Annotated in this window: 111 protein-coding genes and 1 other RNA gene (2 of these 112 cut by a window edge); 38 read left to right on the top strand and 74 right to left on the bottom strand. The window is 66.6% G+C overall.

Annotation, left to right across the window (positions count from 1 at the left end; all coding sequences use genetic code 11):
* A protein-coding gene (locus ACSFBF_RS29440) for a cupin domain-containing protein (RefSeq protein ID WP_435473174.1) crosses the window boundary here: on the top strand, positions 1-511 show its 3' portion. Its footprint begins 11 nt before the window's first position; the window shows 511 of its 522 coding nt (coding positions 12-522); its start codon lies off the left edge, out of view; the stop codon is at positions 509-511.
* A gap of 8 nt (positions 512-519) precedes the next feature.
* On the opposite strand, the gene ACSFBF_RS29435 is transcribed toward ACSFBF_RS29440, so the two are convergent.
* The 6 genes from ACSFBF_RS29435 to ACSFBF_RS29410 form a co-directional block, all read right to left on the bottom strand.
* Positions 520-1,638: a 3-deoxy-7-phosphoheptulonate synthase gene (locus ACSFBF_RS29435; RefSeq protein WP_435473172.1), complete on the bottom strand. Its 1,119-nt coding sequence runs from the start codon at positions 1,636-1,638 to the stop codon at positions 520-522.
* 227 nt (positions 1,639-1,865) lie between these two features.
* On the bottom strand, positions 1,866-2,405 hold the full coding sequence (locus tag ACSFBF_RS29430) for a hypothetical protein (protein WP_435473170.1): 540 nt from the start codon (positions 2,403-2,405) through the stop codon (positions 1,866-1,868).
* 42 nt (positions 2,406-2,447) lie between these two features.
* Positions 2,448-3,908, bottom strand: coding sequence for a metalloprotease TldD (gene tldD / locus ACSFBF_RS29425; protein ID WP_093056227.1), 1,461 nt, complete (start codon positions 3,906-3,908; stop codon positions 2,448-2,450).
* 55 nt (positions 3,909-3,963) lie between these two features.
* The gene (gene rodA, locus ACSFBF_RS29420) at positions 3,964-5,118 is read right to left on the bottom strand and encodes a rod shape-determining protein RodA (RefSeq protein ID WP_258351212.1); all 1,155 of its coding nucleotides are present in this window, start codon (positions 5,116-5,118) and stop codon (positions 3,964-3,966) included.
* Between the two features lie 32 nt (positions 5,119-5,150).
* The gene (locus ACSFBF_RS29415) at positions 5,151-6,995 is read right to left on the bottom strand and encodes a sensor histidine kinase (protein ID WP_435473167.1); all 1,845 of its coding nucleotides are present in this window, start codon (positions 6,993-6,995) and stop codon (positions 5,151-5,153) included.
* A gap of 6 nt (positions 6,996-7,001) precedes the next feature.
* Positions 7,002-7,748: a response regulator transcription factor gene (locus ACSFBF_RS29410; protein ID WP_093056233.1), complete on the bottom strand. Its 747-nt coding sequence runs from the start codon at positions 7,746-7,748 to the stop codon at positions 7,002-7,004.
* Between the two features lie 386 nt (positions 7,749-8,134).
* Here ACSFBF_RS29410 and ACSFBF_RS29405 point away from each other — a divergent pair, with 386 nt between their 5' ends.
* The 5 genes from ACSFBF_RS29405 (at position 8,135) to mtgA (ending at position 13,454) form a co-directional block, all read left to right on the top strand.
* The gene (locus ACSFBF_RS29405; protein WP_093056235.1) at positions 8,135-8,728 is read left to right on the top strand and encodes a YqiA/YcfP family alpha/beta fold hydrolase; all 594 of its coding nucleotides are present in this window, start codon (positions 8,135-8,137) and stop codon (positions 8,726-8,728) included.
* Between the two features lie 139 nt (positions 8,729-8,867).
* Positions 8,868-10,931: a ribonuclease catalytic domain-containing protein gene (locus tag ACSFBF_RS29400; RefSeq protein ID WP_435473164.1), complete on the top strand. Its 2,064-nt coding sequence runs from the start codon at positions 8,868-8,870 to the stop codon at positions 10,929-10,931.
* Positions 10,932-10,980: 49 nt separating this feature from the next.
* Positions 10,981-11,835 carry an energy transducer TonB gene (locus ACSFBF_RS29395; protein ID WP_435473162.1) on the top strand — a complete coding sequence of 285 codons (855 nt, stop codon included), beginning with the start codon at positions 10,981-10,983 and terminating at the stop codon, positions 11,833-11,835.
* A 30-nt stretch (positions 11,836-11,865) separates the two neighbouring features.
* Complete coding sequence (gene aroE / locus ACSFBF_RS29390) at positions 11,866-12,714, top strand: shikimate dehydrogenase (protein ID WP_435473160.1); 849 nt, start codon at positions 11,866-11,868, stop codon at positions 12,712-12,714.
* Complete coding sequence (mtgA, locus tag ACSFBF_RS29385; RefSeq protein WP_435473158.1) at positions 12,711-13,454, top strand: monofunctional biosynthetic peptidoglycan transglycosylase; 744 nt, start codon at positions 12,711-12,713, stop codon at positions 13,452-13,454. Before aroE ends, mtgA begins: the two co-directional genes overlap by 4 nt.
* Here mtgA and ACSFBF_RS29380 read toward each other — a convergent pair.
* Positions 13,420-13,839: a ribosomal maturation YjgA family protein gene (locus ACSFBF_RS29380; protein ID WP_435473252.1), complete on the bottom strand. Its 420-nt coding sequence runs from the start codon at positions 13,837-13,839 to the stop codon at positions 13,420-13,422. The two genes, mtgA and ACSFBF_RS29380, sit on opposite strands and share 35 nt — an antisense overlap.
* Before the next feature lie 9 nt (positions 13,840-13,848).
* Here ACSFBF_RS29380 and ACSFBF_RS29375 point away from each other — a divergent pair, with 9 nt between their 5' ends.
* Together ACSFBF_RS29375 and ACSFBF_RS29370 are read left to right on the top strand one after the other, a co-directional pair.
* A complete protein-coding gene (locus tag ACSFBF_RS29375) occupies positions 13,849-14,727 on the top strand; it encodes a lysophospholipid acyltransferase family protein (RefSeq protein ID WP_435473156.1) in 879 nt (292 codons plus the stop codon).
* 4 nt (positions 14,728-14,731) lie between these two features.
* On the top strand, positions 14,732-15,721 hold the full coding sequence (locus tag ACSFBF_RS29370) for a phosphatidate cytidylyltransferase (RefSeq protein ID WP_435473154.1): 990 nt from the start codon (positions 14,732-14,734) through the stop codon (positions 15,719-15,721).
* 148 nt (positions 15,722-15,869) lie between these two features.
* On the opposite strand, the gene ACSFBF_RS29365 is transcribed toward ACSFBF_RS29370, so the two are convergent.
* On the bottom strand, positions 15,870-17,933 hold the full coding sequence (locus tag ACSFBF_RS29365; protein ID WP_435473152.1) for a tetratricopeptide repeat protein: 2,064 nt from the start codon (positions 17,931-17,933) through the stop codon (positions 15,870-15,872).
* Positions 17,934-18,083: 150 nt separating this feature from the next.
* Between ACSFBF_RS29365 and ruvC the strand changes: the two genes are divergently transcribed.
* Entirely contained in the window at positions 18,084-18,632 is a 549-nt protein-coding gene (gene ruvC / locus ACSFBF_RS29360; protein ID WP_093056250.1) for a crossover junction endodeoxyribonuclease RuvC, read from the top strand.
* Positions 18,633-18,636: 4 nt separating this feature from the next.
* On the opposite strand, the gene ACSFBF_RS29355 is transcribed toward ruvC, so the two are convergent.
* Positions 18,637-19,959, bottom strand: a complete 1,323-nt coding sequence (locus tag ACSFBF_RS29355; protein ID WP_435473250.1) for a serine hydroxymethyltransferase — start codon at positions 19,957-19,959, stop codon at positions 18,637-18,639.
* A gap of 117 nt (positions 19,960-20,076) precedes the next feature.
* On the opposite strand from ACSFBF_RS29355, the gene ACSFBF_RS29350 reads away from it, so the two are divergent.
* The gene (locus ACSFBF_RS29350) at positions 20,077-21,036 is read left to right on the top strand and encodes a LysR family transcriptional regulator (RefSeq protein WP_435473150.1); all 960 of its coding nucleotides are present in this window, start codon (positions 20,077-20,079) and stop codon (positions 21,034-21,036) included.
* A 7-nt stretch (positions 21,037-21,043) separates the two neighbouring features.
* Here ACSFBF_RS29350 and ACSFBF_RS29345 read toward each other — a convergent pair whose 3' ends face one another.
* The 22 genes from ACSFBF_RS29345 to dksA form a co-directional block, all read right to left on the bottom strand.
* A complete protein-coding gene (locus tag ACSFBF_RS29345; RefSeq protein ID WP_435473148.1) occupies positions 21,044-21,526 on the bottom strand; it encodes a hypothetical protein in 483 nt (160 codons plus the stop codon).
* 69 nt (positions 21,527-21,595) lie between these two features.
* Positions 21,596-21,772: a hypothetical protein gene (locus ACSFBF_RS29340; RefSeq protein WP_164713437.1), complete on the bottom strand. Its 177-nt coding sequence runs from the start codon at positions 21,770-21,772 to the stop codon at positions 21,596-21,598.
* Positions 21,773-21,796: 24 nt separating this feature from the next.
* Entirely contained in the window at positions 21,797-22,720 is a 924-nt protein-coding gene (gene lpxC, locus ACSFBF_RS29335; protein ID WP_176928810.1) for a UDP-3-O-acyl-N-acetylglucosamine deacetylase, read from the bottom strand.
* 255 nt (positions 22,721-22,975) lie between these two features.
* Positions 22,976-24,190, bottom strand: coding sequence for a cell division protein FtsZ (ftsZ, locus tag ACSFBF_RS29330; protein WP_093056258.1), 1,215 nt, complete (start codon positions 24,188-24,190; stop codon positions 22,976-22,978).
* Between the two features lie 170 nt (positions 24,191-24,360).
* Positions 24,361-25,590, bottom strand: a complete 1,230-nt coding sequence (gene ftsA, locus ACSFBF_RS29325; RefSeq protein WP_007832444.1) for a cell division protein FtsA — start codon at positions 25,588-25,590, stop codon at positions 24,361-24,363.
* 30 nt (positions 25,591-25,620) lie between these two features.
* Positions 25,621-26,409, bottom strand: a complete 789-nt coding sequence (locus ACSFBF_RS29320) for a cell division protein FtsQ/DivIB (RefSeq protein WP_093078611.1) — start codon at positions 26,407-26,409, stop codon at positions 25,621-25,623.
* 2 nt (positions 26,410-26,411) lie between these two features.
* Positions 26,412-27,383, bottom strand: coding sequence for a D-alanine--D-alanine ligase (locus ACSFBF_RS29315; protein ID WP_426391502.1), 972 nt, complete (start codon positions 27,381-27,383; stop codon positions 26,412-26,414).
* Positions 27,380-28,849: a UDP-N-acetylmuramate--L-alanine ligase gene (murC, locus tag ACSFBF_RS29310; RefSeq protein WP_435473144.1), complete on the bottom strand. Its 1,470-nt coding sequence runs from the start codon at positions 28,847-28,849 to the stop codon at positions 27,380-27,382. The genes ACSFBF_RS29315 and murC overlap by 4 nt, the downstream gene beginning before the upstream one ends.
* Complete coding sequence (gene murG, locus ACSFBF_RS29305) at positions 28,846-29,910, bottom strand: undecaprenyldiphospho-muramoylpentapeptide beta-N-acetylglucosaminyltransferase (protein WP_435473142.1); 1,065 nt, start codon at positions 29,908-29,910, stop codon at positions 28,846-28,848. The genes murC and murG overlap by 4 nt, the downstream gene beginning before the upstream one ends.
* A complete protein-coding gene (ftsW, locus tag ACSFBF_RS29300; protein WP_435473140.1) occupies positions 29,907-31,205 on the bottom strand; it encodes a putative lipid II flippase FtsW in 1,299 nt (432 codons plus the stop codon). Before ftsW ends, murG begins: the two co-directional genes overlap by 4 nt.
* Positions 31,202-33,289: a UDP-N-acetylmuramoyl-L-alanine--D-glutamate ligase gene (murD, locus tag ACSFBF_RS29295; protein WP_435473138.1), complete on the bottom strand. Its 2,088-nt coding sequence runs from the start codon at positions 33,287-33,289 to the stop codon at positions 31,202-31,204. The genes ftsW and murD overlap by 4 nt, the downstream gene beginning before the upstream one ends.
* 7 nt (positions 33,290-33,296) lie before the next feature.
* Positions 33,297-34,475, bottom strand: a complete 1,179-nt coding sequence (gene mraY, locus ACSFBF_RS29290; protein WP_093056272.1) for a phospho-N-acetylmuramoyl-pentapeptide-transferase — start codon at positions 34,473-34,475, stop codon at positions 33,297-33,299.
* A 15-nt stretch (positions 34,476-34,490) separates the two neighbouring features.
* The gene (locus ACSFBF_RS29285; protein ID WP_435473136.1) at positions 34,491-35,927 is read right to left on the bottom strand and encodes a UDP-N-acetylmuramoyl-tripeptide--D-alanyl-D-alanine ligase; all 1,437 of its coding nucleotides are present in this window, start codon (positions 35,925-35,927) and stop codon (positions 34,491-34,493) included.
* A complete protein-coding gene (locus ACSFBF_RS29280) occupies positions 35,924-37,483 on the bottom strand; it encodes a UDP-N-acetylmuramoyl-L-alanyl-D-glutamate--2,6-diaminopimelate ligase (protein WP_435473134.1) in 1,560 nt (519 codons plus the stop codon). The genes ACSFBF_RS29285 and ACSFBF_RS29280 overlap by 4 nt, the downstream gene beginning before the upstream one ends.
* Positions 37,484-37,485: 2 nt before the next feature.
* Complete coding sequence (locus tag ACSFBF_RS29275) at positions 37,486-39,240, bottom strand: peptidoglycan D,D-transpeptidase FtsI family protein (RefSeq protein ID WP_435473132.1); 1,755 nt, start codon at positions 39,238-39,240, stop codon at positions 37,486-37,488.
* Positions 39,237-39,593: a cell division protein FtsL gene (gene ftsL / locus ACSFBF_RS29270; protein WP_258351231.1), complete on the bottom strand. Its 357-nt coding sequence runs from the start codon at positions 39,591-39,593 to the stop codon at positions 39,237-39,239. Before ftsL ends, ACSFBF_RS29275 begins: the two co-directional genes overlap by 4 nt.
* 2 nt (positions 39,594-39,595) lie before the next feature.
* A complete protein-coding gene (gene rsmH / locus ACSFBF_RS29265) occupies positions 39,596-40,519 on the bottom strand; it encodes a 16S rRNA (cytosine(1402)-N(4))-methyltransferase RsmH (protein ID WP_435473129.1) in 924 nt (307 codons plus the stop codon).
* 8 nt (positions 40,520-40,527) lie between these two features.
* Entirely contained in the window at positions 40,528-40,956 is a 429-nt protein-coding gene (gene mraZ, locus ACSFBF_RS29260; RefSeq protein WP_435473248.1) for a division/cell wall cluster transcriptional repressor MraZ, read from the bottom strand.
* Between the two features lie 271 nt (positions 40,957-41,227).
* Positions 41,228-42,550 carry an ATP-dependent protease ATPase subunit HslU gene (gene hslU / locus ACSFBF_RS29255; protein WP_435473127.1) on the bottom strand — a complete coding sequence of 441 codons (1,323 nt, stop codon included), beginning with the start codon at positions 42,548-42,550 and terminating at the stop codon, positions 41,228-41,230.
* Positions 42,551-42,552: 2 nt separating this feature from the next.
* Positions 42,553-43,098: an ATP-dependent protease subunit HslV gene (gene hslV / locus ACSFBF_RS29250; protein ID WP_056508874.1), complete on the bottom strand. Its 546-nt coding sequence runs from the start codon at positions 43,096-43,098 to the stop codon at positions 42,553-42,555.
* A gap of 58 nt (positions 43,099-43,156) precedes the next feature.
* The gene (locus ACSFBF_RS29245) at positions 43,157-44,836 is read right to left on the bottom strand and encodes an STAS domain-containing protein (RefSeq protein WP_435473125.1); all 1,680 of its coding nucleotides are present in this window, start codon (positions 44,834-44,836) and stop codon (positions 43,157-43,159) included.
* Between the two features lie 49 nt (positions 44,837-44,885).
* Complete coding sequence (dksA, locus tag ACSFBF_RS29240; protein WP_435473246.1) at positions 44,886-45,860, bottom strand: RNA polymerase-binding protein DksA; 975 nt, start codon at positions 45,858-45,860, stop codon at positions 44,886-44,888.
* Between the two features lie 383 nt (positions 45,861-46,243).
* Here dksA and ACSFBF_RS29235 point away from each other — a divergent pair, with 383 nt between their 5' ends.
* The gene (locus tag ACSFBF_RS29235) at positions 46,244-47,752 is read left to right on the top strand and encodes a YdgA family protein (protein WP_435473123.1); all 1,509 of its coding nucleotides are present in this window, start codon (positions 46,244-46,246) and stop codon (positions 47,750-47,752) included.
* Between the two features lie 75 nt (positions 47,753-47,827).
* Here the strand turns inward: ACSFBF_RS29235 and ACSFBF_RS29230 are convergent, their stop codons facing one another.
* The 11 genes from ACSFBF_RS29230 to ACSFBF_RS29180 all read right to left on the bottom strand — a co-directional run bounded on the left by ACSFBF_RS29230 (position 47,828) and on the right by ACSFBF_RS29180 (position 58,534).
* The gene (locus ACSFBF_RS29230) at positions 47,828-48,874 is read right to left on the bottom strand and encodes a CobW family GTP-binding protein (protein WP_435473121.1); all 1,047 of its coding nucleotides are present in this window, start codon (positions 48,872-48,874) and stop codon (positions 47,828-47,830) included.
* Between the two features lie 109 nt (positions 48,875-48,983).
* Complete coding sequence (locus ACSFBF_RS29225) at positions 48,984-50,207, bottom strand: class I SAM-dependent rRNA methyltransferase (protein WP_435473119.1); 1,224 nt, start codon at positions 50,205-50,207, stop codon at positions 48,984-48,986.
* A 10-nt stretch (positions 50,208-50,217) separates the two neighbouring features.
* Positions 50,218-51,171, bottom strand: coding sequence for a tyrosine recombinase XerC (locus tag ACSFBF_RS29220; RefSeq protein ID WP_435473117.1), 954 nt, complete (start codon positions 51,169-51,171; stop codon positions 50,218-50,220).
* Positions 51,172-51,290: 119 nt separating this feature from the next.
* Complete coding sequence (locus tag ACSFBF_RS29215) at positions 51,291-51,929, bottom strand: YdcF family protein (RefSeq protein WP_435473115.1); 639 nt, start codon at positions 51,927-51,929, stop codon at positions 51,291-51,293.
* Positions 51,926-52,630 (bottom strand): DUF484 family protein, encoded by a 705-nt coding sequence (locus ACSFBF_RS29210; protein ID WP_093056297.1) that lies wholly within the window; start codon positions 52,628-52,630, stop codon positions 51,926-51,928. The genes ACSFBF_RS29215 and ACSFBF_RS29210 overlap by 4 nt, the downstream gene beginning before the upstream one ends.
* Complete coding sequence (dapF, locus tag ACSFBF_RS29205; RefSeq protein ID WP_435473113.1) at positions 52,627-53,502, bottom strand: diaminopimelate epimerase; 876 nt, start codon at positions 53,500-53,502, stop codon at positions 52,627-52,629. The genes ACSFBF_RS29210 and dapF overlap by 4 nt, the downstream gene beginning before the upstream one ends.
* A gap of 72 nt (positions 53,503-53,574) precedes the next feature.
* Positions 53,575-55,176: an MFS transporter gene (locus tag ACSFBF_RS29200; protein ID WP_435473111.1), complete on the bottom strand. Its 1,602-nt coding sequence runs from the start codon at positions 55,174-55,176 to the stop codon at positions 53,575-53,577.
* A complete protein-coding gene (locus ACSFBF_RS29195) occupies positions 55,169-55,567 on the bottom strand; it encodes a DoxX family protein (protein ID WP_435473244.1) in 399 nt (132 codons plus the stop codon). Before ACSFBF_RS29195 ends, ACSFBF_RS29200 begins: the two co-directional genes overlap by 8 nt.
* Positions 55,568-55,572: 5 nt before the next feature.
* A complete protein-coding gene (locus tag ACSFBF_RS29190) occupies positions 55,573-57,465 on the bottom strand; it encodes an amidohydrolase (protein ID WP_435473242.1) in 1,893 nt (630 codons plus the stop codon).
* A gap of 95 nt (positions 57,466-57,560) precedes the next feature.
* Entirely contained in the window at positions 57,561-57,854 is a 294-nt protein-coding gene (locus tag ACSFBF_RS29185) for a DUF1427 family protein (RefSeq protein WP_435473109.1), read from the bottom strand.
* A 26-nt stretch (positions 57,855-57,880) separates the two neighbouring features.
* On the bottom strand, positions 57,881-58,534 hold the full coding sequence (locus ACSFBF_RS29180) for a hydrolase (protein ID WP_435473107.1): 654 nt from the start codon (positions 58,532-58,534) through the stop codon (positions 57,881-57,883).
* Between the two features lie 193 nt (positions 58,535-58,727).
* Between ACSFBF_RS29180 and ACSFBF_RS29175 the strand changes: the two genes are divergently transcribed.
* Positions 58,728-59,645 carry a LysR family transcriptional regulator gene (locus ACSFBF_RS29175; RefSeq protein ID WP_435473105.1) on the top strand — a complete coding sequence of 306 codons (918 nt, stop codon included), beginning with the start codon at positions 58,728-58,730 and terminating at the stop codon, positions 59,643-59,645.
* A gap of 9 nt (positions 59,646-59,654) precedes the next feature.
* On the opposite strand, the gene ACSFBF_RS29170 is transcribed toward ACSFBF_RS29175, so the two are convergent.
* The gene (locus tag ACSFBF_RS29170; RefSeq protein WP_435473103.1) at positions 59,655-60,284 is read right to left on the bottom strand and encodes a 2-hydroxychromene-2-carboxylate isomerase; all 630 of its coding nucleotides are present in this window, start codon (positions 60,282-60,284) and stop codon (positions 59,655-59,657) included.
* An 85-nt stretch (positions 60,285-60,369) separates the two neighbouring features.
* Between ACSFBF_RS29170 and ACSFBF_RS29165 the strand changes: the two genes are divergently transcribed.
* The gene (locus ACSFBF_RS29165; protein WP_435473101.1) at positions 60,370-61,563 is read left to right on the top strand and encodes an MFS transporter; all 1,194 of its coding nucleotides are present in this window, start codon (positions 60,370-60,372) and stop codon (positions 61,561-61,563) included.
* Here ACSFBF_RS29165 and ACSFBF_RS29160 read toward each other — a convergent pair.
* The gene (locus ACSFBF_RS29160) at positions 61,550-62,671 is read right to left on the bottom strand and encodes a PDDEXK nuclease domain-containing protein (RefSeq protein ID WP_435473099.1); all 1,122 of its coding nucleotides are present in this window, start codon (positions 62,669-62,671) and stop codon (positions 61,550-61,552) included. The two genes, ACSFBF_RS29165 and ACSFBF_RS29160, sit on opposite strands and share 14 nt — an antisense overlap.
* An 82-nt stretch (positions 62,672-62,753) precedes the next feature.
* Between ACSFBF_RS29160 and ACSFBF_RS29155 the strand changes: the two genes are divergently transcribed.
* Entirely contained in the window at positions 62,754-62,921 is a 168-nt protein-coding gene (locus tag ACSFBF_RS29155; RefSeq protein WP_435473097.1) for a hypothetical protein, read from the top strand.
* Here the strand turns inward: ACSFBF_RS29155 and ACSFBF_RS29150 are convergent.
* From ACSFBF_RS29150 to ACSFBF_RS29140, 3 genes are all read right to left on the bottom strand, one after another.
* Positions 62,908-63,624 (bottom strand): anti-sigma factor, encoded by a 717-nt coding sequence (locus ACSFBF_RS29150; protein WP_435473095.1) that lies wholly within the window; start codon positions 63,622-63,624, stop codon positions 62,908-62,910. The two genes, ACSFBF_RS29155 and ACSFBF_RS29150, sit on opposite strands and share 14 nt — an antisense overlap.
* Positions 63,621-64,145, bottom strand: a complete 525-nt coding sequence (locus tag ACSFBF_RS29145) for a sigma-70 family RNA polymerase sigma factor (protein WP_435473240.1) — start codon at positions 64,143-64,145, stop codon at positions 63,621-63,623. Before ACSFBF_RS29145 ends, ACSFBF_RS29150 begins: the two co-directional genes overlap by 4 nt.
* Before the next feature lie 100 nt (positions 64,146-64,245).
* Positions 64,246-64,815, bottom strand: coding sequence for a DUF3455 domain-containing protein (locus tag ACSFBF_RS29140; RefSeq protein WP_435473093.1), 570 nt, complete (start codon positions 64,813-64,815; stop codon positions 64,246-64,248).
* Between the two features lie 232 nt (positions 64,816-65,047).
* Between ACSFBF_RS29140 and ACSFBF_RS29135 the strand changes: the two genes are divergently transcribed.
* The 7 genes from ACSFBF_RS29135 to ACSFBF_RS29105 all read left to right on the top strand — a co-directional run bounded on the left by ACSFBF_RS29135 (position 65,048) and on the right by ACSFBF_RS29105 (position 68,763).
* Positions 65,048-66,052, top strand: a complete 1,005-nt coding sequence (locus ACSFBF_RS29135; RefSeq protein WP_435473091.1) for a M35 family metalloendopeptidase — start codon at positions 65,048-65,050, stop codon at positions 66,050-66,052.
* 10 nt (positions 66,053-66,062) lie between these two features.
* Complete coding sequence (locus ACSFBF_RS29130) at positions 66,063-66,503, top strand: hypothetical protein (RefSeq protein WP_435473089.1); 441 nt, start codon at positions 66,063-66,065, stop codon at positions 66,501-66,503.
* Between the two features lie 96 nt (positions 66,504-66,599).
* Positions 66,600-66,989 (top strand): hypothetical protein, encoded by a 390-nt coding sequence (locus tag ACSFBF_RS29125; RefSeq protein WP_435473087.1) that lies wholly within the window; start codon positions 66,600-66,602, stop codon positions 66,987-66,989.
* A gap of 13 nt (positions 66,990-67,002) precedes the next feature.
* Positions 67,003-67,473: a hypothetical protein gene (locus ACSFBF_RS29120; protein ID WP_435473085.1), complete on the top strand. Its 471-nt coding sequence runs from the start codon at positions 67,003-67,005 to the stop codon at positions 67,471-67,473.
* A 28-nt stretch (positions 67,474-67,501) separates the two neighbouring features.
* Positions 67,502-67,927 (top strand): hypothetical protein, encoded by a 426-nt coding sequence (locus ACSFBF_RS29115; RefSeq protein WP_435473083.1) that lies wholly within the window; start codon positions 67,502-67,504, stop codon positions 67,925-67,927.
* 19 nt (positions 67,928-67,946) lie between these two features.
* The gene (locus ACSFBF_RS29110) at positions 67,947-68,441 is read left to right on the top strand and encodes an OmpA family protein (RefSeq protein ID WP_435473082.1); all 495 of its coding nucleotides are present in this window, start codon (positions 67,947-67,949) and stop codon (positions 68,439-68,441) included.
* Positions 68,442-68,448: 7 nt separating this feature from the next.
* A complete protein-coding gene (locus tag ACSFBF_RS29105; protein ID WP_435473080.1) occupies positions 68,449-68,763 on the top strand; it encodes a hypothetical protein in 315 nt (104 codons plus the stop codon).
* A gap of 19 nt (positions 68,764-68,782) precedes the next feature.
* Here ACSFBF_RS29105 and ACSFBF_RS29100 read toward each other — a convergent pair whose 3' ends face one another.
* The gene (locus ACSFBF_RS29100; RefSeq protein WP_435473078.1) at positions 68,783-70,219 is read right to left on the bottom strand and encodes an MFS transporter; all 1,437 of its coding nucleotides are present in this window, start codon (positions 70,217-70,219) and stop codon (positions 68,783-68,785) included.
* Between the two features lie 134 nt (positions 70,220-70,353).
* On the opposite strand from ACSFBF_RS29100, the gene gcvA reads away from it, so the two are divergent.
* Positions 70,354-71,277: a transcriptional regulator GcvA gene (gene gcvA / locus ACSFBF_RS29095; protein WP_435473076.1), complete on the top strand. Its 924-nt coding sequence runs from the start codon at positions 70,354-70,356 to the stop codon at positions 71,275-71,277.
* 27 nt (positions 71,278-71,304) lie between these two features.
* On the opposite strand, the gene ACSFBF_RS29090 is transcribed toward gcvA, so the two are convergent.
* The 3 genes from ACSFBF_RS29090 to ACSFBF_RS29080 all read right to left on the bottom strand — a co-directional run bounded on the left by ACSFBF_RS29090 (position 71,305) and on the right by ACSFBF_RS29080 (position 73,097).
* Positions 71,305-71,595 carry a putative quinol monooxygenase gene (locus ACSFBF_RS29090; RefSeq protein ID WP_435473074.1) on the bottom strand — a complete coding sequence of 97 codons (291 nt, stop codon included), beginning with the start codon at positions 71,593-71,595 and terminating at the stop codon, positions 71,305-71,307.
* Positions 71,596-71,748: 153 nt separating this feature from the next.
* The gene (locus ACSFBF_RS29085; protein ID WP_435473072.1) at positions 71,749-72,684 is read right to left on the bottom strand and encodes an AraC family transcriptional regulator; all 936 of its coding nucleotides are present in this window, start codon (positions 72,682-72,684) and stop codon (positions 71,749-71,751) included.
* 86 nt (positions 72,685-72,770) lie between these two features.
* Positions 72,771-73,097 (bottom strand): hypothetical protein, encoded by a 327-nt coding sequence (locus ACSFBF_RS29080; RefSeq protein ID WP_435473070.1) that lies wholly within the window; start codon positions 73,095-73,097, stop codon positions 72,771-72,773.
* Between the two features lie 468 nt (positions 73,098-73,565).
* On the opposite strand from ACSFBF_RS29080, the gene ACSFBF_RS29075 reads away from it, so the two are divergent.
* From ACSFBF_RS29075 to dkgB, 4 genes are all read left to right on the top strand, one after another.
* On the top strand, positions 73,566-73,973 hold the full coding sequence (locus ACSFBF_RS29075; protein WP_435473068.1) for a hypothetical protein: 408 nt from the start codon (positions 73,566-73,568) through the stop codon (positions 73,971-73,973).
* Between the two features lie 118 nt (positions 73,974-74,091).
* Positions 74,092-75,021, top strand: a complete 930-nt coding sequence (locus ACSFBF_RS29070; RefSeq protein ID WP_435473066.1) for a DUF6414 family protein — start codon at positions 74,092-74,094, stop codon at positions 75,019-75,021.
* A 132-nt stretch (positions 75,022-75,153) separates the two neighbouring features.
* On the top strand, positions 75,154-76,356 hold the full coding sequence (locus tag ACSFBF_RS29065; RefSeq protein ID WP_435473064.1) for an MFS transporter: 1,203 nt from the start codon (positions 75,154-75,156) through the stop codon (positions 76,354-76,356).
* A 60-nt stretch (positions 76,357-76,416) separates the two neighbouring features.
* Positions 76,417-77,232 carry a 2,5-didehydrogluconate reductase DkgB gene (gene dkgB / locus ACSFBF_RS29060; protein WP_435473062.1) on the top strand — a complete coding sequence of 272 codons (816 nt, stop codon included), beginning with the start codon at positions 76,417-76,419 and terminating at the stop codon, positions 77,230-77,232.
* A 4-nt stretch (positions 77,233-77,236) separates the two neighbouring features.
* On the opposite strand, the gene ACSFBF_RS29055 is transcribed toward dkgB, so the two are convergent.
* From ACSFBF_RS29055 to ACSFBF_RS29015, 9 genes are all read right to left on the bottom strand, one after another.
* Positions 77,237-77,779: a hypothetical protein gene (locus tag ACSFBF_RS29055; RefSeq protein ID WP_435473060.1), complete on the bottom strand. Its 543-nt coding sequence runs from the start codon at positions 77,777-77,779 to the stop codon at positions 77,237-77,239.
* A 48-nt stretch (positions 77,780-77,827) separates the two neighbouring features.
* The gene (locus tag ACSFBF_RS29050; protein WP_435473058.1) at positions 77,828-78,829 is read right to left on the bottom strand and encodes a patatin-like phospholipase family protein; all 1,002 of its coding nucleotides are present in this window, start codon (positions 78,827-78,829) and stop codon (positions 77,828-77,830) included.
* A 190-nt stretch (positions 78,830-79,019) separates the two neighbouring features.
* Complete coding sequence (locus tag ACSFBF_RS29045; RefSeq protein WP_435473056.1) at positions 79,020-79,286, bottom strand: hypothetical protein; 267 nt, start codon at positions 79,284-79,286, stop codon at positions 79,020-79,022.
* A 141-nt stretch (positions 79,287-79,427) separates the two neighbouring features.
* Positions 79,428-79,799 carry a hypothetical protein gene (locus ACSFBF_RS29040; protein ID WP_435473054.1) on the bottom strand — a complete coding sequence of 124 codons (372 nt, stop codon included), beginning with the start codon at positions 79,797-79,799 and terminating at the stop codon, positions 79,428-79,430.
* A gap of 91 nt (positions 79,800-79,890) precedes the next feature.
* Positions 79,891-80,367, bottom strand: coding sequence for a nucleoside deaminase (locus ACSFBF_RS29035; protein WP_435473052.1), 477 nt, complete (start codon positions 80,365-80,367; stop codon positions 79,891-79,893).
* A gap of 23 nt (positions 80,368-80,390) precedes the next feature.
* Positions 80,391-81,674 (bottom strand): cyanate transporter, encoded by a 1,284-nt coding sequence (locus ACSFBF_RS29030; RefSeq protein WP_435473050.1) that lies wholly within the window; start codon positions 81,672-81,674, stop codon positions 80,391-80,393.
* Positions 81,671-82,873, bottom strand: coding sequence for an amidohydrolase family protein (locus ACSFBF_RS29025; protein ID WP_435473048.1), 1,203 nt, complete (start codon positions 82,871-82,873; stop codon positions 81,671-81,673). The genes ACSFBF_RS29030 and ACSFBF_RS29025 overlap by 4 nt, the downstream gene beginning before the upstream one ends.
* A gap of 23 nt (positions 82,874-82,896) precedes the next feature.
* Positions 82,897-84,372, bottom strand: a complete 1,476-nt coding sequence (locus ACSFBF_RS29020; RefSeq protein WP_435473046.1) for a sodium:solute symporter family protein — start codon at positions 84,370-84,372, stop codon at positions 82,897-82,899.
* Entirely contained in the window at positions 84,369-84,584 is a 216-nt protein-coding gene (locus tag ACSFBF_RS29015) for a DUF3311 domain-containing protein (protein WP_435473044.1), read from the bottom strand. Before ACSFBF_RS29015 ends, ACSFBF_RS29020 begins: the two co-directional genes overlap by 4 nt.
* 167 nt (positions 84,585-84,751) lie before the next feature.
* Between ACSFBF_RS29015 and ACSFBF_RS29010 the strand changes: the two genes are divergently transcribed.
* Together ACSFBF_RS29010 and ACSFBF_RS29005 are read left to right on the top strand one after the other, a co-directional pair.
* Positions 84,752-85,516 (top strand): GntR family transcriptional regulator, encoded by a 765-nt coding sequence (locus tag ACSFBF_RS29010; RefSeq protein WP_435473042.1) that lies wholly within the window; start codon positions 84,752-84,754, stop codon positions 85,514-85,516.
* Positions 85,517-85,579: 63 nt separating this feature from the next.
* Positions 85,580-86,494 (top strand): DMT family transporter, encoded by a 915-nt coding sequence (locus ACSFBF_RS29005; RefSeq protein ID WP_435473040.1) that lies wholly within the window; start codon positions 85,580-85,582, stop codon positions 86,492-86,494.
* Here ACSFBF_RS29005 and ACSFBF_RS29000 read toward each other — a convergent pair.
* A complete protein-coding gene (locus ACSFBF_RS29000) occupies positions 86,445-87,896 on the bottom strand; it encodes an MFS transporter (RefSeq protein WP_435473038.1) in 1,452 nt (483 codons plus the stop codon). The two genes, ACSFBF_RS29005 and ACSFBF_RS29000, sit on opposite strands and share 50 nt — an antisense overlap.
* Positions 87,897-88,010: 114 nt before the next feature.
* Positions 88,011-89,021 carry a Bug family tripartite tricarboxylate transporter substrate binding protein gene (locus ACSFBF_RS28995; protein WP_435473036.1) on the bottom strand — a complete coding sequence of 337 codons (1,011 nt, stop codon included), beginning with the start codon at positions 89,019-89,021 and terminating at the stop codon, positions 88,011-88,013.
* 141 nt (positions 89,022-89,162) lie between these two features.
* Here ACSFBF_RS28995 and ACSFBF_RS28990 point away from each other — a divergent pair, with 141 nt between their 5' ends.
* The 3 genes from ACSFBF_RS28990 to ACSFBF_RS28980 all read left to right on the top strand — a co-directional run bounded on the left by ACSFBF_RS28990 (position 89,163) and on the right by ACSFBF_RS28980 (position 92,212).
* A complete protein-coding gene (locus tag ACSFBF_RS28990; RefSeq protein ID WP_435473034.1) occupies positions 89,163-90,830 on the top strand; it encodes an MBL fold metallo-hydrolase in 1,668 nt (555 codons plus the stop codon).
* Positions 90,827-91,549 (top strand): RNA pseudouridine synthase, encoded by a 723-nt coding sequence (locus tag ACSFBF_RS28985; RefSeq protein ID WP_435473032.1) that lies wholly within the window; start codon positions 90,827-90,829, stop codon positions 91,547-91,549. The genes ACSFBF_RS28990 and ACSFBF_RS28985 overlap by 4 nt, the downstream gene beginning before the upstream one ends.
* Positions 91,550-91,669: 120 nt before the next feature.
* Positions 91,670-92,212: a hypothetical protein gene (locus ACSFBF_RS28980; protein WP_435473030.1), complete on the top strand. Its 543-nt coding sequence runs from the start codon at positions 91,670-91,672 to the stop codon at positions 92,210-92,212.
* Here the strand turns inward: ACSFBF_RS28980 and ACSFBF_RS28975 are convergent.
* From ACSFBF_RS28975 to rnpB, 7 genes are all read right to left on the bottom strand, one after another.
* Positions 92,202-93,434, bottom strand: coding sequence for a multidrug effflux MFS transporter (locus ACSFBF_RS28975; RefSeq protein ID WP_435473028.1), 1,233 nt, complete (start codon positions 93,432-93,434; stop codon positions 92,202-92,204). The genes ACSFBF_RS28980 and ACSFBF_RS28975 overlap by 11 nt on opposite strands.
* Positions 93,431-94,906 (bottom strand): efflux transporter outer membrane subunit, encoded by a 1,476-nt coding sequence (locus ACSFBF_RS28970; RefSeq protein ID WP_435473026.1) that lies wholly within the window; start codon positions 94,904-94,906, stop codon positions 93,431-93,433. The genes ACSFBF_RS28975 and ACSFBF_RS28970 overlap by 4 nt, the downstream gene beginning before the upstream one ends.
* The gene (locus ACSFBF_RS28965; RefSeq protein ID WP_435473024.1) at positions 94,903-95,844 is read right to left on the bottom strand and encodes an efflux RND transporter periplasmic adaptor subunit; all 942 of its coding nucleotides are present in this window, start codon (positions 95,842-95,844) and stop codon (positions 94,903-94,905) included. Before ACSFBF_RS28965 ends, ACSFBF_RS28970 begins: the two co-directional genes overlap by 4 nt.
* A 22-nt stretch (positions 95,845-95,866) precedes the next feature.
* Positions 95,867-96,073, bottom strand: a complete 207-nt coding sequence (locus tag ACSFBF_RS28960; protein ID WP_435473022.1) for a DUF1656 domain-containing protein — start codon at positions 96,071-96,073, stop codon at positions 95,867-95,869.
* Positions 96,070-98,178 (bottom strand): FUSC family protein, encoded by a 2,109-nt coding sequence (locus tag ACSFBF_RS28955; RefSeq protein WP_435473021.1) that lies wholly within the window; start codon positions 98,176-98,178, stop codon positions 96,070-96,072. The genes ACSFBF_RS28960 and ACSFBF_RS28955 overlap by 4 nt, the downstream gene beginning before the upstream one ends.
* Before the next feature lie 6 nt (positions 98,179-98,184).
* Positions 98,185-98,637 (bottom strand): MarR family winged helix-turn-helix transcriptional regulator, encoded by a 453-nt coding sequence (locus ACSFBF_RS28950; RefSeq protein ID WP_258355361.1) that lies wholly within the window; start codon positions 98,635-98,637, stop codon positions 98,185-98,187.
* Between the two features lie 171 nt (positions 98,638-98,808).
* An RNA gene (gene rnpB, locus ACSFBF_RS28945) (RNase P RNA component class A) lies at positions 98,809-99,137 on the bottom strand.
* Between the two features lie 106 nt (positions 99,138-99,243).
* Here rnpB and msrB point away from each other — a divergent pair.
* The 6 genes from msrB (at position 99,244) to ACSFBF_RS28915 (ending at position 104,709) form a co-directional block, all read left to right on the top strand.
* Positions 99,244-99,756: a peptide-methionine (R)-S-oxide reductase MsrB gene (gene msrB / locus ACSFBF_RS28940; protein WP_435473019.1), complete on the top strand. Its 513-nt coding sequence runs from the start codon at positions 99,244-99,246 to the stop codon at positions 99,754-99,756.
* 79 nt (positions 99,757-99,835) lie between these two features.
* Positions 99,836-100,756: a cysteine synthase A gene (cysK, locus tag ACSFBF_RS28935; protein WP_093078546.1), complete on the top strand. Its 921-nt coding sequence runs from the start codon at positions 99,836-99,838 to the stop codon at positions 100,754-100,756.
* Between the two features lie 76 nt (positions 100,757-100,832).
* Positions 100,833-102,491 carry an NAD(P)/FAD-dependent oxidoreductase gene (locus ACSFBF_RS28930; protein WP_435473017.1) on the top strand — a complete coding sequence of 553 codons (1,659 nt, stop codon included), beginning with the start codon at positions 100,833-100,835 and terminating at the stop codon, positions 102,489-102,491.
* Complete coding sequence (locus tag ACSFBF_RS28925) at positions 102,491-103,048, top strand: VUT family protein (protein ID WP_435473015.1); 558 nt, start codon at positions 102,491-102,493, stop codon at positions 103,046-103,048. Before ACSFBF_RS28930 ends, ACSFBF_RS28925 begins: the two co-directional genes overlap by 1 nt.
* An 8-nt stretch (positions 103,049-103,056) precedes the next feature.
* Positions 103,057-103,680: a flavin reductase family protein gene (locus ACSFBF_RS28920; protein WP_435473013.1), complete on the top strand. Its 624-nt coding sequence runs from the start codon at positions 103,057-103,059 to the stop codon at positions 103,678-103,680.
* A gap of 66 nt (positions 103,681-103,746) precedes the next feature.
* A complete protein-coding gene (locus tag ACSFBF_RS28915; RefSeq protein ID WP_435473011.1) occupies positions 103,747-104,709 on the top strand; it encodes a ProQ/FinO family protein in 963 nt (320 codons plus the stop codon).
* A gap of 81 nt (positions 104,710-104,790) precedes the next feature.
* Here the strand turns inward: ACSFBF_RS28915 and htpX are convergent, their stop codons facing one another.
* From htpX to ACSFBF_RS28890, 5 genes are all read right to left on the bottom strand, one after another.
* Positions 104,791-105,666 (bottom strand): protease HtpX, encoded by an 876-nt coding sequence (htpX, locus tag ACSFBF_RS28910; protein WP_258351285.1) that lies wholly within the window; start codon positions 105,664-105,666, stop codon positions 104,791-104,793.
* Between the two features lie 150 nt (positions 105,667-105,816).
* Complete coding sequence (locus ACSFBF_RS28905) at positions 105,817-106,566, bottom strand: DUF3025 domain-containing protein (protein ID WP_435473009.1); 750 nt, start codon at positions 106,564-106,566, stop codon at positions 105,817-105,819.
* Positions 106,563-107,381 carry an NYN domain-containing protein gene (locus ACSFBF_RS28900; RefSeq protein WP_435473007.1) on the bottom strand — a complete coding sequence of 273 codons (819 nt, stop codon included), beginning with the start codon at positions 107,379-107,381 and terminating at the stop codon, positions 106,563-106,565. The genes ACSFBF_RS28905 and ACSFBF_RS28900 overlap by 4 nt, the downstream gene beginning before the upstream one ends.
* Positions 107,378-108,409 carry a dihydroorotase gene (pyrC, locus tag ACSFBF_RS28895; protein ID WP_435473005.1) on the bottom strand — a complete coding sequence of 344 codons (1,032 nt, stop codon included), beginning with the start codon at positions 108,407-108,409 and terminating at the stop codon, positions 107,378-107,380. Before pyrC ends, ACSFBF_RS28900 begins: the two co-directional genes overlap by 4 nt.
* Before the next feature lie 45 nt (positions 108,410-108,454).
* The gene (locus ACSFBF_RS28890; protein ID WP_435473003.1) at positions 108,455-109,183 is read right to left on the bottom strand and encodes a peptidoglycan-binding protein; all 729 of its coding nucleotides are present in this window, start codon (positions 109,181-109,183) and stop codon (positions 108,455-108,457) included.
* A 206-nt stretch (positions 109,184-109,389) separates the two neighbouring features.
* On the opposite strand from ACSFBF_RS28890, the gene ACSFBF_RS28885 reads away from it, so the two are divergent.
* Positions 109,390-109,450 carry the 5' end (the start) of a LysR family transcriptional regulator gene (locus tag ACSFBF_RS28885; protein ID WP_435473001.1) on the top strand. Its footprint extends 884 nt past the window's final position, so the window shows 61 of its 945 coding nt (coding positions 1-61); its start codon is at positions 109,390-109,392; its stop codon lies beyond the right edge, outside the window.

The raw sequence follows: 109,450 nt of genomic DNA, 5'->3' as shown, positions 1-109,450 counted from the left end.
GTCGCCGCTCACACGCGCCCGCGAATTAATCGAAACCCTGAAGCTGCAGCCCCACCCCGAGGGCGGCAGGTACGGCGAGGTGTTCCGCTCGACATCGAGCGTCACGCCCGCCGACGGCCGCGCGCCGCGCAGCGCGCTGACCAGCATCTACTTTCTGCTCGAAGCGAATCAGCATTCGCGCTGGCATCGGGTGCTGTCCGACGAAGTCTGGGTGCATCTGGAGGGCGTGCCGCTCACGCTGTGGACCTGCGACGCCGCAATGCGCACGGCGCCGGCCCATGTGCGGCTGGGTCCGGTCGATGCGCACGGCACGCGTCCCCAGCACGTGGTGCCCGCCGGCCAGTGGCAGGCGGCCCGGCCGATCCAGGGCCACAGCTCAGGCGACTACACGCTGGTCGCCTGCATGGTCGGGCCGGGCTTCGATTTCGCCGACTTTTCGATGGTGCCGCCCGACAGCGACGAAGCTGCGTCAATGCGGCACCACTGGCCCGACCTGGCCGGAATGCTCTAGCCCGGGCTTCAGCCCCGGCGTTGCTTGACCGCCTTCGAGAGCGTGTCGAGCACCTGCACCGAATCGTCCCATCCCAGGCAGGCGTCGGTGATGCTCTTGCCGTATTCGAGGCCCGCCAGCTGGTCCTTGCCCGGCGTGAACTTCTGGGCACCCGGCTGCAGGTGGCTTTCGACCATCACGCCGAACACGCGGTTTGATCCGCCGGCGATCTGCGCAGCGATGTCCTTCGCCACGTCGATCTGCTTCTGGTGCTGCTTGGAACTGTTGGCGTGGCTGCAATCGACCATCAGCGTGGGCGACAGCTTGGCGGCTTCGAGGTCTTTGCAGGCGGCTTCGACGCTGGCGGCGTCGTAGTTCGGCGCCTTGCCGCCGCGCAGGATCACGTGGCAGTCGCGGTTGCCGTTGGTCTGCACGATGGCGACCTGGCCGTTCTTGTGCACCGACAGGAAGTGATGGCCGCGCGCCGCCGCCTGGATGGCGTCGGTGGCGATGCGGATGTTGCCGTCAGTGCCGTTCTTGAAGCCGATGGGCGCCGACAGCCCCGAGGCCAATTCGCGGTGCACCTGGCTTTCGGTCGTGCGCGCGCCAATGGCGCCCCAGGAGATCAGGTCGCCAATGTACTGCGGCGAAATCACGTCGAGGAACTCGCTGCCCGCCGGCAGGCCGATGCGGTTGATGTCGATCAGCAGCTGGCGCGCGATGCGCAGGCCTTCGTCGATGCGGAAGCTTTCGTCGAGGTACGGATCGTTGATGAGCCCCTTCCAGCCGACAGTGGTCCGCGGCTTCTCGAAGTACACGCGCATCACGATTTCCAGCGTGCCGGCGTATTTCTCGCGCTCGACCTTGAGGCGGCGGGCGTATTCGAGCGCGGCGGCCGGGTCGTGGATCGAGCAGGGGCCCATGATCACCAGCAACCGGTCGTCCTTGCCGGCCATGATGTTGTGGATGTTGCGGCGGGTGCCTTCGATCAGGGTTTCAACGGGCGTGCCGCGGATCGGGAAAAAGCGGATCAGATGTTCGGGAGGGGGCAGCACGTTGATGTCCTTGATGCGTTCGTCGTCGGTCTTGCTGGTTTTTTCGACGCTCGCATACCAGCTGTCGCTGGCCGGGGCAGTGTTCGTGCTCATGGTTGCTTCCTTGTTTGGAGTGAATATCGCAGGGGCAAAAAAAAACCGCCGGGGCTCAGGGCACCGGCGGTTTTGGGAGGGTGTTCGTTTGCTTTACGCGCTCGCCTCTCGTCCGCCGGAAACCGGGAACCAAAAGTAGGCAAAGAAATAAGCGCGGAGGGCGGACATGTGCGCGGAATGTAGCACGGAAAGCAAAAACCCGGTCAAGCGACCGGGCGTGGCGTTGTTTACCGGTAGCCTGACTCGTTGGCGTTGTGGATGATCCAGATCAGGTTGCCGCTGGTGTATTCGCCCATGCCGCCACCCGCGAAGATGAGGCGGCCCTGGCCCTTGTAGGTCATTTCGAAACGGTGGCGGTCGCTGCCGAAATAGAACGGGATGAAGGCCTTGCCCGTCACGTAGGCGCCCTGGTCGGTCGGCTGGCCCGCGAGGTCGGTGACCTGCCTGGCGCTCATACCGATCTGCAGACGCGCGAACTTGCTGTTGCGCGCCGGGTTGCCGGTGATTTCGCCTTCGTAGCCGTTCAGGCCCTTGACGGTGCGGCCGCTGCCGGCTTCGACCTTCGACGAGTCGACCACGTTGCCCTGGGCATCCATGCCGGCCTTCGAGCCGCCACGGGCCGGTGCCGCGGGGGCGGCAGCGGGTGCCGGCGCAGCCGCAGGCTGGCTGCCCCCGGAGCCGCCGCGCGACGCGCAACCTGCGCTTGCCAGCACCACCACGGCAGTCACGGCCCACAGAGCCGCGGACGAATTGATCCTGATCCTCATCGAACGCTCCTTGTTGTGAAAGGAGCGCAGCTTAACAAGCCCTCAGGCCGTACCGCCTACGGTCAAACCATCGATGCGCAACGTCGGCTGGCCGACGCCCACCGGCACGCTCTGGCCTTCCTTGCCGCAGGTGCCGACGCCCGAGTCGAGCGCCATGTCGTTGCCGATCATGGTCACGCGGGTGAGTGCGTCGGGGCCGTTGCCCACGATGGTCGCGCCCTTCACCGGATACTGGATCTTGCCGTTCTCGACCCAATAGGCCTCGCTGGCCGAGAACACGAACTTGCCGCTCGTAATGTCGACCTGCCCGCCGCCGAAGTTCGTGGCGTACAGGCCCTTCTTGATGCTGGCGACGATTTCCTTCGGATCCTTGTCGCCGCCGAGCATGTAGGTGTTGGTCATGCGCGGCATCGGCACGTGTGCGTAGCTTTCGCGGCGGCCGTTGCCGGTGGGCTTGACCTTCATGAGGCGCGCATTGAGCGCATCCTGGATGTAGCCCTTGAGGATGCCGTCCTCGATCAGCACGTTGCGCTGGCTGGCATTGCCCTCGTCGTCGACGTTGAGCGAACCGCGGCGGTCGGCGATCGTGCCGTCGTCGAGCACCGTGACGCCCTTGGCCGCCACGCGCTGGCCGATGCGGCCCGAGAACGCGCTCGAGCCCTTGCGGTTGAAGTCGCCCTCGAGCCCGTGGCCGATGGCTTCGTGCAGCAGGATGCCGGGCCAGCCGGAGCCGAGCACCACGGTCATTTCGCCGGCCGGTGCCGGGCGTGCGTCGAGGTTGGTCAGGGCGGCCTTCACGGCGTGGTCGACGTATTCAGCGATCTGCTCGTCGGTGAAATAGGCCAGGCCGAAACGCCCGCCGCCACCGCCGGAGCCGATTTCGCGGCGGCCGTTCTGTTCGGCGATCACGGTGACCGACAGGCGCACCAGCGGGCGCACGTCGGCAGCCAGCGTGCCGTCGGCACGTGCCACGAGCACCACGTCGTACTCGCTCGCAAGGCCCGCCATGACCTGCGCCACGCGCGGATCGCGCGAGCGGGCCAGCTTTTCGACCTTTTCGAGCAGCTTCACCTTGGTGGTGCTGTCGAGCGTGGAAATGGGGTCGATACCGTCGTAGAGCGAGCGGCTCGATGCGATCTTGCGGGCCGGCGTCTTCACACGGCCGGTGCGGCCGGCGGAAGAAATGGAGCGCACCGTGCGCGCCGCGTCGAGCAGCGAGGCTTCGGAAATATCGTCCGAATAGGCGAAAGCGGTTTTCTCCCCGCTGACCGCACGCACGCCGACGCCCTGGTCAATGCTGAAGCTACCGGTCTTGACGATGCCCTCTTCGAGGCTCCAGCCCTCGCTGCGCGTGTACTGGAAGTACAGGTCGGCGTCGTCCACCCGGTGCGCGGTGATCTCGGCCAAGGCCTTGCTCAGGTGCGATTCGTCGAGGCCGAACGGCGTGAGAAGGAGTTGTTGCGCCGTGGCGAGGCGCTCGATGGTGGGTTCGCGAGAGATCATCGTGACATTCTAGGCAGCCGCCCTCTTCCGCGCAGCCCCAAAGGGCACTCTGGCGCTAGTTCTGCGCCAGCTTCCTCGCCCGGGCGATCGACATCAGGATCCCCAGCCCCAGCCCCAGCGTCACCATGGCCGTACCGCCATAGCTGATGAACGGCAGCGGCACCCCCACCACCGGCAGGATGCCGCTCACCATGCCCATGTTCACGAAGGCATAGGTGAAGAAGATCATGGTGACCGCCCCCGCCAGCAAGCGCGAGAACAAGGTCGCCGCATTGGTCGCGATGACCAGCCCCCGGAAGATCAGCAGGATGAAGGCCGAGATCAGCGCCAGGTTGCCCATCAGCCCGAATTCCTCGGAATAGGCGGCAAAGATGAAGTCGGTGGTGCGCTCGGGGATGAATTCGAGGTGCGTCTGCGTGCCCTGCATGAAGCCCTTGCCGCCCACCCCGCCCGAACCGATGGCGATCATCCCCTGGATGATGTGGAAGCCCTTGCCCAGCGGGTCCTTGCTGGGGTCGAGCAGCGTGCACACGCGCTGCTTCTGGTAGTCGTGCAGCACGCGCCAATCGACCCCGTCGGCGCACAGCTTCGACTCGAAACCCACGATCAGCGTCACGGCCACCGCGCCGATCAGCACCGGCGGCACGATCAGCTTCCACGGCAACCCGGCAAAGAAGATCACTGCCAGCCCGGCGGCCAGCACCAGCAGCGAGGTCCCCAGGTCGGGCTGTTTCATGATGAGCCCGACCGGTACCGCCAGCAGCACCGTCGCCACCACGAAATCGAGCGGCCGCAACTGGCCTTCGCGCCGCTGGAACCACCAGGCCAGCATCAGCGGCATCGCGATCTTCAGGATTTCGCTGGGCTGGATCACCACGCCCACGTTGATCCAGCGCTGGGCGCCCTTCTTGGTGATACCGAACAGCGCCACCGCCACCAGCAGCGCCACGCCCATCGTGTAGAGCGGCACGGCGGCCAGCATCAGCCGCTGCGGCGGCACCTGCGCCACCACGAACATGATGAAGCCGGCCAGCAGCATGTTGCGGCCATGGTCGACAAAGCGCGAGCCATGGTCGTAGCCAGAGGAATACATGGTCAGCAGCCCGGCGAACGCGAGCAGCAGCACGGCGAAGGCCAGAAAGCCGTCGAAGCCCTGGAAGATGGGCGCAATGCGACGCGCCAGGGAGGGCTGATTGAACACGGCAGACATGGGGGCGGATTATCCCCGCCCTGCCTGCGACCTCAATCGAATTCGAGTTGAACGACCGTGCGCCCGGGTCGGCTTTCAACCGTCAGCCGGGCCCCGATGGCCCCCGAACGCTCCGCCAGCGCCCGCGGCCGATGCTTCACGGCGTCGAAGCCCTTGCCGTTGTCGATCACCCGCAGTTGCACCGTCGTGCCCTGCATGCCGGCTTCGAACCTCAGTACGGTGGCCTGGGCGTGCTGCAGCACGTTGGAGATCGCCTCGAACAGCAGGAACTGCAATTGCCGCATGCCTTGCGCGCCGAGCCGCTCTACCGGCTCCACCTCGTCCACCGCCCATTCGAACTCGATGCCCGAAGACGCCAGCCGGGGTTCCAGCCGGTAGCGCGCCGCTGCCAGCAGCGCACCCACGTCGCCCGGCGGCAGGTGGATCGAATCGATCTGCAGCTTGAGCTGGTCCAGCGAATCGCGCAGCGTGCGCAGCAGGTCGCCCGAGCTGGTCTGGCCCGACTGCAACTGCCGGATCGCCGAAGTGATGTGCGAGCCCATGCCGTCGTGCATTTCGCGCAGGATGCGTTCGCGCTCGTGGGTGCGCGCCTGGTCGCGCGCCGCGGCCTCGAGTTCGGCATATGTGGCCGCCAGTTCGCGTTCGCGCTGGGCCACCCGCTCGGCCAGGGCCGCGACCGATCCGCGCGCCAGCACGCTCGCCGCACGAAAGCGCCGCAGCACGATCAGCAGCAGCGCCACGCCGAAGAACACCGACGAATAGCGCACCCAGGTGGTCTCGCCATAGGCATCGCTGAGGCGGATCACCAGCCAGTCGCGCACGCCGAACATCACCGTCACCATGGCCGCACCGGCCACCAGCAGCCGCTCGGCACTCGGATTGCGCAGGGTGGCGAGGGCGAAGGCGCTGACAAAAGCGAGGACGAACACGATCTGGACAGCAAGCCAGCCGGTGAGCCACATCGGCTCCTCGCGTTGCAGCGACAGCGCGCTGAACAGCACCGTAGCGGCCACGATGCCCGCGATTGGCCAGCGCACCCACTGGTAGCGGCGGTCGCGCCCCCATCCTGCGAGGTGGTAGACGAACATCATGGAAGAGGCCGCCCAGCCCGCATAGCAGGCGGCCATCAGCACGCCCCACGGCCCCCAGGACAGGGGAGGCTCGGCGATCACGCCGTCGGCCACCCGCACCGCCCAGCAGAACTCCGCCAGCGCGGCCCAGAAGTAGATGCCGTCGCGCCGCTGGGCGCCCTTGGCATCGACGTCGACCTGCGTCAGCCACAGCGCCAGCGCGATGCCGCCGACGATCAGGCTGAACGCCATCAGCAGCACCGAGCCGGTGAAGCGCCATGCATAGGCGCTCTCGAAGAGTTCGGTGCGCACCGGCGCGGCCGGCCCGATGACCACTTGCGACAGCCCCGCACGCCGGGCGGTGTCGGCGTGCAGGCGGATCTGCAGGAGGTTGTCGCCCTTGCGCAGCAGGCGCCCGGGCACCGGCACGTAGATGGGCGCCTTGGCGTAGTCGGCGTCGTTGCTGCGGTCCAGGTCGCCGTAGACCTGCAGCAGCGCGTCGTTCAACTGCACCTCGAAGACGTTGCCGACGCGCGGGATGAAGATGCCCCACGGCGTCTCGGGCTCGGCCTCGAGCGTGAACGGCAGGTCGAAGCTCGCCATGCCGGGGCGGCCGTTGTGCTGGCGGTCCCAGTGGTAGGACAGCTCGACCGGCTCGGTGCGCGTGACGCCGTCGACCGTGGTCGTCACGGTGCCCTGGCGCAGTTCGATAGGAGCCTCGGACGCGGCAGCACCGGAGGCGCCGGCAATACCCGCGAGGAGCATCGCCAGCCATAGCATCAGCAGCGACGCCCATTTTGGTCGCATCTGTGCTCAGCCCGGATGAGACAGCAGGCCGAGACGCGTCGCTTCGAAAACGGCCTCGCTCTTGGAATGCACGGCGAGCTTTCCGTAGAGATTCTTGATGTGGGTCTGCACGGTGTGCACGCTCAGGCCTTTGAGTCGCGCGATCTCCGCATACGAGAAGCCGCGCGCGATCAGCGTCAGCACCTCGTGTTCGCGAGCCGACAACAGCCCGCGGTCGGATTCGTCCGCGGCTGCTTCAGGCGCCGCACCCGGCGGCGCGCCGGGAACGGCCGCCGATTGCAGGCTGCGGTACTTCGCGAGCACGCGCCGCGCGATCATGGGCGAGATCGGCGAGGCGCCTGCCTTCATCTCCACGATGGTCTGCGCAATGTCCTCCGGCGCGGCGTCCTTGTGGATGTAACCCACGGCACCCGCCTCGATGCTGGCGAGCACGTTCTCTTCGTCGCCGAAAACAGACACCACCAGCGGCTCGCAGCCGGGAAAGCGCGCCACGGCGTCGCGGATCACGTCGAGCCCGGTGCCGTCGGGCATGCCGAGATCGACCAGCAGCACGTCGGGAATGGTGGTGGTGCGGGACAGCCAGCCCAGCGCTTCCTGCACCGTGCCCGCACTGCCGAGCCAGAAAAGGCGCGGGCTACGCTGCACGCTGGCCTCGAAAAAGGCACGCGCGCGGCTATCGTCTTCGACGACTAGCACGCCCCAGCGGCGTAGCGTCGCGTCGTCCTGAGCCTCAGTGTTCATGGGCATGAGCATAAGCCCCGGCGCGCACCGGGAATCCATACACGCCCTCCCCCGTTCATGGGATGCCCACGATGAAGCATCGCCGCGAAACTTTCGCCGCTTTTTGCAGGGCATATCCCCCCTTCCCATGCAAATGAAGTAACCCGAACGTAGGCCATTCATGCCGCAGTGGTCAAGGCCTTAATACTTTTGAATTCCAGGCGCACGGCATACCCCGAACCGGGGCACGCGAAATGCCGGCGCGCCTCGGGCTCTCAGTAAGCTATGGCCTTACCGAAGAACCTCGTCCGGCGGGTTTTTTGTATGTTGGAAGCGGCCTCGCGAGAACAGACCTCATGCAGAATTACCCGTTCCCGGCAAGCGAGGTGCGACGCCCGCACCTCCCGTCTTTTCCTCGCATGGATCCGCAAACCACACACCTGCTTTACCTGCACGGTTTCCGTTCTTCGCCTCGTTCGACCAAGGCCCGGATCGTCGCGGAGCGCGTGGCGCGGCAGCATCCGAATCTGCAGTGGTGGTGCCCACAATTGCCGCCGTCGCCGCACGACGCCATCGACATGGTGATGAAGGGCATCGCGCACTGGCCGCGCAAGTCGATGGCGGTGGTGGGCTCGTCGCTCGGCGGCTATTACGCCACCTACGTGGCCGGCATGACGCGTTGCCGCGCGGTGCTGCTCAACCCGGCCGTGCATCCCGCGCGCGACCTCACGCGCTACATCGGCGACCAGACCGTCTGGCACGACCCGGCCGAGCATTTCTACTTCCGTCCCGAATACATCCACGAGCTTCGCGCGATGGAAGTCGGCCCGCTCACGCGGCCTGAACGCGTGTTCGCGATCATCGCCAAGGGCGACGAGGCGCTCGACTGGCACGAAATGTCCGCGCGCTACCCCGACAGCAACATCAAGCTGCTCGAGGGCAGCGACCATGCCCTGTCGGATTTCGAGAAAGCCCATCTCGACGACGTGATGGCCTTCATCAACCCGGTCTAGAACTCACCCCCAGTCTTCGCGCACTTCGTGTCGCTTCGCCAACCCCCTTGCAGGGGGCGATGCCTGCGGCCCGGCAAAGCCGGTTCCCCGGCATCCCTGGAATGGGATCGCGCCCGTTTCAGCGTGGGACAATCGAGAAATGTTTGTATTGTTTGAAGAAGCCGGCAAGTACCTCGGCGGCCGCGTGCTGTCGGAGGCCGAAGCATCGGCACAAGTCGAGCTCGAAACCGGCAAGCGCGTCAAGGTCAAGGGCGCCAACATCGTGCTGCGTTTCGAGAAACCGTCGCCCGCCGATCTGATCGCCGAGGCGCGCTCGCTCGCCGCCGCCCTCGATCTAGACCTTGCCTGGGAATTCGCGCCCGAGGGCGAATTCGCCTTTGCCGAGTTGGCCGCCGAATATTTCAGCGAGAAGCCCTCGCTTGCCCAGCAGGCCGCCGCCCTGTTCGCGCTGTTCGAAGCGCCGCACTACTTCCGCCGTGCGGGCAAGGGGCGCTTCAAGAAGGCGCCGGCCGAGATCGTGCAGCAGGCGCTGGCCGCCATCGAGAAGAAGAAAGTCATCCAGGCACAGATCGCCGAGTGGGCTGCGCAGCTGGCCGAGGGCGTGTGCCCCGCGCCGGTGCGCGAGCAGCTCTACAAGATCCTGTTCCGCCCCGACAAGAACGCTCCCGAATACAAGGCCGTGGTCGACGCCGCGCGCGCCACGCAGCGTCCGCCGCTCGACCTGCTGGAGCGTGCCGGCGCCATCGATTCGCCCTACCAGTTCCACTGGCGGCGCTTCCTGTTCGAAAACTTCCCCAAGGGCACCGGCTTCCCTGCGCTCGCGGCGCCCGCCATCGTGGACGACCTGCCCGTGGCCGCCGAGGTGCAGGCCTTCTCGATCGACGATTCGCAGACCACCGAAATCGACGACGCGCTCTCCGTGCAGGGCCTCGGCACGGGCACCATCACAGTGGGCATCCACATCGCCGCACCTGCTCTCGCGCTCACGCCCGGCAGCGCCATCGACAACGTGGCGCGTGCGCGCATGTCGACGGTCTACATGCCGGGCTACAAGATCACGATGCTGCCCGACGAGGTAGTCAACACCTACACGCTGCTCGAAGGCGGCGACCGGCCTGCCGTGTCGCTGTACGCGCGCTTCGACGAAGCCACGCTGGAGCTGCAAGGCACCGAAACGAAGCTGGAGCGCGTGCCCATCGTGGCCAACCTGCGCCACGACCAGCTCGACACCGTCGTCACGCAGCCCTGGCTCGAAGACGCTTCTTTCCAGAGCGACAACACGCCCGAAGCCGCCGCCAATCTGCGCACCCCGCTCTCGTTCCTGTTCCGCCTTGCCAAGCAGTTGAAGGCACAGCGCGAAGTGGTGCGCGGCAAGCCCGAGAACTTCAACCGGCCCGACTACAACTTCCGCCTCGTTGGCAACGAGGGCGAGCCCATCGGCAGCGAGCAGGTGCAGATCAGCACGCGCCAGCGCGGCGCACCGCTCGACCTGATCGTGTCCGAAGCGATGATCCTGGCCAACAGCAGCTGGGGCGGCTGGCTCGGCGAGCTGGGCGTGCCCGGGCTCTACCGCAGCCAGGCCAGCCTCGCGCCCGGCATCAAGGTGCGCATGGGTACGCGCGCGCTGCCGCACGCGGGCCTTGGCGTGAAGAGCTACGCCTGGAGCACTTCGCCGCTGCGCCGCTACACCGACCTCGTGAACCAGTGGCAGATCATCGCCGCCGCACGCCACGGCAAGACCGCGGCGCTGGCCGCGCCCTTCAAGCCGAAGGACGCCGACCTGTTCTCCATTCTCTCGGGCTTCGACGCGGCCTATGCCACGTACAACGCCTACCAGGGCGGCATGGAACGCTTCTGGACGCTGAAGTACCTGCAGCAGCAGGGCATCACCGAGCTCGAAGCCACCGTCATCAAAGACCTGCCGAACGGCGCGCTGGTGCGTGCCGAAATGCTGCCGCTGGTGTTCCCCGTGGCCGGCCAGCAGGAACGCGGTGCGCGCCTGCGGGTGAAGCTCGGCGAGATCGACGAGATCGCGCTCGACGTGAGCGGCACGGTGCTCGAACGCCTCGACACGCCGAAGGCCGATGCGGCCCTCACAGACGAAAGCGATGAGGGCGACGACGAAGAAGTGGTGGCCGGCCCCATCGCCATTGCCGTCGACCTGAGCGACAGCGAGGCCGCGCCCGAAAACACACCTGCATGAACCCCGGCGGATCGTCCGGAGAAATGCAGCCCCTGGAGGAATTTCGAGAATGAACTTCAAGGACCTCAGCACGCTACAGATTGCACTGGGCGTGTCGGTCATTGCGCATGCCGCACTGCTCGCGGTGCGCTTCGTCGATCCCGAGTCGTTCAACAAGGTCTTCAGCGACACGCCGCTCGAAGTGATCCTGGTCAACAGCAAGACCAACGACAAGCCCGACCCCGCCGCCCGGCTGCGGGCGCAGACCTCGCTTGCGGGCGGAGGCGATCTCGACAAGGGCCGCGCAACCAGCCCGCTGCCGCCGTCGAGCTTCACCACCATCGGCGACTCGTTCGAGGACGCCCAGCGCAAGGTCGATGCGATGCAGACCGAGCAGATGCAGATGCTCACCCAGCTCAAGCGCGACCTGGCCGCAATGCCCGCGCCCGACCCGCGCAACCCCGGAGACCCGACCGAGGCCACGGCGCAGGAAGAAAAGCGCCGCCAGATGATCAATCTGCTGGCCGAGATCGAGCGGCGCGTGAACGAAGAAAACGCACGCCCGAAGAAGCGCTTCCTGAGCCCCTTCACACGCGAGGCGGCCTTCGCCACCTACGTCGATTCGCTGCGCCGCCGGGTGGAAGCGCAGGGCACCGCCAACTTTCCGACGCTCGCCGGCAAGAAGCTCTACGGCGAGCTCACGATGACCATCACGGTCAACTTCGACGGCCGCCTGCTCTCGACAGTGGTCGATGAAAGCTCGGGCATTGCGTTGCTGGACAAGCGCGCCCAGGCCATCGTTGCCAGCGTCGGCAACTTCGGCACCTTCACCGACGCGATGCGCAAGGAGCACGCCGACCAGATCGTGATCCGGCCGCACTTCCGGTTCGCGCACGACGGGTCGGTCGAACTCTCCTCGCAGTAGAAGTAGACGCAACAAAAGAAGGCAGACGCCATGGACCTGTATTGCGTCATGGGCAACCCCGTCGAGCACAGCCGCTCGCCCCGCATCCACGCGCGCTTTGCCGAGCTCTGCGGCCAGCAGATGAGCTACGGCCGGCGGCTGATTCCGCTTGGCGCATTTGCCGAAGGCATCGCGGCCTTTTGCAGCGAAGCCGCCGAACGCGGCGACACCGCGCGCGGCTGCAACATCACCGTGCCCTTCAAGTTCGAAGCCGCCGCGCTGGCGCAGCACACCAGCGAACGCGCCCTGCTCGCGCAGGCGGTCAACACGCTGCGCTTCGACGCCGACGGCAGCATCCATGCGGACAACACCGACGGCATCGGCCTGGTCAACGACATCGTTCGCAACGCGGCCGTGCCGCTGCAAGGCAAGGCGCTGCTGCTGATCGGCGCGGGCGGTGCGGCGGCCGGCGTGCTCGGGCCGCTGCTCGACGCGGGCGCTTCGCGCGTCGTGGTGGCCAATCGCACCGTGGGCAAGGCCGTCGAGCTGGTGCGTCGCCATGCGGCCATTGCGCTGCGCCATGGCGCATCACTCGAAGCCTGGACGCTAGACGAAGTACCGGGTGCCTTCGACGTGGTGGTCAACGCCACCGCCTCCAGTCTTGCAGGCGACGCGGTGCCCGTGAAGGCCAGCGTGCTGCGCGCCGGCGGACTCGCGGTCGACATGATGTACGGCCCTGCGGCAGCGGGCTTCATGGCCTGGGCCAAGGCGCATGGCGCGGTCGCGCGCGACGGGCTCGGCATGCTGGTCGAACAGGCGGCCGAGTCCTTCGAGATATGGCGCGGTGTGCGCCCGCCTTCCGCGCAAGTGCTGGCCGAAATTCGAGCCGAGCTGAAATGAAGGCAGTGCTGCGCCTGATCGCCTGCCTCGTGGTGGCGGGCGTGGCACTCGAGCTGTTCTTCGTGGTGCGCATCGCGACGATGGCGGTGATCGATCCGCAGAGCACCGCGTTCCAGCGCTCCGAGGCTTTCCAGATCGCCATCCACCAGGGCAGCGGCGGCGGATGGCGGCAGGAGTGGGTGCCCTACGCGCAGATCAACGACACGCTCAAGCGCGCCGTCATCGCGAGCGAAGACGCCGGCTTCGTCGACCACAACGGCGTGGAGTGGGAAGCCATCGAGCGCGCGCGCCAGCGCAACGCCAGGGCCGAAGAGCTCGCGGCCAAGCGCGCAGCACGCGCGGCGGCGCGCGGAAGGCCGGTGCGGCCCGTGCAGCTGCGCGGCGGCTCGACCATCACGCAGCAGCTCGCGAAGAACCTGCTGCTGTCCGGCGAACGCACCTTGCTGCGCAAGGGCCAGGAGCTGGTGCTCGCCACGCTGCTCGAAGTGCTGCTCGACAAGCGGCGCATTCTCGAGATCTATCTCAACAACGTCGAGTGGGGCGAAGGCGTGTTCGGCGCCGAGGCGGCGTCGCAGTACTACTTCCGCAAGCCGGCCTCGCGCCTGAGCACCAACGAGGCCGCGCGCCTCGCGGTGATGCTGCCGAGCCCCAAGTTCTTCGAGCGCCGGATCGGCTCACCCTACCTGAGCGGTCGGGCGTCGACGGTCATGGCGCGGATGCCTGCGGCCGAACTGCCCTGACGGCCGCATCGCGCAGGCCCTCGATGGCCAGCACGGCGAAGAATCCGATCACATAGGCCAGCACGTCCCACCAGTCGGCCGTACTGCCGAGCACGATGCGCAAGGCGCGGTTCGAAATATGCAGGTGCCACGCCGCAGCAAGGTACTGCCCGAGCTCGACCGCAAGGCCCACGCCCAGCGCGGCCAACGCCAGCGGCAGCACGCGCGTGCCGATCACCGTCCGGAAGACGAAGTAGACCCACACCACGGCCAGCACGTCGCCGAAGAAGCTGCGCAGCCAGCCCCAGCGCGCACCGACGGTGGCCAGCAGCACGAGAACAAGAAACAGGGCCACCGCCCACACGAGTGAAAGAGGATCGAAACGCCATCGCATGGCCCGTATCATCGCGCCCATATGCTGGCAAAGCTCACGGGTTGGTTGTTGTTGGGAATCGTCCGGTTGCTCACTGGCGCGCAGGCGCGCTGGTATGGCTGTCCGCCGAAGGCCGAGCAGCGCATCTATTTCGCCAATCACCAGAGCCACGCCGACCTCGTGATGATCTGGGCGGCCCTGCCCGAAGAGCTGCGCAGCATCACGCGGCCGATCGCGGCGCGTGACTACTGGGCGAACACCCCGGTCAAGCGGTGGATCACGACGGAGGTGTTCAACGCGGTGTATGTGGAGCGACAGGCGACGGCGCCTGCTGCAGCCGCGGCACCTCCTGTACCCGCATCTGTGATGGCCGAAGCCCCGCCACAGCAACGCCCGTCGATGCCTGCCGAGCGCATCGAGCCCTCGATGGAGCCGCTGCTGCCCTTGACGCCGCCGGCACCGCCCGCAGAGACCGTGCCCGAAGCGCAGGGCCGACTCGACCTTCCCGAGCCGCCCGCTCCACCGCCGCCTCCTCCTCCAGAGCCGCCACCGCCCGCGGCGTCCGAAGAAGTCCCGGTCGCTGCACCGGCCCCAGCCATCGATCCACTCGCACCGCTCGTCGAAGCTCTGCGCAGCGGCGACTCGATCATCATCTTCCCCGAAGGCACGCGCGGCCACACAGGCGAGCCGCAGAAGTTCAAGTCGGGCCTCTACACGCTCGCCACCATGTTCCCCGACGTGGTGCTGGTGCCGGCATGGATCGACAACGTGCAACGCGTCATGCCCAAGGGCGAGATCGTGCCGGTGCCCATCCTCTGCTCCGTCACCTTCGGCGCGCCGATCCGCGTCGAAGCAGACGAAGAACGCCGCCCCTTCCTCGACCGGGCGCGTGCCGCCGTGATCGCCTTGCGCGACGTCTGACGACATGAACCAGTTCCTGCGCAGCCTCAGCCCGACCCAACAGGTCGCGGCACTTTTCCTGATCATCTTCGGCGTGCTCGTGATCGTGAGCACCACCGCCTTCTTCCTGAGCTTCAGGGAAAAGCGCAACCCCGTGCACGACGCCACCTGGCAGGCCGAGCTGGCGCACTTCCGCGCGCTGCTGGGCACGACCTGGTTCATGGTCATCATTTTCTGGATCGGCTGGGCGCTGGGCGAAACCGTGGCTACCGTGCTGTTCGCGCTGATCTCCTTCTTCGCGCTGCGCGAGTTCATCACGCTCTCGCCCACACGGCGCGGCGACCACCGCAGCCTCATCCTCGCCTTCTTCGTGGTGCTGCCGATCCAGTTCTGGTTGGTGGCCACGGCGCGCTTCGATCTGTTCACCGTGTTCATTCCGGTCTACGTATTCCTCGCGATCCCCGTGGCGAGCGCGCTGGCCAACGACCCGAGCCACTTCCTGGAGCGCAACGCCAAGCTGCAGTGGGGCATCATGGTCTGCGTCTACGGTATGAGCCACGTGCCGGCGTTGCTGCTGCTGAGCTTTCCGGGCTACGAGGGCAAGAGCGCCTTCCTCGTGTTCTTCCTGGTGTTCGTGGTGCAGACCTCGGTGCTGGTGCAGCACCTGATCTCGCGCCGCATGCAGCGCGCGCCCTTCGCGCCCAACGTGAGCCGCAGCTTCAACTGGACCAGCTGGGGCATCGGCATCGTGGTGGCGAGCCTGGTGGGCGCGCTGTTCTCGTTCATCACGCCGTTCAAGTTCGGGCAGGCGCTCGCGGTGTCGGTCATTGCGTGCATCGCGGGGTCGATGGGGCATCTGGTGATGAAGGCGCTCAAGCGCGACCGGGGCATTCCGAACTGGGGGCAGAAAGGCGTTGGCGTGACGGGGGCCAACGGCCTGCTGGACCGGGTCGATGCGCTCTGCTTCGCCGCCCCGATCTTCTTTCACTCCATCCGCTGGTACTTCAACGCCTGAACTTGGCACACCCCCAGGCTGCGCGCACTTCGTGTCGCTTCGCCACCCCCCTTGCAGGGGGCAATACCTGCGGCCCGGCAAAGCCGGTTCCGCGGTATTCCTGGAAGAACCCCAAGGACAGTTCGGGCCGCAGAGCGACGTGAACTGCTCAAGCCTTGCGGCGCACCACTCGGTCGAAGGCCTGCTTCGCCGCGCGGCCGAAGGCCTTGGCCTTCAACGCCTGCAGCTCGCGCGTCAGTCGCGTGCGCTGCTCGGCCGACAACGCCGTGCTGAAACGACCCAGCGCGGTTTCGAGCGCCGCGCGCTGCGCCTCCACGCGCCCCTGCCTGCCCTCGGCCTCGGCCAGCCATTCGCAGGCATTGGCAACGCGCTCGCGCAACGCGGCATCGCCTGTATCGCCGAAGCGCGCAATGAGTGCGCGATACGCCTTGACCTGCCCCACGGGATCGCCGAGCTTGTCGAGCGCCTTGGCCTTGTTGATCATCGACTTGGCGGCCCATAGCTGCAGCGTGCCTTCCCTCGCGCCGGTGGTGCGCGCGATGACTTCGTCGTAGCTGGCCACGGCCTCCTTGAGGCGGCCGGTGCGGCGCAGGGTGGCGCCCTTGCGAAACAGCGCGCCGACCACGCGCCCGCGCAGGTCCGGCAGCTCGGAGTTGCCCCAGCGCGCGACGATCTCGTCGTGCACCCGCATCTCGTCGTCGTGCAGGCCGAGGCGGTCGAGCGCGGTGCTCTTGTACTGCAGGCACAGCGCGACCGTCTCCTGCATTTCCGTCGACGGGTCGGCGCCGTAGCGTGCGTCCATTGAATCGGCGGCGGCTATCACTTCGGCAAAGCGGTCGAGCGCCACCAGGCAGAAGGCCTTGTGGACGAGCGCCCGAGCGCACTGGCGACGCAGCTCCGGGTGGGGTGATGCGGAATACGCGGCCAGCACTTCGTCGAACAGTGCGATGGCCTCTCGCGACTCGCCCGCATCGCCGTGCTTGCGACCCTGTTTGACCTTGTCGCGCACCTCGTCGCGCAGCTCGGGCGGCAGCTCCGTATCGGCCTTGCGCAGTCGCTTCAGGCAGGCCTGGCGGCCGGCGGTGGTCTTGGCCAGGGTGTCCTGCAGTTCGGGCGTGGGCGTGTCCTTCAGCTGCTTCGCGAGTTGCTCGTACACCGCGAGTGCATCCTCGGGCCGGCCGAGCCGTTCGAGCAGCACGAAGCCCTTGTTGAGCAGTGCGCCCGCCACGGTGCGCTGCACGCCGGCGTCGGTGTCCGCACCGAAGGTTACGAGCAGCCGCTCGCAGGCGGCCAGCGCGGCTTCTCCATCGTCCTGCTCGCGCAACCCCACCGACCAGTCGTAGGCACGGCGCACGGCCATGCGGCGCACCTGCGACGACTCGTCACGGCCGTAGCGGTCGAGCAGCCAGCCGACCAGCTCGGCGCGGTTCGCGTGCTCGTCGATGCCGAAGCCGTCGAAGAACAGCGTCAGCGCCCGCACGCCCTCGATGCGCAGCTCGGGCGCCGCGTCGGCGAGGCTGGCCTCGATCTGGTCGGCCACGGCCAGGCACATCACCTGGGCCTGTGCGTGCTGCGCCAGTTCGCGCAGGTTCAGCACCGAGGCCAGGCGCGCACGCGCCACGCGCAGCACCACGCCGGGGTCAGTGCTGCCATCGAAGCGCTCGATCACCGCTTCCAGCGTGGCAAGCGCGTCCTGCGGCAGGCCGCGATGGTGTTCGATCTCGGCCTTGAGCAGCCGGGCCTCCACGCGCCACGCGTCGAGCGCGGCATCGGGCTGGCTGTCGAGCAGCTCGCTCATGGCATCGCAGGCTTCGCAGCGCGCCTCGGGCTCGTCGATCCACCAGGTGCGCTGATACAGCGCGTGGGCGATGTGCTCGCGGATCGCGGGCTCGCTGCGCTGGCCGTGCGCAGCGATCAGGCGATCGAGCGTGGCGAGCGCGTCGGCGGGGCGATGCATCTGGCGCAGCATGTGCGCCAGCAGGCGCAGCGCCTGGCAGCAGGGCACGACCACGCCAACATCGGGCCTGGCTGCGTACTCGTCGAGCAGACGGGTACAGGCGGCCAGCGCCTCGTTGCGGCGACCCAGGTCGTTGAGCAGTTCGATGCGACGGAAGCTCGCGGCTGCGCGTTCGGCGGGGTGCTGCTGCAGGCGTTCGATCAAGGCTTGCGCCTCGTCCAGTTGCCGCTGCGCGGAGGACTCGACTACATTCACATTCGCTTCCTTGTGTGGCGCGCCCTGCGGAAAGCGGGGCAGACTGTACGAATCGGCACGGATTCTGCCCGCGATAGCGCTGCTTTCGAGCGATAGTTCGGTCCCTTCTCTCTTCTCTTTGCACTGGCGTAAGCCTTTTCGCTTCCTTTCATGCGCATTCTTGGCATCGACCCCGGCTTGCAGACCACCGGCTTCGGCGTGGTCGACGCGGACGGCCATGCGCTGCGCTACGTGGCCAGCGGCACCATCAGTACCCGGCACCTGGGCACCGGCAACCTGCCGGCCCGCCTGAAGGTGCTGTTCGACGGCATCGCGGAAATCACCGCGCGCTATCAGCCCGATGCGTCGGCGGTTGAAATCATTTTTGTCAACGTCAATCCGCAGTCGACGCTGCTGCTGGGACAGGCGCGCGGCGCCTGCGTGACCGCGCTGGTGAGCAACAACCTCTCAGTGGCCGAGTACACCGCGCTGCAGATGAAGAAGGCCGTGGCCGGCCATGGCCAGGCCGCCAAGGCGCAGGTGCAGGAGATGGTGCGGCGGCTGCTCGAGCTGCCAGGCCTGCCGGGCGCCGACGCGGCGGATGCGCTGGGCATTGCCATCACGCATGCGCAGGTGGGTCGGTCGATGGCGCGGCTCGCTGAAGCGGCCGAGCTGTCGAAGACGCATGCCGGCACCTACCGGCAGGGGCGCTCGCGCTGATGACTCAGCGCACGATGTAGCGCAGTTCGCCGAGGCGCTTGCGGCGCTCTCGCACTTCGACGGCCACGGCGGGCGCATCGCCTGCCAGAGCCCGCGCGATCCAATCGGCCAGCTGCGGCATGTCGTCAGGCGTGAAGCCCAGTCGCACGATCTCCGGTACGCCGAGCCGCAGGCCATTGATGTCGCCGTCCACAGGTGCGATCGGCAGGCCGATGCCGCAGGCCAGTAGGCCGCCTTGCGCGAGCTTCTTCGCCGCATGCTGCCCGCCACCCCAGCGCGCCGCCTCGACCGCAAGCTGGTGCGACTGCGTGAAGCCGCGCGCCTTCGCGAACACGGGCAGGCCTTGCGCATCGAGCGCGCGCGCCAGCGCCTGCGCGGTCTCGCGCATCGCGGCCGCATAGGCAACGCCGTGCACCTTCCAGTCGAGCAGCCCGCGGGCCAGTGCGGCGGTGCGGCCCGCATCCGAGTTGGCCGTGAGGCCGGGGTAGGCGATGGCGTCGATGCGCTCCATCAGCGCCGCGTCGTTCGACACGATCAAACCGCCGGCCGGGCCGCCCAGGCTCTTGTAGGTGCTCATGGTGATCGCATGCGCGCCCTGTTCGAGAGGCTGCGGCCACGCCTTGCCGGCCACCATGCCCGAGAGGTGCGCGGCATCGAACAGCAGCTTCGCGCCCACGCTGTCGGCAATCTCGCGGATCGCGGGTACCGGGTGCGGGAACAGGTTCAGGCTGCCGCCGATGGTGATGAGCTTCGGCTTCAGCTCGCGCGCCAACTTCGCCAGTGCAACCACGTCGACCGTGTAGCCGTCGGCATCCACCGGCGCGGAGACCGGCTTCAGGCCATAGAGCCCGGCCGCGCCCGCCGCGTGGTGCGTGACGTGGCCGCCGATGCTGGGCGGCGGCACGATGATCGTGTCGCCGGGCTGGCAGGTTGCCATGAACACGTAGAGGTTCGACAGCGCGCCGGAGCTCACGCGCACTTCGGCGAACTTCGCGCCGAATACTTCGGCCGCCAATTCGGCGGCGACCACCTCGATGCGCTCGATGGCTTCCAGCCCCATCTCGTACTTGTCGCCCGGATAGCCGAGCGAGGGGCGCGAGCCAAGCCCGCGCGACAGCAGCGCCTCGGCGGCTGGGTTCATCACGTTGGTCGCGGGGTTGAGGTTCAGGCCCTCGACATCGTGGATGCGGTGGTTGTCGGCCACCAGCCGTTCGATCTCGGCGGCGACGCCCGCTGCATCGCGCGCAGCGGCGTCGGCGGCGATGGAGAGCACGTGGTCTTCGCTGGCGGCGGGAACCCAGGGGCGGCGTTGCAGGGCGGCTGGCATGCGGCGGATCTCGCTGGAAGTGGTGAGTGGCTGCATCGTCGCCTGCCGCCGCCGGTCGGGCAAACCGGATAATCTGGGCCTGAGCCCTAGAAAAACTTGGCCTGAAGGATTGCTCCGATGCCGCTCGCACCGCCCCGCCCTCGCCTGCCGCCGCACACGGCCGTGCGCGCCTTCGAGGCAGCAGCACGCCACGGCAGCTTCGCGCGTGCAGCCGAAGAACTCTTCGTCACGCCGGCCGCCGTCGCGCAGCAGATCAAGACGCTAGAGACCTGGGCCGGCGGCGCGCTGTTCGAGCGGCACAGCCAGGGCATTCGCCTGAGCGCGCACGGGCGGCGCGCGCTGCCGGCGCTCAGCGCGGCCGTCGACCAGCTCGGCCTGGCAGTGCAGGCGCTGCGCCACGAGACACAGACCGCCGCGCGCCGCAGCACGCTGCAAGTAGCTGCCCTGCCGGCCGTGGCGCAGCTGTGGCTGTCGCCGCGGCTCTCGCGGCTGAAGGCTGCGCTGCCCGGCGTGCAGGTGTCCGTCACGGCGCTGGAGCAGCCGCCGAACTTTCGCCGCGAGCCTTTCGATCTTGGGTTGTTCTATGCGCGGGCCGGCGAGCACATCGAGACCGCTGTCGGCGCGCAGGCGATTCCGCTCGTGCGCGACCGGCTGCTGCCCGTGTGCAGCCCGCGCCTGCAGCAGCCGCTGCCCAGCGGCCGTCCTCGCTCACTCGATGATCTGGCGGACTTGCTCGCGCGCTGCGGCGGCCTGCACGACACCGTGTGGCGCGACGATTGGCCGCGTTGGCTGCAAGCTGTTCGCCCCGGTGTCACGACGGCCGAAGCCGAAGCAATGGCCGCCGGCCCGGACTTCTCGCTCTACAGCCTCGCGCTGCAGGCCGCGCTCGATGGCGAAGGCGTGTTGATGGGCCGTGAGCGGCTCGTTGTGCCATTGCTTGCGCAAGGCAAGCTGCATGCGCCCTGGGGACGACCGAAGGCGCTGGGGGACACGGTCATGCTGCTGGTGCCTGCGCATCGCAAGGGGCCGCTGCTCGCGCAGCAGGTGCAAGCCTTGCAAGCACTCGCCGCAGCCTGAAGCAGGCCTATCGCCTGAAATCCAGCCGCCCGTTGGGCCAGCGACCGTCGATCCTGCGGTTGTCGACGATCAGGCCCACCCAGGGCTGCGTGATGGCCGGATTGCTCAGGTTGATGTAGCGGCCCACGAGCGTGTCGGGATCGACATAGCGGACATCGAGCAGGGCCTGCCGCGCGCCGCCATCCCAATCGAACAGCAGATAGAACCGGCTGCCGGCCACCCGCACAGTGGCTGTGCCCTGCTTCCATGCAGCTTCGGAATCACCAGGAATCGTCGGATCGGCGCCGCCATTCCAGCGGCTGGACCATGCGCCGACGATCGAGGATGGCGCGTCGTTCACCGATGTTGTGCCCCACGCAGGCGCGTTCGGGTCATCGGGCCCGCCGTGAAGTTCGATGCTCTCGGCAAACGCTTCGATATCTGCGCCATCCGGGTCGGGCGCATCTTCGACGCCGAATGGGTTTCGGCCGGGGGAGGTGTTGGTGTTCATGGCGCCATCGTGCGCCGGAGCGTGCCGCCACGCATGCCGTTTCCGGACATGCGAACGAGGACGCAAAGGCTACGCCACGCGCTCGGCGATCAGCACCGCGAAAAAGCCGAACGCCGCAAGCAGCGTCCACTTCAACACGATCCATCCGATGCGCCGGTACTTGGCCTGCCCCGTGCCCGCATAGAACGCAAAGCACACGCCCGCCACCAGCAGAAGCAGCAGGATGGCCCAGCGGAAAAGAAGCATGTGAGGCGGAGAGACGGGCGTGGCCTACCAGGCCCGGGCAACTTCGCCGAAACCGCGCGGTGCGCGCTTCTCGTCCTCGAAGGTCACGACTTCGTAGGCGTCGCTGTGCGAGAGCAGTTCGCGCAGCAGCTTATTGTTGAGCGCATGGCCCGAACGGAACGCGGTGTAGGCCGCCAGCAGCGGCTTGCCGATGATGTACAGGTCGCCCATGGCGTCGAGGATCTTGTGCTTCACGAACTCGTCGTCGTAGCGCAGGCCGCCCGCATTGAGCACCTTGGTGTCGTCCATCACGATGGCGTTGTCCAGGCCGCCGCCGAGCGCGAGGCCCTTGCTGCGCATGTACTCGACTTCCTTGGTGAAGCCGAAGGTGCGCGCGCGCGCGATGTCGCGGCTGTACGAGTCGGTGCCAAGGTCGAACTCCACGCGCTGGCCGGTGGAATTGACCACGCGGTGGTCGAAGTCGATCTCGAAGCTGAGCTTGTAGCCGTGGTACGGCTCCAGGCTTGCCCACTTCTCGTTGGCGCCCTCACCTTCGCGCACTTCGACCTTGCGGGTCACGCGGATGAAGCGGCGCGGCGCCTTCTGCAGCGCGATGCCCGCGCTTTGCAGCAGGAACACGAAGGACGAGGCCGACCCGTCGAGGATCGGCACTTCGTCGGCCGTGATGTCGATGTAGAGGTTGTCGATGCCCAGCCCAGCGCAGGCTGACATCAGATGTTCGACGGTCTGCACCTTGGCACCGCCGGTGGAAACGGTGGATGCAAGGCGCGTGTCGGTGACCGCCTCGGCGGTCATGCGGATCTCGGCCGGCTCCGGCAGGTCGACGCGGCGGAACACGATGCCCGTGTCGGCAGGGGCCGGTCGCAGCGTCAGCTCCACGCGTTGGCCGCTATGGAGCCCCACGCCCACGGCGCGGCTGATCGACTTGAGGGTTCGTTGTTGCAGCACGGCCGGGATTTTAGGCGCGCGACGGGCGTGGCGCCCTATGCCCCTCGCTATGGCACCGATAGACATGGGTTCTATGCAATCCCGCCAAATTGGCGCGAAATGGACGCAAAGGGCACGAGGTGAGCGCAGCGCCTAGAGCCAGCAGACGTCCCTTTCAGGTCGTCCCTGTGCCCCTTGCGAACCCTCGTGCCCTCTGCGTCTGGCCGAGTTCACCCCGCGATGGCCTCCAGCGAGACCATCGAACGGGGTGTCCTCTTAATCAGCCTGGCGACGAAGGAAGGCCGGAATCTCGAAGTCGTCCATGCCGCCCGAAGACAGCGCGTCCACCTTCGCTGCGGCCATCGTGCGGTTGGTGCGCCACACGCTGGGAACGGCCATGCCGTCGTAGTTGGGCTGGCTGTGGCCGCCACCACTGGCGTGCCCCGTACCACCGAGCGTCGGCACGTTGAACGGGATGTTGTCGGTGCCGGTGCGGATCACTTCCAGCGTAGGTGCCTGGCGGCGGGCATCGGCACGCGACAGGCCCGTGGCCACCACCGTCACGCGCATCTCGTCGCCGAGGCTGTCGTCGTAGGCCGCGCCGTAGATCACGTGCGCGTCCGGCGAAGCGTAGGCGCGAATGGTGTTCATCGCGAGCTTCGATTCGTTCAGCTTCAGCGAGCCCTTCGACGCCGTCACCAGCACCAGCACGCCCTTGGCACCCGAGAGGTCGATGCCTTCGAGCAGCGGGCAGGCCACGGCCTGTTCGGCGGCGATGCGCGCGCGGTCCGGACCGGCTGCGGCAGCGGTGCCCATCATGGCCTTGCCGGGTTCGCCCATCACGGTGCGCACGTCTTCGAAGTCGACGTTCACGCCGCCGTACTCGTTGATGATTTCCGAGATGCCGCCCACGGCGTTCTTCAGCACGTCGTTGGCCTGCGCGAAGGCTTCGTCCTGAGTGACGTCCTCGCCCAGCACGTCGAGCAGCTTCTCGTTGAGCACCACGATCAGCGAATCGACGTTCGCTTCGAGTTCAGCCAGGCCGGCGTCGGCATTGGTCATGCGACGGCCGCCTTCCCAGTCGAAGGGCTTGGTCACCACACCCACGGTGAGGATGCCCATTTCCTTCGCGACGCGTGCGATGACGGGCGCGGCGCCGGTGCCGGTGCCACCGCCCATGCCGGCCGTGATGAACAGCATGTGCGCGCCGTCGATGGCCGCGCGGATGTCGTCCACCGCGAGCTCGGCCGCTTCACGGCCCTTGTCGGGCTTGCTGCCGGCACCCAGGCCGCTGGTGCCGAGCTGGATGATCTTGTGCGCGCTGCTGCGCTGCAGTGCCTGTGCGTCGGTGTTCGCGCAGACGAACTGAACGCCCTGCACGCCGCGCTCCATCATGTGGGCGACCGCATTGCCGCCGCCACCGCCAACACCGATCACCTTGATCTGCGTGCCCTGATTGAACTCTTCGACTTCGATCATTTCGATGGTCATTTTTAACTCCTTGAATCTTGCAGTTGCCGTTATGTGTCTATGAATAATTCTTGTGCCGTGACGAGATCAACGATGCGTCCGTCACGATGGTGGACCTGTTCGTCGCCATCGCTCGTTGAAATGCAATGGGGGGCTGCCACGCGCGAGCCAGAGTGGAGACTTGATCATGGCTAGAAATTCCCCACGATGAAGTCTTTGAAACGTCCGAATGCAGTCTTTACCGACCCATTCTTCTGTGCGACCTTGAAGCCACGCATGCGCGCGAACCGTGCCTCTTCGAGCAGGCCCATCACCGTCGCTGCACGAGGCTGCGCAACCATGTCGGACAGCGCGCTCGAATACTTCGGGATGCCGCGGCGCACGGGCTTCAGGAAGATGTCTTCACCGAGCTCGACCATGCCGGGCATCACGGCGCTGCCGCCCGTGAGCACCACGCCCGACGACAGCACTTCTTCATAGCCCGACTCGCGCACCACCTGCTGCACCAGCGAGAAGATTTCTTCGATGCGCGGCTCGATCACGCCGGCCAGTGCCTGCTTGCTCAGCATGCGCGGGCCGCGGTCGCCCAGGCCCGGCACTTCGACTTGCGTGTCGGGGTCGGCCAGCAGTTGCTTGGCATAGCCGTTCTCAACCTTGATGTCTTCCGCGTCTTTCGTCGGCGTGCGCAGCGCCATCGCGATGTCGCTCGTGATGAGGTCGCCCGCGATCGGGATCACGGCCGTATGGCGGATCGCACCGTTGGTGAAGATCGCCACGTCGGTCGTGCCCGCGCCGATGTCGACCAGCACCACGCCGAGCTCGCGCTCGTCTTCGGTCAGCACCGCCTGACTTGAGGCCAGCGGGTTCAGCATCAGCTGGTCGACTTCGAGGCCGCAGCGGCGCACGCACTTGATGATGTTCTCGGCCGCGCTCTGTGCGCCGGTCACGATGTGCACCTTGGCTTCGAGCCGCATGCCGCTCATGCCGATCGGCTCCTTCACATCCTGGCCGTCGATCACGAACTCCTGCGGCTCCACCAGCAGCAGGCGCTGGTCGCTGGAGATGTTGATGGCGCGCGCCGTCTCCACCACGCGGGCCACGTCGGCGGGCGTCACTTCCTTGTCCTTCACCGCCACCATGCCGCTCGAATTGATGCCGCGGATATGGCTGCCGGTGATGCCGGTGTAGACGCGGCTGATCTTGCAGTCGGCCATCAGCTCGGCCTCTTTCAGGGCCTGCTGGATGCTCTGCACGGTGGCGTCGATATTCACCACCACGCCGCGCTTCAAGCCGTTGCTTGGCGCGATGCCGAGGCCGGCCAGCTTGAGCTCGCCTCCAGGCAGCACTTCGGCCACGACCACCATCACCTTGGCGGTGCCGATGTCGAGTCCTACGACCAGGTCTTTGTATTCTTTAGGCATTGAGATATGTCCTCGATTTCTCGATGAGCGCTACTTGATTTTTCTTGGGGCCTCTGGCGAGACCGTGGTGACGCCGCGCAGCCGCAATGCATACGCGTCGTTGTGTCGCAGGTCGGCGCCCTCCACGTCGGCCATCGTGCGGCGGTACTGGCCCGCGACCTGGGTCACGGTCTTCAGGAACCGCTGCAGGCGGGCCGTCACCTCCTCGCTCTGGCCGCGGCCGAGCTCTATCTCGGCACCGCTGTCGAGCACCACCTTCCAGCTGCCCCGGCTCGACAGCGTGAGCTCGTCGATGCTCATGTCGTAAGGCTGGAACTGCGGCTGCAGCACGCGGTACATCCCCAGTACCTGGCCGGCCTGTTCGATCGGGCCGTCCAGGCGCGGCAGGTTGTCGTCCACCTCGGCCACGTTGGCCTCGAACACGTCGCCGAAACCGTTGATCAGCTTCGAGCCCGCGTCGTCGCCCCAGTTGGCCACCGGCACCTGCTCGGTCAGCGTCACGCGCAGCTTGTTGGGGAACTCGCGCCGCACCACCGCGCTGCGCACCCATGGCACCGACTCGAAGGCAGCGCGTGCGCGCCCCAAGTCGATGGTGAAGAAGTTGCCCGTGAGCTGCGGCGCCACGTTGGCACGCAGCGTGACCGCGTTGTTGTGCGTGACTTCGCCGTCCACCTTGATGCCGCCGATGGGGAAGAAAGGCTGCCGCAGCACCCACCACGCGCCCGCGGCCAGCAGCATGAGCGCCACCATCGCGAAGGCAATGTTCGCGACGATGTTCATGAGCTTGACGTCGAAGGGCGCTGGGATGCTGTCGGCCATGGCTATAGCGAGCCTCCCGTTGCGTCGAGCGCGGCCGAGGCCAGCACCCGCAGGCACAGGTCTTCGTACGCGATGCCCGCAGCGCGGGCCGACATCGGCACCAGCGAATGGCTGGTCATGCCGGGCGAGGTGTTCATCTCCAGCAGGAAGGGCTTGCGGTCGCTGGCGCGGATCATCACGTCGGCGCGGCCCCAGCCGCGGCAGCCGAGCGTGCGATAGGCGGCCAGCGTGATGCGCTGGATCTCGTGCTCTTCCGCCTCGGGCAGGCCGCTCGGGCACTGGTACTTCACGTCGTCGGTGAAGTACTTGTTCTGGTAGTCGTAAGCGCCTTCGGGTGCAGAGATGCGCACCACCGGCAGCGCGCGCGCATCGAGCCCGTGGCCGAGCACGGCACAGGTCACTTCCTCGCCTTCGATGAATTCTTCGCAGAGCACGTCGGCGTCGTACTTGGCCGACAGCGTGATCGCGTCCTGCATCTGCGAGTAGCCCTCGACCTTGGTCACGCCGATGGAGGAGCCCTCGCGCGGCGGCTTCACGATCAGCGGCAGGCCAAGCACGTCGGGCACGGCCATGATCTGCTCGCGGCTTTGCTGGTCGAAGGCCAGGCGCACGTACTTGGGCGTCGGCAGGCCGTCGGCTTGCCAGATGCGCTTGGTCATGACCTTGTCCATGGCCACGCTGGAGGCCATCACGCCCGAGCCGGTGTACGGAATGCCGAGCAGTTCGAGCGCCCCCTGCACGGTGCCGTCCTCGCCATGGCGGCCATGCAATGCGACGAAGCAACGCGCGAAGCCTTCGCGCTTCAGGTCTGCCAGCTCACGCTGCGACGGGTCGAAGGCATGCGCATCGACACCGCGCGAACGCAGGGCTTCGAGCACGCCGGTGCCCGACATCAACGAGATTTCGCGTTCGGCGGAACTGCCGCCGAACAGCACGGCAACCTTGCCGAAGAGTTTGGGGTCCTGAAGGCTCATGAGGCCCTCCCTTTGCGCGAATCGCGCTGCGATGTTGAAGGTGCGGTGGCTGTAGCCGTGGCCGCGCCGAGTTCGACGACCTTGCCCGGCACCGCGCCGATGGAGCCGGCGCCCATGGAAAGCACCACGTCGCCCGCGCGGGCGTTGTCGAGAATGGCTTGGGGCATGGCTGCGATGTCGTCGACGAACACCGGCTCGACCTTGCCGGCCACGCGCAGTGCGCGCGCCAGCGTGCGGCCGTCGGCCGCCACGATGGGTGCCTCGCCCGCGGCATAGACCTCGCCAAGCAGCACAGAGTCGGCCGTGCCGATGACCTTCACGAAGTCTTCGAAGCAGTCGCGCGTGCGGGTGTAGCGGTGCGGCTGGAAGGCCAGCACCAGCCGGCGGCCCGGGAACGCGCCGCGCGCGGCGGCGATGGTGGCCGCCATCTCGACCGGGTGATGGCCGTAGTCGTCGATCACGGTGAAGGTGCCGGTGGCATCTCCGCCTTGCACAGCCACGTCGCCGTAGCTCTGGAAGCGGCGGCCCACGCCCTTGAAGCCCGCAAGGCCGCGCTGCACGGCTTCGTCTGGAATGCCGAGCTCCACGGCCACCGCGATCACCGACAGCGCATTGCGCACGTTGTGCTCGCCCGGCAGGTTCAGCACGATGGGCAGGTCCGGCAGCGTCACGCCGTTGCGGCGCTGCGCGGTGAAATGCATCTGGCCGCCGACGGCACGCACGTCGATGGCGCGCACCTGAGCGTCCTCACCGAAGCCGTAGCTGGTAACGGGGCAGGTCACGTCGGCCACAATCTCGCGCACCGCCGGATCGTCGGTGCAGAGAATGGCCACGCCGTAGAACGGCATGCGGTGCAGGAAGTCGACGAAGGCTTTCTTGAGCTTCGCGAAGTCGTGCCCGTAAGTCTCCATATGGTCGGCGTCGATGTTCGTGACCACCGCCATCACCGGCAGCAGGTTCAGGAACGAGGCGTCCGACTCGTCGGCCTCGACCACGATGTAGTCGCCGCTGCCGAGCTGCGCGTTGGCACCGGCGCTGTTCAGGCGGCCGCCGATCACGAAGGTCGGATCGAGCCCGGCGGCGTCGAGCACGCTCGCCACCAGGCTGGTGGTGGTGGTCTTGCCGTGCGTGCCGGCAATGGCAATGCCCTGCTTCAGGCGCATCAGCTCGGCCAGCATCAGCGCGCGCGGCACCACCGGAATGCGCTTCTCGCGCGCGGCCAGCACTTCGGGGTTGTCCGACTGCACGGCGGTGGAGGTGACGACCGCGTCCGCGCCGTCGATGTGCGCGGCGGCGTGGCCCACGAAGGTGCCGATGCCAAGGCCCGCGAGACGGCGCAGCGTGACGCTGTCGGACAGGTCGGAGCCCGTGATCTTGTAGCCCAGGTTCAGCAGCACTTCGGCGATACCGCTCATGCCGGAACCACCGACGCCGACGAAGTGAATGTGACGAATCGCGTGCTTCATTTGGCAAGCTCCTCGCAGGCGCGGACGACCGCCTCGACGGCTTCGGTCTTCTGCATGGTCTTGGCCTTGGCGGCCTTGTCGATCAGCGCGGTGCGCCCGGTGTTCTGTAGCAAGTCAGCCAGCAATTCAGGAGTGAGGTCGGCCTGCTGCACGAGCCATCCGCCGCCCGCGTCCACGAGGAAGCGCGCGTTGGTGGTCTGGTGGTCGTCGACCGCCGAGGGGAAAGGCACGAACAGCGCTGCTGCGCCGACGGCCGCGATTTCTGTGACGGTGCTGGCGCCGGCGCGCGCGACGATGATGTCGGCGTCGGCGTAAGCCTGCGCCGTGTCTTCGATGAACGGCGTGAGTTCGCCTTCGACGCCGGCCGCCGTGTAGTTGGCGCGCAGTTCGTCGATCTGCTTGGCGCCGCTCTGGTGCAGCACCTGCGGGCGCGTGGCCGGCTCGATGCGTGCCAGCGCCTGCGGCACCACGGTGTTGAGGCCGCGGGCACCGAGGCTGCCGCCGACCACCAGCAATTTCAGCGGACCGGTACGGCCCGCGAAGCGCGTGGCCGGATCGGGCTGCGAAGTGAAGGCCGCGCGCAGCGGGTTGCCCACCCACTGCGCCTTCTTCAGCACATTGGGGAAGGCCGTGAACACACGGTCGGCCACGCCCGCCAGCACCTTGTTGGCGAGACCTGCCACCGAGTTCTGCTCGTGCAGCACCAGCGGCTTGTTGAGCAGCACGCCCATCATTCCGCCCGGAAAGGTGATGTAGCCGCCGAGGCCCACCAGCACGTCGGGCTTCACGCGGCGCACCACGCGCAGGCTCTGCCAGAAGGCGCGCAGCAGCTTCAGCGGCAACAGGAACAGCGTGAGCGGGCCCTTGCCGCGCACGCCGCCGAACTGCACGGGCTCGAAGGCGAAGCCGCGCGGCGGCACGAGTTTTTCTTCCATGCTGCCGGGCGCGCCAAGCCAGTGCACCTGCCAGCCGCGCTCGCGCAGGGCCTCGGCCACCGCGAGTCCCGGGAAGATGTGGCCACCAGTGCCGCCTGCCATGACGAGTGCGGTACGGCCGGTCATACGCGACCCCCACGCATGAGCACGCGGTTTTCGTAGTCGATGCGCAGCACGATGGCCAGCGCCACAAGGTTCATCAGGATGGCCGAGCCGCCGAAGCTCATCAGCGGCAAGGTCAGGCCCTTGGTCGGCAGAGCGCCCAGGTTCACGCCCATGTTGATGAAGGTCTGGAAGCCAAGCCACACGCCCACGCCCTGTGCCACGAGACCCGAGAACACGCGGTCGAGTGCAATCGCCTGGCGGCCGATGTGCATGATGCGGCGCGTGAGCCAGAGGAACATGCCGATGATCAGCAGCACGCCGACCAGGCCGAACTCTTCGCCGATCACGGCCAGCAGGAAGTCGGTGTGCGCCTCGGGCAGCCAGTGCAGCTTCTCGACGCTGCCGCCCAAGCCCACGCCGAAAATCTCGCCGCGCCCGATGGCGATCAGCGAGTGCGACAACTGGTAGCCCTTGCCCAGCGCGTGCTCTTCGCTCCACGGATCGAGGTACGCAAAAATGCGCTCGCGGCGCCACGGGCTGCTCGCGACGATGGTGCCGAAGGCCACCACCACCAGCGCAGCAATCACGAAGAACATGCGCGCATTCACGCCGCCCAGGAACAGGATGCCCATGGCGATCACGGCGATCACCATGAACGCGCCCATGTCCGGCTCGGCCATCACCAGCATGCCAACCACCACCACCGCGATGCCCATCGGCAGCACGGCGCGGAAGAAGCGCTCCTTGATCTCCATCTTGCGCACCATGTAGCTGGCGGCGTAGAGCACCATCGCGAGCTTGGCCAGCTCCGAAGGCTGGAAGCGCATGAAGCCCATCGGCAGCCAGCGGCGCGCGCCGTTCACGTTGATGCCGATGTGCGGAATGAGCACAGCCACCAGCAGCAGCAGCGAGGCCACGAAGAGCCAGGGCGCGGCGCGCTCCCAGGTCTTCATCGGGATCTGGAAGGCCAGCAGCGCGGTGATGAACGCAAAGATCACCGAGGCCGCGTGTCGCGTGAGGAAGTACGAGGCGCTGTAGCCCGCGCGCGCAAAGCGCGGGTTGTCGGGCAGCGCGATGGAGGCCGAATACACCATGATCAGGCCCCAGGTCAGCAGCGCGACCGTGACCCAGACCAGCGCCTGGTCGAAACCCAGCACGCGCATCGGCGTGGCTTTTGTCTGCGCGATGCCGGCGCCGCCCAGCCGCACGGGCAGGTGCACGGGCAGCGAGTCGATCCCGCTGCGGGCGCGCCTGAACCAGCCGCCGAAGCGGCTGGTGGATGCGTTGGGCGTGGCGCCTGAGGCGGCAGAGTTCAAACCGTGTCCTCCGTCGTCGAATCGCCCATGCCGCGCGGGTTGTCCTCGTAGGCCTGCACGGCCTCGCGGAACACCTCGGCGCGGTGCGCGTAGTCCTTGAACATGTCGAAGCTCGCACAGGCCGGTGACAGCAGCACGGCATCACCGGGGTTGGCGCGCGCGGACGCGAGCTTCACAGCCTCGTCCATCGAGGCGGCATGCAGCAGCGAAACGCCGGTCGATGCCAGCGCGGCCTCGATGATCGGCGCGTCGCGGCCGATGAGCACCACGGCGCGCGCGTACTGGCGCACGGGCTCGGCCAGCGGCTCAAAGTCTTGCCCCTTGCCGTCACCACCGAGGATGACGACCACGCGGCGCTCTTCGCCCAGGCCGATCAACGCGGCCACGGTGGCGCCGACGTTGGTGCCCTTGCTGTCGTCGAAGTACTCGACCTCGTCCACGATGGCGATGGGCTCCACGCGGTGCGGCTCGCCGTGGTATTCGCGCAGGCCGTAGAGCATCGGGCCCAGCGGGCAGTCGGCAGCACTGGCCAGCGCGAGCGCGGCCAGCGCGTTCATGGCGTTGTGGCGGCCGCGGATGCGCAGCGCGTCGGCGGGCATCAGGCGTTGCAGGAAGATTTCTTCTTCCACCACGGCGCCGCGCTTGCGCTTCTGCGTTTCGTCGGCTTCCAGCGCGCGCACCAGCCAGGCCATGCCGTTGACGCGCTCGATGCCGTAGTCACCCGGGCGCAGCGGCATGGCCGCGCCGAAGGTGACGTGCGTGCGGATCTGCGGGCGCTGCAGCTTGACCCTGACGGGCGCGGGCAGCATCGCCATCACGCCGACATCGTCGCGGTTGAGGATCATCAGCCCGTGCGCGCCGAAGATGCGCGCCTTGGCCGCCGCATAGGCCGGCATGTCGCCATGCCAGTCGAGGTGGTCTTGCGTGAGGTTGAGCACGGTGGCTGCGGTGGGCTCGAAGTCCTGCACGCCGTCGAGCTGGAAGCTGGACAGTTCGAGCACCCACACGTCGGGCAGCGTGTCGGCATCCATGTGCGCCGAGAGCGTGTCGAGCAGCGTCGGGCCGATGTTGCCGGCCACGGCCACGGTCTTGCCCGCGCGCTCGACCAGTTGGCCGGTGAGCGAGGTGACGGTGGTCTTGCCGTTGGTGCCGGTAATGGCGAGCACCGCGGGCGTGTAGCCCTTGGGGGCTTCGGGCTCGACGATGGGCGCCAGTTCGAGCTGGGGCGATTCTTCCTCGACGGCGGCCGAGGCCGGGTTGGTGGCGGAGATTTCGGCGATCTTGGCGACGAACTCGGCGGCCTCCCTGGCGGCGGTCGGGACGTAGGGCTTGCCGGTAGAGGGCAGGCGGGAAGCGGTGGCGGGTGCGGGAGCCTCGGGAACAACGACGGGCACTTCCGGCGTTTCGGCCATTGCCTCGGTGGCTTCCGGTGCGGGCTCGGCCACCGGCTCGACGACTTCTGCGGCCTCGGGCGGCAGTGGCACGGCGACGCTCATCGACGGATCGCGCGGCATGGCTTCGGCCTGCGCGGGCACGGTTTCGGCGGCGACCTCAGGCGTTTCGGTTTCGACAGGCTCGGGCTCTTGCACCGGCTCGGCCACGGCTTCCGCTTGCTCGGCGGGCGCGGGCTCGTCCAGCGGCAGTTGCGCCTGCGCCTCCGGCTCGGCGGTTTCCACGGGCGCTTCTGCTTCGGGTGCGGCTTCGGGTTCCGGCTCGGCTTCGACCACCGGCACTTCCACAGTCCGCAGATCCAGCAGCGCACGCGCGAAAAGATCCAGCTCGCCACCAACCGGCAGACCCACAGCGCGCGCCGCATCGGCCACCAACGCGATGGTCGCGGGCGAAAGCCCCGGCGAGCGATACACCGCGCGGATCGGCGTGCCTTCAACCAGCGCAGCCGTGAACGGCCCGCCGACGAACGTCACCCCGGGCAGCTCCGCCCGCAGCGTCGCGAGCAGTGCTGGTGCCTCGCGCGTATCGGCCACGGTCACGACGGCACCGTGGCGCGCGCACCAGCGCGTCATCGCCAGCCCGGACGCACCGAGGCCGAGGATGAGAACGGGGAGGTCTTTCAGATGCCGCATGGTTCCGTTACCGCAGCTTCAACGTCGAAAGACCCACGAGGCACAGCAGCATCGTGATGATCCAGAAGCGCACCACGACCTGCGTCTCGCGCCAGCCGCTCTTCTCGAAGTGATGGTGCAGCGGCGCCATCTTGAGCACGCGGCGGCCTTCGCCGTAGCGCTTCTTCGTGTACTTGAAGTACATGACCTGCGCCATCACCGAGATCGCCTCGACCACGAAGATGCCGCCCATGATGAAGAACACGATCTCCTGACGCACGATGACCGCGATGGTGCCCAGCGCGCCGCCGAGCGCCAGCGCGCCCACGTCGCCCATGAAGACCTGCGCCGGATGGGTGTTGAACCAGAGGAACGCGAGCCCCGCGCCGGCCATGGCCGAGCAGAACACCAGCAGCTCGCCCGAGCCCGGGATGTTGGGGAACAGCAGGTACTTGGAGTACACAGCGCTGCCCGTGACATAGGCGAACACGCCCAGCGCCGAGCCCACCATCACCACCGGCATGATCGCGAGGCCGTCGAGGCCGTCGGTCAGGTTCACGGCATTGCTCGCGCCCACGATCACCAGGTACGTGAGGATCACGAAGCCGATGCCGCCCAGCGGGTAGCTCACTTCCTTGAAGAAAGGCACCAGCAGGTTGATCTTGGGCGGAAAGTCGAGGTCGAAGCCCGACTGCACCCACGCGAAGAACAGCTGCACCACGCGCCAGTTGGAGCTCTCCGAGATGCTGAAGAGCAGGTAGAAGGCCGCAATCAGGCCGACCACCGACTGCCAGAAATACTTCTCGCGCGAGCGCATGCCTTCGGGGTCTTTGCGAACCACCTTGCGCCAGTCGTCGACCCAGCCGATGGCGCCGAAGCCCATCGTGACCCACAGCACGATCCACACGAACCGGTTCGAAATATCGAACCACAGCAGCGTGGCGAAGGCGATGGCGAACAGCACCAGCACGCCGCCCATGGTGGGCGTGCCGCTCTTGGTGAGGTGCGTTTCCATGCCGTAGCCGCGAATCGGCTGGCCGATCTTGAGCGCGGCCAGGCGGCGGATCACGTACGGGCCGGCCACGAGGCCGACCACGAGCGCGGTCAGCGCAGCCATCAGCGCGCGGAAAGTGAGGTATTGAAAAACGCGCAAAAACCCGAACTCGGGCGAGAGCGTCTGCAGCCATTGGGCCAGGGTCATCAGCATGTTGTTTCGCGCGGCTCATGCGTCATGACCGGCCTCCTTTTGTTGTTGTGGTTGTGCTTGCGCCTCGACGACCTGCACCACGCGCTCCATCTTCATGAAGCGCGATCCCTTGACGAGCACGCTGCCGAGTTGCGGCAGGCGCGCGAGCACGGCCGCGCCGAGCGCGTCGAACTCGTCGAAATGGCGTCCGTCGGCACCGCCGAAAGCGGTGGTGGTGTGCGCCGTCGCGGCGCCCAGCGTGTAGACAGACTCGATGCCGCGCTGGCGCGCCCACTCGCCGACTTCGGCGTGAAATTCGGGCGAACGGTCGCCCACCTCGCCCATGTCGCCCAGCACCAGCAGGCGCGGGCCCGGCAGGGCGGCGAGCACGTCGATGGCGGCGAGCACGGAATCGGGGTTGGCGTTGTAGCTGTCGTCGACCAGCGTGAGCGCATGGCCGTCGGCCAGCACGATCTCGTTGGCGCGCGAACGGCCCTTGACCGGCTCGAAGGCCGACAGTCCCGCGGCAATGGTCTCGACCGACACGCCGGCCGCAAGCGCGCAGGCCGTGGCGGCCAGCGCATTGACGACGTTGTGCCGGCCCGCGATATGCAGGCGCGCGTCGAAGGCGCCAATCGGCGTGCGGATGCGCACCGCCCAGGCGCCCTGCTTCCATTCGGCGCTGTCGAGCGAGATGTCGGCATCCTCCGGTTCGCCGAAGGTCATGCAGCGACGCGAGCCACCGGCGTGCGCCATGTCGGTCCACAGCGAGGTGAAGGCGTCGCCGTAGGGAAACACGGCCGTGCCGCCTTCGGGCAGCACCGCGAACACGGCGGCGTTCTCGACGGCGACCGCCTCGACGGTGGCCATGAACTCCTGGTGCTCGCGCTGGGCGTTGTTGACGAGCGCGATGGTCGGGCGCGAGATGGCTGCCAGCCGCGCGATCTCGCCGGGATGGTTCATGCCCAGCTCGAGCACCGCGCGCTGGTGCTGCGCGCGCAGGCGCAGCAGCGTGAGCGGCACGCCGATCTCGTTGTTGAAGTTGCCGGCGGTGGCCAGCGCGCGTTCGGCGCGGAAGGCGAACAGCACGGCCGCGATCATCTGCGTGACCGTGGTCTTGCCGTTGCTGCCGGTCACGGCGATCAGCGGCAGTTCGAACTGCGCGCGCCAGCCCGCGCCGAGCGCGCCGAGCGCGGCCAGCGAGTCGGGCACTTCGAGGCCGCAGAGGCCGGCAGCTTCGAGGCCGTGGTGTGCAATGGCCGCAACGGCTCCGCGCTTCTTGGCGTCCGCCAGGAAGTCGTTGGCGTCGAAGCGCTCGCCCTTGAGCGCGACGAACAGGTCGCCCTGCGCAAGCGTGCGCGTGTCGGTGTGCACGCGGGCGATGAGGGTCGAGGCGTCACCCACCAGGCGCGATCCCGGAATCCATTGCTGCACCTGGGCCAGCGTGATGTTGAGAGGCGTCGTGTCGGTCATGCCGAGGCACCCCGCTTTGCCAGCGCCTGCAGCGCATGGGCCTTGTCGGAAAACTCGATGCGCTGGCCGGCGATTTCCTGCCAGGCCTCGTGGCCCTTGCCAGCGATCAGCACCACGTCTTGCGGCGCGGCCTGCGCGATCGCGTCGGCGATGGCAGCGGCGCGGTCGGGCTGCACCTGGGCGGCCTCGGGGCTGGAGAAGCCGCGCAGCACCTGGCTGATGATCGCGTCGGGCTTTTCGCTGCGCGGGTTGTCGCTGGTGACGACCACGCGGTCGGCCTGGCGCTCGGCCACGGCGGCCATCATCGGGCGCTTGATCGGGTCGCGGTCGCCGCCGCAGCCGAACAGGCACCAGAGCGCACCGCCGCGCTGCCTTGCAAGCGGGCGCAGGCCGATCAGCGCCTTGTCGAGCGCATCGGGCGTGTGGGCGTAGTCGACCACGGCGAGCGGCGCACCTTCGCCGGTGCCTGCGCGGTCCATGCGGCCCGGCACGCTGGTGAGGTTGGCGCAGGCAGCCACGGCCTGGGCCAGCGTCAGGCCCAGCGCGCGCAGCGTGCCGAGCACGCCCAGCAGGTTGGCCACGTTGTACTGGCCGATCAGGCCGGTCGACAGGCGCTCCACCGCGGCAGTGCCGTGCTCGGCCACCGAGAACTGCAGGCCCTGCGCGTCGTAGCCAATGTCGCGCGCCACGAGGCGGGCCGGCTTGCCGTTGGCCGAGACGGTCCAGACGTCGAGCGCGCCGATGCCGGCGTCGATCAGGTTCGCGCACAGGCTGGCGCCGTGCGTGTCGTCGATGTTGATCACCGCCGCGCGCAGGCCGGGCCAACGGAACAGCTCGGCCTTGGCTTGCCAGTAGGCGTCCATGCTGCCGTGGTAGTCGAGGTGGTCCTGCGTGAAGTTGGTGAACACGGCCACGGCAATCTGCGCGCCGTCGAGGCGGCGCTCGGCGATGCCGATGGACGAGGCCTCGATGGCGCAGGCGCCGAAGCCGCGCGTGACCAGCGAGCGCAGCTCGCGCTGCATCATCACCGGGTCGGGCGTGGTGAGGCCGGTGTAAGTCAGCTCGGGCGGCACGCCGATGCCCAGCGTGCCCATCACCGCGCAGGGCGACGGCGCATCGCGCTGCATGGTGCCGTCGGGCCGCATGGCGCGCACGCCACCTGCTGCGCGCAGCGTGGAGAGCGATTCGGCCAGCCACCAGGCGGTGGAAGTCTTGCCGTTGGTGCCGGTCACGGCCAGCACATCGAGCAGGGCCGAGGGGTTGTCGTAGAAGGCCGAGGCGATCGGGCCGGTGGCGGCCTTCAGGCCGGGGTAGCTCACGATGCGGTCGTCGCCTTCAAAGCCGAAGGGCTCGACGCCCTCGTGCTCCACCAGGCAGACTGACGCGCCCTGCGCCAGCGCGGCCGCCACGTGCTTGCGCCCGTCGGTGGCGGCGCCAGGCCAGGCAATGAAGACGTCGCCCGCGCCCACGGCGCGGCTGTCGGCGTGCAGCGCAGCCTGCGGCGCGCGCTCCTTGAGCCAGGCCGCGGCGAGTTGGGGGGAAGTGAAGGTCAGCATGCTCAGAAACTCTCGTCGACGCCCTGCGTCATCACAAGCGGTTTGACCGCCAGATCAGGCGGTACGTTCATCATGCGCAGCGTCTGCTGCACGACTTCGCTGAACACGGGCGCCGCGGCAACGCCGCCGAAATACTGACCGTCGCTGGGCTCGTCGATCATCACTGCGACGATGATGCGCGGCTTGTCGATAGGCGCCATGCCGGTGAACCAGGCGCGGTATTTGTTACTCGCGTAACCCTTGCCGACCTGCTTGTGCGCCGTGCCCGACTTGCCGCCGACCGAGTAGCCGACCGTCTGCGCGCGCGTGCCGGTGCCACCGGGGCCGGCGGCCATCTGCAGCATCTTGCGCACCGCCAGCGCGTTCGACGGCGAGAACACGCGCACGCCGACCGGCGGCTCGGAGTTCTTGAGGATGGTCACCGGAATAATCGAACCGTCGTGCGCGAACGAGGTGTACGAATGCGCCATCTGGAACAGCGACGCCGACAGGCCGTAGCCGTAAGCCATGGTGGCCTGCTCGACCGGCTTCCAGGTCTTCCACGGGCGCAACCGGCCCGTCACGGCGCCGGGGAACTGGATCTGCGGCTTCTGACCGTAGCCGAGCGCGGTGTAGGTGTCCCACATCTCGTGCGGGGTCATCTTCTGGGCGATCTTGAGCGCGCCGACGTTGCTCGACTTCTGGATCACGCCTTCGACCGTCAGCGTGCCGTAGTTGTGCGTGTCGCTGATGGTGAAGCCGCCGATCTGGAATCGGCCGGGGCCGGTTTCGATCAGGGTCGAGGGCTTCACGCGGCCGGCTTCGAGCGCCATGCCCACCGTGATCGGCTTCATGGTCGAGCCGGGCTCGAAGGTGTCGGTGAGCGCGCGGTTGCGCAGCTGCTCGCCGGTGAGGTTCTGGCGCTTGTCGGGCACGTAGCTCGGGTAGTTGGCCAGCGCCAGCACTTCGCCGGTGACGGAATCGAGCACCACCACGCTGCCGGCCTTGGCCTTGCGCGCGGTCACGGCGTCGCGCAGCTTCTGGTAGGCGAAGAACTGCACCTTGCTGTCGACGCTGAGCTGGATGTCCTTGCCGTCGAGCGGCGGCACGGTCTCGCCGACGCCCTCGACCACGCGGCCCAGGCGGTCCTTGATGACGCGGCGCGAACCCGCCTTGCCGGCCAGATCCTTGTTGAACGCGAGTTCGATGCCTTCCTGGCCGTTGTCTTCCACATTGGTGAAGCCCACCACGTGCGCGGCGGCCTCGCCCTCGGGGTACTGGCGCTTGTATTCCTTGCGCTGGTAGATGCCCTTGAGGTTCATGGCCGCAATCTGCTTGGCGATGGGCTCGTCGACCTGGCGCTTGATCCAGACGAAGGTCTTGTCCTCGTCTTCGAGCTTCTTGTCGAAATCCTTCTGCGACATCTCGAGCAGCTTGGCGACCTGCTTGAGCTTGGCGCGCACCTCGGGGTCGTCGCGCTCGACGTCTTCCGGAATGGCCCAGATGCTGGGCGCGACCACGCTGGACGCCAGGATGAGCCCGTTGCGGTCGAGGATGCGGCCGCGGTTGGCCGGCAGCTCGAGCGTGCGCGCAAAGCGCACTTCGCCTTGTCGCTGGAAGAAGCTGTTGTTGAGCACCTGCACATAGGCTGCCCGGCCCGCCAGCATGACGAAGCCGAGCGCAATGCCCGCGACGATGAACTTGCTGCGCCACACGGGCGTCTTGCTCGCGAGCAAGGGGCTGGTGGTGTAGCGCACGCTGCGGTTGCCCCGGTTCATCGTGCGGCCCTCGCTGCGGTGACCGGCTTGGCGGTCGGCTTGGGCGTGGTCGGCGCAGGCGCCACCGGCGCAACCGCGGGGATCACCGTGCCGTCGGGGCGCACGTACTGCGTGATCGCCGGCGAGGTGGTGCGCATCTGCAACTGCTCCTTGGCGAGCTTCTCGACGCGCAGCGGCGTGGCCTGTGCGCGCTTCTCGACCTGCAGGCGATCGCGGTCGGTCTCCAGGCGGCGGGCTTCCTGCTGTACGCGGTCGAGCTCGGTATAGAGCTGGCGCGACATGTACTGCGTATGCACAAGGTACAAAGCCGTCGCGATGACGGCCAGCAGCAGCAGGATGTTCAGGCGGGCCATGGTCAGTTGGCCTCGGTGCGCTCGGCCACGCGCAGGATGGCGCTGCGCGAGCGCGGGTTGCCACCCACCTCGGCGTCGGACGGCTTGATGCGCTCCAGCGCGCGCAGCTTCATGACCTTCGGGGCGGCAAACGGCGCGCGGCGGTCGTAGACCTCCTTCGAGTGCTTGGCGATGAACTGCTTCACGATGCGGTCTTCCAGCGAGTGGAAGCTGATCACCGCAAGCCGCCCCTGGGGTTTGAGCACGGAAAGACTCGCTTCTAGCGCCTGTTGCAGCTCTTCAAGCTCGGCGTTGATGAAAATCCGAAAAGCCTGAAATGTGCGCGTTGCAGGGTTCTGGCCCTGCTCGCGGGTTTTGACCGTGCCAGCCACGAGCTCGGCCAGTTCGGTGGTGGTTGAAATTGGGCCCCGTTCTTGTCGGCGAGCAACAATCGCCTTTGCAATCTGAACAGCAAACCGTTCTTCGCCATAGTCACGGATCACCTCTGCAATCTGCTGAAGTTCGGCCGTTGCCAGCCATTCGGCCACGCTCTCGCCGCGCGTGGTGTCCATGCGCATGTCGAGCGGGCCGTCGAAACGAAAACTGAAACCGCGCACCGGGTTGTCGATCTGCGGCGAACTCACGCCCAGGTCCATCAGCAGGCCTGTGACGCTTGCGTCGGGTAGTTCGCCCAGCGAGCGGAATCCCTGGTGGCGGATAGAAAAACGCGCATCGGAGATGCGCGCTGCTTCGGCCACTGCTTCCGCATCCTTGTCGAATGCGATCAGCCTGCCTTCCGGCGCCAGCCTGGAGAGGATTGCACGCGCATGCCCTCCCCGCCCGAAAGTGGCGTCCACGTAGGTGCCGGTTGCCGCCGTGCTGCCGGAAAGAAGGGCTTCCACCGCTTCGTTCAGCAAGACGGTCGTATGGGTCCATGGGGTGTTCACTTGGGTCCTCAGAACGCAAAGTCCTGAAACACATCCGGCATCTCGCCCTGGGTGGCCTCGGCCTCCTTGGCCTCGTACGTGGCCTTGTCCCAGAGTTCGAAGTGGTTGCCCATGCCCAGCAGCAGCGTCTCGCGCGTGATGCCGGTGGCCGCACGCAGTTCGGGCGACACCAGGATGCGGCCGGTGCCGTCCATCTCGACGTCCATCGCGTTGCCCAGGAAGACGCGCTTCCACCACTGCGCCGACATCGGCAGCGCGGCGATGCGATCGCGGAATTTTTCCCATTCGGGACGGGGGAACACCATCAGGCATCCGTGCGGATGCTTGGTGATCGTGAGCTGGCCGCCTGCCGTCGCGCTCAGGACGTCACGATGCCGGGTCGGCACGGAGAGCCGCCCCTTGGCATCCAGACTGAGCGATGAAGCGCCTTGAAACACGACCACGAACCCCTGTGTTGGGAGTGCTGCGGCACCCGAAAGGGGCACTACCCGCACTTTTTCCCACTTAACTGCACTTTTTTGCACTGTAGCAGGAAACACTTCGGAAGCAACTGGCCGTTTGGGCTATTTTTTGTAATGGAATCAACGACTTAGCGCCGATTCCAAAACCATGGAATCGGCGAATTTCGTTGAAAATGAAGTACTTAGCTCACGCAATGAATGTGATGCGTGAAGGATTCCCCCGTTACAGGGGGAAGAGGAAGCGGCTTCAGAGAATGAAGCGCGAAAGGTCTTCGTCGTGACTTAGTGCCGCAAGGCGCTGGTCGACATAGGCGGCATCGATGCGGATCGATTGCCCTTCGAGACGGGTCGCGTCGAAGCTTACCTCATCCAGCAGGCGCTCCATCACAGTCGACAAACGGCGTGCGCCGATGTTCTCCGTACGCTCGTTCACCTCGAAGGCGATGGTGGCCAGCCGGTTCACGCCTTCGGGCGTGAATTCGAGCGTCACGCCCTCGGTGGCAAGCAGCGCCTGGTACTGCTTCACCAGCGACGCGCGGGTCTGCGTGAGGATGCTTTCGAAGTCCGCCACCGACAGCGACTGCAGCTCGACGCGGATCGGAAAGCGCCCCTGCAGTTCGGGAATCAGGTCGCTCGGCTTGCTCAGGTGGAAGGCGCCGCTCGCAATGAACAGCATGTGATCGGTGCGCACCACGCCGTACTTGGTGGTGACGGCCGTGCCCTCCACCAGCGGCAGCAGGTCGCGCTGCACGCCCTGGCGCGACACGTCGGAGCCCTGCGCTTCGCTGCGCGTAGCGACCTTGTCGATCTCGTCGATGAAGACGATGCCGTTCTGCTCGGCATTGGTGATCGCCTGCGTGCGGATCTCGTCCTCGTTCACCAGCTTGGCCGCTTCCTCGTCGATCAACAGGCGCAGCGCCTCGGCGATCTTGAGCTTGCGCGTCTTGCGCTTGCCGCCGCCGATCTGGCCGAACATGCCGCGCAGCTGCTCGGTCATTTCCTCCATGCCGGCGGGGCCCATGATCTCCAGCGGGGTGCGCGTCTCGGCGAGGTCGAGTTCGATTTCCTTGTCGTCGAGTTGGTGCTCGCGCAGCTTCTTGCGAAAGGCCTGGCGGGTGGCGTTGCCGGTGTCGGCCGCCGCGCCGTCGGCGCCGCGCGCAGGAGGCAGCAGCACGTCGAGGATGCGGTCTTCGGCGGCGTCTTCGGCACGCGCGCGCACCTTGGTGCTTTCCGATTCGCGGGTCTGCTTGACAGCGATTTCGGCGAGGTCGCGGATGATCGAATCGACGTCCTTGCCCACATAGCCGACCTCGGTGAACTTGGTGGCCTCGACCTTGATGAAGGGCGCATCGGCCAGGCGCGCAAGCCGTCGGGCGATCTCGGTCTTGCCCACGCCCGTGGGGCCGATCATGAGGATGTTCTTCGGCGTGATCTCGTGGCGCAGCTTGTCGTCGACCTGCTGGCGGCGCCAGCGGTTGCGCAGAGCGATGGCCACGGCGCGCTTGGCAGCCGGCTGGCCGACGATGTGGTTGTCGAGCTCGGAGACGATTTCCTGGGGGGTCATGGACATGGTCAGAGCGCTTCCACCGTGTGGTTCATGTTCGTGTAAATGCAGATTTCTCCGGCGATCGCCAGCGATTTGCGCACGATCTGCTCGGCCGAGAGCTCGGTGTTGTCGATCAGCGCCTTGGCCGCCGACTGGGCATAAGCACCGCCCGAACCGATGGCGATCACGCCGTCTTCGGGCTCCAGCACGTCGCCGTTGCCGGTGATGATGAGCGAGGTGGTGGCGTCAGCCACGGCGAGCATGGCTTCGAGCTTGCGCAGCACGCGGTCGGTGCGCCAGTCCTTGGTGAGTTCGACTGCCGCGCGGGTCAGGTGCCCCTGGTGCTTTTCGAGCTTGGCCTCGAAGCGCTCGAAGAGCGTGAAGGCGTCGGCCGTGGCGCCGGCAAAGCCTGCGAGCACCTTGCCGTGATAGAGGCGGCGCACCTTGCGCGCCGTGCCCTTGATGACGATATTGCCGAGAGTGACCTGCCCGTCCCCACCGATGGCGACCTGATCGCCTTGGGGGGTCTTGCGGCGCACGCTCACGATGGTGGTGCCGTGAAACTGTTCCATCGCAGCCATCTGGGGGTGGCCAATGGCAATGCAACCCGCGCAAGGGCAGGCCGGATCGTTAGTTTTTTCTAACCGCTACCGTGGCGTGATCGGCAATGCCTACCAGGTTGAAGAGCGCAGCGATGAGCCTGTGCGCATCGACGAACTGCACGCGCTCGCCATTGGCATCGCGCGCGCGCACCCAGCTCAGCAGCGTGCCCACGGCAGCCAGGTCCATGCGCAGCAGCGCGGCGCACGAAATGACGGGCGACGTGGTGTGGCGCAGGTCGTTGTCCAGCCGTTGCCAGCTCGATAGCGACTCGCCTCGCAGATCGCCCGCCAGCGCGGCAAAACCGCTGTCGGTGGACGGAAAGCTCTCGGAATCGCCGCCGACCGACAGCAGCGACCACACCGAGCTGGGCCGGCTGGCCGGCGGCGCAGCCAGCGTGGTGCATTCGCCCTTCGGGTCCTGCCAGGAAGGCGGCGACACCTCGTAGGTGATGCAGTAGTTGAGCGCCACCAGCTCGAAGTCGTCGGGCAGGTGCATCAAGCGAAGCGCTGCGAGGTGCAGCTGCCACCAGATGTCGTCGGTGCCGCGTTCGTTGTTGGGCGCGGCCTCGGACAGCACGGCCAACAGTTGCGCCGAGCCCATGAAGCGCAGTTGCACCGGCGAATCGGCCCAGTGGGTGAACAGCACGCGCAGCGGCGCGGCCGCCTCGGGCTCGACGGCGTGCAGCCCGCGCCAGTCGAGCGTCCACACCGAGCCGGCCTTCGACAGCGCACGAGTGAGCTCCATCAGGCCTTCGCGCGCCAGGCGCGTGGGGCAGGTCCAGTCGGCATGGGCGCTGCTGCCCTCGGCGGCGGCCCCGGCCGCCTCTTCGCTGGCAGTGACGGCCTTGACGCTGCGGGCCAGCTCATCGAGCGAGACCCAGTCGGGGCCCATGCGCCGCATGCGCTGCGCATAGCGCATGCGGGCGGCCGCGAACTTGGCAGCATCGCCGGTCGCGCGGTACAGATCGAACAGGGCGCGCCAGCGGTTGTCGTCGCGTTCGGCCGCGGCGTCGTGCCCACCCTCGACGGGCGTCGTGCCCTCGGTGGAGGCCAGAGCCTGCAACAGGATGGCTTCGGCGCCGGCGTCGTCGCCGTGCGCGAAGCGAATCACCGCTTCTTCCAGCGCGCCGTCATGTGCAAGGCGCGACGACAGCAGCGGCACGCTGGCGGCCACCGCCGGGGCGTCGCCACCGGCCTCGGCTGCAGCCGCCGGCGGGATGATGGGCAACACGGCGGGCTCGGACAGCAGATCGTCGGTATGCACCGGCGGCAGCGTCTCGGCGCCGGCGTCGGGCGGCGGGTTGACCAGCGTTTCGCCGTTCGGGCCCCGCCCTTTCCACCACTGCTGCGACATCTGCTGCTCGATCTCGTCGATCTTCTTGAGCGTGAGCGCGCGGCCCTCCGATTTCTCGGAGGTGCTGTTGACGTTGAAGGAAGACGGCGTGACCGTCGCCTCGAAGGCATGGGCGGCGGCCTCGCGCTGGCGCAGCTTGCGCAGCATGTCGAACTCGCGCCGGCGCACGAAATCGTTGCGCTGACGCCGCTCGATCATCTCCTTCAGCATCTCGCGGCTGTAGGTCTGGGCGGGCAGTGAGGAGTCCGAGGTCGAGGCGGAGGCAGGGGCATCCAGCTCCGACCAATCCTTCAGGGGATTGCGGACAAATTTGGCCACCTTGGAAAAAAGGCGGCCCGATTCTTCCTTTGGCATTCGGCGAAGGCTATCGAAGTCGCTGGGCTCTATCTACCTTGACCCTGTTTCAATCCCCGAACATCTTTTGCTTGAGCTCGCGGCGCTGTTGCGCTTCGAGCGACAGCGTGGCGGTCGGGCGAGCCAGCAGGCGGCCGACACCGATGGGCTCGCCGGTCTCGTCGCAGTAGCCGTAGTCGCCGGCGTCGATGCGCTGGATCGACTGCTCGATCTTCTTGAGCAGCTTGCGCTCGCGGTCGCGGGTGCGCAGCTCGAGGGCGTGTTCTTCCTCGATGGTGGCGCGGTCGGCCGGGTCGGGCACGACCACCGTGTCTTCACGCAGATGCTCGGTGGTCTCGCCGGCGTTCTCGAGGATGCCGCGCTTGAGTTCTTCGAGCTTCAGGCGGAAGAACGCCATCTGCTTTTCGTTCATGTACTCGTCGTCGGGCATGGCGATGACTTCGGCGTCGCTCAGCTCCGAGGGCGTCTTGGTCTTCCAGTTGTTGGCCAGCTTCGGGTCTTTCTTCACGGCCAGAGGCGGCGGCGGCACCAGCGCGGTGGAAGGCGCCTGCGAGAAGCTGGACTTGGCGGCGGTCGATGCCACCGATTGCGGCATCGAGGGCACGGTCAGTTGCGACAGCCGGGACACACGGCCACCACGCGCTGCAGGTGCGGGCGTGGCGGTTTGAACGGGCATCGAGGGTGTCGCCGGGGCGGAAGTGGAGGCGGCAGCCGTTTTTTTCATGGGGATCGAGGGGGCAGAAATAACGGCAGCAGGGCGGCCGACGGGTTTGGATGACGATGAGCCCGCGCCTGCGGTCTTGGTGGCGGCAGTTGCAGGCTTGGCGGACTTCTTGGTCGCAGCGGTCGCGGCCTTGGCCGGTGGTGCTGCGGGCTTTTTGGACGGCGCGCTTTTCTCCTTCGCTGCAGAGCCATGTGCGGTGGCGGAAACCTTTTTGGCCGCAGGTACAGCCTGCTTCGCAGCCGGCGCCTTCTTTGTGGCGGGCTTGGGTGCTGGCGTGGCCTTGGCGGCGGGTTTCTTCACGGTGACTGGCTCCTTGGTCGAACTGGAACGCGCTTTCACTGGGTGTCTCCTCCCATGGGAGCCACTTGCGGCTTTCAGACCGCGCAGACTCCCCGTTGTCGGGGTGCTCGCCAGTGGCGAACCCCGGGGTTATACCCCCGAAAGCCCACCAGGAACGTGCGGCGCCCCGTGCCGGAAGTCACATCTTGTCCACGAGAACTGGACATGGCTGCCGGAACAGGCGCGCGATTGTATAGAGAACTCGCAGGCGCGGGCGATGTCTCGGCGTGCCGGCCAACTCCGTTAGCATCGCGCGGCGCTGTCTGTGGGAGCAGCGCGGCCCCGAGCCTTTGTCCATATGGCGCAGGGGGCCTATCCGTTCATTCGCAAAAAGAAAGCAAATCTTGAACAAGAAAGTAGTTTTGGGAGTCCTGGCCGCGGCTATCGCCGTCGCCTACGGCGGCAGCACCTGGTGGGCCGGCACGCAGATCAAGTCGCGCTACGACATCGCCTTCGATGAGCTGCCGAAACAGACCGCGCTGGTGCGCGTGACTGAGCGCAAATACGAACGCGGCTTCTTCGGCGCCGTCAGCACCGTGACGCTGGAAATCGGCTGCGCAACCGATACCGCCGCCCCGGCAGCAGCAGCCGCTGCCGACAAGCCCGCAGAGGGCGAGGAAGCTGAAGCAGACGAAGAGGAAGGCCCCGGCATCAAGCCGCCGAAGCAACTGCGCCTGACCATCCGCGACACCATCCACCACGGCCCGCTGGCCGGCGGCACGCTGGCGGCAGCCACCATCGACAGCGAACTGGTGCTCGACGAGAAGACGCAGGCCGAGGCGAAAAAGCTGTTCGGCGACGCCAAGCCCCTGAGCGCGCGCACCAAGGTCGGCTTCGGCGGCGCCTTCACGACCGACCTGACCGTCGCGCCCGCCAAGCTGGTCGAAGAAGGCAAGGGCCGCCTCGACTGGCAAGGCGTGCAAGCCCGCCTGGAAGTGAACGCCGCGCGCACCCAGGCGCGCTACGACCTGACCGTGCCTGGCCTGGACTTCAGCGACGCGCGTAGCGGCGTGACCATGAAGATGGGCAAGCTCTCCGCCAAGGCCGACATGGACATGAGCGCCGGCTGGTTCCTGGCCACCGGCAAGACCGAAGGCCGCCTCGACACCCTTGAGTTCGCCGTCAAGAAGAAGGCTGCCGAGGACGGCGCCGCACAGGCAGAACCGCCAAAAGCGCTGCCGACGGTCTTGCTCCAGAACATCGAACTGGTCGGCGACGCGAGCACCAAGGACGGCCTCTATGCGTCGAGCGGCACGTTCAGGGGCACCGGCAAGATCGGCGAGACGAAGATCGACAAGTTCGAGCTGACCAGCAGTGCGCGCCGCATCCACGCCGCCGGCTACAAGAAACTGGCCGACGCCTGGATGCAATCCAGCCCTGCCAGCGGCTGCGGCAAGGGCGGCAGCAAAGCCTCCCAAGCCGCCATGCAGGCGCTGGCCGAGCAGTTGGCCCCCGACCTCAAGGCCATGGCCAAGTACGGCCCCGAGGCCGGCCTCGACAAGATGCTGGTCGAGATCGACGGCAAGCGTGCCGAAATCGGCTACACGGTCAGCATGGCCGGCGTGACCGATGAAGACCTGCAGATGCCTGGCACCGCGTTGCTCATGAAGCGCGGCGTGCTCAAGGCTCATGCACGCGTGCCCATGAAGTGGCTCGAAAAGCTGGCCGAGACCGGCGCAGAGAGCGGCCAGACGCCCCCGCCCGAAATGGTGGCGGGCCTGGTCGAGCAAGGCGAAGAAAGCGGCTTCGTGAAGCGGGACGGCGACGACGTCACCGGCCAGGTCGAGTTCAGTGAAGGCAGCCTGAAGGTCAACGGCAAGCCGCTGGGCGGGATGGGCGCGACGGGCAAATAAGCCTGCTACGGCTCAAGTAAAACGGCGCTGGCCTTTTGGGGCCAGCGCCGTTTTCTATTTCAGGAAGCCTTCAGCTCAGACCAGGCACTGCTCCAGCCCCTGCTCGAGAATTTCGCGCGGCAGCTCGATGCCGATGAATACCATGCGGCTCTGGCGCGCCTCGTCCTTGCCCCATTCGGGGCCCAGGTCGCTGCCCATCAGCTGGTGCACGCCCTGGAAGATCACCTTGCGCTCGGTGCCCTTCATGTTCAGCACGCCCTTGTAGCGCAGCATGCGCGGGCCGTAGATGTTGACGATCGCGCCCAGAAAGTCTTCCAGCTTGGCCGGATCGAACGCGCGGTCGGCCTTGTAGACGAAGCTCTTGACGTCGTCGTCCGTGTGGTGATGGTGGCCCTCGTGCTTGTGCGAGGGGTGGTCGCACGCCTCGCCATGCGCGTGGTCATGGTCGTGATGGTCGTGGTCGTCTTCCTTCAGGAAGTCGGGGTCGATGTCGAGCTTGGCGTTCAGGTTGAAGCCGCGCAGGTCGAAGATGTCCTTCAGCGGCACGTCGCCGAAATGCGCCTTCTGCTGCGGCGCGCGCGGGTTCATGTGCTTCAGGCGGTGAATGAGCGCATCGGTCTCTTCGGCCGACACCAGCTCGCTCTTGCTGATGAAGATCTGGTCGGCAAAACCCACCTGGCGGCGTGCTTCCTGGCGATCGTTGAGCTGCTGCGGCGCGTGCTTGGCGTCGACCAGCGTGAGGATCGAATCGAGCAGGTAGCTCTCGGCGATCTCGTCGTCCATGAAGAAGGTCTGGGCCACGGGGCCGGGGTCGGCCAGGCCGGTGGTCTCGATCACCACGCGGTCGAAATCGAGCAGGCCCTGGCGCTTCTTGGCGGCCAGCATTTGCAGCGCTTCGCGCAGGTCTTCGCGGATGGTGCAGCAGACGCAGCCGTTGCTCATCTGCACGATCTGCTCCTTCGACTCGGTCACGAGAATGTCGCTGTCGATGTTCTCCTCGCCGAACTCGTTCTCGATGACCGCGATCTTCTGGCCGTGGGCCTCGGTCAGGATGCGTTTGAGCAGCGTGGTCTTGCCCGAGCCGAGAAAGCCGGTGAGGATGGTCGCGGGAATGAGGGCCATGGAAATAGTGCTCCGGAAGCGGAAAACAGGAAATGGGGCTAGGGAAAGGCGTGGCCCGGCAGTTTAGCCAATGCCACTGAGTTGCGTTGGTGGCAGGGTCAAGCCGGCTTCAGGCAGGCTTCCTGACCACCACCAGGCCCTTCAGGTACTCCCCCTCGGGAAACTCGATGGTCATCGGATGGTCGGGCGCGGCGCCCAGGCGCTCGGCGATGTAGCCGTCGACGCCCGCATCGAGCCCCGCCGAGGCCACGATCTTGTGGAACAGGTCGGCGCTGATGCCGCCCGAGCACGAGAAGGTCAGCAGCACGCCGCCCGGCTCCAGCAGCTTCAGCGCCAGCCGGTTGATGTCCTTGTAGGCCCGCGCGGCGCGCTCGGCATGCGCCACCGTGGGCGCGAACTTGGGCGGGTCGAGCACGATCGCATCGAAGGTGCGGCCCTGGTCGATGAACTCGCGCAGCACGGTGTTGACGTTGGCGTCCAGAAACTCGGTCTGTATGCCCTGCCCCCCGATGCCGTCAAAGCCGTTGAGCGCGAGATGGCCACGCGCCCGCTCCAGCGCGGGCAGCGATGAATCGACCGACACCAGCTCCGTGCCTTCGAGCGCACCCGCGGCCTTCAGCCCCGCCAGCGCTGCGACGGTGAACCCGCCCGTGTAGCAGAAGCAGTTCAGCACGCGCCGGAAACGCCGGTGCTGCGCCAGCTCGGCGAAACGCTGGCGGCTGTCGCGCTGGTCGAGGTAGAAGCCGGTCTTGTGGCCGGTCGCGATGTCGAGCGACAGCTTCCAGCCGTGCTCGCGAATGATGATTTCGGTGGGGCCATCGCCGCGCAGCCAGCCCGTGACGGGCTTCAGGCCCTCGCGTTCGCGACCGCTGGCGTCGGAGCGTTCGTAGAGCTTGCTCAGGCCCGTGGCCTTGAGCAGCGCGTCGGCCAGAACATCTTTCCAGCGCTCGACGCCGGCCGAGAGAAACTGCGCCACCAGCGTGTCGCCGTAGCGGTCGACGATCAGCCCCGGCAGGCCGTCGGCCTCGCCGTGCACCAGCCGCACGCCGTCGCTCTGCAGGTCGAACAGGCCACGAGCGGCCACGGCACGGGCGCACACCGAGGCGAAGAAAGCCGCGTCGATGCGCTGCGTTTCGACGAAGCTCCAGGCCCGCGCGCGGATCTTGGAGATGGGGCTGAAGGCGGCCCATGCGAGGAAGGCGCCCTCATGCGACTCGACGCGCACCGTCTCGCCAGAATCCGCGCCACCGCGTGCAATGGCCGATTCGAAGACCCACGGATGGCGGCGCTGCATCGAGCGCTCTTTGCCGGGTTTGAGGCGAAGTGTTTTCATTGTTCTTTGCTTACTTGTCGTTCTCTGGCTTGGCCTTCGCACGGGGGTGTGCAGCGTCGTAGACCTTCGCCAGATGCTGGAAATCCAGCCGCGTATAGACCTGCGTGGTCGCGATGTTCGCGTGGCCCAGTAGCTCCTGCACCGCGCGTAGGTCGCTGCTCGATTGCAGCACGTGGCTCGCGAACGAATGGCGCAGCATGTGCGGATGCACCGGCGCCGCGAGGCCGGCCTTGAGGCTGCGCTCGCGCAGCAGCTTCCACACCGCCTGCGACGACATCCGCATGCCCTTGGCACTGATGAAGAGCGCAGCCGCGGCTTGCGGGTCGCGCAGCCGGGCGGTGGTCAGCCCGGCGCAATCGCCGCGCACCGCGAGCCAGTCGCGCACCGCCTCGGCCGCCTTGCTGCCCATCGGCACGATGCGGCGCTTGCTGCCCTTGCCGAGCACGCTGGCTTCCATCGCATCCAGATCGACCCAGCCCCGCGCCGTGTTGCTCGCCTGCGCATCGAGCCCCGTGAGCTCGCTCACACGCAGGCCGCAGCCGTAGAGCACCTCGACGATGGCGCCATCACGCGCCTCGGTCCACGGGTCGGCCTCGGGGTCGTACAGCTCGGCGAGCCGCACCGCGTCGTCCACGCCCAGGGCCTTGGGCAGCGGCCGGCCGGCCTTGGGCGCGTGCACGTCCTGCACGGGGTTGAAGCCGATCAGCCCTTCATTGCCCAGCCAGCGGTAGAAGCTGCGCCAACACGACAGCACCAGCGCAATGCCGCGCGGCTCGCGCCCGGCGCTGTGCAGTTGCGCCATCCAGCGGCGCACGTGGGCGGTCTGCACGCGGTCCAGCGGCAGCTTTGCCTCGGCGGCACGCTCGCGCAGGGCCTGCAGGTGAAAGGCATAGAGCTCGACCGTGCGCGCCGCGAGCCGGCGCTCGACGCGCACATGCTCCAGGTATTTTTCGATCCAGTCCATTTGCTCAGCGGGAGTGCCGGCTCAGAAATACCGCGGAACCGGCTTTGCCGGGCCGCTGGTATTGCCCCCGGCGAGGGGGTTGGCGCAGCGACACGAAGTGCGCGAAGCCTGGGGGCGCGCTAGAACAAGTAGCCATGGCCGGCATTGTTGATGATGGCTGCCGGCTCGCGCAATGCGCCTTTGAACAGCATGCCCCAGGTGCGCCAGCAGGAAGTTGGCGCAGCGGCGTACTGCACGTCGAAGGTCTTGTCGAACCCGCTCATCTTCACCAGCCGCTCGGTGCGCCACAAGTGATACGGCTCCGACACGATCACCACGCTTCGGACACCGGCCAACTGCAGGACGGGCGTAGACAGCGCCAGATTCAGGCGCGTGGACGTCGAGCCGCTCTCCAGCAGCATCGGGCCGGCGAAGCCCACGGCCATCGCATGCTGGTGCATGACTTCGGCCTCGATGCGCCCGTCTTCCGAGTCGACACCGCCGGTAAACACCAGCTGTCTGATGACACCGGCCTGCGCCAGCGCGATGCCTGTGTCGACCCGCCCCGTGAGACAGGGGTTCGGTTTGCCGTGAAGGTAGGCCCGGCTACCCAGGATCAGCGCGGCGTCGGCTGGGCGTTGCGGCGGATTCGCCAGCAGTTCCTCGGCACGCTGCCAAGCCACCGCCCAGGCGACCACGTATGCCAGCGCCACGACCAGCACCCCGCCAGCCGCCAGCACGACCTGCCAGGGCCGCCGCAACCAGCGCGGGCGTTTCAAGGACGCAGCCGCGAAAGTCCGCCCGAGGCCAGCTCGGCGATGCGCTCGAGAAAATCGGTGCCCATCTCGGCGTTGAAGCGCTGCGCGTCGGGCGACGCCAGCACCAGCATGCCGAAGGCCGGCGACTCGGCGTCGGGGCGCAGCGGAATCAGCGCGATCGACATCGCGGCCTGCGGCTCGGGCAGCCAGTTGGCCGCCTCGAAGCCCGAATTGAGCCCGCAGTAAGGCGAAGTCAGGGAGGTGGCCAGCGCCTTCACGTCGTCGCTCACCCACTGGGCATAGGCCTCGTTCAGGTATTCGCTGCCGCAGTCCCACACCTTGATGGCCGTCTGCGGCACCAGGAACAGCGACTGCAGGTCGACCGCAATGCGGTACGGCAGGCTGCGCGGATCGCGCGTGGTCAAGAGGCCCTTGGTCCAGCGCTGCAGGCGGTCGGCGATGACGACGTTCTCGGTGCCGTGGCGCACCATGTCCATCAGGCGGTGCTCCAGCGCCTTGATTTTTTCGCGCAGCATCTCGGCCTGGCGCTCCTGCAGGCTCACGGCGCGGTTGCCGTGCGGGCTGGTGAGCTGCACCTGCGCCAGCAGCTGGGCATGGCGCTCGAAGAAGTCGGGCGTGTTCGCCAGGTAGTTGGCGATGTCGTCTTCGGTGATCGGGTTCATGGCGTTGGCGTCGTTGTTGTTCGTGAAGTTGGTCGTCATGGCAGCTCCGGCACCTCGATGTCACCTTCGAAGACCGTGGTGGCCGGCCCGGTCATCAGCACCGGCTGCCCCTCTCCCTGCCACTCGATCGTGAGAATGCCGCCGTGCGTCTGCACGTCGACCCGGCGCTCCAGCAGGCCGAGCCGGATGCCCGCCACCACCGCCGCGCAGGCGCCCGTGCCGCAGGCCAGCGTTTCGCCGGCGCCGCGCTCGAATACCCGCAGCCTGATGTTGGAGCGGTCGACCACCTGCATGAAGCCCGCGTTCACCCGCTGCGGAAAGCGCGGATGGTGCTCGATCTGCGGACCCTGCTCGGCCACCGGGGCGGCGTCTACGTTGTCGACCACCTGCACCGCGTGCGGGTTGCCCATCGACAGGACCGCTACCGAAACGATAGCGGTGCCCGCACGTGTGCCAAGGGCAAGGTGCCACTTGTGCCAGCCGCCTTCAGGCTGCGGGTCGAGCCCGGCGACGTCGAAGGGCACGCGCGCGGGTTCGAAGACGGGGGCGCCCATATCGACCGTCACGCGGCCGTCGACACCCATGCGCGGCTCGATCACGCCGGACAGCGTCTGCACGCGCACCTGCGTCTTGTCGGTCAGGTGGTGTTCGTTGACGAAGCGCATGAAGCAGCGCGCGCCGTTGCCGCATTGCTCCACCTCGCCGCCGTCGGAGTTGTGGATCACGTATTGGAAGTCGATACCTGCCGCGGGCGAAGGCCGCACGGTCAGGATCTGGTCGGCGCCGACGCCGAAGTGGCGGTCGGCCAGAAAGCGGTATTGCGCGGCGCTGAGGCCCAGCGTGCCGCGCGTTTCGTCCAGCACGACGAAATCGTTGCCGGCTCCCTGCATCTTGGTAAAGCGGATTCGCATCCCGGGATTATCGCCACCGGCACTGCCCTTGACGACCACGGGCCCAAAGCTCACGCCGCTCGGGCCCTCCGCCTACAGCGCAAGGAAGTGATGCACCTCGGGCTTGCCCGGCCCGATATGAAAACGCAGCGCCTCGCCCTGCAGGTCGGCATCGGCCTGCGACACGCGGTGGTGCTGGCGCAAATGCTCTGCCCACGATTCGACGAGGAACCACTCCATCACCCGCTCCGGGTCGGCCGTGTGCTCGTGCACGCCCCAGGCATAGGCGCCGTCGCGGCGGCGCTCGAACGACAGGCGCTTCATCGCCTGCAGGAACGCCGGGCGGTCTTCCTTGCGAATGCGGTACTCGACCTGCACCATCACCGGCCCGCGGTCGTGCGCCACCGGCTCGGCCAGCAGCGGCTCGGGCCAGTGGTTCGACGCCTGCAGGTCGGCCTCGCCGGCCGGCAGCCGCACGCGATGGAAGATCAGCCCGGCCACCACGAGCCCCACCGCCCCCGCCACCAGCGTGGCCGGCACGCCGATCTGCTGCGCCACCAGGCCCCAGCCCAGGCTGCCCGCAGCCATCGCGCCGTTGAACACCGTGAGGTACACGGCCAACCCGCGCCCACGCACCCAGTTCGGCAGGATCGACTGCGCCACGCCGTTGAGCGTGGTCAGCGCAACGATCCAGCCCAGGCCCAGCAGCAACAGCAGCAGCACCGCCAGCCACTTCGGCGGCGCGAAGACCAGGCTGCCCATCACGGCCGCGGTGAGCAGCGCGGCCAGCAGCAGCATGCCGTCCGCATCGAGCCGCGCCCGCAAGCGCGGCAGCACCAGCGCACCGCCGATGGCGCCTGCCCCCACGGCACCGAGCAGCACGCCGTAAAAGCCCGCGCTGCCGCCGAGCATCTGCCGCGCCACCAGCGGCAGCAGCGCCCACACCGAGCTGGCGAACAGGAAGAACACCGCCGCGCGCAGCAGCACCACGTGCAGCTCCTTGCTCGCCCGCGTGTAGCGCAGGCCGGCGCGGAAGGCGCCGAAGAAGTTCTCCGACAGGCCGCTGTCCACCGGCGCCGGGCGCTTCCACCACAGCAGCGCCGCGATCACGAACACATAGCTCAGCACATCGACGCCATAGGTGGCAGCCGCACCGAAGCTCGCAAGAATGAGCCCGCCCGCCGCCGGACCGATGGAGCGTGCGATGTTGATGCCCAGCGAGTTCAGCGCCACCGCGCCCTTGAGGTCCGCGCGTGGCACCAGTTCCGGAACGATCGACTGCCACGTCGGCCCCATCAGCGCCGCGCCGATGCCGCCCACGAAGGTCAGCGCGATCAGGTATTCAACCGTGAGCGCTCCGGTATGAGAGAGCACCAGCAGCGCGCCGCTCACCGCCGCGAGCACCACTTGCACGAAGATCAAAAAGCGCCGCCGGTCGAGGATGTCCGACAGCACCCCCGCCGGAATCGCGAGCAGGAAGATCGGCAGCGTGGCCGCCGTCTGGATGAGCGCCACTGCCGTCGGGTTGGCCGACAGGTCCGTCACCAGCCACGAACTGGCCACGTCGCGCATGAAGCTGCCGATGTTGCCGAGCACGGTGGCGGCCCAGAGCACCGCGAACACCGGCTGGCGAAGCGGCGCGAAGGCGCCGGGTTGCGGTGCCGGCACGGTCGCCGCGGGCGAAGATTCAGACATGGGCACGCTCCTTCAGGTCATGCCAGGCGACGAGCAAAAAGCCGCCGACCAGCCCGAAATGTTCGAAGAAGGAGTTTGCCGCCATGAAGCGCTCCTGCCCCGGGGGCATGCCCCAGAAGCGCAGCGCCACGAAAGTCGCCATCAACGTGAAGCCCGCGAGCGCCAGTGCGCCAAGCCAGCGCAGACGCCCCGTGAGGATCAGCGCCGAAGCCCCGAGCTCCAGCACGATGACCGCCACGGCCAGCGGGCCGGCGAGCGACAGGCCGAAGTGCTTCATCTCGGCGAGGGCCGAGTTGAAGTCCATCGCCTTGTTCAGCCCGCCCTGCAGGTAGGCGGCGCACAGCAGCAGCAAGGCGATCCAGCGCAGCGCAGGTGAGGTGGTCCAGCGCATCGTCATCACACCGCCCAGCAGGCACAGCCGAGCGCGCCCCAGAAGCTTTTCAGGTCGGCAATGGGCAGCTTGCTGCTCCAGGCCGTCGCGTGGCTGTGGCCGTGCACGTTGCAGTTGTTGGCGCAGGCGCAGGACATGGCGGCGTTGCGCATTACCTTCTGCAGCGGCGCCCCTTCGGGATCGGCCCAGCCGGCATAGCCGCCGAAGGTGCGCGCGGGCGACCAGTCGGGCATGGCCGGCGGCGGTGCGCCTTCGTCTTGCGCGGCGAAGGGGCCTGCGCCGTAGACCACCTTGCCGCCCACCATCGTGAGCAGCGCCGTGGTGTCGGCGATCTCCGATTCGGGGCAGGCGAAGAAGTCACGGTCGGGCACCACGAGGTCGGCGAGCTGGCCGGCCTGGATGCGGCCCTTCTTGCCCTCCTCGTTCGAGAACCAGGTGACGTTCTCGGTCCACATGCGCAGCGCCTGTTCGCGGTCGAGCAGGTTGCGCTGCGGCGTGATCTGCAGGCCGCCCACCGTCTTGCCCGTGACCAGCCACGACAGCGACACCCACGGGTTGTATGAAGCCACCCGCGTCGCGTCGGTGCCGGCCGAGACCTTCAGGCCCTTTTCGAGCATGCGCTTCACGGGCGGCGTCGCCTCGGCCGCGCCGGCACCGTAGCGCTCGACGAAATACTCGCCCTGGTAGGCCATGCGATGCTGCACCGCCACGCCGCCGCCGAGCGCCGCAATGCGGTCGATCGACTTCTCGGAAATGGTCTCGGCGTGGTCGAAGAACCAGTTCAGGCCAGCCAGCGGGGTGTCCTTGTTGACCTTCTCGAACACGTCGAGCGAGCGGCTGATGGTCTCGTCGTAGGTGGCGTGCATGCGCCAGGGCCAGCGGTTCTGCGCCAGCACGCGAATCACCTCTTCGAGCTCGCCTTCCATCTCGGGCGCCATGTCGGGGCGCGGCTGGCGGAAGTCCTCGAAGTCGGCGGCCGAGAACACCAGCATCTCGCCGGCGCCGTTGTGGCGGAAGTAGTCGTCGCCCTGCTTGTACTTGGAGTTGGCGGTCCAGTTCAGGAAGTCCTGCTTCTCCTGCTTGGGCTTCTGCGTGAACAGGTTGTAGGCCAGGCGGATCGTGAGCTGCCCGTCGTCGGCCAGCTTCTGGATCACGGCGTAGTCGTCGGGGTAGTTCTGGAAGCCACCACCCGCGTCGATGGCGCCGGTTACGCCGAGGCGGTTGAGCTCGCGCATGAAGTGGCGCGTGGAATTGAGCTGGTAGTCGAAGGGCAGCTTCGGCCCCTTGGCCAGCGTGGCGTAGAGGATGGCCGCGTTCGGCTTGGCCAGCAGCAGGCCCGTGGGGTTGCCGGCGCTGTCGCGCACGATCTCGCCGCCGGGCGGCGCGGGCGTGTCCTTGGTGTAGCCCACTGCGCGCAGCGCGGCGCCGTTGAGCAGCGCGTGGTCGTACAGGTGCAGGATGAAGACCGGCGTGTCGGACGCGACGGCGTTCAGCTCCTCGATGGTCGGCAGGCGCTTTTCCACGAACTGGTGCTCGGTGAAGCCACCCACCACGCGCACCCATTGCGGCGCGGGCGTGACCGCCACCTGCCGCTTCAACATCGACATGGCATCGGCCAGGCTGCGCACGCCGTCCCAACGCAGCTCCATGTTGTAGTTCAGACCACCGCGAATGATGTGCAGATGGTTGTCGATCAGCCCCGGCAGCACGCGCTTGCCGTGCAGGTCGATCACGCGGGTGGCGCTGCCGGCCAGCGGCAGCACGTCTTCTGCGCGGCCGACGCGAATGAAGCGGCTGTCCCTGATGGCCACGGCGTCGGCCACGGGGTTGGCGCGGTCCAGCGTGGTGAAACGGCCGTTGTGCAGGATCAGATCTGGGGTTTCGGTGTTGGTGGTCATGTTGTCGGAGAAAGAGGCGACGGCAAGGCCGGGGGCTGCGAGGGTGGCGCCGAGCGCTCCGAGGAGGCGCCGGCGGCTGGGGTCTGCGGACGGCTTCATGCGTCGCGCCTGCCGGAAGACTGGGCTTCGGCGGTGTTCCCCGCCGTCGGCTGCGCGCACTTCGGCAGTTCGCCGAACACGTGCGGCTTGACCTGGTGGTGCAGCCACGAGGTGGCCACCGCATCGGGCTTGATCACGCTCTTGATGAGCGGCGGGATCTGCTCTCCGAGCAGGATCCCGAGAAGCCCCACCAGGGCGATGACCGGCGGCGCCGGCGAGCGCACCTGGAACAGTGCGTAGATCACGCCGACCAGCAGGCCGAGCGCGAGCGACAGGACATAGGGCTTCATGATCTCTTCGGCCTCGGTGTTGTCGATCAACCCTCGTGCGCGCCGAACATGGTCTTGGCGTAGGTCACGCCGAGACCATAGGCGCCGCCCACCTTCTTCGCGATGCCGGTGGTCAGCTCGTAGGTGTCGCCGCGGGCCCAGTCGCGCTGCAGCTCGAGCAGGTATTGCAGCGAGGTCATCGGCTGCGCGCCGGCCTGCACCATGCGCTCCATCGCACGGTTGTGCGCCTCGGCCGACACGTCGCCACAGGCGTCGGCAATCACGTACACCTCGAAGCCCTGGTCGAGCGCCGACAGCGCGGGGCCGACGATGCACACGCTGGTCCACAGGCCCGCCAGCACGATGCGAGGCTTGCCGATCTGATTCACGCGCTCGATCACGGCCGCGTCTTCCCAGGTGTTCATCGAGGTGCGGTCGAGCATCTTCTGGCCGGGGAAGGCGTCGGTGATCTCGCTGAACATCGGGCCCGAGAAGCTCTTCTCGGCCACCGTCGTGAGAACGGTCGACACGCCGAAGCCGGCCGCCGCCTGCGCCACCAGCGCGGCGTTGTTGCGCAGGTTCACGGCGTCGATGGAATGCGTGGCAAAGGCCATCTGCGACTGGAAGTCGATCATCACCAGCGTGTGATCGGTGGGGGTGAGCAGCTTGGCGCCGGCGGTAGGGGTTGCTTTGACGGTCATGGGAAGCTCCTTCGGGTTGAATGGATGTTCGATTCGATTCACAATTTGCTTTCGGAGGCAATCTCCTTGGCACGGGATGAATCATCAAGGTCCATCAAGCCGTCATCGACGAAACTTTTCACCTTCAATCATCGAAGTTTTCGATCATCGATTTCCCACTTAACCCTTCCTTCTTCTTTCAAGGAACCGCAGCGTGCTCAAACTCAGCCTGGAAGCCATCGAGGTCGTCGACGCCATCGCCCGCCACGGCTCCTTCGCCGCCGCCGCCGCGCGCCTGAACAAGGTGCCCTCCACCATCTCTTACGCCGTGGGCAAACTGGAGGAACAACTGGGCATGCTGCTGTTCGAGCGCAACGGCCCACGCGTAACGCTCACCGCCGCCGGCGAAGAAATGCTCAAGGAGGGCCGCTGGCTGCTCAGCGCCGCGAGCGACCTCGAATCGCGCATGCGGCTGATTGCCACCGGCTACGAGTCGGAGCTGCGCCTCGTGCACGACTCGCTGATTCCCACGCACGCGCTCATCGACGACATCCGCGCTTTTGAAGACCTGCGCTGTGGCACGCGGCTGCGCATCGGCTGCGAGGCGCTCACCGGCAGCTGGGAGGCGCTGCGCGAGGGGCGCGCCGACATCGTCATCGCCGCGGGCGAAGGCCCGGCCGGCGGCGGCTACCAGGCGGTGACCGTGGGCAGCCTCGACTTCGCCTTCTGCGTGGCGCCCTCGCACCCGCTCACGCGGCTCGACCGCCCGCTGCAGCGCGGCGACCTGCTGGAGCACAACGCCATCGTGGTGGGCGACAGCGCACGCACGCTGTCGGACCGCACCGTCGGGCTGCTGGCCGGCCAGCCGCGCATCACCGTGCCGTCGATGCCCGCGAAGATCGCCTGCCAAGTCGCCGGCCTGGGCCACGGCTTCTTGCCGCGCGCCTGCATCGCGGACGAACTCAAGCGCGGCACGCTGGTCGAGCTGCCCACCGAGGAGCCGCGCCCGCCCGAGGCCTTCTGGCTGGCCTGGAAGACCGGCGCGCAAGGGCAAGCGCTACGCTGGTGGCGCGAGCGGATGAACCGCACGCTGGTGCCGGCGCTGCTGCCGCGATCGGCCGGGTGGCAGTGAGGGGGAGCGTCAGCCCGCCGCGCGCAGCTTGTCCAGCGCCCGGTCGAGGAACGCCAACCGGTCCTGCCCCCAGAACCGCTCCCCGTTCAATATGAACGTCGGCGCCCCGAACACACCCGCCTCCACCGCCTCCGCGCTGTAGACCCGGTAGGCCGCCAGTGTCTCGGCCGCCTGCTCCAGCGCCTGCAGCGAGGCGCCGTCGTAGCCGGTCTCGTCGGCCACGGCGATGCGCACTTCGGCCTGCGAGGTGTCGCGCTCCTCGGCCCACAGTGCGCGCAGCAGCGCATGCGACAGCGGCTGAGCATCGAGCCCTTGCAACTGCGCAGCGATCACCATCCAGCCCGGGTATTTGTTCCAGTTGGGGTCGATCGGCGCGCCCTTGGGGTAGTGCGCGGGCGCCAGGTTCAGCGGCATGCCGAGGTAGTCGCTCCAGCGAGCGAGCTCCAGCGCGTGGTACGTGCGGCGCGGCTCGGGCCGGGTCTTCAGCGGAATGCCGCCGGTCTGCGGCACCACCGCCTGGAAGTCGTAGGGTTTGAGCGTGAGCCGCACGTGGTGGCGGCGCACGATGTCTTGAAGTTGCGGGCCGCCGAGGTAGGCCCAGGGGGAAGAGAGGCTGTAGTAGCAGTCGAGCGCGATCATGTTTCGATTATCTTCAGCGCATGCCCGACGCCACCGCGCTCCCCACCCTTCTCCCCTCGGGGTCAGCGCAGGCCATGCCGGCACGATGAAGTTTCCGGCTTTTCTCTTCTCGCTCTTCGTCTCCAAGCTGGCTGACCAGATCCTGCTGTTCCTGGTGCCGCTCGTGGTGTTCCAGGTGACGCAGGACGTGGCGTGGTCAGGCTACGCCTTCGCGGCCGAAACGCTGCCGCGCTTTCTCTCGTTTCCCGTTTGCGGCGCGCTGTGCGACCGCATCTCGCCGCTGAAGCTGCTGCGCGGCAGCCAGGTGTTTCGCGCGCTGGTGTGCGTGCTTGTGCTGGGCAACGAGGCCATGGGCGGCATCGGCTGGCTCGTGGGCCTGTCGGCCGTGTGCGGCGTGCTCACCACGCAGGGAATGATGGCCCGCGAGGTGATGCTCCCGCAGATCGCCAGCGGCACCCGGGGCCTGGCCTTCGACAAGGTGCTGGCCTCCGCGCAGACCGCCGACCAGACCGGCATGGTGCTCGGCCCCCTGCTGGCGGCTGCGCTGATTGCCGTGTGGCCGTGGCAGGCGGCAGTGGGCGCAGCGGCGGCGTTGTTCCTGCTGGCCGACGTAGCCACCGCCTGGTGGCGGCGCGGCAACCCCGTCGAGCTGCACGAGCCGCAAGGCGAGCCAGGGCAGCATCTGCTGAAACCCATCGCCACCGCACTCGGCCACCTGCTGCGCCTGCCGGGCCTGCTGCGGCTGACCATGCTGACGGCCGGCGTGAACCTGATGCTCGGCACCACGCTGGCCTCTTCCGCCGCGATGGTCACCGGGCTGCACCAGCGCTCGGCCCCCTATTACGCGTGGCTGCAGACGCTCGGGGCAATGGCCACCATCGTGATCCTGCTGGCGATCATCCGAGGGTCGATCGCGCTGAAGCACATGGGCATTACCGCCTACCTGCTGATACTGGCCGGCGGCCTGCTGACGGCCGCGAGCACCAGCCACTGGGGCTATGCGGCCGGCTTCCTGCTGGTGATCGGGTTCGACAAGATGTTCAGCATCTACATCCGCATCCACCGGCAGAGGATCATTCCGGCGAAGGACTATGGCAAGACCACCGGAGTGATCGTGCTGCTGAACAACCTGACGCAGCCGCTGGCGGGGTTGATCGTCGGAGCGTTTGCCGATGCTACGCAGACGCGTGGGGTGATCTTTGCGCTTTGCCTGCTGGTGGGGGCCATCGGCATCGCCGCTGCCGTGGCAAGTCGCCGGACGCCGGCTACGGAACCTTGACGGCGCGCACGATATCCCGCAACTGCCGCGGCGAGGGAAGCTTGCCCCTCATCTCCGTGGGCAGCTTGCCCTGCAGCTGATACTCGGCCACCCCGATGGGGTTCGACTTGCTCTTGAGAGCGAACTCCACCTCCAGGCCGTCCTTTTCAGCGCACAGGATGATTCCGATGGAAGGGGCGTCGTCTGGCGCACGTTCCTTCTCATTGAGCAGGTTCAGGTAGAAGTCCATCTTGCCCGCATATTCCGGCTCGAAACTGCCGATCTTCAGTTCAACGGCGACCAGGGATTTCAGGAAGCGGTGATAGAAGAGCAGATCGATGAAGTACTCATTGCGCCCCAAAGTCAGCCGATGCTGGCGGCCGATGAAGCAGAAGCCGTAGCCCAACTCCAGAATAAAGTCCCGCAGCTTTTCAATCAGTTGGCTCTCGAGTTCGCGCTCCTTGACGGCCTGGCGTATGCCCAGGAACTCGAGGTTGTAGCTGCTCTTCAGCGCTTCCTCAGCCTGCTCGGCCAGGTGGTCCGGCAACGCAAGCGGAAAGTTATGACTCTTCCCCTCGGCAAGCGACCGTTCGTACGCCTGAGCCTTGATCTGGTTGAGCAGCACGTTGCGGCTCCAACCAAACGCAGCAACCGCTCGCAGATAGAAAAGACGCTGGGCAAGGTCGCCGAGCTTGCTCAGCAATAGCAGGTGATGGCCCCAGGGAACTTCTGCGACAAGCTGCCGCAGAAGTTCTTCGGCTCGAACCGAAGACTGCGCCACAGCACCCTGCTTCGGCGGCCGTTTTCCACCTTCTGCGACAACCTGTCGCAGAATTTCCGACCCGGTGTATTCCTCATACAACCGACGCATGTCCCACACGTTCCGCGCAGAGAAACCCTGCGTGCCCGGAAACGACGCTCGCAAGTCCCGAGCAATCTGCTCGACCACCGACTGCCCCCAGCCCTGCGTGCGTTGCTGCTCGACGATGGCTTTGCCGATGTCCCAGTACAGTGAGATCAGGTCGCGGTTCACCGCACGAGCGGCCGACAGGCGCGCAGCGGCAACGCGCGCCTTCAACTCTCCGATGAATGTGGCGTAGTCGGTCGAAATTTCGGTGCGGTGGTTCATCGTCGGCATGACAGCACGCAATCGCACGCGCCTCGCCAACCCGACAGCAAAACTGCAGCCTGTGTGACAAATTCCTAGCCGGTTGACACTCGTCCACAGTATCAACGCCCGCATCAACCGGCACCGGATCATTCCAGTGCAGGACTACGGCAAGACCACCCCGGTGATCTTTTCGCTGTGCCTGCTGGTGGGGGCCATCGGCATTGCCGCTGCCGTGGCCAGCAGGAAGGCCGCCGCTACATCACCTTGACCGCACGCCCGATGAACTGGATCGGCCCGGTCGGCCGGTCGATCGGCGAGCCGTTCTCGGGCTCCAGCGTGAGCTCGAACAGCTGGTTCGGCTCCAGCGGCGGCAGCTTGTCGATGGGAATGCGCAGCGTCTGCCCCTGCTTGACCAGCCCCAGCGACACCGGGCCACGCCACTGATCGGCCTTGGTCCAGAACTGCAGCGCCTTCTGCGGCGGCACCTCGAAGGTGCCCAGCGGCACGAGGCTCAGCTGACGCGACGAGGTGGTCTGAATCACCCAGCCCGGCGACTTGTCCTGCGGGGCGACCAGCACCACCATGTACTGCGGCTGCGGCAACGGGCGCATGACAAGCACGGCGACCATCAGCGCGGCGGCGGCGAACCCGCCTGCGGCCAGGCCGCGCCACAGTTGAAGGTTGTTCCACCAGCTGGAGAAGGCCGACGGACGCGCGGGCTTCAGCTCCGCTACGTTGCCAAGGCTCTGCTCGATGCGCGCCCACAGTGCAGGCGACGGGTCCGCCGGCGGAGCGAGCGCCGTCAGCGGCAACAGTCGCACCTCCCAGCCCTGCACGGCTTCGCGCAATGCCGGCTCGTTATGCATGCGCGCTTCGACCGTCGCACGCGCACCGGTCGACAGCGTGCCCAGCACGTACTCGCCTGCCAGTGCGTCGATGTCGTCGTCGGTCGGGTTGTTGCTGCCGCTCATGCCATGCACTCCCGCAGCGCACGCATGCCGCGCTGGATCCAGGCCTTCACCGTGCCCAACGGCGTTTGCAGCCGCTCGGCGATCTCGCCATGCGAGCAGCCTTCGACATACGCATAGAGGATGCAATCACGCCGCGCCGGCTCCAGCCCTTTCAGGCAGTTGTCGAGCCTGCCCAGATCGGCGCGCAATTCGAACGGATCGCCGGCCGAGGCGTATGCCGCCAGCGCAGCCTGGTCGTCGATGGCTTCGGCGGCGTCTTCGCTCACGTCCACCTGGCGCGCGCCGCTGCGCACCATGTTCAGCGCCGCATTGCGCACCACGCTGTAGACCCACCCGCGGCCTTCGCCGCGCGCCGGATTGAAACTCTCCGCGCGCTGCCAGATGCTGATGAACGCGTCGTGCAACACATCTTCGGCCTGCTGACGCTGGCGCACGATGCGTAGCGCCACGCCCATCAGATAACGGCTCTCGCGCTGGTACAGCTGCTGCAAAGCCTGACGGTCGCCGCGGGCGCAAGCCATGAGAGCGGCGTCGTAGTCGAAAGGCGCGGCGGTGGGCGGCGGGTTTTGCACCGGCCGATGGTAGTGGAGCCAATGGCCCCACTGCTGAATTACCCGCCGATCAGGACGCCTTCCAGAAGATGTAGTCGGCCTGGTACTGCACGACCTGCTTCTGGCCCTTGGTGGCCGGCGTGCACGGCACGGCAGCCGGAGCCACGCCGCCCTGCAGCGCCACGCGCTGGATGTAGGTAACGCCCGTCATCGCGCCCGAGCCCACGGCCGGGTTGGCCTTCACGAGCTGGAACGGCAGGCTGGTCGGCCCCGAGGGTGCGACAGCCAGCTGCGTGGCCGTGAGCTTGGAGCCGTCGTTCGACTCCCAGGTGGCCGGCGGGCCGTAGTACTTGCCGACCTGCTTGCCGCCGCGGTCCCACAGCTTGGCGTCGGGGCCGACGAACACCCATTCGGTCTGGCCGGGGGTGTTGGCCTTGTCGCGGCATTCGTAGGTGATGTCGCCCTTGCCGACGGTTTCCATGGCGACCTTGTTGCCGGCCGGCACCTGGATGGTTGGCGGCAGGCTGGACTGGTTGAAGGTGGGGCCTGAAGACATCGAGCCGCAGGCGGCGAGTACGGCGGCAGCAGCGGAGACGGCGCCGAGAACGGCGAACGAGCGGGTGGGACGGGAGGTGTGCATGGAAATACTCCTGGGTTGTAGATGGGCAGCAGCAGCTCCTCGCTGCTGAAGGGTCTACACGCCAGGAGTGGGTTTGGATGCAGGGGGTGCGAAAGATTTTTCTTGCGAGCAACGAGCCTTGAATCGAATGTGCGTCGCACCGTGAAATACGAACGGGCGTTTAACGATAGACAACAGTGCTTACTCGCTCGGCCACGTACACCTCCCGAGTCATCAACTCTGGGTGTATTGAATGGATCGAAAGGTTCTTGTGGTCGGCGATCCGCCGGCTTCTGGCGGGCGAGTGCTGCCCTACGACGGCCCGATGCTCGACCTGTTTGGCCATCGCGCCGCATTGATCGGCGGCAGGGCCTACTGCGAGGGATGCAACAGCGTCGGCATCATCGCCAAGGCGGGAGGGCCACGGCGCCCGCAGTTCATATCGGAGGTAGCGCTGGAGGGGGACGTGGTGGTGTGTCACTGTCCAGTGCCGCAGCCGCTCGTAGCAACGCTGCAGTTCTCGGCGATCTACGACGACGGCGTGGCCGCAGCAGTTGGGGCTTTCAGCGCCAGCTTGATCGCATCGCCGGGATGGTTCTCCGGAGACTCCGTGACCGTCGCAGCGAGCAAGAAGATAGTCGACGCGGCGGTGAATCACCCGTCCGAGGCGGAACAGACAGAGAACATCTGTCCCAACATGACCAACAGGCAGTTCTGCGACGGGATACTGGGTTTGCGAGACAAGGCGGTATCGCTCATTGCAAAGAAACGCCTTCCCGAGCTGGCGCGTTGGAACGAGGACGATATGTCGCGGGTAAAGGAATGGTTCGGTGTGGCCGACCAACCCATGCGGGAATATCTGCAGAAGGGCTTGGCCTCGTGCGAATCAGTGTTGAGGGGATTCACTTGCAAGAACTTCGTTCGCCTCACCGATGAGGGCAAGGAGCTCAGCTGCATCGTGCCAAAACATGATCAAAGTACGATCGCGATGGTCTGCAAGCCAGACATTGCAACGCGAACCATCGCAATCAACGTCTCATTTTGTACTCTGCGGGACGTTGCTGCGAATCTCGATTCGCAGCTATCGACGCTCATCCACGAAGTAACGCACTTCAACGATACCTTTGGTAGTCTCGATACGCTGAACCACTTGAGTCAATCTCGTTCCGCAGCGAAAACGGATCCCAAAGGCATGAAAACTAACGCGGACAGTATTACTGGCTATGTTGTGTGGGACGAGGTGTTCTATGCGAGTTAAGTGGCTTCTGATGCTGGCTTTGTTCGCAGCTTGCAGCTATGCCTCGGCATGCCAGAGAATCATTCAGATCACGCTGACATTTGCGGATGGCTCTGCGGATCTGGACCGTACTCAGATCGCGCGGCTAGCCGGATGGATCGGCAACGCGAACGCGATGTTTGCGAAGTACACGAGCGCAGGTGTCGAAGCAGGCGCTACCGCCAAATCACCGGAAAGAACGCCGAAAGAGGCCGCACAACTCGCAAGAGCGCGTGCCGACAATGTGGCGCTCGCACTGAAGAATCTTTTCCCCGTACCTCTCGATGTTGAGAAGTTTGCGCATGGCTACCGAGAGAAGAAGAGTTCCGACGTTGAAGTCAATGACTTCGCTGCGATTCAGCTCTATCCAGACCTGAAGACCTCAAAACTGCCGGACTGCAATCCCGGCCTTCCGGATGGCTTGGAGCGTTAACGCAAGTTCCAAGTGCAAACCGACGTCGAAGCGCTCGACTCAACACAAAGTCAAATTCACAGGAGGGTTTAGCTCATGAAGCCAATAAGCGGCTCAATGCTCATCGCGCTCAGCGCACTTCTCTCGGCCGCACCGCCAGCCTGGGCCGATGGCACTGTCAGTTTCGAAACGGACATCCTGCCCATGATCAGAGCCAGACCGGAATTCGAGAAATTCCTGCTCGGGACACTCAAGGTCACCGATGCCGGATCAGGTACGCGCATCTCCGGGCAAGCAATGCCGCATCTCGGTGGCGCTCGCATGGGGCCTTACGAATTCAGAGCGACTTGGCACAGTTCCAACAGCGACGTTCCGGTCACGCTCATCATCGACACCAACACCAAGTTTTTCGACAGGGCTGGCCGGGAGATCAGGAACGGCAGCCTGAAGCAGGCAGTCAGCGTGAAAGAAACATTCGACTCCATAGAGATCGAGCAACCTCGTTGAGCGCCGTAGTCGCATGAAATACCTCAACGCCATCATCCCCCTTGCCTGCGCCCTCGCGCCCACATGGACCCTCGCTTGCTCATTCGGTGGCCTCGAACACGATGTGCAGTTCGCCCCCGCAAGCACGCGCCTCGAATCGCAGCAGGTTCTCTCGCTAACGAACTGGTTTGTCGAGCAGCAGAACCCGAAAAGGGCGACTGGCGGCATCTACCGCGCCGACATCTATGCCGGCGCCATCAAGGACGATACCGCTTCGCTGAAGAAAGCGAACCTCCGGCTTGCCGAAATCGCCGATCTGTTGAAAACCTTGAGCACCGCGGCCTCCGTCGAAGTGCAGGGGCACGTCGATGAGTTCGAAAGCCAGGCGATAAGGCACCCGGAGCGTCTGGATGTTCTGAACGCAACCGTTCAACCCGCGTGCGCCAAAACAGTCTCGTGCTGCAAATGGTCTGAAGGACCTGCAGCGCCGCCCAAGCAGCAGTAAGCCGGTGCACCGACGAATCATCTGGCCGTTGGCCACGACCCTCGCTGCGGGGCAAGCAACGGCATGCAGCTACATCGTGGCAACTCAGATCAGCTTTGAAAGCGACTCGGCGGCACTGGATCGATCGCAGGTCATCAAGCTTTCCGAATGGCTGAACCGCTCATATGCAACTTTCTCCATGTACACGAGCGCGTCGATCGAAGTCGGGGCATCCGGCGCGGCGCCCCACGAGGCAAAGGCGTTGGCTGAACAGCGTGCAGCCAATACGGCGAGAGCGCTGCGCATGTTGTTGAAGACCGACCTTCCGATTACGACCGTCGCTCGTGGGTATAGGTCACCCATGAATGGCCTGGGTGACAGCAACGACTTCGCCTCGCTCCAGCTCTATCCCGACGTCGAAGGGCTGAAGCTACCGGACTGCAATCCGGTCCCGATTTCCGGCTTCAAGCGGTAGCACGAGGACATTGCTCATCATGCAAGACCAAAGACTTTCCGTTGTGCTTGGATCGCTGCTGGCATCTCTCACCTTGATAGCTACGCCGGCTGCGCAGGCCTGCAGTCCGATCAATGTCATCGGTGTGTACTTCGATCGCGACTCTGCAACAGTGTCAGCAGCACAGGTATCGAGACTGACCCATTGGATGGCCGGGCTGCGCGAGATGTATCCGAACCACGAATCCATCGATATCGGCGCCTCCGCTGAGCCTGGCGAACAGGCTCCGAACAACCTGGCACTGGAACGGGCACGCAATGTTGCGCGCGTTCTCCGGGAAGACCCGCAATACGATGGGACGAAGATTTATCTGCCGGACCGGGGCTATGTCAAAAAACCTGCTTCTGCATATCTGAAACAGCTGGAGAAGAGCCAAGGCGTCAGAGCCGTGCAACTCGACTTTCTTCCCGCCTGTCCGCATGAATGTTCATGTCAGATGGATGCCCCCCTACACACGCCACGGGTTCCTCGGTGATGAAGGAATGAACAACCATCGGCGCACCGCTCTCGGGTGCCTGAGCGTACTGGCATGGTTCCTCACGATGCCAGCGGTATTTGTGGCCGTTGGAGCAGTGGACCAGCACAAGTTCCAGTTGATCACTGACAACATCGCTCCGATCACCGCCACGATCCTCGTTGTCTGGGCGGTCTGGATTTACTGGCGCTTCGTTCCGAGCGCTCCCCGGCTCTGGCTGCGAATCGGCTATCTGGCCGTTTTTCTGACAGGGATGAGCTTGTTGGGGGTGGGTGCGATGTGGGTGACCTTCTGGGTCATGACGGCAATCCACGGTGCGTAGCGCTGGCGCCAGAGATACGTCACCCCCTCCCCCGTATCGCCTGCGCCACCAACGTCAGCACAGCAAACCCCAATATCACCCCCACCCCCGGATAAAGCATCGCCAACTCCGTCCCAGGCGCAATCGCCGCCGTCAACACCGCCAGCCCACAAGCCCCACCCACCTGCAGCGAACTGTTCAGCAGCCCAGCCGCCAGCCCCTGTTCATCGTCGGCCACCCCGTTCGTCCCCGCCACCATCAGCGCCGAAATACTCAGCGCAAACCCCACGCCCCACAGCACCGAAGCCGGCAGCAGCACGCCCCACAAATCCGGCTCAGGCCCGATGCGCAGCATCAGCAAATAGCACGGCACAAACGCCACCAACCCGACCATCAACACGCGCGTTACGCCGAAGCGGCTGATCAGCGCGCCAATCTTCGGCCCGACAACCACCACCATCAGCCCCGCAGGCAGCAGCACCAGCGCCATCTGCCACGGCTTCCAGCCCTGGATGTTCTGCAGGTACAGCGCGATCAGAAACTGAAAACCCATCGCGCCGCCGTACAGCAGCGCAGCGCTCACGTTCGCCGCCACCAGCCCACGGTTGCGGAAGATGCCCAGCCGCACCAGCGGCTCTTTCACCGAGCGCTCGATGACGACGAAGCCGGCCAGCAGCGCCACGGCCGCCACGAACCCGCCGACCGTGCGCAGCGATGCCCAGCCCGCCTCTTCCACCGACACCACAGTGAACACCATCAGCAGCATGCCCGCCACCAGCGTGACGGCGCCGCCAACGTCTAGCTTCTGCTGTCCCTTGATACGCGGCGGGTCGGGCGGCAGGTAGCGCAGCGCGGCCAGCAACAGCAGCACGGCGACCGGAATCGGCAACACGAAGATGTAGCGCCAGTTCAGCGCCGCCAGCAGGCCGCCGATGAGCAGGCCCGACGAGTACCCCGAGGCCTCGAACAGGTTGAAGATGCCGAAGGCCTTGTTGCGCGCCGGTCCTTCGGCGAAGGTGGTGGTCAGCAGCGACATCGCAGCCGGCCCGGTGAAGCCCGCGGCCATGCCTTTCACGAAACGCGAGACGATCAGCAGCCCCGCGTCGGTGGCAAAGGCGCCGCCCACCGACACCAGCGCGAACACCGCCAGCCCCGCCACCAGCACGCGCCTGCGGCCGAACAGATCGGCGCAGCGCCCACCCAGTAGCAGAAAGCCGCCAAAGGCCAGGATGTACGCGCTGACCAGCCACTGCGCCGTGGCCGCGCCAATGCCGAAGGCTTGCTGGATCTCGGGGATTGCCACCGCAATCATCGAGATGTCGAGCCCATCGAGCAGAATCACGCCGCTGAAGATGAGCAGCGCGATCCACATGCGCGCGGGCCAATGCAGGGGGTCTTTGTTTCCCTGCGTCGCGGCAACAGCAACAACGCCTTCATCGTCAGGGCGCGCGTCGCACGGGTTCAAGCTGGCAGACATTTTTCAATTGCTCCAATCAATCCATGGTTTCTTTGATTGGCTCGATCGTCCCGCGCCGCGCGCACCTTGAAAAACGAGTAGTTCTCAACGAACCGTCAAATGGAGCTTGAAGATCGATGCCATCGACGACGCCGATGAACCGCATGCTCCCCGGCACGCGCGCCCTGCGAACCTTCGAGGCGGCCGCACGGCACCTGAACTTCACGCGCGCGGCCGACGAGGTGGGGCTCACGCCCGCGGCCGTGAGCTACCAGATCAAGGAGATTGAAGACCAGTTGGGCGTGGTGCTCTTCACGCGCACCAGCCGCAGCATTCAGCTCACTCCGGCCGGCGCCGTGCTGTTCGAGGCGACTGCCGACGCGCTAGACACCCTGCACCGCGCCACCGGCCGCGCCCGCAAGCTCACGCGCAATGCGGCGCACCTGCGCGTGTCGCTGAGCGCGCGCTTTGCCACCAACTGGCTGCTGCCGAGGCTGCCGCAGTTCAGGGCCGCCAACCCGGGGCTGGAGCTGACTTTCGACATCACCGACACGCTGCGCGACTTCGAGGCCGACGACATCGACATTGCCATCCGCTTCGGCACCGGTAGCTATGAGGGTGCGCGCGCAGACCGGCTGTTCGACACCCTCATCGTGCCCGTGTGCAGCCCCAGGCTCATCGAGACCGGGCCGCCGCTGAACGAGCCGCGCGACCTGTTGCACCACACGCTCTGTTATGTCGACTGGAAGACCGAGACCATGACCTGGCCCAACTGGCGCATGTGGATGGCCGCGGCCGGCGTCGATGACAACTTCGACGACAGCCGGTGCGTGGGCTTTACCGATTCGAGCTTCGTGGTGCAGGCCGTGGTCGAAGGTGGCGCGGTCGGGCTGGCCGACCTGGACATGATTGCGGGCGACCTGGCGCAGGGGCGGCTGGTGCGGCTGTTCGACGTCGGCGTGCGCATGGCGGCGCCGTATGCGTATCACCTGGTGTATCCGCAGGGGAGCGAAGAGGACGCGCGGGTCGTGGCGTTTCGGGAGTGGCTGCTGGGGGAGGCAGGCGCACCGACCGCCTGATTGATCGCTCTCACCCAGCGCGCCGAATCAGAGCTCGTTGCAATAGCTGCTGACGGGCGGCCCAGCCAGCTCAGCCGCCATCGTGTCCCAAGCGCCGGACGACACCACGCCCGCGATATGAGCCTGATGGTGGCTGCGTGACTCCCACGACTCGACCAGCGTGAACACGCAGTCGTTGTCGGTGCGCCCAAACAGCTGCACGCCCCGGCATCCATCCGCCGATGGCAGCGACTGCTTGACCTGCTGCATGAGTTTGGCGAACGCGGATGCGCGCTCGGGCTTGGCTTCGAAAGTGATGATGACGTTGATCGGGTTCATGAAAATTTCTTTGTCGTTGGCTTGAAGAAAAGGCAGACGGCAGGTTAGCCAGCGCCCTCCCCCGCGCCAAGGCGCGAAGCTGCGAAGAAATTGACCATGGCTGCGAAAGACGCAGCCGCCCCACATCAATCAATCAGTCAGTCAGTCAATCAATCAGCCCGACTGAACGCGCCGCACGTACTCGGCAGGCGTTGCCTCGAAGCGCCTGCGAAACGCGCGATTGAAATGCGCCGCGCTCTCGAAGCCCACCTTCGCAGCCGCATCGCCGGGCCGCAGCCCCGCGCCCAGCATCAGCATGCGCGCCTCTTCCAGGCGCAGGTCGCGAATGCAGCGCATCGGCGTGACTCCGGCCACCTCGCGAAAACTGTGCGCGAAGTGCGAAGGGCTCATGTGCACGTGGCTGGCAATCTCGGCCACCGACAGCGGCCGGCCCAGATGGCGGCGCATGAAGGCGATGGCCGTCTGTATGCGTGCGCCGGCCTTGGTAACGGCGCCCGCGCTGCGAATGGCGGCCGCGGCCTCGGAGCGCAGCAGCCGCAGCACGATTTCTTCAACCGCCAGCGGCGCGAGCGTGCGGCGGTCCACCGGGTCGTCGGCCGCCAGCAGCAGGCGGGCAAAGGCCTCGACCACCTCCGGCCCCACCGCAGCCGTGAAGTTCTCGGTCACGCGGGCGGGCTCGGCCAGCGTGCCGCTTTCTGCCAGCGCGACAAAAGACTTCACCAGCATGTCGGGCGGCAGGTCGAGATGAATCGCGAGGTACGGATGTTCGGCGCTCGCCCCGACGACCGTGCCGAGGCACGCCACCTCGGCCCCGAGCACCAGGCACTGCGTGGCGCCGTAGTCGAGCGACCGGCGGTCGCCGAGGTGCGCGGTCTTGCGGCCCTGCAAGACCACCACCACGCCCGGCGTGAGGCGCTGGGTTTTCTCGTAACGCACCGGGCGCGAGAACCGGTAGCAGCGCAGCCCCGGATACAGCGCATCGGTGCGGCCGTCCGCAGGGGTTCGCGCCGCGACCATGTCGCGCAGACGGGCCCAGGCGGCGGTGGGAATGGCCTCGGGCTTGTTGTCGGCGACGGGCGGAGCTGGCATCGGTTTTGTTGTGGGGAGAAGAAGAAAAGCGAAGTGCGCAGCGTAGTCGACCGGCGCGTGCCCGTTGCCGGGGTGCACGGCCGGTGCTATTGGGTGCTGCCGATGTTCTGTCGCAGCGCTTCGCGCACTGCGCTGGTGGCGCTATTGACGGTATCGATGCGGACCAGCAGCGCGTCGTTGAGCACGCCCAGCAAGGCGCTCAGTTCGGTGCGGCTGGGGGTGAGCACCTCGCTGTCGTTCAGGGCGCTGGTGTCGACGAGCTTCTTGAGTGCGCTGTAGGCGCGCATCACGTCGTTGAGGGTGTCGGCGTCGTCGCAGGCTTGGAGGGCGAGGTCGTCGAGGTTGGAGGATGCGGGATCGAGGAAAGTGGATCGAGCGCTTGACTTCGATGAAGCGGATGCAGATTCAGCCAAGAGAGGCCTCCAAGAATTTCGGTTTGCTACAACCGCCGCCCCCGCTTCCAAACGAGGGCGGCAGCTCGAACGGGTTGGAAGACCGGGAAACTCTTGCAAGAAACCGGCAGGGCTCGCGCCCTCCCGTCCGAGCCGCCAAAACTTGGCGCGCGAACGAAAAAGCCGCAGACCATGTGCGGTGACTGCGGCTTTCGTCGCAGAGTTTCGACGGGCTTCCAAACCCGATCGCGTTTCACGCGACACGGCAGTATATCCAGGAGGCCGGGCTACGATTCCTCTGGAAGACAGCGTTCTTCGTACTTAAGATGTGGCTATAGTGCTTGCAAAAATTTCAAACGATTGGCGTCGAATTGCTTGAAATTCAAACTCCTTTAGCCCGATTCACTCTATCGGCCGCAGAAATATTTAATTTTTTGATTTTCGACCTAAAGATCAATTTAATAACCGACGGACCAAACACAGAATCCCATGAGAGTTTTAAAAAGCAAATGGCTAGCCTACACGGTGCTAGTAGGATTAATACCAATACTTTCACGCCTGCTTGTATGGATTATTGCCAAAGGCAATGTATTAGCCCCGCTTGCGGCAACAGATTTTGTAGCATTTGGCCTCGTGCTGCACATATCAAACATTAATGAACTAGAACATTTTTCATCACAAAACAAGTCATGGAAGACGGTTCAAAATGGGATTTCCGTCATATTCATTGCGTTCTACAGCGTTCTATTTGCCGTTCTATTAATTGGAGAGAAAAATCCAAATTTGATTGATGCTCAGGCTATGTTATTTTGTGTCGCTGCTCTTGCAGTTGCATCATTTTTTCTCAGTTTAAGCATTTTTCACCGAATAAGTGCTGCATCCAAAGGAAAAGCATGACATCGATCATTTATTTCCTCACCGGAGTGGCGGTAGCTTTAGCAATAGGCATATCCATTTGGTCTTTCATAGATACTCGAAAAAGATACTACGAAGAATATACGAGAAAGGAAGTTAAATGATCCGCAGTATTCTCTATTTGGACGAGCAAAAGCTCTATTCCTTGTCATCGCAAGTATTCGAGGGACTTACCGAATATCTACTTACAGAGACAAGCGAAGACTCTGAAAAATCCACAACCCAAAAGGGTCCAGTGGCAAGTGGGCGACTACTGGCAGATGCGATCAAGCTATCAAGCACCTCCGTAGAACGACGCGTGTTTCATGACCATTCATTTGCCTTATTTGAAAAAAAGATCGAGGAATCTGGAGATATTACAAGCATCTCTCAGTTAGATGAAGAAGCTGTCGAGCAGAAATCATTGAAGTCCTTTATTCGCATATCGGCTCCTGCAAGCTTTATCGACGCAGCGGATTTGAACAATTTATTTGGGATGTTCAACAAAATAGGTGAGGCGATCGCATATGTCACCAACACCGAAATCATCAAATCAGCAAATGAAACCCTAGAGCTCGCAAAAAATAACACAAAAGACAAACACAAAGTCTCAATAATTGCAAAACAACTAAAAGACATCTCAGACCCTTCGCAGCTTGCAAAGAAGTCCGGCCTCTATCAGGATCCCAAGCTTCTTGAAAATCTTTCGCTGTTAACCAAGTTTGCTTTTGCAGATCAACTCGAATTACAACAAAGGGTCGGCAATCTACTCTATACATCGCTCCTTAAGAGAGAGTACCTGCGAGAAACCGAAAGCCTGTTGCTTAGAAAATACTCGCGCAAAACAGAAAAATCCTTGGTCGTCTTAGGATTAGTCACGCAAACTGCATTTGCCCCCAAAGCCCCTCCCAATTCTGGTTTTGAGCCCTCGACCATGAAAGAAGCAGTCACCAATCTAGTCGATCACATTGCGGCAATGGAATCCACTCTGTCGGGAAAAAACGATAACGAGATTGTGATTGACCCAATAGCTGTCTACGTTTCTTTGTAGTTGCACGCCGCATTAATCGAGAGCGTGGAAATTTTATTCTTGCCTTCGAAGCAACTATCTTCTGCCCCAACCCCCATTTATCCGCAAAGGTAACCGCAAGACACTCCTCTACATCCAAGAAGGAGTGCTCTCATGCCAATCGCCTTGCTCGCGCTGACCCTCAGCGCCTTCGCCATCGGGACGACCGAGTTCGTCATCGTTGGCCTCATTCCCACTGTGGCCGCCGACCTCGGCATCGGCCTTCCCTCTGCCGGCCTGCTGGTCAGCCTCTATGCACTGGGCGTCGCCATTGGCGCGCCGGTGCTCACCGCGCTCACGGGCAAGCTGCCGCGCAAGGCGCTGCTGCTCGGGCTGATGGCGCTGTTCACGGTCGGCAACCTGCTGGCGTGGAAGGCGCCGAGCTATGAATCGCTGATTGCCGCCCGCGTGCTCACGGGGCTGGCGCACGGGGTGTTCTTCTCCATTGGCTCGACGATTGCCACCGGCCTGGTGCCGAAGGAAAAGGCGGCGAGCGCCATCGCGATCATGTTCACGGGCCTCACGGTGGCGCTGGTCACGGGCGTGCCGCTGGGCACGTTCATCGGGCAGCACTTCGGCTGGCGCGAGACTTTCCTGGCCGTGTCGGCGCTGGGCGTTGTCGCCTTCATCGGCAGCTGGATCTTCGTGCCCAGCAACATCCGCCACACGCCGCCGGCCTCGCTGGCGCAGCAGGCCAAGGTGCTGGCCGAGCCGCGCCTGTTGCTGGTGTATGCGAAGACGGCCATCGGCTATGGCGGCTCGTTCATTCCGTTCACGTTTCTCGCGCCGATCCTCACCGACGTGTCTGGCTTCAGCGCCGGTGCGGTGGGCTGGGTGATGCTGGTGTACGGCGTCTCGGTGGCGGTGGGCAATATCTGGGGCGGCAAGCTGGCCGACCGCATGGGCCCGATTCCGGCGCTGAAGATCATCTTCGCGCTGCTGGCCGCGGTGCTGCTGGTGTTCAACTTCGCGGCGCCGCACAAGTGGCTGGCTCTACTGGCGGTGCTGATGTGGGGCGCGGTGGCTTTCGGCAACGTGCCGGGGCTGCAGGTGTATGTGGTGAAGCAGGCCGAGCGCTTTACGCCACAGGCGGTGGACGTGGCCTCGGGCCTGAACATCGCGGCCTTCAACCTGGGCATTGCCGGCGCGGCCTGGGCCGGTGGGCTGATCGTGACGCACCTTGGGCTGATGCACACGCCGTGGATTGGCGCACTCGTTGTGTTGGTGTCGCTGGCGCTCACGCAGTGGAGCGGCAGGCTCGACCTCCGTGCCGGCATTCCGGTTCGCGCTTCGGGGCCGGTGCCGGTCGGTCACTGAACTTCGCTTTCTTCTCTTCTTCTCTTCCTCTCTTTTCAACGCACAAGGACAACACACATCATGAACACGAACAACACCATTCCCGCCTTCGGCCTCGGCACCTTCCGCCTGAAGGGCCAGGTGGTCATCGACTCGGTGAAGAACGGCCTCGACGTGGGCTACCGCACCATCGACACGGCGCAGATCTACGGCAACGAAGCCGAGGTGGGCCAGGCCATTGCCGAAAGCGGCGTCGCGCGCAGCAGCCTCTTCATCACCACCAAGATCTGGACCGACAACTACGCCAAAGACAAGCTGGTGCCCAGCCTGAAAGACAGCCTCGCCAAGCTGCGCACAACCCAAGTCGACCTGACGCTGATCCACTGGCCCTCGCCCGGCAACGCGGTGCCGGTGGCCGAGTTCATGGGCGCGCTGGCCGAGGCCAAGGCGCAGGGGCTCACGAAGCACATTGGCGTGTCTAACTTCAACATCGCGCTGATGAAGGAAGCCATCGCGGCCGTGGGCGCGGAGCAGATCGCCACCAACCAGATCGAGCTGCACCCCTACCTGCAGAACCGCAAGGTGGCGGAGTTCGCGAAGAGCCAGGGCATTCACATCACTTCCTACATGACGCTGGCTTACGGCAAGGTGCTGAGCGATCCGGTCGTCGAGGCCATTGCCAAGGCGCACGACGCGACCACGGCGCAGGTGGTGCTGGCGTGGGCGATGCAGCTGGGCTACGCGGTGATTCCGTCGTCTACCAAGCGCGCGAACCTCGAAGGCAATCTGCGCGCGCAGCAGCTGAAGCTGACAGATGCCGAGATGGCGCTCATTGCGGCACTCGACCGCAATGAGCGCCTGACAGACCCGGCCGGTCTGTCGCCGGCCTGGGACTGAGCTCTCAGCCCGCGCTGCCCACGGGCTTGAACCCCCAGGCCTGTGCCCGGAACCCGGTGAAGCTGATGGGGCCGGCCACGGCGCTGGCTTCCACCTTGTTGTCGGCGAGCCCGATGACCAGCGGCGCATTCGAATTGCTCGCCCCGGACTTGCACTGGATGTACCAGTAGCCGGGCTCCTCGGTGGACAGCAGGCTCCAGAGTTGCCTGTCGGCATCGGCCAGGCCGACGGGCATCATCACGACGGGCGTGGGCACGACCGTGGAGCCGGGCAGCAGCGTCAGGACGAACCCGGTGCCCATCTTTGTCTGCAGGTACCACCAGCCCGGTGCCTGGGGTGCGGGAACGAACAACCATTGCTGGTTGCCGACCTGCGGCAGCTTGAGCGTGTACCCGATGACCCCTGCGCCCTTGGCGGGGTTGTTACCACTCACGTCCAGCACGTAGTGGTCGCCTGGCAGGTACTGGATGTTGTAGGGCCCGAGGTTCAAGTTCTCCACGGGGATGGCGGGCGCTGGCGCTGCAGCACCTGTTGCGGTAGTCGACATCGTCGTTTCTCCTTTCCTGGAATGCGTTCGTTTGCTTGCAGGTGGTGCTCAGGTCCGCACCGAGCCGAGCGCGTGTTCGACCCAGTACAGCTGCAGCAGGGCTTCGGCGTCCGCGGTGTCCGCGTTCGCGCCCTTGTCCTGCAACAGCTGCAGGGCCTGCGGGTAGACCGTGTTCTCCGGAATGAAGAAGGGCAGTGTCGGGTTGATGTTGGTGTAGCGATCGCCCAGCAGCATCTTGGCGAGCATCGGCATGAGTTCGGTCGAAGTGCCGTTCAGGCTCATGTCGAGCACCGGCGACGACTTCAACTGGTTCATGAGGAACGGCGGCGAATTGTTGAAGGGATTCGCATCGCCGTTCATCCACTGGTCCGCGCCCCAGCCGTGGGTGTCGCTGGCAACCCAGTCGGGCATGTAGCCAGTGCCGAAGGTGATGGCGGTAATGTCCTCGAGTGCATGGCCCGCCTTCACCGCCAGCGCGATTGCCGCGACCGTGGGGTCGTGGTTGAAGAAGCAGCCGTCGACGTTGCCGTCCAACGAGCCCAGCTGCCCGGGCATCGCGCCGCTCGACGTGGCCGCCTTGGCGATGGCCACGTCACCATGGTCGGGGATCATGTTCGTGTACATGATCGGCTGCCACGGTATGGCCGTCTGCACCGAGTTCTTCACTTCGAGCCCGCCGACATTGAAGGTCACGAAGAGCACTTTCTTCATCAAGATATCCTGGACCTTCGCGTCGCCATGCAGCGCAAGCTGCGAGGCGTAGACCTCGTCGATCGAGTACGCGGGCGCCTTCGGATCGGTATTCATCTTTTGGTAGAACCCGATCTCCCCGTTCTGGGAGGTGAAGAGATTGATGATGTCTTGCGGCGTCTTTCCCGCCAATAGCTCGCTCGTGATGATCGAGCCCGTCGAGCACCCCGCGATGAGGTCGGTGTTGTCGATGATCTGAGGGTACTTCGCGTACAGCTTGTTCAGCACCGATACCGGCATCAGCCCTCGTATGCCACCGCCGACGAACGAGAGGATGGTGAATTTCTGGTTTTCCGCCATTGCCAACTCCTTTCAAGAGAAATGACTTCCATGAAATAAATTCCCGGCCCGGGGAAGCGGAGTCTGGGCGCTGGCCGCGTTTGTCGCTACGAGTGGAATCCCGTTCAATCGATCTCTGTAATTCCGCAAGCCGCGCAACGATTCGGAACGCACCACAGTGGGACAAAAGCTGCGGCGAAGGTAGTCGTCTTCATGCGACGGAATCGCGAAGTGAGTCGAGCGCGTACCTAAGTTCGTGTTCCTCTTCAATGGTCAGCGCTAGTGCCAGTTCGCGGAAGCTGGACTGGTAGCAGGGCAGCATCAGCGCTGCGGTGAGTGCGTTGGCGCTACTCCCGGTGCTGCTGTTGTTGTTGTTTGCGATGTGCGCGTGGCACGCAGCGATGCTTCGATAGATGGCGAGCGCCTGTGCAACCAGTGCGGAGGGTTGCGTTGTCGCGGTGTTCCTGATGCTGCTCATGCCGACTCCTCATCGCGCGCTTCGTATCGCGCCGTGAGGCAACTCTATTCATGCTGGCTTGCGGTGGGGAGTAACAACATCGTCGTGAATTCCACGCTAGCGGCGCTCAAGTAGCAAGCGCAGGTGAACTCTTAAAGAACGCTAGAGCCCGAAGATCGCGACCGAGGCCCAGAACGCCGCCCAAACTGCACCAAAGCTCACCAGAACCATCGCGACCACGAAGACCACGAGACAACTCAGGCGAGTCACGATACTCGGCGTGCTCGGAACGCAGCGCCAGTAGATCAGCGCCGCCCAGAGAAGCAGTGTGACCGCTACAACTGCCGCGACAGGCCCCGACAGCGGCATGATTCGATGCCGCTCCAATGCCGTCAGGCAGACGTTCAGGACCGGGATCGACACGGCCCAGGCCAGCACGTTCAATACGAGGCGTGAGGCGATGCGCCCATAGAGGGTAACGGTGGGCTCCGAGTGCTGCGCCCGTGCAACGGAATTCGCGCCTGTAGTAGTCATGGATCCTCCCCTTTTGAAATCTCGAAACTGATTTTTTCGAGAAGCATACGGGGCGGATATTTCAGCCACTCAAGCAGCTGTCGCAGATGCTTCAGGAGTCCCGTCGCGTCGCAGCCCAGTCCGAAAGAATCTGCACAGCCTCGCGGTCGAGCTTCCGCTCCGCAGGCAGGCTGCGCTGTGCAAGCGTGGCGCCAGCTTCAGCGCGAAGCACATCGACATCGATGGGGTGCCGCGCCGCCACCGTCACGCCCTCGAAGGCCTCGCCCGATTGCGCGAGCGAGGCCGCGTAGTACAGCTTGGCGATGCCCGCGATGTGCATCGCCGCGACGCACATGGCGCAGGGCTCGCACGAGGTGTAGAGCTCGCAGCCTGACAGGTTGACGGTGCCGAGCTTGCGGCAGGCATCGCGGATGGCTTCGACTTCGCCGTGCGAGGTGGGGTCGGAGTGGGCGACTGAATGGTTGAAGCCTTCGCCGACGATCACGCCGTCTTTCACGACGACGGCGCCGAAGGGCTCGGTGCCGGGCTCTTGCAGCGCCTGCGCGGAAAGGGCCAGTGCCCGTTGCATGAAGTGTTCCTGGTACATCGTGTTCAGACCTTTCTGGTGGCCGCGCTCTTCAGCGCGGTGAGAGATGGTGCGCCGGCTTGCGGGGCGCGCGCAACGAACAGGCCCGCCGTGGCCGCGGCATAGCGCCGCGGATCGAAGCACAGCATGAGCGGCAGCAGCGCCACCACGACGGCGGCCAGATAAGCCCATGCGATCGTGAAGCCACCGGTGTGCTCGCGCACCCAGCCGGTGACGAAGGGCGCGAGCGCCGCGATCATGAAGCCCACGCCCTGCATGAAGCCCGCGAGCGCGCCGGCCTGCGCGGGGTCGGGCAGGTGGTCGAGCGCCAGCACCATGCACAGCGAGAACGCACCGCCGAGGCCGAAGCCCAGCACGATCGCGATGGCGACAGCCGGCACGGGCGCGTCAAAGGTCAGTGCGCAGAAGCCCGCGAGCTGTGCAACCAGCGTGAGCACCAGCCAGGGCCGCAGGTCGTGCCCGCGGCTGCGCGCGATGGCGGGCATGGCGAGTGCGGCGACCACCTGCGCGGCCGTCATCAGCGCGAGCACCGAGCCGCCTTGTTGCGCGGTCCACCCCTGCTGAGCGTAGAAATGCGGCAGCCATGCGACGAGGCTGGTGTAGCCGCCGTTGACGAGACCGAAGCACGCGGCCAGCAGCCACGCGCGGCGGCTTGCGAAGCAGCGCAGCCACGAGAGGTTCTGGCGCGGCGCATCGGCGACAGTGAATTCGATGCGCCGCATGTTGAGCCAATACAGCAGCGCGAAGGTCGCGAGCAGGGCCCATATCGCGAGGCCCGCGTGCCAGTCGGGCTGCGCACCGCCAAACGCATGCGCCACCCACGGACTGGCCATGGCACCGAGCCCGCCGCCGCCCATGATCGCGGCGGAGTACAGCCCCGTCATTACGCCGATGCGCGCCGGGTAGGCCTGCTTGACGACGCCGGGCATCAGCGCCTGCACCAGCCCCACACCCGCACCGGCGAGTGCCGCGCTCCACAGCAGCGCGACCGCGCCGCCCGCCACATAGCGGCTCGCACAGGCGAAGGCGATTGCCGCAAGCCCGAGCGCAACACCGCCGCGCGCGCCGATGCGCTGGCCGACTGCCGCGCCGAAGAGCGACGTGGCCCCCATCGCGAACATCGGCAGCACGGTCAGCAGCGCCACCGCATGAAAACCGATGCCGGTCGCAAGGCGTATGGGTTCGAGCAGCGGGCTGCTCGACGTGAGAAAGGCGCGCAGGTTGAGCGCCACCAGCACGATCACGACCGCGAAGGCGACGCCTCCGTCACGGCTGCGCCCTGCCCTCACAGAGACGCCACGTCGGCCTGCAGCACGCCGTTGCGCGCCACGATGCGGCCGCCCGCCACCACCAGCTTGCGCACGGGCCGCGAGACCACGGCCTGCGCGACGGTCTGCGCATCGACCAGCACCAGGTCGGCGCGGTTGCCGGGCACGAGGCCATAAGCCTCGAAGCCGCAGCCGTGCGCGCCGGAATGGGTGACGGTGTCGAGCGCCACTTCGATCTCGTCGTCGCGGCGCAGGTTGTAGCGCAGGCCGATGATCATGGCGCGCTCGAGCATGTCGGGGTTGCCGTAGGGCGACCAGGTGTCGCGGATGCCGTCGTTGCCGCCGAGCACTGTCACACCGGCCTGCCGGCAGGCCATGAGCGGGGGCACGGTGCGCGAGGGCGGCGCACTGGTAATGAGCACCACGCCCAGCTTGGCCATGCGAGCGAGCAGTGCATCGCGCTCACGTTCGCTCACGTCGCCGAGGCAGAAGCCGTGGCTGATGGCAACCTTGCCCTGCATGCCCAGTGCCTCGGTGCGCTGCAGGATCAGGTCGAGCGAGAACGCGCCCATGGCGCCGGGCTCGTGCAGGTGGATGTCGACGGGGCGCTGGTGCTTGTGGGCAATGCCGAACAGCACGTCGAGCGACTTCACCGGGTCACCGTCGATGGCGCAGGGGTCGAGGCCGCCGAGCACGTCGGCGCCCATCGCCAGCGACTGGTCGAGCAGCTCGGCCGTGCCGGGGCGGCCCAGCAGGCCCGACTGCGGGAAGGCGACGATCTGGATCTGCTGCACATCGCGCAGCGCCTCGCGCGTGCGCAGGGTGCCTTCGAGATGGCGCAGGCCGGCCTGCGTGTCGACGTCGACATGCGTGCGCAGCCGCGTGGTGCCGAGCGCAAGAAATGCCTTGGCGAGCACCAGCGACTGCGCGGCCGCGTCGTGCCCGCTGGTATGGCGAAAGGCGCGCTCGTTCTCGATCTTGTCGGTGAGGTTCGTGCCGACTTCGTTGCGGTACCAGTCCATGCCCCACATCGTCTTGTCGAGGTGGGTGTGGCCTTCGACGAGGCCGGGCAGCAGCAAGGCGCCATTGCCGTCTTCGATGGTGGCGCCGGCCGGCGCGGCAAGCGCGGCGCCGAGTTCGGCGATGCGCCCGTCCTGCACCCGCACGTCGACCGGGGAAGCGCCCATGGGGCGAACGTTGCGGATCAGGAGCGATGACATGTGGGAGTCCGTTCTTTCAAGCATCAGGCAGGTTGCGCCGCGATGGAGCGCGGCGAGATGCGCGCCGTGAAGAGCGCCACGATCACGAACACCAGCGCATTCGTCGCGAGCGCCACGAGCCCGATGTTGAGCGACTTGAAGACGACCGGTGCAGCCGGGAACAGCGTACCCAGGTTGGAGCTGGTGGTCATCATGAAAGCCAGCACCGCGCCGCCTGCCAGGATGCCCGCGAAGGCCGCGTGCTTGTTGCCGAAGGGCTTCTTCATGAGGCTGAACAGCAGCGAAGGCAGCAGTTGCGTGAGCAGGCTCGACGCGAAGATGGCCACCGACACGATGGTGCTGCCACCGCGTAGCACGAAGTACACAGCCACCAGCGCGAACACCGGCAGCACGCCGCGTGCCACGCGCGACACCTGCTTGTCGGTGGCGTTGTGCGCAAAGCCTTCCTTGTAGACGTTCTTGCCGATCACGGTGGAGGCGGTGAGCAGAATCATCGAGCCCGGCACCAGCGCCGTGAGCACGCCCGTGCCGCCGATCACGCCGACGAACCACGGATCGAACGTGTGCTTCACGAGGCCGAACAGGGCAAGGTCGACATCCGAGCCCTTGAGCCCCGGCACTTGCAAGATGGCTGCGAAGCCGACGAGGAACAGGAAGGCGATGACCACCTGGTACAGCGGCATCAGGATGGTGTTGCGGCGCACCGCGCTCGCGCTCCTGGCGGCATACACCGAGGTGAGGTTGAACGGGTACAGGTAGTAGCCCAGCGCCGTCAGCAGGATGGTCGAGTTGTACCAGGTGAGGTTCAGGCCCTCTTTCGGGAACTCGAAGAAGCCGGGGTTGGCGGCGTGGATGGCGGTGAACATGGGCGTGACGCCGCCGTAGTAGTGCCACGGCAGATAGACGCCGAGGAACACGGCGAGCGCGAGGATGAGCACGTCCTTCACGATGGCGATGCTGGCCGAGCCGTGGATGCCCGAGAACAGGATGTAGCTCACCATCACCAGCGTGCCGATCCAGATCGCCACTTGCGGCGCGATGGAGCCGTACGACGCCTCCGACACGATGATGCCGAGCCCGCGCAGCTGGATGGTCAGCAGCGCGACCATGCCCATGAGCGCCACGACCGACACCAGCACGCCGAGGGGGCGGCTGTCGTACTTGTGCGCGAAGAAGTCGGAGAACGACACCAGCTTGTGCGCGGTGGCGTAGCGCCAGATGGCAGGCAGCATCCAGAAGGCCATGAGATAGGCCAACCCACCGTAGGCCAGGATGTAGAAGGCCGGCGAGCCCTTGCTGTAAGACCAGCCGCTGGCGCCCAAAAAGGTGAAGGTGGAAAACGATTCGCCCGCCATCAGCAGGAACACCATGATGGCGCCCAGCCCCCGCCCGCCGAGCGCCCACTGCTCCAGGCTCATGGTGCGGCCGCGCCGCGCGAGCACCGCGAGGCCGAGCGCGCCGACGACGAACAGGGCAATCACGCCGAGTGCGGCGTTCATCGGGCGTCTCCGCTCGCCGCGGTGGGCGCATCGAGGTCGCCTTCAGCGCGGTCGATGACCACCATGATCAGCGAGGTCAGCACCAGCCAGCTGACGTTCCACACCATCAGGAAGGGCATGCCGAACACGAAGGTGGGCGCGACGGAGGACAGCCATCCCCCGCTGAAGAAAGCGGCGACCGGCAGCGCGGCCAGCCATTTGGCGGATTTCATGGGTTGCCTCGATTCCTGTTCTGGTTGAGATTCAAATTCAATTTTGGTCAACCATATATAATTATTTTGGTTAACCAAACGAGGCGAATGGTACGAAGCGGGAGGAGCCGAGTCAATCCGGGGGATTTCCCGGAGGCGACACGGCGCGGGCAATAATCCCCACGCCTATGCCCTCCACCGCACGCAAATCCCCCACTTCCGCCGCCCCTGCAGAGCCCACCGACGCCGACGAAGCCAACGTGGACGAACGCGTCTACGCCGCCGTGTCGAAGGCGCTGCTCAGCGGCAAGCTGCGCCCCGGCACACCGCTACGCGAACGCGCGCTGGCCGAGGCGCTGGGCTGCACGCGTGGTGCGGTGCGCAAGGTGCTGGCGCGGCTGGGTTCCGAAAAACGGCTGGTGCTGGAGCACAACCGCGGCGCCTTCGTGCCCAACCCGTCCATCGACGACATGCGCGGCATCTACCGCGCGCGCCGCATCGTCGAAGCCGGGCTGGTGACCACGCTGTTCGGCAACCTCGAACGCGAGCAGGTGGCTGCGCTGCGCAAGCACGTGCAGGCGGAGCAGAAGGCGTTCAAGGAAGGCCGGCGTGAAGACTCGATCCGGCTCGCGGGCGACTTCCACCTGCTGCTGGCAGAGATGGCGGGCAGCGACGAGCTGCTGTCGTACATCCGGCGGCTGATTTCGAACACCGAGCTCTACAAGGCGCTGTACGACTCCGCCGAGGCCGCGAGCTGCGCGCCGCGCGAGCATGAGCAGATCATCGAGGCGCTGACGACGGGCAAGTCGCTCGACAAGGCGCTGGCCGTGGCGCTGGAGCACCTCGACGAGCTGGAGCAGCGCGTGATCGCGGGCGCGGCGGCCGAGCAGGAAGTGGACCTGGCGACGCTGCTGAACGGTGGCGGCTCCACCGCGCACGGCCACAGCCACTGAGGCATCCACGCTTCGCTCGCGGGCGAAGTGTCGGTTGGCAGGTCTCGCGATGATCGGCGCACCATGCACACGCTCTCCACCACCAGCAAGCCCCACACCAACGCCGCCTTCGAATGGGCGCTGCTCGCGCTGCTAGCCACCTGCTGGGGCGCTTCGTACACCTTCATCAAGATCGGCGTGGCGACGATCCCGCCCGTCACGCTGATCGCGGCGCGCACGCTGATCGCCGGCCTGCTGCTGCTCGCGGTGCTGCGCATGCGCGGCGTGAAGCTGCCGAAGGAGCCGGCGATGTGGTGGCGCTTTGTGCTGCAGGCGTGCCTGAACAGCGTGCTGCCCTTCACGCTCATTGCGTGGGCCGAACGCAGCGTCGATGCGGGCCTGGCGACCATCCTCAATTCGACCTCGCCGATCTTCATCTTCCTGCTGGGGCTGGGCCTCGGCGGCGCCGACAGGCCCACGCTGCGCCGCCTGTTCGGCGTGGGCGCGGGGCTGGCGGGCATCTGCCTGATCGTCGGCTTCGAGGCGTTGAACGGGCTCGGGCATTCGCTGCTCGCGCAGCTCGGACTGGTGGCCGCCGCCGTCTGCTATGGCTGCGCCGCGATGTTCGGCCGCGTGTTCAAGGGGCTGGACCCGATGGTGCCGGCCGCCTGCTCGCTGCTGAGCGGCACGGCGATGCTGCTGCCCGCGAGCCTCGTGATCGATCGGCCGTGGACGCTCGCGCCGTCAGCGGCTTCGATGATGGCGGTGCTGGCGCTCGCGGTGCTTTCCACGGCGCTGGCCTTCACCATCTACTTCCGGCTCATCAAGACGCTGGGGCCGATGTCGACGTCCGCACAGGCTTATCTGCGCGTGCCCATCGGCGTGATGATCGGTGTGGTGTTTCTTGGCGAGGCACCGGCGCCCACGGCGTGGGTCGGCCTTGCCTGCATCATGGCCGGCGTGATCGCGATGACGATGCCGGCGCGCCCTGCACGCTAGCAAGCTCCGGCCCGATCACGGGCCGCAGCAGCCGCCAGGCCACGAGCAGCCCGACCACCGCGAACACGGCACAGGCGATGAAAGACGCCTGATACCCGCGATTCAGCACCGCAGCGGCACCGCTGCCGAGCGTGACCGAAATGGCCACGGTCGCCACCGCCGCAGAGCCGAACGCGCCGCCCAGCTGGAACGCCGCCGTGTTGATGCCCGAAGCCAGACCCGATTCCGCCGCACTCACGCTCGTAAAGGCGGCGATCGATGCCGCAACCGCACAGGAGCCGAGCCCCGCGCCGAAGATGAACAGGCCGAAGAAGATGTCGCCGAAGTAAGTGCCTTCCACCCGGATACGGCTGAGCAGCAGGCTCGCGGTGCCCAGCAGCAGCATCGCGGCCATCGCCACCCGCCGGAAGCCCACGCGCGTGACAAAGCCCTGCCCGAAGGTCGAGCCCACCACCGCCATCACCGTGAGCACGGCCGTGCCCAGCCCGAACTGCAGCGCCGAATAGCCGAGCACCTTCTGCGCATAGAGCGAGACGGTGGTGCCCACGCCCCATGCGGTCATGCCGAGCACCAGCATCAGCAGGTTGCCGCCCACCAGCGTGCGCGAACGGAAGATAGCCAGCGGCACCAGCGGCGCGGCCGAGCGTGATTCGATTGCCACGAACAGCGCAATCAGCAGCAGCGCCGCCGCCAGCACGCCCAGCGTTTGCGCGCCAAGCCAGCCCGCGCCGGGCGCCTCGACAAGCGCATAGACCAGCAGCATCAGTCCGGCCGTGATGGTGAACGCGCCAGCGGGGTCGTAACGGCGCGGCTGGGTGCGCGCGTCGGCGCGGCTTTCGCGCAGCAGCACCGGCGCGAGCAGCATCACGGCGCCGGCCACGGGCACGTTGATGTAGAAGATCCAAGGCCAGCCCAGCGCGTCGTTGAGCGGCCCGCCGATCAGCAATGCCGAGGTGGCGCCGATGCCGCCCATGCCCGACCAGATGCCCAGCGCCTTGTTGCGCTCCGCGCCTTCGGTAAACGTGGTCATGAGGATGGACAGTGCCGAAGGCGACATCACCGCCGCCGCCATGCCCTGCAGCACGCGCGCCACGACCAGCACCTGCGGCGTGGTGGCTAGCCCGCAGCCCAGCGAGGCAAGCAGGAACAGCCCCGTGCCCAGCATGAACATGCGCCGCCGCCCCAGCAGGTCGGCCAGCCGGCCGCCGAGCAGCAGCAGGCCGCCGAAGCTCAGCAGGTAGGCGCTCATGACCCACTGCGCGCGGCCCGGCGAGAAGCCGAGCGCGCGCTCGATGGACGGCAGCGCGAGGATGACGATCTGCGAATCGAGGATCACCATGAAGTAGGCCGTGCACAGCACGGCCAGGGCTTTCCAGCGGCGGGGGTCTGAAGTGGTGTTCATGCACGGTAGTCGAACGGCATGTGCCCGGATCGACATCGCAGTGCAGAAATTTTGCGCCTGGGCCCGCCCCACCCTTCTACGCTTGCGCTGCCCGCTCCCGCTCCTGCAGGCCGGTCAGTCGATGCTGATGTTCGCGGCCTTCGCGACTTCGGCCCACTTCACGCGGTTGTCGTGCACGGTCTTCTTGAACTGTGCCGGCGACTCGATGCGCACGGTGTTGCCCTGGCTCTCGAAGCGCTCGCGGATCTCGGGCGTCTCCAGCACCGCCTTCACGGCGGCGTTGAGCTTGTCGACGATCTGCGGGTCGGTGCCCTTGGGCGCGAAGATGCCGAACCAGATCGAGCTGTCGAAGCCCTTGGTGCCCGGCAGGCCGCTCGATGCGATGGTGGGCACTTCTTTCACCGCCGGCACGGCCGCGGCGGTGGTCACGCCCAGCAGGCGCACCTTGCCGGCCTTGTAGTGCGGAAGGATGGTCTGCACCTGGTTCATGATGCAGCAGGTCTCGCCGCGAACCACCGAAGTGATGGCCTCGGGGCCGCCCTTGTAGGGCACGTGCACCATGTTCAGGCCCAGGCGCGAATTGAATTCGGCAAAGGCCATGTGCGTGCCCGCGCCGTTGCCTGTAGACGCATAGTTGTACTTGCCGGGGTTGGCCTTGACCAGCTCGACGAATTCCTTCAAGGTCTTGACGTTGATCACGTCGGGATTGATGGTGAGCACGTTCGACACGTCGAGCACCGGCGCCACCGGAATGAAGTCGGCTTCCACATCGAAGGGCAGCTTCTTGTAGAGCGCGGCGTTGCTGCCGTGCGTGGCGGCTGTGCCGAATGCAAGCGTATAGCCATCGGGCTTGGAATGGGCCACGTAGTCGCTGGCGATGTTGCCTGCCGCGCCCGACTTGTAGTCGATGACGACGGGCTTGCCGAGCTGCTTTGCCAGCGGTTCCTGGATGACGCGGGCCACCACGTCGACGCCCGAGCCGGCCGGAAAGCCCATGATCAGCGTGACGGGTTGTTGCGGCCAGTCCTGCGAGGAAGACTGCGAGAAGGCCGCAGGCACGGCGAGCGAGGCCGCGGCCAGCAGCAGTGTGCGGCGGGCAAGACGAGTGAGTGGAGAATGGGCCATGACAGTCTTTCGGTCGTTCAGTCTTTTGTCTTCAATGCACGCAGTGCAGGCGCGGATTGTGGCGCGCCGCTGATGCCCGATTCCATATGAGCTTATGCGCGGCGACATGCATGTATCGCGTCTGCTCCCCATAATTGCCCCATGGTCCGTTCCTCCCAACAACTACACACCCCACGCGAGCCCGCGCCCCTGCGCCCGGCCGCCACGGTGCTGCTGCTGCGCGACAGCGCCGCCGGCATCGAAGTGCTGATGACCCGCCGTTCGGCCACAGCCAGTTTCGCGCCCGGCGCGTACGTTTTTCCCGGCGGCCACATCGACGAAGCCGATGAGGCGGCCAAGCGCATCGCCACGCGCCGCCCCACGCAAAGCCGCGTGCAGCGCACGCAGGCCATCGCTGCCATTCGCGAGGCCTTTGAAGAGCTGGGCATCCTGCTGGCACACCATGCCGACGGGCGCCCTGTGAGTGCCGAAGAAGTCGCCGCAATGGACCGAGGCAACACCGCCGGCACCGCATTCGCCGACCAATGCGCGGCGCATGGCCTGGTGCTCGACTCAGACCGCGTGTTCACCTTCGCGCACTGGATGACCGACCGCGACCTGCCCAAGCGCTTCGACGTGCCCTTTCTGGTGGCGCGCATGCCCGAAGGCCAGGTGCCCACCGCCGACGAGAGCGAGCAGTTCGAGCCCTGCTGGGTGCGCCCGGCCGATGCGCTCGCGCGCCATGAGGCCGGCACCTTCTTCATGATCTTCCCGACCGTGCGCACGTTGCAGCGCATGGCCGCATACCCCACCGTCGATGCTCTGCTCGCGGCCTGTGCCAGCGAGGCCCCGCTGTGGACCAGCTGCCCGCGCGCCGGCCTGCTCAAGAGTGAGGACGCGCGCTACATGGAACACGAGTCGCCTTTCGGCGAACTCGCGCTGGTGTGCCCCGACGGCCAGGTGCTGCACGCGCTCGACTGGCAGAGCGAGCACCCGGTACCGTTGCTGAAGAACGTGATGCGCCTCACCGCGCCCAACCCGAGCGCGATGACCGGCCCGGGCACCAACAGCTACATCGTGGGCGACGCGGCCACCGGCTACATCGTGATCGACCCGGGCCCGAACGACTTCGACCACATCGGCCGGCTGTGGCGCGCCACGAAGGGCGACATCCGCATGATCGTCTGCACGCACTCGCATGCCGACCACTCGCCGGGCGCGGCGCCGCTGCAGGCGCTGTGCAAGAACGGCAGCAAGCCGCCGATCCTCGGCCTAGCCTCGAAGCCAACCGCGCGCGCCACTGCACGCTTCACGCCCGAGCGCGAACTGGCCGACGGCGAACGGCTCGTGCTGTCGGGCACAACGGCCGAAGACGAGCCCGTCACACACACGCTGCGCGTGATCCATACGCCCGGCCACGCAGCCAACCACCTGTGCCTAGTGCTGGAAGAAGACGGCCTGCTGTTCTCCGGCGACCACATCCTCAACGGCAGCACCACGGTGGTCGACCCGCCTGATGGCGACATGAGCGCGTACCTCGATTCGCTCGACACGCTCGATGCGGCCTGCGAGGCGGGCGGCATCGACTTCATCCTGCCCGCGCACGGCTACGTGATCGGCTTTGCCCGCACCGCCATCGGCATGCTGAAGGCGCACCGGCTGAAGCGCGAGGCCAAGATTGCCGCCGCGATGCAGAAGCTGCCCGAAGGCACGCCCGATGACTGGCTGCCGCTGGCCTACGACGACGTGCCCGAACGCATGTGGCCGGTGGCGGCCCGTTCGCTGGCCGCGCACGTGGCGCGCATACGCCAACTGGCGGCGCCCCGATGAACATGAAAACTGCTCCCGTCGAAGACGAAGGCATCCGCCTTGCCAAGCGCGTGGCCGCAATGGCCGGCGTGTCGCGGCGCGAAGCCGAACTGCTGATAGAGAACGGCGCGGTGCGCGTCGATGGCGTGCCGCAGATGCTGCCGCAGTCGCGCGTGCTGCCGCACCAGCAGGTCGAGATAGAAGCTGGCGCCAAGCCGGAGCCGGTAGTGCCTGTCACATTGCTTCTGTACAAGCCTGCCGGCATGGCAACCGACACCGCGCACCGCCTGCTGGTGGCTGCGAACCATCACGAGCCCGAGCGCGCCGGACTGCGTTTTCTACCGGCGCACGCGAAGGCGCAGCGCTGCATGACGCCGCTCGAAACCGGCGCCAGCGGGCTGGTCGCGTACACGCAGGAATTCCGCATCGAACGCAAGCTGCAGGAAGACGCGGGCATCCTCGAACACGAAGTAATGGTGGACGTGGCCGGCCCGGTGAGCCCCGAGGTGCTGGCGCGGCTGGAGCGCTCGCCGGCACGCGTGAGCATCGGCCGCCAGAGCGACGAACAAACGGGCCTGCGCTTTGCGCTCAAGGGCGCGCGGCCGGGGCAGATCGCCAACATCTGCGACGGCGTAGGCCTGCGCATTCTGGCGATGCGGCGCATCCGCCTCGGCCGCGTGCCGCTGGCGGGGCTTCAGCCCGGCCAGTGGCGCTATCTCGCACCCCACGAACGCTTCTAGAACAACAACGAAGAAAAAGAAGAGAAGGGAAAGAGGACGACTACGACGATGCACCGCATGTTCGCGGCCTGCAATTTTCAGCCAGCGGCCCCGATGGGCCGCCGTCAGGGAGACTGAGCCATGAAGTTCGGAACACCGAGCACCGCATTGGCCTGCACCGTGCCTTTGGTACTGGTGGCAGGCTGCACCTATCTCACGCCCGCGCCACCACCTGCGCCACCGGCGCCGCCGCCAGCCGTGATCTCGAAGGACGGCCTCGCGCCCATCACCGAGGAACAGGTCGAGCGCATCCGCGAGGCCATCGGCAGCAAGCCGCCCAGCCCGGCCGTGGGCAAGGTGGTGCGCAGCGCCTCGCCGACCATCGAGTCATTCGTGCGGACCGAGGGCTGCATCACCGCGCGCAACGGCGCGGTGCTCAACCCCTTTGCAGCGTCCGGCCGCCTGTTCGACGGCACGGGCTTCCAGGGCGGCCCGATGTCGGAGATGCAGTACCACGACAAGACCGCCTGCGTGACCGTCAAGCGCATCCAGAACTGGAAGATGGTCACGCCGAAGCTGCTGCGCTTCGAGGTGGTCTACGTGGGCGACGACGGCGAGGAGCGCGCCGTCAAGCGCCACGAGCTGACGCGTCAGCCCAAGGGGGGCTGGCTCTTCACGCGCTGAGGGCTGTGGCCGCGCGCTTCTGCGCGCGCAGCGCCACCGCGAACGACAGCTGCGCCACGATGCCCGCCCCCGCCAGCACGATGGCCGAGGCCAGCGCGGGGTTGCGGTGGCCCATGCCGGCGAGCGCGGTGCACAGCGCGCCCACGGCCATCTGCGTGAAGCCGTAGAGGCCCGAGGCCGAGCCGATGGCCTGCGGGTTCACGCTGATCGCCTGCGTCAGCGCCGCTGGCGAGGCCATGCCGGCGCCGACAGTGAACAGGAACATGCAGGCGACGATGAGCGGCACCGAGAGGTGATCGGTCAGCGCTGCGCCCAGGAGCACGAAGGCCGCGGCCACGCTCAGGGCGTTCGAGCGGATCATGAGGCGGTCGACCCGCACGCGCGAGATCAGGTGGCTGGTGAGGAAGCTGCCGAGCCACACGCCCGACACCAGGATGGCGAGGTAGATGCCCGCCTCGTGCGCCGGCCGGTGCAGCTGGTCCACGAAGATGAAGGGCGCCGAAGCGATGAAGGCATACATCGACGTAGTGGCGCAGCCGCCACCAACCGAGAAGCCGAGAAAGGCCGGCGAGGCCAGCAGCTTTTTGTAGTTGCGCGCGAGCTCGCACGCATTGACGGCCGCGCCGGGCGCACCGGTTTCGGGCAGCAGGCGCCAGGTGAACAGGAAGCCGATGACGCCGAGAGTAAAGAGCGCATAGAAGATCGAGCGCCAGCCGAACGCAGTGGCAAGCGCACCACCGACCAGCGGCGCGAGGCTGGGGCCGATGGTGACCATCAGGTTCATCAGCGCGAGACGGCGCGTGGCCTCCTGCGGCTCGGCCGTGTCGCGCACGATGCTGCGGCCCAGCACGAGGCCGGCGCAGCCACCAATCGCCTGGAACAGGCGCGCCGCGATGAGCGAATGCACTTCGGGCGCGAGCGCAGCCGCAAGGCCCGCCACGCAATAGAGCCCCAGCCCGAACAGCAGCACAGGCCGCCGCCCGTAGCGATCGGCCAGCGGGCCGTACACCAGTTGCCCCACCGCGAGGCCGAAGATGTAGAGGCTCACCGTCATCTGCATGGCGCCGATGCCGGCGCCAAGGCTCTTCGCGGCGATGGGCAGCGCGGGCACGAAGATGTGCATGGCCAGCGTGCCGCTGAAGGTGACCAGCGCGAGCAGCCACAGCGGCGCGTGCGGGCGGCGCTGTAGCGCGGCTGATATCGATGTTGCGGTGTCGGTCATTGCTTCGTGGTTGTCGGCGTTGCGCCTTGCGCAAGGTGCTGGTCGTCGGGCTCCCAGCCGCCGCCCAGCGCCATGAACAGCACGACCTGGTCGTCAGCCAGCTGCGCATCGCTGGCCGCAAGGGCGGCCTCGCTGGCGGCTAGCGAACGCTCTGCGTCGAGCGAGTCGAGGTAGCCGGTGCGGCCGTTCTGGTAGAGCTGGCGCGCCTGCGCGGCCACTTTCGCGCTTTCGTCGCGAGAGGCTTGCAACGCGGCGCGGCGGTCGAGTTCGCGCGCGTAGGTGGCGAGCGCGGTTTCGGTTTCGCGCAGCGCGGTGAGCACAGTGCCGTCGAACTTGGCGAGCGCAGCGCGCGTGCCGGCCTCGGCCTGCGCGATGCGGGACTGCGCGACGCCGGTGTTGGGAATGGTCCACGAGATCAGCGGGCCGAGGCTCCAGGCGAAGGTGTCCTTGCGGCCGAAGTCGTCGGCATGGCCCACCGACGAACCCGACAGCCCCAGCGTGACCTTCGGATAGAGCTCGGCAGTAGCCACGCCGATGCGCGCGGTCGATGCGGCCAGGCTGCGTTCGGCCTGGCGGATGTCGGGGCGGCGGCGCAGCAGCGCGGCGCCGTCGCCGACCGGCAGCGTGCCGGCCACGCGCGGCGGCACGGTGCAGTCGGCCACCTCGCGCGGAAAGTCCTGCGGCAGTGCGCCGGTCAATGTGGCGAGGCGATACAGCGCGCCCTGGCGTTCGGCCTTCAGCGGAGGCAGCGCTGCGTTGAGCTGCTGCAGTTGCGCACGCGCGCGGCCCGTGTCGATGGCACCGGCGCGCCCCGCGCGTTGCAGGCGGTCGGTGACGTTCACCGCGTCCTGCTGCAGCGCGACGGATTTCTGCGCGATCTGCAGGCGCAGGCCGGTCGAGCAGGCTTCGGCATACGCGCGCGCGGTGCCGGCCGCGACGTTCACGCGCACGAGATCGAGCGCGGCTTCGGCCGATTGCGTGTTGGCCTGCGATGCCTCAATGGCGCGGCGGATCTGGCCGAACAGGTCAACCTGGTAGGACAGCGAAGCGCCCGCGCTGTAGTTGAAGGTGCTCGGCGGCTCGTAACCCTTCTGCAGCAGCGACAGGCCCGAGACATGGCCGAACGAAGGGCCGCCGTTCACGCCGATGGTCGGGTACTTGGCGCCGGCCGTTTCGTCTTCGATGGCGCGTTCGCGCTCGAGGTTGGCGACGGCCTGGCGCAGGTCGGTGTTGTGCGCGAGGGCCTGCTCGACGAGCTTGTCGAGCAGCGGGTCGTGGTACAGGCGCCACCAGTGGGCAGGCAGCGGCGCGGCGTTGGCGGGCGCCTCGGCGAAGGGCTTGCCGGCAGCGGGCTGGCTGGCGAGCGCCTCGGGCGGCTGCTTGTAGTCGGGGCCGACCGCCGCGCAGGCCGCGAGCCCGGCGGCGACGGCCAGTGATGCGAGGCGAAATGCGAAGCTGGTCATGTCGTTCATCCCTTCTGCGGCGCGGAGGTTGTTGCCGCCGTTTTCTGCGCTGGCTTGTTCTCCAGCACCTGCACCGTGACCGTCTGGCCCGCTACGAGGCGCGCGCCCTGCGGCAGCGGATCGAGCTTGATGCGCACCGGAATGCGCTGCGCGAGCCGCACCCAGTTGAAGGTCGGGTTCACGCTGGGCAGCAGGTTCGCGCTGGTGGAGCGGTCGTGGTCGGCGATGCCGGCGGCCACGCTGTCGACCGCGCCTTCGAACACCGCGCCGCCGCCCATCGGCGTGACGCGCACGCGGTCGCCGAGGTGGATGCGCGGTAGCTTGGTTTCTTCGAAATAGCCTTCGACGTAGAACGACTGCGCATCGACCAGCGCGAGCACCGGGCGGCCCGCCGCGGCGTAGCTGCCCTGGCGCAAGTCGAGGTTGGTGACGAGGCCGTCGGCCGGCGCGCGCACCTGGGCGCGCTGCAGGTTGAGGCGGGCCGAGTCGAGCGCCACCTCGGCCTGCGCGACGGCGGCCTGCATCTGCTCGACGCGCGAGCGGGTCTGTTCGCGCGATTCCTTCGACACCAGTTCGTCGAGCCCCGTGTTGCGCGTGTTCTCGCGCTGCGCCTGGGCGCTCTGGGCGCGCTGCGCGGCGAGCGCGGCCTGCGCCTGGCGCACGGCAAGGTCGTAGCGCGCGCGGTCCACCTCGAACAGCAGCGTGCCGGCAGCCACCGGCTGGTTGTCCTGGATCGGCACGGCGGTGACGAGGCCCGACACGTCGGGCGCAATTTGTACGACGTTGGCGCGCACGCGGCCGTCGCGCGTCCACGGTGCGAGTTCGTAGTGGTCCCACAGTCGCAGGCCGGCCCACACGGCGGCGGCCACCACGACCACGGTGAAAAGAACGCGCCCGAGGCGCTGGACCCACGGGTTTTCTGCGGAAGGACTGGTGGTGGCTTTCATGGAGATCTCGTTGTCTGTTTGTTTATTGGAGGTAGGAGGTGACGCGGCTCAGCGCGTAGAGCAGCAGCAGGTAGAGCGCCATGTCGAACAGCGCCGGATGCCACACCCAGCGGTACACGCCGGTGGCTGAGAGCAGGCGGCGCACGCCCCACAGCGCCAGCAGCGCGCCGAGAGCCAGCACCATGATCCAGGGCAGGTAGAGGCCGTAGAAACTGGCTTCGCCGATCATGCGGAAGCTCCTTGCTTGGACGCGCCCAGCATCGGCGGCGCGTCGGGAAAAAGATTGCGGCGCAGGCCGACCAGTGCGGTGACGGCGGCGCGCGACGTCGATGAAGCGGCGGTGTCGCGCGCTTCGAGCATTACGTTCAGCGCCTCGTCGATCTGCGGCAGCAGGCCCGGCGGACGCGGGTTCATGCGGCCTTCGGCGCGCTGGCGGAAGAAGCGCGAAATGCCGCCCAGCAGCGCGGCCGATGTGGCCAGCGGCAGTTGGGCGCGCACGCGCTGCAGCACGACGATGTCGGCACCCATGCGCAGGTCGCGCAGCGCATCGTTGGCGGCCACGCCTTCGACGGTGCCGCCGGCCTGCGCGATGCGCGGCGCGAGCAGGCCGATGCGGTCGAGCATGCGCACGGCGTACGCGTCGCTCTGCGCGTACTGCGGTTGAGAAGACGCGGCCATGTCGCCCAGCTCGCGCCAGGTGGCGCGCTGGATGCGGCGCGCACTCCAGTCGGCGCCCACCGAACGCACCAGGCGGGTGACGCGCGCCGCAACGACCACGCCGACGATCTGGCCGATCATGCTGTTGAGGAAGCTCACGAGATCGGAGCTGGCTGTGTCGTGCAGCGCGAGCGTACCGGCCACGCCGAAGATCAGCGCCATCGCGGGCATGAAGTGCGTAGGGCGCGGCAGGTAGAGGCCCAGCAGCAGGAAGAGCGGCGCGCAGATGACCACCAGCATGCCGAAGTCCTGCACCGTGGGCATCAGCACCAGCACATAGAGCGCCGAGATCGGAATGGACCACAGCGTCCATTTCAGGAAGCCGTGGATCGCCGGCACAGGGTCGTCCATGGTGGCGAAGAAGCAGCAGAAGACGGCGGCCATCATGGTCGCGGCCGAGCCCATAGGCCAGCCGGTGACGATCCAGAACGCGCCGCACAGGCAGATGGCGATGACAGCGGCCAATGCGGAGAGCAGCGCCATGCCGTAGTCGCGGTGCAGCACGCGGCTGCCGAGCGCTGCTGTGCGGCGCAGCGGCGCGGCGCCCTTCAGGCCTTCGTCGATGTCGAGGCGCAGCTGGGCGCAGGCGGTCCAGCCGTCGACGAGTTCTTCGAGGCGGCCGGCGAGGCCGATGCGCAGGGCGCGGCTCCACGGCGAAGCCTGTTGCTCGGCGTTCGTCGCGCTCAGTACGCTGATGGCGCGGCGCAGGGTTTGCAGGCGTTCGGCGCGGGTTGCTGCATCGCCGGTGGGTTCAGCTTCTTCACGCAGCCACTGCGCGGCCTGCGCGAGCACGGCGGCCACGTCGGGAGCCAGCCGGCCTTCGGCCTGCTCCAGCGCCTGCAGGCGGTCTTCGACGGCCGACAGGGCCGGCGTGAGCGCGGCGACGCGGTCCTGCATGGTGCGGATGGCTCCGGCGGTCCAGCGCAGGTGCGTGGTGTCGAAGGGCACGTGGGTGGAGAGCAGGCGCAGCTGCGTGATGTCGCCGGCGAGGCGGCGGCGGTCGTCGTCGAGGCGCTTGGGGTCGGCGTTGCTGCTGCGGCCGGTGGGCTGCAGCAGGTCGCCGAGCCACTTGCGCGCGTCCTGCAGCGTGCGGTCGAGCAGGCCGAGCACGGTCGGCGCGAGCCCCGCGGGCAGCACGAGGCTGTGGATCAGCGTGGCGCAGAAAATGCCCAGGCCGATTTCTTCCACGCGCGCCACGGCGGTGTCGAACAGCGCGAGCGGCGTCTGCACCGACGGAAAGCCGATCAGCGCCGCCGTGTAGCCCGCGAGCATGAACACATACGAGCGCGGCGTGCGGTCGAACAGCGAAATGCACAGGCACAGCCCGACCCACAGCGCGAGCACCAGCGTCAGCAGCTCGGGCGCGTTGGACAGCGCGGGCACCAGCAGCACGGTGGCGGTGCTGCCGATCAGCGTGCCGAAGAAGCGGTACACCGCCTTCGAACGCACGGCGCCAGCCAGCGGATGGGCAACGACGTAGGTGGTCATGAGCGCCCAGAACGGGCGCGGCAGGCCGGCGCGGCTGGCAAGGTACATCGCCAGCATGGCCGCGGCAAAGCTCTTGCCGGAAAAGAGAAGCTCCGCGCGGCTGAAGCGCGGCAGGTTGAGCGCGGCCATCCGCTGCTACCTGCGCCCTTCCTGCGGCGGCGGGCTCTGCACGGAACGAACGCCCATGCGCTCCTCGAGCACGCCGAACACGCGCAGGCAGGCGGCGACGTCCTCGTCGGACACGCCGTCGAACAGCGACACCCGCATCAGCGTCAGCGCCGCCTCGATGGGCTCGCAGGCGGCCTTGCCGGCTTCGGTGAGATGAAGCGTCTTGGCGCGGCGGTCGGCCGGGTCTTCGCGGCGCTCTACAAGGCCGGCTTCCACCAGCTGGTCGACCGAGCGCACCAGCGACGGCCCCTCGATGCCCAGCGCCTCGGCCAGCACGCCCTGGCGCACCTCGCCGTTCATGCGCCCGAGCATCACGATCGGGTAGGCCAGCGTCTGCGACACGCCGACGTGCGCCACCGCCTTGTCCGCCGCGGCGCGGTAACCGCGCTGCAGCACCGCCAGCGACGTGCCGAGCCGCATCAGCGCCTGTTCGCGCGTCGGTTGAGGGTTGGGTTGGTCGCTCACGATAGCCGCCTATTAATTAGCATGCTATCGATTGTACGGGTAACTACCAATCCTTGCCAGCGGCAAGGCTACCGCCCGCCTTCAGGGCCGAAGGCGCGAAAAAACGGAACGGGAGAAAGAAGAAAAGTGTGAAGCCCGCCGATAAGCCGGATTCTGTGCATCGAAGGCCTCTTGCGAAGCCTTCGACGTGACCGCCATTACTCTGGGCCGTCTGTCGCCAGACGGCTCGATGCCACCTACCCGCCAGCTCAGCGGAACCACCTCAATACTGGCCTACTTGGTGTTGCTGCGCGCAGAGATTGCCCGTTTCACCCGAACTAAATCGGCTCGTCTCTGTTGCTCTAATCCTCACCTCACGGTGGAGAGTCGTTAACTCCTGCGCTGTCCTATGCAGTCCGGACGTTCCTCCAGTGCGGCCTTTCGGCACTTGCACCAGCGGCGGTCTGGCGTGCTTCACGGGGCGGATTATCGCCTCATGGGCGAAAGCGCCTTTTTCAGGCGATGCTGCAGAACTCGCGCCGCAATTTGTAACCCGGCGCCTCGCCGGCCCGAACTAAGGGCATGACGCAAAACACCAGACGCCGCTTCACCATTGCCGCCGGAACCTCCGCGCTGGGGCTGGCCATTGCCCAATTCTTCGGCTGGGGCACACGCCATGCGCAAGCGGCCGAGAACGAGAAATTCGAGGTCACGCACACCGAGGCCGAATGGCGCAAGCTGCTCACCGCCAGCCAGTTCGCGGTGCTGCGCCAGGAAGGCACCGAGCGGCCCTACACGAGCCCGCTCAACGACGAGCACCGGGCCGGGCGCTTCAGCTGCGCGGGCTGCGCGCTCGACCTGTTCTCCTCGAAGACCAAGTTCGACAGCCGCACCGGCTGGCCGAGCTTCTGGCAGCCGCTCGACAAGGCCGTGGGCGAGCATCAGGACCGGTCTTTCGGCATGGCGCGCACGGAAGTGCACTGCCGCCGCTGCGGCGGCCACCTGGGCCACGTGTTCGACGACGGGCCCAAGCCCACCGGGCTGCGCTACTGCATGAACGGCGTGGCGATGACCTTCACGCCCGGAGCGGCATAAGAGTCGCAGGGGTCATGGGCTGGTCTCACAATGCGCGCTGTCCGTCCGACAAACGCATTGATCCAAGGAGACTCCATCCATGAAGGCCCAGAACATCCTCGAGACCATCGGCAACACACCGCACATCCGCATCAACCGCCTGTTCGGCAATGCGAAGCAGCAGGTGTGGATCAAATCGGAGCGCGCCAACCCCGGCGGCTCGATCAAGGACCGCATCGCGCTGTCGATGGTGGAAGACGCCGAGAAGAGCGGCGCGCTCAAGCCCGGCGGCACCATCGTCGAGCCCACCTCGGGCAACACCGGCATCGGCCTTGCCATGGTGGCGGCCGTCAAGGGCTACAAGCTGATCCTGGTGATGCCCGACAGCATGTCCATCGAGCGCCGCCGCCTGATGCTGGCCTACGGCGCCTCATTCGACCTGACGCCGCGCGCCAACGGCATGAAGGGCTCCATCGCCCGCGCCGAGGAAATCGTGGCCGGCACGCCCGGCGCGTGGATGCCGCAGCAGTTCAACAACCCCGCCAACGTCGAAGTGCACGTGCGCACCACGGCCGAGGAAATCGCGGCTGACTTCCCTGACGGCATCGACGTGCTGATCACCGGCGTGGGCACGGGCGGCCACATCACGGGCGTGGCGCAGGTGCTGAAGAAGAAGTGGCCGAAGCTGCAGGTGTTCGCGGTCGAGCCGGTGGCCTCGCCCGTGATTTCCGGCGGCGCGCCGGCACCGCACCCCATTCAGGGCATCGGCGCGGGCTTCATCCCGAAGAACCTCGACACCTCGCTGCTCGACGGCGTGCTGCAGGTCGACGCCGAACCGGCGCGCGAGATGGCTCGCCGCTGCGCGCGCGAGGAAGGCATTCTGGTCGGCATCTCGTCGGGCGCCACGCTCGCGGCCATCGCGCAGAAGCTGCCCTCGCTGGCGCCCGATGCGGTGGTGCTGGGCTTCAACTACGACACCGGCGAGCGGTACCTTTCGGTCGAAGGCTTCCTGCCCGCCTGATCCAGCTATAGCTTTCATAGCGCCCTCGGCGCGTAAAATGCGCGGCCTGCTTGATAAACACAAGCCCTACGCCGCCATGCTGAGAATCTCCGAACTCAAACTCCCGCTCGACCACGCGCCCGACGCGCTGGTCACCCTGATCGCCAGGACGCTCGACGTTCCGCTCGAGGCGATCGCCTCCCACACCGTCTACAAACGCAGCTTCGATGCGCGCAAGGTCGAACTGCTCACGGTCTACATCTGCGACGTGCAGCTGGCCGACGCAAAGCTCGAAGCCGCCTTGCTCGCGAAGCACGCGGGCCACCCGCACATCCAGGCCGCGCCCGACATGCGCTACACGCCGCCGGCCAATGCGGCCGAAGGCACGGCCCGGCCGGTGGTCATCGGCTTCGGCCCCTGCGGCATCTTCGCGGCGCTGATGCTCGCGAAGATGGGCTTCAGGCCCATCGTGCTCGAACGCGGCAAGACCGTGCGCAAGCGCACCCGCGACACCTGGGGCCTGTGGCGCAAGAGCGTGCTCAACCCCGAGTCGAACGTGCAGTTCGGCGAAGGCGGTGCCGGCACCTTCTCGGACGGCAAGCTCTACAGCCAGATCAAGGACCCGCGCTTCCTCGGCCGCAAGGTGATGGAAGAGTTCGTGAAGGCCGGCGCGCCGCCCGAAATCCTCTACGTCGCGCATCCGCACATCGGCACCTTCAAGCTGGTGAAGGTGGTCGAGAACATCCGCGAGCAGATCGTGGCGCTGGGTGGAGAGATCCGCTTCGAGCAGCGCGTGACCGACGTGCACATCGAAGACGGCCCCAACGGCAAGCATTTGCGCGGCCTCACCGTGCTCGACCAGACGACCGGCCAAAGCAGCGAACTGCGCGCCGACCACGTCGTGATGGCGCTCGGCCACAGCTCGCGCGACACCTTCGAGATGCTGCACGAGCGCGGCGTGCACATCGAGGCCAAGCCCTTCTCCATCGGCTTTCGCGTGGAGCATCCTCAGGGCCTGATCGACCGCGCACGCTGGGGCCGCCATGCGGGCCACCCGCTGCTCGGCGCGGCCGACTACAAGCTGGTGCACCACGCGAGCAACGGCCGCTCGGTCTACAGCTTCTGCATGTGCCCTGGCGGCACCGTGGTCGCAGCCACCAGCGAGCCGGGTCGCGTGGTCACCAACGGCATGAGCCAGTACTCGCGCAACGAGCGCAATGCCAATGCGGGCATCGTGGTCGGCATCGACCCACGCGACTTCCCTGGTGACGCGCTCGCGGGCATCGCACTGCAGCGCGAACTCGAAAGCAATGCCTTCGTGCTCGGCGGCGGCGATTACCGCGCACCGGGCCAGCTGGTGGGCGACTTCATCGCCGGCAAACCCTCTACGGCGCTCGGCAGCGTGACCCCGTCGTACAAGCCGGGCGTGACGCCAACCGATCTGCACAAGGCCCTGCCCGCCTACGCCATCGAGGCCATGCGCGAGGCCTTTCCCGCCTTCGGTCGCAAGATCAAGGGCTTCGACACGCACGACGCGGTGCTCACCGGCGTCGAGACGCGCACCTCGTCGCCCATCCGCATCACGCGCGGCGACGACTTCCAGAGCCTCAACGTGCGCGGCCTCTACCCCGCCGGCGAAGGCGCGAGCTACGCGGGCGGCATCCTGTCGGCTGGCGTGGACGGCATCAAGGTGGCCGAGGCCGTGGCGCATGGCGTGCTGGCCGAGGCCGAACGCGAACGCACCGTGAGCGTCTGATGCAAGTCATGCACTTCGAGCGCCCCACCCTCGGCCAACTGACCGCCGCCACGCTCGCGATGGCAGCCGTGGTGCTGGCTTCCAACATCCTGGTGCAGTTCGCCATCAACGACTGGCTGACCTGGGGCGCCTTCACCTACCCGGTGGCGTACCTCGTGAGCGACCTCGTCAACCGGCGCTTCGGCCCCGGCATGGCGCGGCGCGTGGCGTGGGTCGGCTTTGCTGTAGCCGTGGGAATCTCGCTGCTGCTCGCGCCGGTGCGCATCGCGGCGGCCTCGGGGCTGGCCTTCATCGCCTCGCAGCTGCTCGACATCGGCGTGTTCGACCGGCTGCGGCGCGGCCTCTGGTGGCGCGCGCCGCTGGTGGCCACGGTGATCGCGGCCGTGCTGGACAGCATCGTGTTCTGGGGCATCGCCTTCGCGGGCACCGAAGGCCCGTGGTTCACGTGGGCACTGGGCGACCTCGCCGTGAAGCTCGCCGTCGGCGTGCTGATGCTGCTGCCGTTCCGGCTGCTGATCGGCCGGCAGGCGGCGCAAGCTTCAGCCTTGGGCCATTGAGGACATCGATGGCGAACGACGACTTTCACTTCTACGAGCCCGCCAAGGGCCACGGCCTGCCGCACGACCCGTTCAACGCGATGGTCGGGCCGCGCCCCATCGGCTGGATCTCGTCGCAGGACGCGAACGGCGTGCTCAACCTCGCGCCCTACAGCTTCTTCAACGCCTTCAACTACACGCCGCCCATCGTCGGCTTCGCCAGCATCGGCGCCAAGGACAGCCTGCACAACATCCGCCAGACGCGCGAGTTCGGCTGGAACCTGGCAACCCGGCCGCTGGCCGAGCAGATGAACCGCTCGTGCGCCGCCGTGCCGCCCGAGGTGAACGAGTTCGAGCTCGCCGGGCTCACGACCGCCGCCTCGAAAACCATCGCGGTGCCGCGCGTGGCCGAGAGCCCCGTGTCCTTCGAATGCAGGCTCACGCAGATCCTGCAGCTCGAGGGCGCGGACGGCACGCCCGTGCAAACCTGGCTGGTCCTCGGCGAAGTGGTGGGCGTGCACATTGCGCGCCACCTGCTGAAGGACGGCATCTACGACACCGCCGCGGCGCAGCCCATCTTGCGCGGCGGCGGACCGGCGGACTATTTCGAAGTCAGCCCCGACAATCTCTTCAGGATGTTCCGGCCGCGCTGAAGGCGCCAAACCGGACTTCATTTCTTTCCTCTTTCATTCCATCGCGACCCTCGCCGCGCCCCCCGCATGACCGACGCTTCCACCGCCACCCCGAAGACGAACGCGCGCCCGCCCCGGCGTCAGCAACTGGACATGGCCGATCAGCTGAAGCAGCTGCAGGCCGGCCCCGATGCGGATGCGGGCACGAGCACCAGCGCGGAAACTCCCGCGCAGCAACCTCGCGAACCTCGCCAGCCCCGCCCGCCCCGCCAGAACAACCAGGGCGCAGGCAACCAGCGCCCGCAGCGGCAGCAACAGCAACCACGCAAGCAGGGTGCGCAAGGCCAGGCCCAGGGCCAGGCACCGGCTCAACCGCAGCGCGCGCCGCGCAAGGTCAACCCGGTGCTCGAGCGCCTGTTCGAGCTGTACCCGCAGCTCTTCGGCGCGCGCTTCGTGCCGCTGAAGCTCGGCGTGTACGAGGAACTGCTCGCGCGCCACCCCGAAGACTTCAAGGCCGAAGACCTGAAGATCGCCATGGGCCAGCACGCGCGCTCCACGCGCTACCTGGAAGCCGTGGCCGCCGGCCTGGCGCGCCATGACCTCGACGGCAACGCGCTCGACCCGGTCGCGCCGGAGCACGTGCACCACGCCATCCTCGAGCTGCACCGCCGCCGCCTGCAGCGTGCCAACGGCGAAGACCTGCGCCCGCAGCTGGTCGCGCGCATCGCCAAGGCCGTCGAGGCCTCGGGCCTGGATCGCGAGGCCTATGCGGTGCTGGTGCGCTCGCGTGACGAGAACAACAACGCCGTGGTGGACGAGGCCCTGGCCGAACTCGCCCAGCAGGCCGCCAAGCGCGAGGCGCTGCTGCGCGCCTTCGAGGCCAGCGGCCGCAGCGAGCAGGAGTTCGCCGACATGTACGGCATGAAGCCTGGCGATGTGACGCGCACGCTGCAACGCGCGCGCGCCGATCGCGAGGCACCTGCGGCGCCGGCCACAACGCCTGCAGCGACGCAGGCCGTCGAGGCGCCCGAAGCACCCGCCGCAGACTGAACACGCCACACAAACGAAAAAGCCGCCACAGCAATGTGGCGGCTTTTTTCATGGCGCCGCGGACCTGCCGCGACCGACTGATCAGCGTTGCGCGTTCTGCAGCGCAGCAATGCGCTCTTCGATCGGCGGGTGCGTGGCAAACAGCTTGCCGATGCTGCCGGTGATGCCCATGGCTTCCACGGCCTTCGGCAGTTCGCCGGCCGGCAGGCCACCGAGGCGCGCGAGCGCATTGATCATCGGCTGCTTCTGGCCCATCAGCGCGGCAGCACCGGCATCGGCGCGGAACTCGCGGTGGCGCGAGAACCAGGCCACCACCATCGCGGCGGCAAAGCCGAGCACGATGTCCAGCACGATGGTGCTCACGTAGTAGCCGATGCCGGGGCCCGACGAACGGTCGTCGCCGCGGCGCAGGAAGCTGTCTACCGCATAGCCGATCACGCGCGACAGGAACACGACGAAGGTGTTCATCACGCCTTGAATGAGCGTCATCGTGACCATGTCGCCATTGGCGATGTGAGCCACCTCGTGGCCGATGACGGCCTCGACTTCCTCGCGCGTCATGCCCTGCAGCAGGCCGGTGGACACCGCCACCAGCGACGAGTTCTTGAACGCGCCGGTTGCGAAGGCATTGGGCTCGCCTTCGAAGATGCCGACCTCGGGCATGCCGATGCCGGCCTTGTCGGCGAACTTGCGCACCGTGCCGACAATCCAGGCCTCATCGGGCGACTGGGGGTTGTCGATCATGCGCAGGCCGGCGGTCCACTTGGCCATGGGCTTGCTGATGAGCAGCGAGATGATCGCGCCGCCGAAACCCATCACCAGCGCGAAGCCGAGCAGCGCCGTGAGGTTGAGCCCGTTGGCCGTGAGGAAGCGATTGACGCCCAGCAGGCTGGCGACCACGCCGAGCACCGCGACGACCATCACATTGGTCAAAACGAACAGAAGGATACGTTTCAAGTTGAATTCTCCGTGGGGAAATCTGCCACCTAGATGAGGACCCCGGGGCTCTCTTCAAGCCGTGCATGGCATGGAGGCCCTGGGTGTTGTAGTGCGTTCTGGGCGCTCCGGTCGGCGGCAGCCGGTAGAGCCATGATAGGAGCAAAAGTTCTATGCCCCCGGTAATCCCCGGCCCGGCAAGGGCCTGAAAACCTGCGGATCGGCATAGAACGCCGCCGCCTCGTTGTCGCCGCACCAGCCGGGCACGCCGAGCACCGGCAACGGCACGAAGGGCTTGCATTCGAGCTGCCGCGCGTCGAGCGCCTGTGCCATGCGCTCGTCATCGAACGCCGCCAGCCCGGTCGCGTCGTGCGTCAGCAGTACGTGCGCGGTGATCGGTTTGCGCGGCGTGACCAGCTTTTCGAGCAGTGCATGGCCGAACAGCAGCAGGCGGGCTTCGCTCCACAGCCCACGTTGCGTGACGAACAGCGTGTGCCAGTCGCGCGCGATCAGCGCCTGCCAGAGCGCGGGAGGCGCATCGAGCACCGCACCGTTCTCGTCAAACAGCGTGAGCGCATCGCGCAGCGGCCCACGCACGGCGGCGACGCCGCTGCGCGCGATCTCGGCCGCTTGCAGTTCGTTGAGGCGGCGCTTGGTCTGCGGAAAGGTGAGCCACACGAGTCCGTTGAAAAGATCGTGCAGGTTGTCGCGCGTGGGGACCGTGCGGGTCTGGAAGATGTGGGCCTCGTAGGCTTGGCATGCAGGCAGCGCGTCCTGCTGTACGAAATCGGGCGCCTGCGCGGGCTTGACGCTCTGGAGGGCCGTTGCCACGCAGCCATGCGCGGACCCTGCCACCGCTTCACCGTGCTTGCGATAAGGCGCAAGCCAGGGCTGCGCCCAATCAACCGCCGGCAGGATCAAAGCGCGGGCGCGCCCGTCCAGCGGATGCGGTCAGGGTGCTGCATCACCGCGAACTCCGCCGTGAGCTTGTCGAAGAGCTTGAGCGAACTGCCGTGCTTGCCAAGCAGGCCGGCGGTACGCAGGGCCTTTGCCACGTCGTTGAGCGGCACCTCGTTGCCGCTGCGCAAGGCCGGCGCGGCCTGCAGGATGAATTCGGCCGCTTCCGAGGTTTGCTGTTGCTGCGGCGGTGGCGGCGCGGCCTTGGCAGCCTTCGCCGTCTTGCGCGCCGGTGTCTTGGCCGCGGCCTTCTTGGCAGCAGGCACTGCCTTGGCCCGCGCGGTCTTCGCGGGCGCCGACTTGGCCGCAGCCGACTTCTTCGCCGGCGCAGTGCGCACCGCAGGCTTCGTGCTTGCGTGGTGCGCGAGATCCATGAAGGCGTCGTACACGCCAACCGTCTCTTCGCCCGTCTTGCCCTGCTGGCCGATACCGCAGACGCGGCAGCCCTTTTCGCGCAGGCGGATCACGAGGGGTGCGAAGTCGGAGTCGGAAGACACCAGCACGACCACATCAGGCCGCTCGTTGATGGCGAGGTCGATCGCATCGACCGAGAGCGCGATATCGGTGCTGTTCTTGCCGGCCGACAGGTTCACCATCGGCCGCACCGACAGCCGCTTGAACATCGCCTGCCGGTTCACCGCCATCTCGGCGTTGCAGTACGCACGGCGCACGTGAATGGCGCCGTATTCGTCCATCGTGCGCTGCACGGCCTGTTCGATCACATCGGCCGAAACGTTGTCGGCGTCGATCAGCAGCATCACGCGCAGCGTCGGTGTCATGAGAGCTTCCAGTTGATCGTCTCACCGCCGCGCAAAGGCTTGAGCGTGGCATCGCCGTAGGGCACGGTCTCGGGCACGGTCCAGCTTTCGCGCTTGAGCGTGATGGTGTCCGTGTGGCGCGGCAGTTCGTAGAAATCAGGGCCGTGGAAGCTTGCGAAGCCTTCGAGCTTGTCGAGCGCGTTCACGCTGTCGAAGGCCTCGGCGTACAGCTCGATGGCCGTGAGCGCGGTGTAGCAGCCGGCACAACCCAGCGCATGTTCCTTCAGGTGCGCCGGGTGCGGCGCGCTGTCGGTGCCCAGGAAGAAGTGGTCGCTGCCGCTGGTGGCTGCTTCGACCAGCGCCACGCGGTGCGTCTCGCGCTTGAGCACGGGCAGGCAGTAGTAATGCGGGCGGATGCCGCCGGTGAAGATGGCGTTGCGGTTGTACAGCAGGTGGTGCGCGGTGATGGTGGCTGCCGTGAAGCGGTCGGCGTCGCGCACGTAGTGGGCGCCTTCCTTCGTGGTCAGGTGCTCGAACACCACCTTCAGCTCGGGGAAGTCGCGGCGCAGCGGAATCATCACGCGGTCGACGAACACGGCTTCGCGGTCGAACAGGTCGATGGCCGGGTCGGTCACTTCGCCGTGCACCAGCAGCAGCAGGCCGTGCTTCTGCATGGCTTCGAGCGTCTTGTAGGTCTTGCGGATGTCGGTCACGCCGGCATCGCTGTTGGTGGTGGCGCCGGCCGGGTAGAGCTTGAGCGCGCGCACGCCGGCTTCGGCGGCAAGGGCGATTTCTTCGGGCGGCAGCTTGTCCGTCAGGTAGAGCGACATCACGGGCTCGAAGGCCGTGCCTTCGGGCACGGCGGCGCGGATGCGGTCGCGGTAGGCCACGGCCTGTGCGGCGGTGGTCACTGGGGGGCGCAGGTTGGGCATGATCAGCGCGCGGCCGAACTGGCGCGCGCTGTGGGGAACGACGGCTTCGAGGGCGGCGCCATCGCGCACGTGCAGGTGCCAGTCGTCGGGGCGGGTGATCGTGAGGGTGTCTGTCATGGCGCTGGGATTGTCGCATCGCCCCCCTGGCGCCCTCCCGCCGGGCTACGGATGCAAGAACACGCGACAGGCGCTCCGGGGCACCTGCTGGCTCCACTTGACATGGTTGACCGAACTGCGCGCCCCCTTGCCCGGCGGCCAGGGGTCGAAGATTCGCAGCGTGGTGCCGCGCCCGCCAGGATCGTCGTCGCCGCGAATGCCCACGACGAGCACCATGTGGCCCGGACAGCCGACACCGGCGGCATACCCCCTCGCACCCCATGGCAGATCGAACATCAGCGGCCCGTGCTGCAGTGCGGCCCGCAACTGGCCTACCGACCAGGGCGCCGGCGGGCGCACCGTCAGGCCGTGTGCGGACGCAAAGAGCGCATCGGCCGTCATGGCGTCGTCGGCATTCGCGAAGGTGCGCAGGCCGCCGTCGTCGCCGATCAGCTCGGTGGGCGTGCGCGCCACCACCGCCTGCACGTTGGAGCGCGTGATCATGGCGGTGCAGGCGGCCCAGCACTGGGCGGGCGTGGGCTGTGGAATCAGCGCGACGGGATGCAGGATCGGCGCGTGGCACTCGTTGCCGAACACCAGGTTCTGCGTGCAGGGGCCGGCCTCGCCGTCTTCGGCGAGCCAGTTCGCGATCTGCAGGCGGCGCACCGCCATCCGGGTGATCGGGCCGTAGTCGCCGTCGAGCGCGAGCCCGGGGCTCGGCTGGAGCTTCCGGTTCAATGCCTCCTGCAATCTGCGAACGTCGGCGCCACGCGCACCCTGCGTCAGTGTTGTCATCGGTTCTGTTCCCTTCGCCCCACAGACTTTCGGTGCAATCGGTTGCATTGTCAAAAGCGGGCACCGCCGCGTCCATCGGTCGGACGGCATATCCGGGACGGCGACCCCGCATGCCCCGGGGCACGCCCGTTGCTTGACGTGCTGTGCCATTCGGCCGAAGGTTCGGCCGGCCCAGGCCTCCCGAGAACAAAAAACAGGAAACCGCCATGCTGTCCACGGCAATGCTTTACTTTCGCGAGACCGCCAAGGCCGGTTCGCTGCGCCGCG

It is taken from the genome of Variovorax nivicola, from assembly GCF_051216475.1.
In the GTDB taxonomy this organism is placed as follows: domain Bacteria; phylum Pseudomonadota; class Gammaproteobacteria; order Burkholderiales; family Burkholderiaceae_C; genus Variovorax.
The sequence above is the reverse complement of the archived record's forward strand: the minus strand, read 5'-3'. Positions and strand labels throughout refer to the sequence as shown.

What these genes read in the sequence shown, in the direction of transcription:
- gcvA (WP_435473076.1), top strand. Translation starts at nt 70,354, where the DNA reads ATGAACCGCATGCTCCCCGGCACGCGCGCCCTGCGAACCTTCGAGGCG.
- ACSFBF_RS28915 (WP_435473011.1), top strand. Translation starts at nt 103,747, where the DNA reads ATGACCGACGCTTCCACCGCCACCCCGAAGACGAACGCGCGCCCGCCC.
- dkgB (WP_435473062.1), top strand. Translation starts at nt 76,417, where the DNA reads ATGAACACGAACAACACCATTCCCGCCTTCGGCCTCGGCACCTTCCGC.
- ACSFBF_RS29165 (WP_435473101.1), top strand. Translation starts at nt 60,370, where the DNA reads ATGAAGTTTCCGGCTTTTCTCTTCTCGCTCTTCGTCTCCAAGCTGGCT.
- msrB (WP_435473019.1), top strand. Translation starts at nt 99,244, where the DNA reads ATGACGCAAAACACCAGACGCCGCTTCACCATTGCCGCCGGAACCTCC.
- ACSFBF_RS29345 (WP_435473148.1), bottom strand. Translation starts at nt 21,526, where the DNA reads ATGAACACCAACACCTCCCCCGGCCGAAACCCATTCGGCGTCGAAGAT.
- ACSFBF_RS29355 (WP_435473250.1), bottom strand. Translation starts at nt 19,959, where the DNA reads ATGCCAGCCGCCCTGCAACGCCGCCCCTGGGTTCCCGCCGCCAGCGAA.
- ftsL (WP_258351231.1), bottom strand. Translation starts at nt 39,593, where the DNA reads ATGGCCCGCCTGAACATCCTGCTGCTGCTGGCCGTCATCGCGACGGCT.
- ACSFBF_RS28955 (WP_435473021.1), bottom strand. Translation starts at nt 98,178, where the DNA reads ATGGCCGCGCTCAACCTGCCGCGCTTCAGCCGCGCGGAGCTTCTCTTT.
- ACSFBF_RS29145 (WP_435473240.1), bottom strand. Translation starts at nt 64,145, where the DNA reads ATGGCTTGCGCCCGCGGCGACCGTCAGGCTTTGCAGCAGCTGTACCAG.
- ACSFBF_RS29000 (WP_435473038.1), bottom strand. Translation starts at nt 87,896, where the DNA reads ATGAACACCACTTCAGACCCCCGCCGCTGGAAAGCCCTGGCCGTGCTG.
- aroE (WP_435473160.1), top strand. Translation starts at nt 11,866, where the DNA reads ATGGACCTGTATTGCGTCATGGGCAACCCCGTCGAGCACAGCCGCTCG.
- ACSFBF_RS29010 (WP_435473042.1), top strand. Translation starts at nt 84,752, where the DNA reads ATGCCCTCCACCGCACGCAAATCCCCCACTTCCGCCGCCCCTGCAGAG.
- ACSFBF_RS28990 (WP_435473034.1), top strand. Translation starts at nt 89,163, where the DNA reads ATGGTCCGTTCCTCCCAACAACTACACACCCCACGCGAGCCCGCGCCC.
- ACSFBF_RS29280 (WP_435473134.1), bottom strand. Translation starts at nt 37,483, where the DNA reads ATGCTGACCTTCACTTCCCCCCAACTCGCCGCGGCCTGGCTCAAGGAG.
- ACSFBF_RS29275 (WP_435473132.1), bottom strand. Translation starts at nt 39,240, where the DNA reads ATGAACCGGGGCAACCGCAGCGTGCGCTACACCACCAGCCCCTTGCTC.
- ACSFBF_RS29110 (WP_435473082.1), top strand. Translation starts at nt 67,947, where the DNA reads ATGCAAGACCAAAGACTTTCCGTTGTGCTTGGATCGCTGCTGGCATCT.
- ACSFBF_RS29410 (WP_093056233.1), bottom strand. Translation starts at nt 7,748, where the DNA reads ATGCTCATGCCCATGAACACTGAGGCTCAGGACGACGCGACGCTACGC.
- ACSFBF_RS29320 (WP_093078611.1), bottom strand. Translation starts at nt 26,409, where the DNA reads ATGGCCGACAGCATCCCAGCGCCCTTCGACGTCAAGCTCATGAACATC.
- pyrC (WP_435473005.1), bottom strand. Translation starts at nt 108,409, where the DNA reads ATGACAGACACCCTCACGATCACCCGCCCCGACGACTGGCACCTGCAC.
- ACSFBF_RS29350 (WP_435473150.1), top strand. Translation starts at nt 20,077, where the DNA reads ATGCCGCTCGCACCGCCCCGCCCTCGCCTGCCGCCGCACACGGCCGTG.
- ACSFBF_RS29070 (WP_435473066.1), top strand. Translation starts at nt 74,092, where the DNA reads ATGATCCGCAGTATTCTCTATTTGGACGAGCAAAAGCTCTATTCCTTG.
- ftsA (WP_007832444.1), bottom strand. Translation starts at nt 25,590, where the DNA reads ATGCCTAAAGAATACAAAGACCTGGTCGTAGGACTCGACATCGGCACC.
- ACSFBF_RS29085 (WP_435473072.1), bottom strand. Translation starts at nt 72,684, where the DNA reads ATGCCAGCTCCGCCCGTCGCCGACAACAAGCCCGAGGCCATTCCCACC.
- ACSFBF_RS29370 (WP_435473154.1), top strand. Translation starts at nt 14,732, where the DNA reads ATGAACCAGTTCCTGCGCAGCCTCAGCCCGACCCAACAGGTCGCGGCA.
- ACSFBF_RS28975 (WP_435473028.1), bottom strand. Translation starts at nt 93,434, where the DNA reads ATGACCGACACCGCAACATCGATATCAGCCGCGCTACAGCGCCGCCCG.
- ACSFBF_RS29005 (WP_435473040.1), top strand. Translation starts at nt 85,580, where the DNA reads ATGCACACGCTCTCCACCACCAGCAAGCCCCACACCAACGCCGCCTTC.
- ftsZ (WP_093056258.1), bottom strand. Translation starts at nt 24,190, where the DNA reads ATGACCATCGAAATGATCGAAGTCGAAGAGTTCAATCAGGGCACGCAG.
- ACSFBF_RS29230 (WP_435473121.1), bottom strand. Translation starts at nt 48,874, where the DNA reads ATGGCCCTCATTCCCGCGACCATCCTCACCGGCTTTCTCGGCTCGGGC.
- dapF (WP_435473113.1), bottom strand. Translation starts at nt 53,502, where the DNA reads ATGCGAATCCGCTTTACCAAGATGCAGGGAGCCGGCAACGATTTCGTC.
- ACSFBF_RS28950 (WP_258355361.1), bottom strand. Translation starts at nt 98,637, where the DNA reads ATGCGGCTCGGCACGTCGCTGGCGGTGCTGCAGCGCGGTTACCGCGCC.
- ACSFBF_RS29040 (WP_435473054.1), bottom strand. Translation starts at nt 79,799, where the DNA reads ATGACTACTACAGGCGCGAATTCCGTTGCACGGGCGCAGCACTCGGAG.
- ACSFBF_RS29200 (WP_435473111.1), bottom strand. Translation starts at nt 55,176, where the DNA reads ATGTCTGAATCTTCGCCCGCGGCGACCGTGCCGGCACCGCAACCCGGC.
- ACSFBF_RS28970 (WP_435473026.1), bottom strand. Translation starts at nt 94,906, where the DNA reads ATGAACGACATGACCAGCTTCGCATTTCGCCTCGCATCACTGGCCGTC.
- ACSFBF_RS29100 (WP_435473078.1), bottom strand. Translation starts at nt 70,219, where the DNA reads ATGTCTGCCAGCTTGAACCCGTGCGACGCGCGCCCTGACGATGAAGGC.
- ACSFBF_RS29400 (WP_435473164.1), top strand. Translation starts at nt 8,868, where the DNA reads ATGTTTGTATTGTTTGAAGAAGCCGGCAAGTACCTCGGCGGCCGCGTG.
- murG (WP_435473142.1), bottom strand. Translation starts at nt 29,910, where the DNA reads ATGACCGGCCGTACCGCACTCGTCATGGCAGGCGGCACTGGTGGCCAC.
- ACSFBF_RS29135 (WP_435473091.1), top strand. Translation starts at nt 65,048, where the DNA reads ATGGATCGAAAGGTTCTTGTGGTCGGCGATCCGCCGGCTTCTGGCGGG.
- ACSFBF_RS29185 (WP_435473109.1), bottom strand. Translation starts at nt 57,854, where the DNA reads ATGAAGCCCTATGTCCTGTCGCTCGCGCTCGGCCTGCTGGTCGGCGTG.
- ACSFBF_RS28920 (WP_435473013.1), top strand. Translation starts at nt 103,057, where the DNA reads ATGGCGAACGACGACTTTCACTTCTACGAGCCCGCCAAGGGCCACGGC.
- mtgA (WP_435473158.1), top strand. Translation starts at nt 12,711, where the DNA reads ATGAAGGCAGTGCTGCGCCTGATCGCCTGCCTCGTGGTGGCGGGCGTG.
- ACSFBF_RS29090 (WP_435473074.1), bottom strand. Translation starts at nt 71,595, where the DNA reads ATGAACCCGATCAACGTCATCATCACTTTCGAAGCCAAGCCCGAGCGC.
- ACSFBF_RS29035 (WP_435473052.1), bottom strand. Translation starts at nt 80,367, where the DNA reads ATGCAACGGGCACTGGCCCTTTCCGCGCAGGCGCTGCAAGAGCCCGGC.
- ACSFBF_RS29225 (WP_435473119.1), bottom strand. Translation starts at nt 50,207, where the DNA reads ATGAAAACACTTCGCCTCAAACCCGGCAAAGAGCGCTCGATGCAGCGC.
- ACSFBF_RS29125 (WP_435473087.1), top strand. Translation starts at nt 66,600, where the DNA reads ATGCTCATCGCGCTCAGCGCACTTCTCTCGGCCGCACCGCCAGCCTGG.
- ACSFBF_RS29435 (WP_435473172.1), bottom strand. Translation starts at nt 1,638, where the DNA reads ATGAGCACGAACACTGCCCCGGCCAGCGACAGCTGGTATGCGAGCGTC.
- ACSFBF_RS29315 (WP_426391502.1), bottom strand. Translation starts at nt 27,383, where the DNA reads ATGAGCCTTCAGGACCCCAAACTCTTCGGCAAGGTTGCCGTGCTGTTC.
- ACSFBF_RS29055 (WP_435473060.1), bottom strand. Translation starts at nt 77,779, where the DNA reads ATGTCGACTACCGCAACAGGTGCTGCAGCGCCAGCGCCCGCCATCCCC.
- ACSFBF_RS28890 (WP_435473003.1), bottom strand. Translation starts at nt 109,183, where the DNA reads ATGACAACACTGACGCAGGGTGCGCGTGGCGCCGACGTTCGCAGATTG.
- ACSFBF_RS29375 (WP_435473156.1), top strand. Translation starts at nt 13,849, where the DNA reads ATGCTGGCAAAGCTCACGGGTTGGTTGTTGTTGGGAATCGTCCGGTTG.
- ACSFBF_RS28980 (WP_435473030.1), top strand. Translation starts at nt 91,670, where the DNA reads ATGAAGTTCGGAACACCGAGCACCGCATTGGCCTGCACCGTGCCTTTG.
- ACSFBF_RS29285 (WP_435473136.1), bottom strand. Translation starts at nt 35,927, where the DNA reads ATGACCGACACGACGCCTCTCAACATCACGCTGGCCCAGGTGCAGCAA.
- ACSFBF_RS29170 (WP_435473103.1), bottom strand. Translation starts at nt 60,284, where the DNA reads ATGATCGCGCTCGACTGCTACTACAGCCTCTCTTCCCCCTGGGCCTAC.
- ACSFBF_RS29380 (WP_435473252.1), bottom strand. Translation starts at nt 13,839, where the DNA reads ATGATACGGGCCATGCGATGGCGTTTCGATCCTCTTTCACTCGTGTGG.
- ACSFBF_RS29395 (WP_435473162.1), top strand. Translation starts at nt 10,981, where the DNA reads ATGAACTTCAAGGACCTCAGCACGCTACAGATTGCACTGGGCGTGTCG.
- ACSFBF_RS28925 (WP_435473015.1), top strand. Translation starts at nt 102,491, where the DNA reads ATGCAAGTCATGCACTTCGAGCGCCCCACCCTCGGCCAACTGACCGCC.
- cysK (WP_093078546.1), top strand. Translation starts at nt 99,836, where the DNA reads ATGAAGGCCCAGAACATCCTCGAGACCATCGGCAACACACCGCACATC.
- ACSFBF_RS29130 (WP_435473089.1), top strand. Translation starts at nt 66,063, where the DNA reads ATGCTGGCTTTGTTCGCAGCTTGCAGCTATGCCTCGGCATGCCAGAGA.
- ACSFBF_RS28965 (WP_435473024.1), bottom strand. Translation starts at nt 95,844, where the DNA reads ATGAAAGCCACCACCAGTCCTTCCGCAGAAAACCCGTGGGTCCAGCGC.
- ACSFBF_RS29430 (WP_435473170.1), bottom strand. Translation starts at nt 2,405, where the DNA reads ATGAGGATCAGGATCAATTCGTCCGCGGCTCTGTGGGCCGTGACTGCC.
- ACSFBF_RS28900 (WP_435473007.1), bottom strand. Translation starts at nt 107,381, where the DNA reads ATGACACCGACGCTGCGCGTGATGCTGCTGATCGACGCCGACAACGTT.
- hslV (WP_056508874.1), bottom strand. Translation starts at nt 43,098, where the DNA reads ATGGAACAGTTTCACGGCACCACCATCGTGAGCGTGCGCCGCAAGACC.
- rodA (WP_258351212.1), bottom strand. Translation starts at nt 5,118, where the DNA reads ATGTCTGCCGTGTTCAATCAGCCCTCCCTGGCGCGTCGCATTGCGCCC.
- ACSFBF_RS28985 (WP_435473032.1), top strand. Translation starts at nt 90,827, where the DNA reads ATGAACATGAAAACTGCTCCCGTCGAAGACGAAGGCATCCGCCTTGCC.
- murC (WP_435473144.1), bottom strand. Translation starts at nt 28,849, where the DNA reads ATGAAGCACGCGATTCGTCACATTCACTTCGTCGGCGTCGGTGGTTCC.
- ACSFBF_RS29050 (WP_435473058.1), bottom strand. Translation starts at nt 78,829, where the DNA reads ATGGCGGAAAACCAGAAATTCACCATCCTCTCGTTCGTCGGCGGTGGC.
- ACSFBF_RS29195 (WP_435473244.1), bottom strand. Translation starts at nt 55,567, where the DNA reads ATGCGCTGGACCACCTCACCTGCGCTGCGCTGGATCGCCTTGCTGCTG.
- ACSFBF_RS29190 (WP_435473242.1), bottom strand. Translation starts at nt 57,465, where the DNA reads ATGACCACCAACACCGAAACCCCAGATCTGATCCTGCACAACGGCCGT.
- ACSFBF_RS29405 (WP_093056235.1), top strand. Translation starts at nt 8,135, where the DNA reads ATGGATCCGCAAACCACACACCTGCTTTACCTGCACGGTTTCCGTTCT.
- ruvC (WP_093056250.1), top strand. Translation starts at nt 18,084, where the DNA reads ATGCGCATTCTTGGCATCGACCCCGGCTTGCAGACCACCGGCTTCGGC.
- ACSFBF_RS29065 (WP_435473064.1), top strand. Translation starts at nt 75,154, where the DNA reads ATGCCAATCGCCTTGCTCGCGCTGACCCTCAGCGCCTTCGCCATCGGG.
- ACSFBF_RS29140 (WP_435473093.1), bottom strand. Translation starts at nt 64,815, where the DNA reads ATGCACACCTCCCGTCCCACCCGCTCGTTCGCCGTTCTCGGCGCCGTC.
- tldD (WP_093056227.1), bottom strand. Translation starts at nt 3,908, where the DNA reads ATGATCTCTCGCGAACCCACCATCGAGCGCCTCGCCACGGCGCAACAA.
- ACSFBF_RS29220 (WP_435473117.1), bottom strand. Translation starts at nt 51,171, where the DNA reads ATGGACTGGATCGAAAAATACCTGGAGCATGTGCGCGTCGAGCGCCGG.
- ACSFBF_RS29105 (WP_435473080.1), top strand. Translation starts at nt 68,449, where the DNA reads ATGAACAACCATCGGCGCACCGCTCTCGGGTGCCTGAGCGTACTGGCA.
- ACSFBF_RS29025 (WP_435473048.1), bottom strand. Translation starts at nt 82,873, where the DNA reads ATGTCATCGCTCCTGATCCGCAACGTTCGCCCCATGGGCGCTTCCCCG.
- ACSFBF_RS28960 (WP_435473022.1), bottom strand. Translation starts at nt 96,073, where the DNA reads ATGATCGGCGAAGCCAGTTTCTACGGCCTCTACCTGCCCTGGATCATG.
- ACSFBF_RS29180 (WP_435473107.1), bottom strand. Translation starts at nt 58,534, where the DNA reads ATGACCGTCAAAGCAACCCCTACCGCCGGCGCCAAGCTGCTCACCCCC.
- mraY (WP_093056272.1), bottom strand. Translation starts at nt 34,475, where the DNA reads ATGCTGATGACCCTGGCCCAATGGCTGCAGACGCTCTCGCCCGAGTTC.
- ACSFBF_RS29075 (WP_435473068.1), top strand. Translation starts at nt 73,566, where the DNA reads ATGAGAGTTTTAAAAAGCAAATGGCTAGCCTACACGGTGCTAGTAGGA.
- ACSFBF_RS28930 (WP_435473017.1), top strand. Translation starts at nt 100,833, where the DNA reads ATGCTGAGAATCTCCGAACTCAAACTCCCGCTCGACCACGCGCCCGAC.
- ACSFBF_RS29045 (WP_435473056.1), bottom strand. Translation starts at nt 79,286, where the DNA reads ATGAGCAGCATCAGGAACACCGCGACAACGCAACCCTCCGCACTGGTT.
- murD (WP_435473138.1), bottom strand. Translation starts at nt 33,289, where the DNA reads ATGCGGCATCTGAAAGACCTCCCCGTTCTCATCCTCGGCCTCGGTGCG.
- ACSFBF_RS28995 (WP_435473036.1), bottom strand. Translation starts at nt 89,021, where the DNA reads ATGGCCCATTCTCCACTCACTCGTCTTGCCCGCCGCACACTGCTGCTG.
- ACSFBF_RS29340 (WP_164713437.1), bottom strand. Translation starts at nt 21,772, where the DNA reads ATGCTTCTTTTCCGCTGGGCCATCCTGCTGCTTCTGCTGGTGGCGGGC.
- ACSFBF_RS29210 (WP_093056297.1), bottom strand. Translation starts at nt 52,630, where the DNA reads ATGACGACCAACTTCACGAACAACAACGACGCCAACGCCATGAACCCG.
- ACSFBF_RS29160 (WP_435473099.1), bottom strand. Translation starts at nt 62,671, where the DNA reads ATGAACCACCGCACCGAAATTTCGACCGACTACGCCACATTCATCGGA.
- ACSFBF_RS29245 (WP_435473125.1), bottom strand. Translation starts at nt 44,836, where the DNA reads ATGCCAAAGGAAGAATCGGGCCGCCTTTTTTCCAAGGTGGCCAAATTT.
- ACSFBF_RS29015 (WP_435473044.1), bottom strand. Translation starts at nt 84,584, where the DNA reads ATGAAATCCGCCAAATGGCTGGCCGCGCTGCCGGTCGCCGCTTTCTTC.
- ACSFBF_RS29150 (WP_435473095.1), bottom strand. Translation starts at nt 63,624, where the DNA reads ATGAGCGGCAGCAACAACCCGACCGACGACGACATCGACGCACTGGCA.
- hslU (WP_435473127.1), bottom strand. Translation starts at nt 42,550, where the DNA reads ATGTCCATGACCCCCCAGGAAATCGTCTCCGAGCTCGACAACCACATC.
- ACSFBF_RS29120 (WP_435473085.1), top strand. Translation starts at nt 67,003, where the DNA reads ATGAAATACCTCAACGCCATCATCCCCCTTGCCTGCGCCCTCGCGCCC.
- ACSFBF_RS29415 (WP_435473167.1), bottom strand. Translation starts at nt 6,995, where the DNA reads ATGCGACCAAAATGGGCGTCGCTGCTGATGCTATGGCTGGCGATGCTC.
- ACSFBF_RS29020 (WP_435473046.1), bottom strand. Translation starts at nt 84,372, where the DNA reads ATGAACGCCGCACTCGGCGTGATTGCCCTGTTCGTCGTCGGCGCGCTC.